The following is a 115343-nucleotide window of genomic DNA, read 5'->3' on the forward strand; positions in this document are numbered from 1 at the left end:
TAATAACACACCACGCATAAACCAAATCAATCATTGTTATTACTTAATCTTCGCTATAGCAACTGCAACCCGATAATATATCATTTTTAATCAAAGTAGGGCTGTCGTTGTTTTTTCTTTTAATTGAAATCGTAAATTCAGGCAAATTATTTTATTGTCGCCAACAAAAAATTATTATGATTAATTTAGTTCAATTTAATCGGCATTACTTTTATTTCCTTTTATTTACTTCTATTATCGTCCCATGCACCTATATATATCAGTATTTATTGGGACTTATTTATCTATCAAAAAGTCTACTTTTTTGAAGTTGAATTTTTTCTGTTCAAAAACTCTACAATCCCCTTTTTTAAATATCCAAAAAGTAAATAGGGTATTATTGAATAGAGAGGGGATGATTCAATGCGAATTGGTTATATCAGAGTATCAAGTCTCGACCAAAACACCGACCGCCAACACGAAATACTCAAACAATATGCTCTCGAAAAAATCTTCGAAGAAAAAGTTAGTGGCAAGGACAGAAACAGGCCAGCTCTTCAGGAAATGATAAAGTTTTGCCGAGATGGAGATACAATTTACATAGAATCAATCAGCCGTCTTGCTCGCAACACTAAAGACTTTCTAAACATTGTAGAAGAGCTATCGGCAAAAGCAGTCGGCATCGTCTCTGCAAAAGAGAGCATTGATACCTCAACACCTTCTGGGAAATTTATGCTGACTGTTTTTGCAGCCCTCTCACAACTCGAACGTGATACCATCAAACAACGCCAACAGGAAGGTATTAATTTAGCCCTCAACAAAGGTGTTCGTTTTGGTCGTCCTCGAATTCCACGCCCCCAAAACTTCACGCAGAACATCAATGAGTGGAAAGCTGGCAAGATAACGGCTACAGAAGCTATGCGAAAAATGTCTCTCAAACCTGGCACATTCTATCGGTTAGTAAAAGAAATGCAGGGGTAATTATCCCCTGCATCAGACTGTAGACAAAGTAGTTTCTTGAATTGTAGTTTCCTGTGTTTAGTTAGAATATACCATTAATCATTTTCCTATGTTATTGATGGAAAAACCACTGTTTTTTTTGCAAACGATACGTAGCTTGTGCGGATTTTTTATTTTATGAGAACTTAATTTATATGACAAAATCATCATGTCAACTAAATCTTGCTGTGAAATAGATGCTCCCGCTCCACCATCAAATGACGTTGTTCCTGCACCTAATACTGGTACGCATACATCATTTTCAGAATAGTTATTCTCTAATTCCTTCCACAACAAATCCAAACACTCAATATACTCGTCCCAAGAAAAGAATCGCCCTTTACCTTTTTCATCTAATTTTGCAAACGCCATCAATAAGTCATCACCATTTGGTACTATGGTTCCTGACTCATACCGTGTTTTACGCTGATATTTTGATTTGCTTTGTGCTGGTCTAATTTGCGCAGAACTGATTAACTGTTGGACATCTAAATTTGGATGCAATTTTAAATACTGTCCGCATATGGAACCTGGATTTATATCTGGCGTTGCGTTACCTACTTGTGTTGTAAAACACTCATCAAAACTGATTACTCGCTTGCATTTCCTCTTTTCGAGAATATTTCCATACTCTACTATAATCGAGTAATTCTGACCTTTGATTGTAATTTTTCTGCGAAGTTTCAAAAAAGCCGCATATACAGATAATGTTACAATCCAGGCAAGCAAAAAACACATAAGACGAGAAATTATAACATTAACATCTGGAGACTCTAAACCCGCAAACCATTTACATTGTTCAAGAGCCTCTTTTGTTATCCATTCATGTTTTTTAAATAATGCTTCTGGCACAAAGGTAAATGTACATGTAATGATAGCAAATGCTATAGTTACGCTCTTTTTGACGAAATCAATCAAAATCCAAGTACCTCTTTTATATATGAATAGTCTCCAACTTTATTCCCATTAGCATCGATTTTCCAGAATGGTTTCGCATCATTTTCATAACCTTTCATATATGTGGGAAGCCAATTTGATTCATTACGTGTAGAATTATATACAATAATGATTGTTTTTTTCTTCTTTTTGGACTGTTCAAATTCATGACGAAGGTAAGAGTACTTATTTATGCTTCCGACATTGTCAGTATCGCTAGGTGTAGAGACACTGGAAACTGTACACGCTTTAGCACCGTTAGTATTTTGCTTATATGGTGTACAAGTACACTCCCATTGTTCTTTAGAAATACGTTCGCATCCGCTTCCTGCTGTTCGAGAAGCAGTCATATCGCCCACAACAAAAATCGCTGCTGACGAAGCGTTAATTTGGCGATTAAATTCGTCTTTCAAATCGCAAATTCGGCAATCATCGCTATTAGCCACACTGCCAGACGACACCTTCGACATATCAATAAAATCGACTTTATGGAGATTATCCTCTCCCCATTTATTCAATTCATCTACTACATTTTTGTCACCATTACACTGGTCATAGTCCGCGCTGATGTAAACTTGCTTACTCATGCAAATCACGCTCCTTTGGGAATAATTTTAATATTTTCAAACTATACAAGGTCGTTAATATATTTTAGTATATTATAGCACAAACTGCGAACAAAATAATCTTATCTCGTCACACTGTTAGTCGTCTTTACAATTTACACCATGAGAAGGTTGCTGATGGATGTGTAAGCTATTTTGATTTTATATGTACTTCAATCAGGTACAATACTAGGCATCTTCGAAAATTCAAATTTGTAATAATCTTATTTACATTGAAACCCATTAAATCTATTTTTATTCATCATCATCACATTTTTATTACTTTGTGAAAATCACGTTTTGGGTATTTTTTGGGGTATAAAAAAAGCTATCGATTTAATCGATAGCTTCAATCCCTTTAAAATGGCGGAGAGGGTGGGATTCGAACCCACGGTCCCTTTGACAGGACACTTGATTTCGAGTCAAGCACTACCCATCTACCGTGCACGCAAACGCATACCCCTTTTCTAGTTCATATTTTCATAAGTAGCGCTTTTTTCTTGCCCGTGCTTCGTCCAAGTAAGTTGGCAATCGGGGATGCCGTTTGGTGTGCCTGCTGAATATCTGCTTCCAACAAAGCTACATAGTTTTTGGTTTGTTCCAACTTGCTATGTCCCATAATTTTTTGCAGGGCAAATACACCTGTCTTGGAAGAATTCCGTAAAAAATAAAGCGCAAAAGTATGCCTCAAGTGATACGGTGTAATTTGCGTACCTGTCGTTTTCGAATAAGCCCTAAATCTATCCCTCAAATCTCCTGTGGTAATTTCTTCTCCGCGCCAGCTACAAAAAACAATTTCGCCTTCCCAACTTGCATGTCGATAATGAATAAGCTTTTTGACCGCCGACACACACACATCTGACAACGGTAAAGTTCTTTTCTGCTTTGTTTTTGTAATACTTTCTCTTAAATACAAATAACTACTGGCAAAATCAAAGTCAGCGATACATACTTGAACCAACTCATTCGGACGAATACCCGTATCTAAGGTCAAAACCATTGCCGTATAATCGCGTAATCCAGCCCAAGTATTTCTGTCTGGTGCATCCAAGAGTTTTCGGATAACTTCCTCACTATGTTGAACAATCCGACCGCTATGCGGTTTATATTTTATTACCGCACAAGGATTTTCATCTAAATATCCCTCACTTACACAATACTGTAGAAAACCACGAATCGCCTGCAACTGCTTGTTATAATGCTCATTGTTTTTTCCGCTTAAAAACTGCAGCGCTTTAAGTTTCAAGCTTTTTTCTGTTATTTCTCCATCAAAACTGGCAAGAAAGTGCCTCAGAGTATGTCGGATAGAATTAACCGTATACTTCGATACTTCGGCTTCCCGTATCAAAACATACTCCTCCGCCAATAACTCAAAATCAGCTACCTTTTTAATCTTCATTAGTATTCCGTCTTTACTTTTTTTGAACATAAAAAAACCAACCTCCCTTATTGGGTACGTTGGTTAAGAAAACGTGACACGATTTTAAACTCGCTCAGTCTCGTTTTTTCTCTCTCATTCGTTATCATCTTCATCAAAAGTTCTAACGTCCCAAAGTCATATTTCTTTGGGTTTCGAGAGTCTCATCCGAGGCTGATAAAGCCGCGTCATCATTGAATTTACTGGAGCGGGTGAAGGGATTCGAACCCTCGACCCACGGCTTGGGAAATCATCATTTTACAGGCTTTCATTTCATCTGTAACCAAAACGTTACAAAAAAAACTATTTCTCCCATTTTATCGCATCAAAAAAGTCTCCAACAAAAACGTTGAAAGCCTTAATTTTTCTGATAGAGAGGGGGGAGTCGAGCCCACGGTCCTTTGACAGGTCATTTGATTTCAAGTTATACTCTCACTCATTTATCGAATTAATCGAATATAGTCGCTCTGTGTTTCTATTACTCGTTCCATAATGAATAGCATCAACACTTAAGGCTGTTCATACCCTTTTTTCCAAAGCAGCAATATATTTACTACGGTAAATTGGAGGAATGCAAACGATTGGGTATCTATCCTACAAAAGCACCATATTCATCAGTACTCTTGCCCCCTACCATTGCCACCGATAAACGAATTAAAATAAACAGATTCTTGTTGATGCCTAACGGTAAAACACTGGGCTACTCCCTCTCTTTTTTGTAATACAATCCGACTATAATTTTGTCCCTTACTTGTCCCTTATCAATTGCAAAACAGTAATTGCTAAAACCAATAAATACAAATTCACCAACCAATAAAGTTAATAACATCAAACATCTGCAAGCGCCATAATTATTTACAAAAGGCATTCACCCACATTCGTAATATCAACTACTTGCACCTTTTCATCTGGATTTACATCGGTGTTAAGTGGCTGTTTCATACCACCTTGATTTACGTACATTTGTCGTTGAAACATTGGTGCATTATCACGCAAATATTGTGCTGGATCAATCTTAGTTTTGGCATGTGCAAGCATTAATTTAGTTACTTCTTTACTTTCTTGAACGCCTCTACCAGTCTGTCTTAAACTATCGTAAAATTTTTGTATTTCTATATCTAATTCTTTTTTCTCTTGGGTGTAATCCTCAAGAGATTTTTTATATCCTTTACATTGCGTGAATTCGCTCGATTTACGGTGAGTCCATCTTCTTCTGCTTTTGTATCGCTTTTAATTTTTCAGCAATATCGACATGTTGTGACATAACTGCTTGATATTTACTTAAAGGAATTTCTACATCTTGACCAGTAGAAGCGGCTTTTTGAATTTGTTCCTCGCTTACCCCAAGTTACTCAATAATCTCAGCATTCGTACTTTGAAGCATTGCATTCGCATCAACATATATTTTTTCATTTGGACTTACATATTCTTTATGCGGTTCTAATATTACAGGATAGAGACCCGAATCTGCCATTGCCTTAATTTCATTAAAAGTTTTCGTAACACCTTTTGCTACACGAACTCTTTCAATATTTTCATGTGCTCCCATTTAATCACCACTTTCAACTAACACATTTCGTTATATTTATTACATCAACGGATTGCGTTATACTCAATGTGTTTTTATAAATTTTTCTCAAATACCGTTAGTTTTATAACAAATCCCGTTAGTTTATGTTAATATTGCATATAAGAGGTGGGAAAAAGTGACAATTAGCGAACGAATAAAGAGATTTAGAAAAGAAAAAGGGTTAACTCAGAAAGAATTAGGTGATTTAGTTAATAAGTCGTCACAAGTTATTTCAAATTGGGAACGAGGATATACAACGACAATAAATCATAATGATATAACGAATCTAACTAAAGTACTTGGTAAGTCTATAGAATTAATAATTGGCACTGACTATGTTCCAACCTAGCACTTCTCCTAAACCCTAGTAAAATTCCTCAATCAAGTCGAGGTTATGTTTGACGGTGATACCTATAAATTAAACGATGATGATAGAGCTAAAATACGTGCTGCTCTTGAACTTGCGTTTTGGGATGCTAAAGAACGTAATAAGAGAAAAAAATAATCATACCGCCACAAGAGTGATATGATCTACTATAATGAATTTATATAGTTGCGGTTATTGACAGTATAAATTTTATAGTTTAAGATAAAGCTATAAAAGGTGCTACCGATAAACGGTTAGCTCCCATTATACGATTAGTTTTTGATTAACCGCAAAGTTGGTAGCTGGGCGGTTAATCTTTTTTTATGGCAAAAACCAAGATGATGAAAAGTAACAAAGTTAAATTAACATCATTCATGGCATCACCCCCATTCCTCCGTATGTAACGGAATAAGAAAGGGAACTAACCGCCTATCGTTATCGTAGCACCATGGATAATTATAACATATACATTTCATACTCAACAATAGTTTTTACAGGTGGTGTATTATGATAAATTACAAACTCTGTGTAAAAAATCTTATTAACAAACATAGCACAAGTAATCCCTTTGATCTAGCCAAAGCATTAGGTTTAAAAATTATATGCGCTCCACTCCCCTGTAATATTCGTGGGTTCCTGGTCCGCGTACTAAAACGCAGATATATTATTTTAAATGATACCTTATGTTATCAAGCACAAAAAATAACTATCTGCCATGAAATAGGACACGCTCAACTACATAAAGGTTACGGCTACTATTTCATGCAGACAATACATATTATGTTCCTGCTAAGAGAGAATTTGAAGCAAACAATTATTCAATACATCTACTATCCTACTCTAACGATATTAACGTGGATCTAATTATTGATATGATTAATGATAGACATCCAGAATGTAGTATATTTTAAACATATTTCACCGAACGTATGTACTACAAGGAGGAGTTATCATGAAAGGATCTGTAAGAAAACGCGGTGGCATATGGTACTATCGCATTAATTTGGGAATCATAGATAACGAGAGAAAAGAAACCGAAAGGGCTGTTGGGACAAGCGAAAAAGAGGTATGGAAAGCTCTCCGACAAGCTATGGTAGACATTGACCAAACTGGACGCTATTTCGATCCTAGTAGTAAATCATTTTCTGATTATCTTGATGAATTTATAGAAAGTCGTGAATTAAATCTAAAGGAGTATACTTTAATCAGGTATAAGTCAGCTATAAAGAATCATTTAAAGCCAGCTCTAGGTAAATATAAAATTAAAAATATCTCCCCTGCCCTAATTCAAAAATTTATTGATAGCAAAAAAAGAGAAGGATTTAGCCAAAACACAACATTACTCATATTTGCAGTATTAAGAAAAGCATTAAAATACGCAGTTCAACTTTTTGGATATATAAAAATAAATCCAAAAGGATGAACAAATGCAACGTATCTTTGATAGGGTTGGATCCTCACATTTATTTTACGTACCAATTATGTTAGCTTATCAGGAATGAGACTTGGAAAATGTTTAGCATTAGAGTGGAAAAATATTGATTTAGATGGTAAAATTATTAAAGTAGAATCAACTTTATATGATAAAAACAAATCTACAAAAATAACAAAGTCGAAAACAAAAAACTCTATCCGTGAAATAGATTTTACGGATAAGCTTTTCACTATATTAAAGACTCAAAAAAACGTCAAGCTGAAAATAAATTAAAAGCATGAGATATTTCGGAAAATGGTGTAAAGAAGCATTTGGAGATGCTTGCGGTTTATCCTTTCATAGTCTAAGACATACTCATGCAACTGTACTTCTTGAAAATACTGCTGACGTGAAATATGTATCTACGAGACTTGGACATGCCCCCATAAAAATAACTTTAGATATATACGCTCATGTAACTCAAAAAATGAAAAATTCTAACATACAAATAATAGAAAATAGTTTTTATAATAGCCTTGCCCGCAAAATAAAATTGCCGCGGGCAAAAATAACGATAAGATAGATACTATCCCCTATTTATCTAATACGAAAAGGGATTTCACCTATAATGATAAAATTAGTTGATTATTTGAAACTACTGTCATTCTCTTTATAATATTTTATTTATTATACTTGAGCTTTCTCGCCTTTTATAAGTCATATTTTTATATGTCGAGAATATTTAGTCTTACAAATTTATTTAAGGAGTGAGTTTTATTTGGACAATGGAGTAAAAAAATTTCATCAAACATTTTGGTTTGCATTGCTCGCTATATTAGCGGTTCTATTCTTGTTGCTCTCTATTAGTGCTATATTGAATAAGAATTTTGTTCAGAAAGAAATAAAAACTGCATCTTCTACAACGATTTGTCCTATAGCTGGAATTGGCGATAAAGTAACTGATTTTGAAAGGGCTTATGGAAAAATGATTGACAAAGATAGCGGTAAGTCATTTAACTCTAATAAAATAAATATTCTTCTCTTAAATGATATTGTATATAATCTCACTGTTAGAATTAATTCACCCAAGAAATTGTCTATTGAGCATATAACAGGTTTTCTTCCATCTGATATGAAAATTATTAAAGAATATAGTGATGTTCAAGATATCGATGGAAAGCAACGGTATATTATAATGGCTGAAAGCGAAATGTTGAGAGCGATTTTTCCTAACGAACAAGGAAAATTTGTAATAGTTCAACGTATTTATATAAATAGAGGTGGCGGGTATAATCATTTTGCTATTGCAGTTGGTAATCACCCTTAATAAAAAATTCAAACAGTGAAGAATCTCCTACGTGAATAGAGTTTTAAATAGATTCTTACTTTATAAAAGTTGATTTTTGCTTAAACTGGATATACCTTTTACAAAATAAGAACTTGTGTTTGATTTTGTAAGCAAAAATTGTTATACTTTGAACAGGTAATAGTTATTAATGGAGGGTATTTTATGTCTATTGAATCACAACTTAATCAACGTCAACAAGAAATATTTTATTTTATTAAAGAATCCTTAATGAATAATGGATACCCCCCTTCTGTTCGTGAAATTGGTAAAGCTGTAGGGCTTAAATCAACTTCTACAGTTCATGGCTATTTAAATAAACTTGAGGAGTTAGGATTAATAAAAAGAGATCCTTCTAAGCCTCGTGCAATAGATATTTTAGATGAAAAGCCATGGCTAAAAGCTACGGTATCTATTCCACTGGTTGGACAAGTAACAGCTGGCATACCTATTTTAGCGGTAGAAAATATTGAGGAAGTTTATCCTTTTCCAAAATCACTACTTGGCACTTATGAGGATAATGTTTTTATGCTTACGGTAAAAGGGGAAAGCATGATTAATGCAGGAATCTTTGATGGTGATTATATTATGGTACGTGAACAAAATACAGCCAATAATAACGATATTGTAGTTGCGTTGATTAATGGTGAAACCGCTACAGTAAAACGATTTTTTAAAGAAAAAGACTTTATTCGATTACAGCCAGAAAATGATACCATGTCTCCTATTTATGAACGGAACGTATCAATTTTGGGTAAAGTTATTGGTGTCTTTAGACAATTGTAGAAAACTCCAAGGGTGAAAATTTCATCCTTGGAGTTTTTTTAAAAAATAAATTTATTTTGCCAAATTTTTATATTGATTTAATCTTTCCTTCGCATCTTTTTCTGTCTTATTAAATAACTCTTGTGCAATGTCAGGAAATTGTTTTTTCAATGAAGAATATCTAACCTCACCCATCAAGAATTCTTGAAAGTTTAGAGAAGGTTCTTTAGAATCCAACATGAAAGGATTTTTGTTTTCATCTTTTAGTAGTGGATTATAACGATATAAAGACCAATATCCACTATCTACAGCTCTTTTTGCTTCTAATTGACTAAACCCCATCCCTGCTTTTAAGCCGTGATTAATACATGGAGCATAAGCGATAATTAAGGATGGACCAGGATACGCCTCTGCCTCTTTAATCGCTTTCATTGTTTGATTTTTATCGGCTCCCATTGCAATTTGTGCTACATAAACATAGCCATAACTCATTGCCATCATACCTAAGTCTTTTTTCTTTGTCTTCTTACCTCCAGCAGCAAATTTTGCGATCGCCGCAGTTGGTGTTGCTTTTGAAGATTGCCCGCCTGTATTTGAATATACTTCAGTATCGAATACTAAAACATTGATATCTTCTCCTGAAGCTAGAACATGATCAAGTCCGCCAAAGCCTATATCATAGGCCCAGCCATCTCCACCAAATAACCAATGGGAACGTTTTACTAAAAAGTCTCGATTCGTATAGATTTCTTCTAATAGTGGATGAATATTTCTTTCACTTTGAATTAAAGCGAGAAGTTTATTGGAAATTTCCCTGGAAATATATGTATCATGACTGTTTTCTAACCACTCTTTACATCCCGCAGTCAATTCTTTAGATAAATTTAATTCTTGCAGGTGTTTAATATTTTGGATTAATTGTTCTCGGATTTGTTTAGCTCCTACAAGCATACCTAAGCCAAACTCTGCATTATCTTCGAATAATGAATTTCCCCAGGCTGGGCCATGCCCTTTTCTATTCGTTGTATATGGAACTGATGGAGCGCTACCGGCCCATACAGAGGAGCATCCTGTTGCATTGGCAATCACCATTCGATCACCAAACAATTGCGTAACTAATTTTGCATATGGTGTTTCGCCGCATCCAGCACAAGCTCCCGAAAATTCAAGTAATGGTTGTTCGAATTGACTTCCTTTAACAGTAAATTTATTCATTGGATTTATTTTTTCTTCTACATTTAAGGTATACTGCCAAGAAGCATCTTTTGAGGTCTGAGTTGTCAATGGTTTCATTATCAATGCTTTATTTTTCGCCGGGCAAACCTGAGCGCAGTTACCACAGCCAGTACAATCTAATGGTGATATTGCCATATGATATGCTAACTCTTTAGCACCTATGGCAGGCTTATGGAGGAATGAATCTGGCGCATGATTAACTTCTGCTTGACTTAAGAGCACTGGACGAATTGCTGCATGAGGGCAAATATAGGAACATTGATTACATTGAATACAATTTTCATCATTCCATTCAGGAACATTAATTGCAATTCCCCTTTTTTCATAAGCTGCACTTCCAAAAGGAAAAGTTCCATCTTCTAACCCATTAAATGCGCTAACTGGCAATTTGTCGCCTTCTTGACGAGCCATTGGCAATAAAATATTTTCAATAAATTCCGGCATGGATTTTTTAGGTTCAGCAACTTTAGCTTCTAAGTTATGCCAAGCGTTCGGAATTGTAATTTTTATTATGGCAGAAACGCCTTTCTCGATCGCATTATGATTCATTTTAACAATATGATCACCTTTATGGCCGTAAGAAGCAACAACAGCATCTTTTAAATAGCGGATTGCATCATCTACTGGAATAATTTCAGCAATTTTGAAAAAGGCGGATTGCATAATCATGTTAATTCTACCGCCTAAACCAATTTCTTCAGCAATTGCAACGGCATCAATGATGTAGAAATCAATATTATTCTGGGCAATATATATTTTCATTGAGTTTGGAAGATAGATTTCTAAGTCTTTTTCAGTCCAACGACAATTTAACAAGAATTTTCCTTTTGCTTTTAATCCGCTTAGAATATCATATTTATCTACATAGGATTGATTGTGGCAAGCAACAAAATCAGGTTGATTGATTAGATATGGTGATTTAATTGGCTTATTACCAAAACGCAAGTGAGAAATTGTAACTCCACCAGATTTCTTTGAATCATAAGAAAAATAAGCTTGCGCATACATGTTCGTATGATTTCCAATAATTTTAATTGCATTTTTATTGGCTCCGACAGTTCCATCGGAACCTAGTCCCCAAAATTTGCAACTTGTAATAGAAGGAGTATGAAGAATAAAATCATTTATTTTTGGTAAAGAAGTATGATTTACGTCATCATCAATCCCTACGGTAAAGTTATCTTTTGGTTTTGCCATAGATAAATTTTCGAAAATTGCATACACATGTGCCGGAGTTACGTCTTTTCCACCTACTCCACAACGTCCGCCAACAATGACTGGTTTTAACTCTTCATTTCCATAAAAAACAGATTTTACATCTAAGTATAAAGGTTCTGCAAAGGAACCAATTTCTTTGGTTCTATCTAAAACCGCAATTTTTTTTGTCGTTTTAGGGATTGCAGCAAGAAAATGTTTAGCTGAAAAAGGTCTGTATAAGTGAACCGTGAGAACACCTACTTTTTCTCCTTGACTATTCAAATAATCAACAACTTCTTCAATTGTTTCACACATTGAGCCCATTGCAATAATAATTCTTTCTGCATCCTTTGCACCATGATAATTAAATAGATGATATTCTCTACCTGTAAGTTTACTGATTTCCTGCATATATTCTTCTACGATATCGGGAATATTCTTATAATATTTATTTAATGATTCTCTATGTTGAAAATTAATATCTGAAGTTTGAACGGTCCCCCGTAAAACTGGATGATCTGGGTTTAGAGCTTTGCGTCTAAAACGATTTAACGCTTCATAATCTAATAATTTAGCCAATTCGTCATATTCTAGAAGCTCAACTTTTTGAAGTTCATGAGATGTTCTGAATCCATCAAAAAAGTTTAAGAAAGGGACACTCGTTTTAATGGCTGATAAATGTGCTACAGCAGCTAAATCCATGACTTGCTGTACGCTACTTTCTGCCAGCATTGCAAAACCAGTCTGCCTCGTTGCCATGACGTCAGAATGATCGCCGAAAATACTAATTGAATTTGATCCAACAACACGTGAACTAACATGGAAAACACCAGGTAGCAGTTCTCCGGCAATTTTGTACATATTAGGTATCATAAGAAGTAAGCCTTGAGAAGCTGTATAGGTTGTAGTTAATGCACCGGATTGCAAAGATCCGTGTACTGCTCCAGCCGCTCCGCCTTCTGACTGCATTTCAACGACTTGAACTGCTTGACCAAATATATTCTTTTTTCCTTGCGCAGACCATTCATCTACGTGCTCTGCCATATCCGATGATGGCGTAATTGGATAGATTGCTGCTACGTCAGTAAAAGCATAAGAGATATAAGCTGCTGCTGTATTACCATCCATAGTTTTCATTTTTCTCTGTACATTGGTTGCCATAAGTGTATAATCTCCTCTCAAAATAAAAAGCCCCTATTCGAGTATATATACACTCGAATAGGGGCGTAAAAAATCTACGCGTTACCACCCTTATTTATCACTTAAAATCAGTCCAACAACCGATTCTCATCTAACGCATGAGATACGCCCCTGCCTAATCGCTAAATGCTTTCGGAGAAGAGTTCATGGGGGATTTAATCAATAAAATTACTATACCGATTTTCAGCAAACATCAGCTCTCTGCAATAGTTGAATTCTATCTTTATTCCCAATCATCACTTGTACACTACAGAAATATAAAACTGTAAATTTGTAAACCTTATGAAGTAGATTATGACATCAAAATTAAAATATGTCAATGCTTATTCTTATTTTTTAGTACAAAAAAATTTATAAACTTTATGTAGATTATTAATGAACAAGTACAATAAATTGAACTTGTTGTACTAAAATATTTTTAAATATTTTTTATTTATATTGAGCGCATAATCTACTGATTTAAAGATTTATAAAATATATATCCTTATAAGTATAATTATAAGGATATATATTTTATGTAAAAAATGCAGGATATGTAATAATTATGACGAATTTTATAATATATTGACATATAAGATTTAAATTAATCCTTTTTATGATATGTAATGCATTTGATTTGTATATGTTCTTATATGAACATTAGATATTCCTATTCAATTAGGATGAAAAATTGCCTATAAATGATTCTAAAAAAACATTTTTTACTACAAAATAAAAATTAGGGAGATACTTATTTTGAATACCCAAACTATTACTTTAGCTTATTTTATGGATAATTTTATAGAATTTATAAAAAGAGATTCTGCCAATGGGAGACCTGCACAAGATACTTTAAATACATATACTTCAAATATAAAACAATTTTTTATTTGGTGTTATTCTATCAGTAATCAACAACCGCTTAGTTGTACTCCAGAAGATATAAAAGAATATCGTAATTATCTTTGGGAAAAACGTCAATTGCGCGTTTCTACCGTATCTTTAAAGCTAACCGCAATTAGACGCTTTTTTGAAGCTGCACTTGTTCGAGGGCTTATCCAGATAAATCCGGCGAATGATGTCTATGCCGGTGAAGACCCTATGCTTAATTTGCAAACAACAAAGTATCTTAATGAAAATAAATTGCAGGAATTGATTAATCTTATTCCGAAAAATGGCGTAACAAATTTACGGTCTAGAGCAATAATTGCTTTGATGGGACTACAAGGATTGCGAACAGTTGAGATTCATAGGGCTAGCATTGAAGATATTGACTTTAATACTGGTGTTATGCTAGTGCGTGGGAAAAAACGTGATGGTCGAGTATATTTAAGACAAGATACAGTTAAATTGTTAATAACATATTTAAAAGTAAGAGGGTTTGCACAAAGAGATGATCGTGGCACTCCCCTTTTTATTTCAATGGCTTATCATAATAAGGGAGGTAGAATATCTCGTTGTGGTGTTCGTGATATAATTAACAAATTATTTATTCAGGCGGGAATAAAGACAGTGTCTAATAATCATTTAAGTTGTCATTTGCTAAGACACTCTTGTGGAACCAACTTATATATGCGAACTAAGGACTTACGGGTAGTCCAAGAGGTACTACGTCATAAGAAAATTGACACTACAACAAAATATGCTCATATCCATGATCAAATGCAAAAGAGATATACGGAAGAGATAAATATTGATATATTATAACTACAGATAGTTAGACCGATTTCCATATTGATATGATTCTATCCTCATGTACAGAAGTGAATTATTAAACGGAATACTCAGGTAATGAATATACTGCTTATAAGACAGAGTGTAATGACAATAACTTGTTATTAATACAAGTGTTTTTATAAATTTACATACATCTTTGAGATAGATATTTTATTCTTTACCATTTTGCAATAAGGATTTATGAAATAAATAATACCCTTGATTTATTAATGTTTATAGCCGTTTTGATGGTGATGCTATTTATCTTATCAATTTCATTTTTCAATCTTTCAATTAAATAAGTTTTATATTTTTAAATTGATGAGTTGATACTTTCTTTAAATATATTAGCAACCACATCTCCTATTTGTTCTAATATTTTTCCTAATACTGATTGACTTATTGTTGTAAGATTAGTTTTTATTTTTTATAACCATTTTTATTATTTTATAATATAAAATGTAAAAAAATTAAAACATTCCTAAAAAAACGACTTCGTAAAATCGATTTTAAGACGCGCTTTTTTTTTTTTGCTTATGTTTCCCTATGTGTAAAAATTGGAGATGTAACGAGTGATTTCTAGCAGTGTTATCAGCATTGGCGATTTTTATGTGTTGTTCTCCTTTTTTTCTTTTTGGTTAATATAATTTTATTGTTATTGTGTCTAGAAAGAGATATGAAGATGAATTTTCTTCAAATTAAATTAGCCAATCTAGTATTTTAATAAAACAGCAATAGTCCTAGATCAAGTGCAGTAGTGGAACGTCTTCGTGGAAGCTATGTTCTACCATAACTGGTAATATATAACGATTTGAATTAAGTGACTTGTATTAATGGATGGTAACTAAACATTAAAGCAATAAACACCATATTTTTGAAAAAAAGAATGAAAATTCGACGCGTTTTTATTTTCTATACTCTTAATAAAAGCCTCCAATGAACTCATATACTATAACAAGTAAATAAATACCATTTATATTTTAAATATAAATAAAATAACACATAAAGCAAAAAAGCCTGCACTAAATAAAAAGACTTAGTGCAGGCATAAATGATAGAAATTCCCATGTTAAGATTGATTCTAAAAGAACGAAGACATCACTAGTCGTTCTAGCGATGCCTTTATTTTTAGTTGCTTAATTATATTTTTGTTGAAGAATTCCCTCTGTAAAACAATCCGCCATCATTAAGGCTTCCTGTTCAATTTGATCAAAAATTTCAACGCTGTCGCAATAACGAGTGGTAAGGATTGCAATAGCCTCATCTTTAGTTAATCCTAAATGTTCATACCACATTGCCTTCATTTTCTTTACAGACCAATAAGGATTGATATGGTTGAGAAAACAAACAATGTCATCTGCATTTTCATACCATTTGCATTCTTGGCGACTTGCTTCCTCGATATTGCCTATTTTTGCTGCATTGACTAAATTAGCTGCAATAATCAGATGATCGCGAATTAGACCACCGAATTCATTTGCATTTTTTCTCCCATAATAGCGGCAAAAAACTTCCGCAAAATCAGGTGCATTGCGCAGTAGACGACTTGATGAGCAATCTAAATCAGGTAAATTGAACGCTATCCCCATGATTACGATTCTAGTCCAGTAAACATGCTGTTCCCAAAGAAGTCTAAACTCATTATTTAATTCAATATTGCACATTCTATCATCCATAAATTTAACTTCCTTCATTTTTTTATACTGTATCATATGCAATTGTTCGCAGCTTGTTCTGCCTAAGATTAAAATTAATTTGTAAATTATTACCTGTACTGTATGATAGTGAAATATAAAAACAAAAAGCTCAAGTATGATACTTTTGTACCAATGCCTGAAGTTTTTTTACTTAATATATTTCACGTATTTTATATGCGTAAAATATAACTATAAAGCAAAAGAAAAAACCGCTTAAATCCTTATAAACTAAGGACTGGAGCGGTTTTGTTTTTATTCTTCATCGTTTGGAAGTAGCACTTTGTGAGATAAATTAATACGCCCTTGACGGTCAATTTCAATGACTTTTACTTCAATTTCATCACCAATATTTACTACATCTTCAACTTTTGCGACTCTTTCTTTTGCTAATTGCGATATATGAATAAGCCCTTCTTTACCTGGTAATATTTCAACGAAAGCACCAAAATTCATTATGCGATTTACTTTCCCTTTATAAGTTTCGCCAACTTCAATTTCCTTTACAAGTCCATTAATTATATCAATTGCTCTTTCTGCGGCACTAACATCTACAGCTGAAATAAATACTTTACCATCGTCTTCAATGTCAATACTTACCCCAGTTTCATCAATGATTTTCTTTATCATTTTACCGCCAGGTCCAATTACATCTCTAATTTTATCAGGATTAATTTGCATTGTTATAATGCGAGGTGCATATGGTGAAAGCTCTTTATTTGGCATTGGCATAATTTCTAACATTTTATCAAGAATAAAAGCCCTTCCTCGTTTTGCTTGTGCTAAAGCAGTTGCTAAAATTTCTTTTGTTAATCCAGCAATTTTAATATCCATTTGAATTGCTGTTATACCCTCTGTCGTTCCTGCAACTTTAAAATCCATATCCCCTAAAGCATCTTCCATGCCTTGAATATCCGTTAGAATAGTATAGTTATCTCCATCTTTTACTAATCCCATAGCCACTCCGGACACCGGACGTTTAATTGGAACGCCTGCGTGCATTAAAGATAAGGTGCTACCACAAACACTTCCCATTGAACTAGAGCCATTAGATTCTAAAACTTCTGATACTAAACGTAAAGTATAAGGAAACTCAGCAACACTTGGAATAACCGGAACTAATGCACGTTCTGCTAAAGCGCCATGGCCAATTTCTCTTCTTCCAGGACCTCGTGATGGTCTTGTTTCTCCCACACTAAACGCTGGAAAATTATAATGATGCATGTATCTTTTAGATTCTTCGGTACCTAGACCATCAATAATTTGCTCGTCGCCAATTGCACCTAATGTAGTAATCGTTAATATCTGAGTTTGCCCTCGGGTAAATAACCCAGAACCGTGAGTACGTGGCAATATACCAACTTCGCAAGTGATTGGTCGTACTTCTTCAATTTCACGTCCATCAGGTCTAATTTTGTTGATAGTAATCATTTGTCGAACAGTTTCTTTTACGATTTTTTGTAAAATATATTGAATATATTTCAAATCATCAGGAAATTGTTCTACAAAATGTTCAATCGTTTCATTTTTTACGGAGGTTATATTTTCTTCTCGCTCTAACTTATCTGAATTTTTTATTGCAACTGCTAATTTTTCAGTAGCATATTCGCGAACTAATTTATTAATATCTTCAGGAACTTCAAATAATTGAACCGATCTTTTTTCTTTACCAATCGTATTAACAATTGTAGTTTGAAACTCAACTATTTTACGAATTGCTTCATGTCCGAACATAATAGCATCTAAAATTATTTCTTCTGATAATTCATTTGCACCCGCTTCAACCATCATAACTGCGTCATGAGAACCTGCAACAATTAAATTTAATTCACTTTCATTTTGTTGAGCTACTGTAGGATTTAATATAAATTGTTTGTCTATATATCCAACCCTTACTCCTGCGATTGGTCCATTAAATGGAATATCTGAAATAGATAAAGCACACGAAGCACCAATCATTGCAATTACATCAGGTGCATTATCTTGTTCTACGGACATTACTGTTGCAACAATTTGTACATCATTGCGGAATCCATCTGCAAAAAGCGGGCGAATAGGTCTATCAATTAAGCGACTTGCTAAAATAGAAGATTCACTAGGGCGCCCCTCACGTTTTATAAATCCACCAGGAATTTTTCCTACAGCATATAATTTTTCTTCATAATCAACCGTTAAAGGAAAGAAGTCAACACCTTCGCGAGGCTCAGCCGAAGCTGTTGCAGTGACTAAAACTGCTGTATCGCCATACTTTATTAATACAGCACCATTTGCTTGCTTGGCCATTTTTCCTGTTTCAATGATTAATGATCTTCCACCTAATTGCATTTCAAAACTATGCATTCTTTCTCCTCCTACTTATACCTATCTATTCTTCAAAGATTATCTTCGACATTTTTTTTAGTATTTCCTTTTTTATATAAAAATAACCATAAACAAATAAAAAAGCGGGAATTTTCCCGCTTTAAATTATTTACGTAAATTTAATTTTGCAATAATCGTACGATAACGCTCAATGTCATTTGTACGTAGATAATTTAATAATCTTCTACGATGACCAACCATTTTCAATAGACCACGACGTGAATGATGATCTTTTTTATGCTCTTTTAAATGGTCTGTTAAGTAAAGAATTCTTGCAGTTAAAATTGCAATTTGTACTTCTGGTGATCCTGTATCACCTTCATGTACGCGATATTGTTCGATTAATTGTTGTTTTGCTTCTTGAGTTAACATTAAAATACCCTCCTAGTTTAAATAAAACCTATAGCCAAGAATAAGTTGGAGAATCAATCTTCCTCGCCATGGTCATGACATAAATTAATACCTTAGATACAATATCATAAAACGCTTGCAAAGTCAAACCCAAAAATTTTTAGCAAACAAAATATCATCATTTATTTGCTTTTTTAAACAATCTATATTTGCAAAACGCTTTTCATTTCTAATTCTTTTAAAGAATTCTATATTAATCGTTTTTTTGTACAAATTACCATTAAAATCAAACAAATGAGTTTCTAGATGTTTGCTATTGCCATTAAAAGTAGGATTGACTCCAATATTTGTTATAGAAAAATAGGTAGTATTATTGACAGTTGTTTTAGTTACATATACACCTGCGGCAGGTAAAATTTTTTCTGTAGAGTCCAATATATTAGCAGTGGGAAACCCCAATAAACGACCTCTTTGATCGCCTTGACAAACTGTCCCATAAAATGAAAAAGGTCTACCTAATAATTTATTAGCTAAAGTTATGTTCCCCTCTATAAGCAAATTTCTAATTCGTGTGCTACTGACCATTATGTTATCGTAATAAACTTCGGGATGAATATAGGCATTGAATCCAAACTTAGCACCTAGCTTTTTTAATAGCTGTGGTGTGCCTTTGCCTTTATATCCAAAAGAATAGTTCGGTCCAGCAACTAAATATTTAGGATCCAAATGCTCGCACAAAAGTGATAAAAAATCTTCTGGTGGTAATGAAAGCAATGATTTTGTAAAGGGAATATTAAAAAGAATGTCTAATCCTATATTCTTTAAAATCTTTTCTTTTTCAAAATTTGAATTAATTTGAGGCGGGCAAAGATTTAAATTAATAACTTCTAATGGATGATTACTAAAGGTAACTACTACGCTGATTCCCTTGATCGATTTTGCTAAGTCTACTGCTTTATTAATAATTTTTTGATGTCCAATGTGAATTCCATCAAATGTTCCCAGCGCAACTACAATATTTTTATACTTATGCTTTAAATTAGTTAATTCGGTATATATTTGCATAAATTATTTGCCTCCCTTATAAACGTGTTTACCTTAATTACTTTTAATATACTATAGTAAACAAGAAAATCAACCTCTAATAGTAGACCACTATCGAGTTTGATTAGAGAGATTTTCTAACTAACACTTTTTTTGCAGTAAGTGTTCCAGATAAATTGTCATATCTAGCAATCCCAATAAAAGACTTATCCATATTATAAACTCGAAATAGTTGTGCTTTATTTATTAAATCTATTTTAACTGAACGGCCTTCTTGAAAATCTAAAATTTGCTTGAGGGATAAATTAATACTAGGTAAATGTTTTACACTGTAGTCTACATCTAGCAGTATTGATTTTTTTTGTTCAGCAATTTCGTTAAGTGTATATGAATCATTTAATGAAAAGTCTCCAACTCTTGTTCTTGTTAGAAAAGACATAGTAGCTGGAATCATTAATTTGTGTCCAATATCCATACATAAACTCCTAATATATGTACCTTTAGAACAACTTACATCAAATAATAATTTATTATTCCTATATTGTATAGGTAAAATTTTTTTTATTTCTACTTTACGACTAGGAACTTCAACTTTTATACCTTTACGAACTAAATCACATAATTTATTACCATTAATTTTAATTGCAGAATGCATAGGTGGTGTCTGTATAATATCACCAACAAAAGAGTTTAAAGTATCTGAAATGACTTCAAATGAAGGTAATATATATTTATCAACCTTTTTTACAATTATTCCTGTGTCATCGCCTGAATCTGTTTCAAAACCAAATGTTAACTCAGCACGATAACTTTTATCAGCCTCAGACATGTATTCAATTAATCTAGTTGCTTTTCCAATTGCAATAGGTAATACGCCACAAGCTGCAGGGTCTAAAGTTCCTGCATGTCCTACTTTTTTTGTCTGATATACGCGACGAATAAAAGAAACAACATCGTGTGAGCTCATTCCTGGTGGCTTTAAAACATTAACTAATCCATCACTACACATCTGTTGCTCCATTCTTCATCTGCTTAGCAATTGTATCAATTAGTAATTTTTTTGCTTCATTAATAGGAAGTAGTATACTGCATCCAGCCGCTCGTTTGTGTCCACCACCATTGAAAATTTTAGCAATTGAGCTTACATCAACTGATTTAGATCGCATACTTACCCTGCATAAATTATCTTGTACACATTTAAATAAAATTGCAATTTCAACCCCATCAATGACTCGTGGAAAATCAATGAAGCCTTCTGTATTATCGCAAATATTTAAAATATCCTCTGTAATTGATAATACTCCGACTTTATTATCAAGGAAAAATTCCAAACTTTCTAATGCTTTAATTAATGCACGCATATTTTCTAAACTTTTTTTCTCAATTTTTTCGGAAATCATATTTGGTGATACGCCCGCTTCAATGAGTTTTGCCGCAATCCTCATTGTCGAAGCGGAGGTATTTGCATATCGGAAAAACCCGCAATCTGTCGCAATTGCAGTATATAAACAAGTTGCAATGTCTTTGTTAAATTTACATTTTTGTGATTCTAAAAGCTCGAAGATAATTTCGCCTGTCGCGGCTGCGTCTGCATCTAAATATAAATAATCTGCAAATTTAATATTAGAAATATGATGATCAATATTTAAAATTGGAGCCTGTACCATTTGAGCAACCTTGCCAATTCGCTCTATATCACTTGAATCTAATACAATTAGTAAATCAGATTTAATTATATTAGATGGTTTCTGAATTAAAGAGATATTTGGCATAAAATTAAATTTTTCAGGAATATCATCATCTAAAATGCAAGTGACATTTTTTCCACAGTCTTTTATATATATGGCTAAAGCAAGTAGTGAACCGATTGCATCACCATCTGGATTAATATGAGCAGTGATAATAATATTATCACTGCTTTTTATAATTTCTGCAGCTTGAGATAAAGTAATGTCCATAGGATTAATTGGCCTCATTCTTTTTAATTTTATCAAGTAATTCTTGAATATGTACACTATGATCTAAAGACTTATCTATCTGAAAAGATAGTTCTGGCGTACATCTTAATTTGATTCTGTGCCCAATTTCTCTTCTTAAATAACCTAACGAACTTTGTAATGCTGCCCAAGTATTTTTCACTTCTTCTTGACTTCCTAGTAAGCTAACATAAATTTTAGCATATTTTAAATCACCTGAAACATCAACCTGGGTGACAGTTACAAATCCAATTCTTGGATCTTTTAATTCCTGTAAAATTATTTTACTAACTTCTTGTTTAATTAACTCTTGGACTTTTTCTATACGGAGCTGTCCCATATTATGCCCCCATTCCATACTCTAATTATTTATACTATTTGGTTTGATTTGCTCCATTGTATATGCTTCAATGATATCGCCTTCTTTAATATCCCTAAACTTATCAATTGTGATACCACATTCATAGCCAGCAGCAACTTCTTTAACATCGTCTTTAAAACGACGTAAAGATTCTATGATACCTTCATGGACTACAATACCATCACGAATAATTCGGATACTGGAGGAGTTCGTAACCTTTCCTTCTAATACATAAGAGCCAGCAACTAATGCTTTAGAAAAATTCATTACTTGACGAATTTCAACTTTTCCCTGAATAACTTCTTTATATTGTGGAGCAAGCATTCCCGTCATTGCAGCTTCTACATCGTTAATTGCTTCATAAATTACACGATAAGTTCGAATATCAATATTTTCTGTATCTGCAATTTTTTTTGCATTCGCATCAGGACGAACATTAAATGCAATAATTAATGCATTCGCAGCAGATGATAACATAACGTCAGATTCATTTACAGCTCCAACACCAGCGTGAATTACATTTACTCTTACTTCTTTATTATTATTTAAATTTAATAAAGATTGACGCAATGCTTCCACAGAGCCTTGAACATCTGCTTTAATTAAAATATTTAAATCTTTAATATTTCCTTCTTGAATTTGTTGGAATAAATCATCTAAGGATACTTTTTGAGAATGAGCTAGTTCATCACTACGTTTTTTTGCAATTCGCTTTTCAGCAATTGATCTAGCTAATTTTTCATCAACAGAAACTAAAATATCACCAGCTTCTGGAACATCAGCCAATCCTAAGACCTCAACCGGTGTAGAAGGTCCAGCCTTTCTTACTTTTTCGCCCCGATCATTAACCATTGCTCTAACTTTACCGACAGCAGTTCCTGCAATAATGGAATCTCCAATACTAAGTGTTCCAGCTTGTACAAGAACCGTAGCAACTGGGCCACGCCCTTTATCTAATTGTGCTTCAATAATAATACCTTGCGCAGCACGATTAGGATTTGCTTTTAATTCTTGAACTTCAGCAACTAAAAGTACCATTTCTAACAATTCTGTTATACCAATTTTTTGTTTTGCCGATACTGGTACCATGATTGTATCACCACCCCATTCTTCAGGAATGAGTGCATGCTCAGCTAATTGCTGTTTTACATGATCTGGATTTGCCCCTGGTCGATCAATTTTATTAATAGCAACAATAATTGGTACGTTAGCAGATTTTGCATGATTAATAGCTTCAATTGTTTGAGGCATAACACCATCATCTGCAGCAACTACTAAAATCGCAATATCCGTTACTTGTGCTCCGCGTGCACGCATTGCTGTAAAAGCTTCATGTCCTGGAGTATCTAAAAATACAATTTTTTTATTTTGGCAAACAACTTGGTAAGCACCAATATGTTGTGTAATTCCACCAGCTTCTCTAGATGTAACATGTGTTTTACGAATTACGTCTAATAAAGAAGTCTTCCCATGGTCGACATGCCCCATTACTGTTACAACTGGTGAACGTAATACTAGAGTTTTCGGATCATCAACAATTTCCGGAATCTCTGTTGGATCTGCTTCTGGTGGCAATTCTTCTACAGTAATATCAAAGTCAGCAGCTAAAAGGGTAGCTGTATCTAAATCAATTTCTTGATTAATTGTTGCCATAATACCTAGCATCATTAATTTTTTAATAATTTCGCTGACATCTCTACCTGTTTTTATAGAAAAATCTTTAACAGTAATAGATCCACCTAATTGAATTATTTTTGGTTTTGCCATTTCGATTGTATTTGGTTTTACTTGATTATTATGATTTTTTTTATTTTTATCGTTTTGATTGGATTTATTAAAATTTTTCTTTTTATTACGATTGTTAGTAGAACTTTGTTTATTATTCAATGTATTATTATTACCCTTACTATTAAAATTTGGTGACTTTTCATTTTTTTTATGGTCTAAATGACTATTTTGCTTATCACTATGATTGGGCTCCGTAGCTTTTACATCTTTTTTTACAGCTGAGTTAGGTTGAACGATATTATTGGATTTTTTTACAGAAAAATGATTTTTTAAAATTAATTTTTCTGGATCTCCTACCGTACTCATGTGGTTTTTTGCTACTGTAATTTCATTTTTCGTTAAAATATCCAATATAATTTTACTTGAAGTATTAAATTCTTTTGCCAATTCATATATTCTATATTTGGACATTGATCCACCCCCAATTACTCACTCTTATATAAATTAATTATTGCCTTTGCAAATCCATGATCATTCACTGCTACCGCCGCACGATATCCTTTACCAATCATATTACCTAACTCATCTTTTGTAAAAAGTTTTATTAACATTATATTATAATATTGTGCCATATTATAATATTGTTTATTAGTTTCATCTGAAACATCGTTTGCAACGATAAGTAGTTTTATTTTTCCGCTTTTTACTAGTTTTGCAATAGAAAATTCACCCGACGTTAGATTTCCAGATCTTTGTGCTAATCCTAATAAATTGGAAATTTTTTTCAACTTAGTATCATTCATTAGAAAAAATCCTTGATTGCAAATCATCATAAATGTCCTGACTAATTTGCATTTTAAATGATTTTTCTAAACGCTTTTCTTTATAAGCTTTACTAAAACATTCTTTATCATTACAGATATAGGCCCCACGTCCTGCTTTTTTACCAGATGTATCAATCAAAAATTTATTTTCCGGGGTTTTTACTATTCTTAAAAGTTCTCGTTTATTGTGCATAGTTTGGCATCCTACACACATGCGTTGAGGAATTTTTTTATTCATAGTTAAACCTCCGATGTTATTTCATCCATTTCTTGTGCGGCCTGTGATTCGCTTTTTATATCAATTTTCCATCCTGTTAATTTTGCTGCCAATCTTGCATTCTGCCCTTCTTTTCCGATCGCTAAGGACAATTGATAATCTGGAACAATAACTTTAGAAACCTTTTCAATTTCGTTGACTTCAACGGATAATACTTTTGCCGGACTTAGTGAATTAGCAATATATTTTACTGGATCAGCATTCCATTTTACAATATCAATTTTTTCACCTTTTAGTTCATCAACGATTGTTTGAACCCGCATACCTTTATGTCCTACGCAAGAGCCCACTGGATCAATATCTTCATCACGTGAATATACAGCAATTTTAGAACGCATACCTGGCTCACGTGCTACGGATTTAATTTCTACAATTCCATCATGAATTTCAGGAACCTCTAACTCAAAAAGACGCTTTAATAGGCCTGGATGTGTTCTTGACACTAAAATTTGCGGCCCTTTAGTTGTTTTCTTTACTTCAATTATGTAACTTTTTACTCTATCTCCATGTTTATATTGCTCAAAAGGTATTTGCTCAGACGGTGCTAAAATTGCTTCCGCTTTACCTAAATCAATAAAGACATTTTTTTGTTCAATTCGCTGTACGATGCCAGTTAAAATATCACTTTCTCTATTTGAAAACTCTTCATAAATGATTCCACGTTCAGCTTCTCGAATTCTTTGCACAACAACTTGTTTAGCTGTCTGGGCTGCAATACGTCCAAAGTTTTTTGGTGTAACCTCAATTTCAATTACATCCCCTACTTCGTAATTGCTATCAATTTTCTTTGCTTCAGATAACTGAATTTCCAAACGTTCATCTTCTATTACTTCTGCAATATTCTTTCGAGCAAAAACATGAATTTCACCAGTAATTCTATCTAGAGAAACGCGAACATTTTGTGCTAACCCAAAGTTTCGTTTATAAGCAGAAATTAAGGCTGCTTCTATTGCATCAAATAATACTTCTGATGCAATCCCCTTTTCTTTTCCTAATTGTTCAAATGCTTGCATGAACTCTGCGTTCATTTAAATCCCCCTTATTCAATTGTATATATTAAAATTCAACATATAGCTTGATTTTTGCAATTTTATCTCTTGGAATTACTTTGCTATCATTAATTATTAGATCAATATTTGTAAAACTAGTTAGTTTCCCTACGATAGATTTACTACCATCAATCGGTGCAAAAGTACTGATTTCAATCATATCACCTTTATGACGTTCTAAGTCTCTATCTTTCTTTAATACTCGATCAATTCCAGGAGAAGAAACTTCTAGATAATAACTTTCAGAAATTGGATCTAATTCATCTAGTTTAGATTCCAATTGTTCACTAAGGGATTGGCAATCTTCAATTTCAATGCCCCCAATTTTATCGATAAATACTCTCAAATACCAATCACGTTCTTTTACGTATTCAACGTCAACTAATTCTATCTCTGTGTCTGCTAATAACTCAGCAACTAATTTTTCAACTAAATTTTCTATGTGATTTGCCACATAATCACCTCCCAAACTATATTTATTTTCCCTAATGCTAAATATCTTATACATAAAATTCCACAAAATAAAATACAGAGTATAAGAGTAAAGAGTGGGCTGTTACGCCCACTCTTTAAAACATCAATAATTCTCAATGCAAATATTATATCATTAATAGTTATCATTTACAACCCATAGATAAAATTTATCCAAATAAGATAATTTGATCGGTTTCTGGTAAATGATCCAGACAACCATGTGCCTTTAAAATATCTATTGCCGTTTTTGAAATTTTAGCACGATTTTTTAAATCCTCAATAGAAGTAAATTCTTTTTCTTCCCTAGCAGCCACAATATTGTTAGCGGCTGAAACTCCTACTCCTTCTAACGATGCTAATGGTGGTAATAAAGAGTTTTTTAAGATAATAAACTTTTCAGGAGCTGAATCACGAATATCTACTTTTTCTAAACTATATCCACGTAAATACATTTCTAAAGCCATCTCTAAAACTGTTTGTAATCCTTTTTCCTTTACAGATAAATTATTTCCCATTTCTTCGAATTCTTTTAGCTTATCTTTAATGAAAATTTTGCCTTTTGAAATAATATCAGCATCAAATTCAGTAGCTCTAACAGAAAAATAAGCTGCATAGAATGCTAAAGGATAATGAACTTTACAATATGCAATTCGATAGGCCATCATTACATATGCTACAGCATGTGCTTTTGGAAACATATATTTTATTTTTTGACAAGACTCAATATACCATTCTGGAATGTTATGAGTTCGCAATTTTTCCACATCTTCAGCTTTAATTCCTTTTCCCTTACGTACAGATTCCATAGTTTTGAAAGATAAAGATGGATCAACACCTTTATGAATTAAATACATCATGATATCATCACGTGCAGATATTGCTTCAGAAACTTTAGCAATGCCATTTTTAATTAGATCCTGCGCGTTGTTCAGCCATACATCCGTACCATGTGAAAATCCACTTATTCGAACGAGTTCACTAAAGGTTTTTGGTTTTGTATCATCGAGCATCTGACGAACAAATTTAGTTCCAAACTCAGGTATTCCATAAGTTCCTGTTACACTTCCTAATTCTTCTGGAGTTACATTTAATGCTTTTGTTGAAGAAAATAAGCTCATTGTTTCTGGATCATCTAAAGGAATTGTTAGAGGATCCCGTCCAGTTAAATCTTCTAACATTTTGATTACAGTAGGATCATCATGTCCTAATATATCAAGCTTAACTAGACGACTACTAATTGAATGATAATCAAAATGAGTTGTAATTGTTGTTGAATTTTTATCATCTGCCGGATGTTGTATTGGTGTAAAATGATGTACATCCATATCACGTGGTACAACCATAATTCCCCCAGGATGTTGCCCAGTTGTCCTTTTCACTCCCGTACATCCATCGACTAAACTATTTGCATATGCTTTCCGTACAGTAAGTCTTCCTTCAGCATCAGAAAAATATTTACTAATATATCCATAGGCTGTTTTATCCGCAATTGTGGCGATTGTTCCAGCACGAAAAACATTATCTTTTCCGAATAATTCTTCTGTGTATTTATGAGCAACTGGCTGATAGTCGCCTGAAAAGTTTAAATCAATATCAGGAACTTTATCCCCATGAAATCCCATAAATACAGCAAATGGAATATCATGTCCGTTTTTGATTAATTTTTCATTGCACTTTGGACAGTTTTTATCTGGAAGGTCAAATCCGCCACCATAACTTCCATCGGTAATAAATTCACTATATTTACATTTAGGGCATAACCAATGGGGTGGCAATGGATTTACTTCTGTAATATCTGTCATCGTAGCAACAAAAGAAGATCCTACAGATCCTCGAGATCCTACTAGGTATCCGTCATCTAAGGATTTTTTAACCAACTTATGCGCAATAAGGTATAAAACGGCAAACCCATGTCCGATAATTGAATTCAATTCGCTTTCTAAACGGTCTTTTACTATTTTAGGCAAATCATCCCCATACAAAGTCTTTGCCTTAGTATAAGCCATAGATTTTATTTGCTCTTCGGCTCCCGGAATTTGTGGTGAATACAACTCATCAGGAATAGGTTTAAAGTTTTCAATTTTATCAGCAATTAAGCGGGTATTATTTATAACTGCATCAACAGCTTTTTCTTTTCCTAAATAAGAAAATTCTTCCAACATTTCTTCTGTAGTTCGCAGATATAATGGCGGCTGATGGTCGGCATCTGAAAATCCTTTACCGGTCATTAAAATTCTCCGATAAATCTCATCTTCAGGATTTAAAAAGTGTACATCGCAAGTCGCTACTAATGGTAATTTCAATTTTTCGGCGATTTCTGCTACTTTTAAATTAATTTTTCTTAGCCCATCTTCATCTTGAATTTTTCCATTTCTAATTAAAAATTCATTATTGCCGATTGGCTGAATTTCTAAATAATCATAAAATCTAGCGATTTCTAATAATTTATCATCACTCTCGCCATTAATAATAGCTTGAATTAATTCTCCAGCTTCACATGCTGAACCAAACAAAAGCCCTTCTCTATATTCTTCTAGTATTTTTCTAGAGACTTTAGGACGTCTATGGAAGAATTTTAAATGAGATAAAGAAACTATTTTATATAAATTTTTTAATCCAATAGGATTTTTAGCTAAGATAACAATATGATTAGATTTATTGATATCTTGTTCAAATAGATATCCTTCCATTCCATAAATCACTTTGATTCCAGCTTTTTCTGCAACATCACAGGCCTCTGGAAAAGCTTGTACTACCCCATGATCAGTAATTGCAATCGCGGGATGACCCCATTTAGCAGCGGTATTAATTAGATTTTTAATGGAGACAACCGCATCCATATTACTCATATGAGTATGTGCATGGAGCTCAACTCTTTTTATTTCAGAAGTGTCACTGCGAGTATTTGTAGAAAATCTTTGCATGCTATCAACAAACATGATATAGTCATTTGCATATTTATCATGCTGAACACTGCCTTTGATTTTTACATAAAGTCCAGATTTTATATCTTTTAAAATTGGCTCTAAAGTTTCCTTATTATCAAATATTCTTTTACAGCTAATCCCACTAGTAGCATCTGCAATATCGAATAATAATAGCTGCCGTCCTGTACGTAATTCTTTTACTTCAAGATTTACTATTTTCCCAGCAATAACAATATTCCTACCTTCATCTTGAATATCAGAAATTATTTGCTCATTTTCACGAATTGGTTTACCAAAAATAACGACTTTATCTGTATTTGTAGTTTTTGCTGTCAATTCTTTTGTAGTATCGTTATTTAACGCTTCTATATATTCTGGGGTCATAATATCATCAATAGAATCTTTATGTGGCTCGCAATTTTCTCGTTCTGTAATGCAATCAATTTCTATTTCCGTATTAAATTTTACTTTTATATAACTGCGCATTCGGTGAATAACTAAATGAGCAGTTAAAATTTCTTCTGCTAAATCACCATAAAAGTTTAATGTTAGCTTTCTACCATCAAAATTTCGCTTACTATTTAATAGTAAATGTTTGATTGTTGAATTTCCTTCAGCAATATGTTCAATAAATATTCCCCAATTATTTTCAAAAAACAATTCGATATCTGCGTAAATAACATTAATTTGAACATTACGTATTTTATAAAGTTGTTGTAATTTTACAGCAAGCTCTTCAAAGAACTGTATAGGAATATTTCCATTTACAATAATCTCTATCTTCCAAACAGATTTCTCTATATCAAGTAAAACTTCTTGGATTTTACAATCACTTAAATCAAACCTTTCCTTGTTAGAAAGGTCTGTAGTATGAATGATTTTTTTTAGTATATAAGGTTTATTTGGTCTAAGTGAATATGTATACATATATACCCCGCTTTTCGCATCGGTTATGACATTAAAATGTAATCACCTTGAATAAATTTTTATTCAAGGTGATGTGTATCGTTCATTAAAGTAAGAATTACATGATCTTCATAGTGCTCAATAATATTTAAAGCCGTATTATCTTGTTTAATACTCCAAACATATTTCAGTGGCATATGTAAAACTCCTGCTAATATTGTTCGTATTGCTGCACCGTGAGAAACAATAACAATATCTTCATTCTTATGTTTATTGATAAGATTTCTAAGAGCTGGCATTGTTCTCTGTTGAACATCAAAAAAGGATTCACCATCTGGAATACAAATAGCTTCGGCATCCATCGTAAACTTTTGAAAACAGCCTGGCCATTTTTTATTAATTTCATTATACGTCATTCCTTCCCATAATCCAAATGAAATTTCTTTAAAAGCAGGAAGAATTTGAGGTGATAAGTGGTGAGGCTTTGCAATAATTTGACCAGTATTTATCGCTCTTTTTAAATCACTTGTATAAACAGCAGCAATCTTTTGCTGTTTTAGTGCTACAGATAGAGCTTCCGCTTGCAAAAGCCCTTTTTCAGTTAAATCGATATCTGCATGGCCTTGATATCTAAAAGATAAATTCCAATGTGTTTGTCCATGCCTAACTAAAAATATTTTTGCCATGCTACCTCCTAGCCTCAAAAATAGTTTTTATTTCTCTTAATAAAATCTGATTTTCTGCCTCTGATTTTACAGCTATACGGACAAAAAAATTATTTAGTCCAGGATAATTGCTGCAATCTCTAATCAATATATTCTTTTTCATAAGTAAAGTTTTCAAATGCTGTGCTTCCATGGTTTCATTTAAAATTTTTAATAGAATAAAATTTACCGACGGATTATAAATTTTTAAATTCGAAATATTAGCTAATTGATGAAAAAAAGAATCTTTAGATTTTTGCACGAATTGCTTTGTTTTTATTTGATACTCTATATCTTTTAAACCTGCAATGCCAGCTTTTTGTGCCAAAACGTTTACATTCCAAGGATCTTTTGCTAATTCTAACTTTTTTATCAGTTGCTCTGACATTGCAGCAAAGCCCAAACGCAAGCCTGGAATTGCATAAAATTTGGTTAAAGACTGTAGAAGAATTAAATTTTCAAATTTATCAAGCAGTGACCTAGCTGTGTACAGTGAATCATTTTTAACAAAATCTATAAAAGATTCATCTAAAACAATGTAGCAATTTTCTTTTTTCGCAGCGATAAGGATTTTTTCAATTTCTTCTATTGTGAGTAAATTTCCAGTTGGATTATTGGGATTACCAATAAAACATAGGTCTATATTTTTCAATTTTTTTATTAGTGTTTCTGTCGGAAATAAAAAATTATCTTGTTCGGATAAATAAAAATAGTTAATTTTCGAATGAGCTGCACGAGCTGCTCGCTCATATTCCGAAAATGAGGGCGCAAGAATAAGGGCTTGTTTCGGTCGAAGCACATGACATAATATGTATAATAATTCAACAGCTCCATTACCTATAATGATTTTTTTCTTATTGATCTGATAAAACTCTGCAATAGTCTTTTTTAAAGAATAACATGCAGGATCAGGATAGTGAATGATTTCTGCAATCGAATTTAGAATTGTATTTTTAACCTGGAACGATAATCCAAGCGGATTAATATTGGCACTAAAGTCTAAAACTTTTGCTTCAGCAGAAGTTTTTCGCAAAAAACTATGTATATTTCCACCATGAATAAATTTATCTTGGTCCATATGATTTTACTACCACTCCTCCTGAAATGATCTGTACTTGTTTGATAAAATGAACGCTTGGAAAAGCTTGCTTAATAAAAGCTAAACAAGCTTTCATTTTCCCTTGACGAACTTGATCAAACATCATACCTAGAATAGTACCACTATGTGCGATGTTCACCCCAATCCCATCGTATTTCGCATTAATTTCAATAAATTCTTGTAAATAAGGCTTATATAAAATTTTCTGATTGGCTTTTGCACTTAACGTAGCACCTTGCCCAATAAGCGAGGAATTGCCTTCATGGATTCCTTTTTTTATCATTTTTAAGGCTTGCTTAATTTCAAATTCTTTAGATTGATTCAATAATCTTAAATCATTTCGTGAATTAAATTCTAATGTATTTATTTCACCACCTAAATCAAAAATTAAAATTGAAATGGGTGGACAACTTCCCAAGGTAGCTAATTTCATTCCATTTATATGATCAAATAAAACAAGATCTTTATAGAAAATCCCATCCGTTGGTTCTATTTGCGCAGCGATTTTGGCAATTTCATTTGGTGTCAAAATTTTTCCAGTTGCTATAGCTACAGCTTGACAAATAGCACTAATATCAGCACTACTAGAAGCCATTCCCTTTCCTTTTGGCAATTGTGAATATAATGATAAAGAATAGTGGAAATCTGAAACTTTTAAATATTTTAAAGTATTATATAAGGCTAGTTCAGCTTTCGGTTCTAAAGAGAAACTATTGTTGTTTACCTGAGACATTGTAACGATAACGTTAGAATACATATTAATTGGACAACTGACAAGAAAATTCTGCCCATCTAAGGTCCCTTGAATTAACTCTCCACAAGAACCGGGAGCTGAAACACATATCTTCATACTCATCTCCAATCTACTTTAAAAAAGCTAAAAGTACAATTACTTCGCTAAGCTCAGTTATCGCACCATAGACATCTCCTGTTAATCCGCCTAACAATCGAGTAACATATCGACAAAAAAAGATCGTAAAAAGTCCTGTAATCACCAAACTGAAATAGGCTTTGATTCCAAATGGCAATACTAGAAATATAGTAAATATAAATGCTATCCATAGAGTTTTTTTTGTAACATATTCAGCAAAATATCTTCCTAATCCTTCACGTCGAGCATAAGGAAATGTCGTTATCCCTATAACCATCATAAATCTTGCTATAACTGGCATAAGAAAAACAGTCGTGACAATTTGATTTGTTTGCGCGATTTCAAAGAATAATGACCATTTAAATAACACCAATAGTACAAAGCCAACAATCCCATTTGCACCAACACGACTATCCTTCATAATCACCAGCATTTTTTCACGGTCTCGCCCAGAAAAAATTCCATCCATCGTATCCATAAAACCATCACAGTGTAATGCGCCAGTGAAAAAAACCCATAAAAAAATCATTGTTGTTGCATAGATTACTTCTGAAATGTGAATTCCTAAAGTAGGCAAATATTCTAAAATAAGATAAGTATATAATGCAAATAAAATCCCAAGTGTAGCTCCTACTAAAGGAAAAAATTTTACACTTCCACTAAAATTTTTTGCTGACCATTCTTTTTCTTCAATTAATCGTAATCTAGTTAAAAACTGTAATCCAGTAATAAAATGTCGCATATTTTTTAACCTCGCCAAAAATAACCTATTGCTGCTACCCAAACTAAAAATAATATCGTTACACCATACATAATGTAAATCGTGTGGGTAATATGCATTGGAAGTAGTTCGTTTTTCTTTTCTCCCATATGCGCCCGAAAAGAAGGAGTACCAAAGTAATAATTTAGTCCACCAAGTTGAACTCCTAATGCTCCTGCTACCCCAGCCTCACTATAGCCACTATTGGGACTAGGATGTTTTTTCGCATCTTGACCTATTGAACGATAGGCTTGCTTAAAATCAAACTGTAAACAAAATGCAACAATGATAATCATTATCGCAGTAAGTCTCGCCGGAATATAATTAAATAAATCATCTAATTTAGCTGCGAACATGCCAAAGTCTATGTATTTATCATTTTTATAAGCAATCATTGAATCTAAAGTGTTTACTGTACGATAAAAGACAGCAAAGACTACACCGCCAATAAAATAATAACATAGTGGCGAAATAATTCCATCCACAATATTTTCAGCTATTGTTTCCACTGTTGCACGTGTAATATTGGCTTGATCAAGATTTTTTGTATCTCTGCCGACAATCCAACCAACTTTTATTCGAGCGTTCTCCAAGTCATTACGTAATAAATAATTTCGTATCTCAATTCCAGCTTGCGCTAAACTGCGTGGCGATATCGTAAAGCTTAATAAAATGATATTGGCTAAATAAAAAATCCATAAATTTAAATTAGATAAATAATGTAAGAAACTCCAGGTAATACTTGTTATGATTGTTAATGTGGAAATCACCAAAAGCATTCCAGATAAGCGTTTTTTCGTTTTTCCATCAGAACTATTTAATAAAAATTTTTCTAAAATAGAAATTAAATTACCAATCAAGACTACTGGATGAAACTTGCTACGCGGATCTCCAATAAAAATATCAAATATAAATGCTAGAACAGCTATATTGATTATCATTTTATTACTCCATTATTTTATGAATTAAATCCATATTTAAATTGTTTCTTACTGTATTTGCTAGTCTGTTATAGCTTTGCTGCTTTTGCGCATATTGATTTGTTATTTGTTGTAGCGGTTCAAGATTTTTACGTTTTCTCAAGGCATTTAATAATGAACGACGATATAGATCATTATCAAAGATTCCATGTATATAAGTTCCTAATACTAACCCATCTTCACTGATTAATCCATCTTGATAAACTTTATTGCTGATTTGATTCGTAATAGAAAAAGCATGGTTTGTCGTATCTAGAAATTCTGTTTTACCCATATGAATTTCATAACCATTTAATACTTCATTTACCCCAGTCATTCCTAAAAAGCCTTTTCCGATATAAGATGCAGTTACCTGATAAGTCGATTTGCTTTTAGCAAAAATTGTTCGTGTAGTAAGGAGTCCTAGCCCCTGAATGCAATCAATTTCCGATTCCATATGATGTGGATCAAGAATTTCTTGACCAAGCATTTGATAGCCACCGCATATACCAATCACCGGAATAGATTTTTTTAAAGAATTCTTAATTTCTTGCGCATATCCATTTTCATATAAATAAGATAAATCTTCAATTGTATTTTTAGTGCCTGGAAGAATAATTAAATCTGGCTCGCCAATTGACTCGCCTTTTCCAATGTATTTAACTAAAACATCAGGTTCATTCGCTAGACTGTCAAAGTCCGTAAAGTTTGATATCTTCGGTGTCTTAATGACTGCAACGGTAAGTTCAGCAGTTTCTTTAGGAAGATTTTTATCATTAAGCGATACTGAGTCTTCATCATCAATTCCTAGATTATCTAAATATGGCAATACACCAACGACAGGTTTTCCTGTTTTTTCTTTTAAAAAATCTAAAGCTGGCTGAAGCAAACGAATATCACCGCGAAACTTATTAATAATAATTCCTTTTATCAAATCGCGCTCATCAGGGTCTAATAATTCTAGAGTTCCAACAATAGAAGCTAAAGCGCCACCACGATCAATATCAGCAATTAATAACACAGGAGCATTTAACAATTTTGCCACGCGCATATTAACGATATCATTTGCTTTTAAATTGATTTCTGCTGGGCTACCTGCACCTTCGATTACGATTGTATCATACTCACGATCAAGTTTTTGTAGGCAGTCTTTTACCGTGCTTAAAGCTTTTAATGAATAGCCATTATGATATTCATTAGCCGTCATATTGCCTATAGGATTTCCCATCAAAATCACTTGAGATCTAGAATTTCCCGTTGGTTTTAATAATACAGGATTCATTACCACTTGCGGCTCTAATCCAGCTGCCTCAGCCTGAGCAACTTGGGCGCGTCCCATTTCTTTGCCATCTTTCGTAACATAAGAATTTAATGCCATATTTTGCGCTTTGAATGGAACAACCTTTTTCCCATCTTGAAAAAAAATTCTACACAAAGCCGTTGTCAATACGCTTTTGCCTACATGAGAACTCGTTCCTTGTAACATAATATAGTTAGCCATTGTTTTCCCCCTGCTCTGCTGCTAGTTTCTTTATGTCAACAGCAATACCACTAATCACCCAATAAACTTCATCTGCTCTGGCCGCAATCAACTGATTAATTTTCCCGGCAAAATCTCGATATTCACGTGCTAGAGCATTCTCAGGAACAATTCCCATCCCGACTTCATTTGTGACTAAAATAATATCTGTATTATTTTTTTTTGCAGTTTCTAAGATTTTTTCAAATTCTTTAGCAATGTCATTATACTTTTCCGCAGAATTTAATCGTGTATCACTCGATAATAACAAATTACTCAAATATAAAGTAACACAATCGAATAAAATTACATCATGTGCTTCAGAAGCATTTTGTACACTAACTTCCGCATGAAATGGCGATTCATACGTCTGCCAATTTAGCGGTCTCCGGTTTTTATGCACTTCTACCCGCAGTTTCATTTCTTCATCATAAATTTGTGCCGTAGCGATATAAGCAATTTTCTCACCGATTTTTTTTGCATATTCTTCGGCAAAAAAACTTTTCCCGCTTCTCGCACCGCCAGTTACCAATATAATTTTTGCTGCCATTTTATTTTCCTCAACCTCTTAGGATTTACTTGCAAACTCTTTACACTGTAAGACAAATTTTTTTGCAAACTGTCTATTGCCAATAAAATGCAAGTGTAAATAAGAAGCAAGAATATTATCTTTTGCGTATCCAGCTTTATATTGGATTCCAGTTCGCACCTTTTTCATCTCAAAAGCCCAAGCAAAATTATCATCTATTGGCTCAGTTGATGAAAAATGGAATTCATGTCCACGCAATAAGTCCCCCTTGTTCGCTAAGATATTATCATTTAAGCTTTTCGCTTCAACGTAACCTACCGTTTGCAGTTTTGTATTTAATTTACACCGCGCAGGAATAATATTTACCATCGGATGGATTTCATTGGAAAAATCACAAAGTGATGCCGTTAAATACATAAAGCCACCGCATTCAGCGTAAATAGGTATCCCAGACTTGCTTGCAGCTTGGATACTTTGTTTCATTTTTTGATTGTTCGCCAGCTGCTGGGCAAACATTTCAGGGAATCCTCCACCAAAAATCAAGCCGTCTACCTCTGGGATTTGGGAATCTTGCAAAGGGCTAAAGTAAACAATCTTTGCTCCTAAAGTCTCTAAAACCTTCAAACTCTCCTCATAGTAAAAAGAAAATGCTTCATCACAGGCTACACCAATGGTAACTTCATAGGAATCTTCTAAAAATTTTGGTTCAGAATGAGACGTGCTTAAAGGAAGACTTTGTTTTGCTAAATCAATCATTTGCGGTAAATCAATTCTGTCTTGAACAAAGGATGCAATTTTATCGACTATTTTACCAATCTCATTTTCTGTTGTTGGTACCAATCCTAAATGGCGTTCAGGAATAACTAATCCTGCATCACGATAAATTGCGCCTAGTACAGGAATCTTAATTTTTTCCATTGCATGACGAATAATCGCTTCATGCGATAGAGATCCTACTCGATTTAAAATAACGCCTCCAATATTGACAGAGGGGTCGTATTTTTTAAAACCTAAGGCAATTGCCGCTGCACTATCGCCCATTGATTTAACATCTAGAACTAGAACTACAGTCGCCTTGAGTTTTTTTGCAATTTCTGCTGTACTGCTAATCCCATTTTTCCCGCCATCATAAAGCCCCATCACACCTTCAACAATTGCAATATCTGAGTTCTGTGAGGAATTGATAAAAAAGTCTTCTAATTCCGTTTCAGACAAAAGCCAAGTATCAAGATTGTGAACAATTTTCCCACTGGCAATTTTATGATAGCCTGGATCAATGTAGTCAGGTCCGATTTTATATGCTTGCACTTTAAAACCTTGCTTTTTCAATGCAGCAATTATTCCCATTGTAATTGTAGTTTTTCCAGAACCACTATGCGCTGCCGCAATAATAATACGAGGAATTTTACAAACAGACATCATGAACTCCCTCTTTATCCTTTTTATAACATATATAAAATTGCATTTGTAATCGCAGCTGCAATCGGACTGCCGCCTTTATTTCCACGAACGGTGATATATGGTACAGGTGAAGTTTCCATTAAATGCTCTTTAGATTCAGCAGCACCAACAAAGCCAACCGGCACACCGATAATAAGCGCCGGATAAATTTCTTCTTGTTGCATTAAATGTAAAATTTCAAATAACGCCGTCGGGGCATTACCAATTGCTACAATAGAGCCGTTTAAAGCTTTTCCAAAAGAGCGTACAGCAGCCATAGAGCGAGTAATTCCCTCTTCTTTTGCTTTTTTCGCTACTTCTGGATCAGCGATCAGACAATGAACTTGTCCACCATATTCAGCTAAACGCTTTTTGTTTATTCCTGTCCTTACCATCTCAACATCAGTATAAATATCAGCTCCATTTAATAGCGCCGCTTTTGCCTTGGAAATTGCATCTTGATGAATTTTTATAATTGGCGCATATTCTGGATCACCTGAAGCATGGATAATACGGGAATACACCTTTATTTCTTCTTCGGACAAATGATACTCTTTTAAATATGGAGCAATAATTTCCATACTACGACGCTCTATTTCTGAAGGAATTGTAATAAAATTCATGAGTTTCTCCTTTTTATTGATTCATTTTATTTTTCTCTAATAAGTAAATCACTTCTTCTAAAGTATTGGCAACTGTCTTGTACGCTAATTTTGGACGTGCAATCATAATAATTGGAATGTTTAGCTCAATTGCTGCACTGATTTTCGTATCAGTACCTCCAACCGCGCCGCTATCCTTTGTGATAATCACATCCGCTTGATATTTTTTATAGAGCTCTCGATTTAATGTCTGAGAAAAAGGCCCCTGCATTAAAATCAACTGATTTGGCATAAATCCCATAGAAAAGCACTCATGTAGTACAGTTTCATCGGGCAAAACTCTCGCCACTAAAAAATATTCTTTATTTCCAAGTAGTTTAGCAAAATACTTTAAATTACGGCTTCCTATTGTTAAAAATATTCGTTTTCCTATAGCAGCAGCCAAGCTTACCGCTTCATCATAATCAGTCACAATAGACATTTTATCATAACTTGGCAGGGCTGTTTTAGCCCGTTCATACCGAATATACGGGATATTCAATGTCTCACAAATAGCTAATGATGTTTTGGAAACATTCATTGCATATGGATGTGTTGCATCGATAACTGTTGTAATACTATGCGCAACAATAAAATCACGCATAGTTTTAGCATCTAATACTTGAGATTGTACTTTTATTTCTAGATTTTCATAGAGAAATTCACCGTATTTGCTAATTACAGAAGCAGTAATTGAAAATCCAAGTTGCTGTAAAGAAATTGCTAATTCACGTGCATCTTGAGTTCCTGCTAAGATTAAAATCATAATTGATAACCTCTAGGTGTTATCATATATTGATCTTCTATGTACGTCTTGCTGTTCCCAATAATAACCAGGGAGAACATATCAATATGCTCTTGGGTAAAATGCTCTAAATCGGATAATATCGCCGCTTCTTCTTCGCGCGTTGCACTATGAACGATGCCAACTGGCGTTGTCGGTGCTTTATACTTTAACATAATTTCACGAATTTCTTGGATTTGATTTACGCGTTTAATACTTTTAGGATTGTATAAAGCAACGACAAAATCACCTTGAGCAATCAATTCCGCTCGTTTTTTGATTAATTCCCACGGTGTAAGCAGATCACTTAAGCTGAGTACTGCAAAATCATGCATCAATGGAGCGCCTAAAATAGCTGCGGAAGCATTTACTGCACTTATTCCAGGAATAATTTTAACTTCTGGACGTAAGGATTTTTCTTGCTGCATGACGAGTTCCAAAATCAAACCAGCCATGCCATAAATCCCAGAATCGCCGCTGGAAATTACAGCTACGTTTTCACCATTAACAGCTGCCTGAACAGCTAATTTACAGCGTTCAATTTCTTGCATCATTGCAGTTCCAATTACTTTTTTTTCAGCTAATATTTTTTCAATTAACTTTATATACGTATTATAGCCTACGATCACATTCGCATCAGTTATTGCCGCTAGTGCTTTTGGTGTCATATGGTCAAAGGACCCCGGGCCGATGCCAACTACACTTATTCTTCCCAAGCGATTGCTATTGTTGTCTTTATTAGTTTCGTCTTTGGTAATACTATTTTTTTTGATTGACTGGCAATCATTGCTGCTGCTTCGCATACATTTCCAACTCCTATTCTTGACTGAACAAATGCTGAACATTCAAGTTTATATTTATCAATTGCTTGCTTTAATTCATGATTAGAATAAAAATAAACTGGTTTATTTATCCTTTTGCAAACTGTTAACAATCCAGTTTCATCCTTTTTTACGATAGTACTTGCAAAACAACGAATTTGCTCTATCGTAATATCTGCTATTTTACAAGCCTGTGTAAGTGAAGAAAAAATTTCTTCCTCGGTTACTCCTTTTCGGCAACCAATCCCAATAACTACTTTACGTGGAGATAAAATCAATCCATCCGATAACGAAAAATCTTTCTTATCCGTTATCAACACTTTTATTCCATCAGGTAAAGTTTTTTTGCTCATATCAATTGGAATTAAATTAAGCTGCTTTTCTTGTGCTTTTTTTAAATACAATGCAAAATTCTCCATCGTTTGATCGATAAAAAAAGGAACTGACGCTTGGTTAGCTATCGCTAAATTTACTTTTTTAAGCATAGTAAAAGAAGCTATCGTTAAATTCAAATCAACAGCAACCATATCAGCGGCGACTTTGTTATGCACATCTGTAGCAGTTGTAATCACCGGATCTGCCTGAACTGTTTTCGCGATTTCAATTGCCAAACGATTCGCTCCTCCAAGATGTCCGGATAATAAGCTAATGGAATGATTTCCCATTTCATCTAGTACAACAATCGCTGGATCCTTTTTTTTATGCACGATTAAGGGCGCTATGATTCTCACAACAATTCCCGTTGCCATGATGAAGATAATGCCATCATACGCTTGAAAAATATCACTTACTAATCCCTTTAAGGAGTCAAACTCTACACCGAACTCTTTTTTTGTGCCTTTTTTACAGAACATATCCGCGTTTTTTCCCCGGCTAATTTTTTCTGCTAGCTTTACTCCAGTACTCGTCAATGAAATAACAGCTAATTTCATTTTGCATCTCTATACATATGGGCAAAATCAGGTGCATATAATCGTGATAGTTCATAATTGCTATCTAAACATTTGCTAACGACAATCATCGCCGTTCGCGTAATATCTTCATCTTTAATTTTTTCAACAATTGTACTTAAAGTAGCACGAATAATTTTCTCCTCTGGCCAAGACGCCTTTTGCACAATCGCAATTGGTGTATTCGCTTCATAACCGCCTTCAATTAAATCAGCAACAACTTGATCAAGCATATGTACACTTAAAAAGATACACATTGTCGCTTCATGTGCAGCCAAACTTTTTAATTTTTCTTTTTCAGGGACAGGTGTTCTTCCTTCATTTCTAGTAATAATCACCGTCTGTGAAACATTTGGCAATGTATATTCTTGTTTTAAAGCTGCTGCCGTTGCTAAAAATGAGCTAACACCCGGAATAACACAATATTCAATACCGCATTTGCTTAATGCATCCATTTGTTCTTGAATTGCGCCATAAATGCTAGGATCACCAGTGTGTAGCCGCACAACCATCTCATTGTTTTTCACGCTTTTTTTAATCACTTCGATGACTTCACCTAATGTCATTGAAGCACTATTATAAATTTTACAACCTTGTTTTGCAAAAGAAAGCAGTGCTGGATTTACCAGTGAACCAGCGTAAATAATAACGTCTGCTTCACTTAATAATCTTTGTCCTTTTACTGTAATGAGTTCAGGATCTCCAGGCCCTGCACCGATAATATATACTTGCATTGTTATTACCTCCTATTTTTTAATTTTGTACAAGAAATAATCGTAATTGGATTTTGTGCTTTTCCCATATGATATCTACCGATTGCATCAAATCGTGTAATTTGTGCAGAAAAGGCGTGATATGAATAATTTTCCATTTCTTTTAAAAATTGTAACGCTTCATACATTGTTTCAATTGTAATTGCATTGATAATTAGACGTCCGCCAACTTTTAGTTTATCATCAATAAATGTTAATATTTCTGACAATTTTCCGCCACTACCGCCGATAAAAGCTACATCACAACTTGGCAAATCTAAAAGGGCTGAAGGCGCTTCACCTAAAATCGCAGTAAGGTTCTTCGCCTTAAACTTAGCCGCATTTTGCTGAATTAAATCAATTCCCTCGTGATTGCGCTCAATCGCATATACATGACCGTTTAGTGCTGAAAGGGCAGCTTCAATAGATAAAGAACCAGTCCCAGCTCCAACATCCCAAATAATACTATCAGGATTAATTTGGGCCTTAGCAATTGTTAGAATACGAATTTCCTCTTTTGTCATTGGTGTTTTCCCACGAATAAATTCATGATCGGGAATTCCTAGATAATACATTATGCTATCACCACCACTATACAATTTTTATATTCGACGGTAGAAGCAGCTTCTTGCAATGTCATTGTCACAATAGATTCATTCTCATAAGATAAATGGGAACAAGCGTAAAGCTGCACATTTTGGGGCCAATCATTTTTTAAAAGAAGGCTAGCAATCGTAGCACTTGTATATTTTGAATCAGTTAAAAAACCAAGTTTGCGCCCTTTTGAATACTTAAGCCGAGCTAAATCAACCTCTCTCCCATGTAAACTAATTAAATCCGCATCATGCCAAGGGAGCGCCAATCTAGCAAAAGCAAGCTGCATAGAGCTTATTCCCGGAATAACCTCAATACAGGAAAATCTTTTATTTAAAGCTGCTAGAAAGCTATAATACCCCGGATCACCTGAAACCATCACTACGACATCTTGGCTTTTTAAATTTTCCTCAATAAAAGCAAGTGCAGCTTCGATCTCACCTGTAATTGCATGAGTTAGCGCCATTTTATTTTGAAATGAGCTTAACGACCGCTTACTGCCAACTAAAACCTTTGCAAAATCAATCGTTTTTTTTGCAATTGGTAATAAATAATCTTCTGATCCTGGGCCTATACCAACGACAATTATTTTATGTTCCACCCTAAAACTCCTCCGATTTTTTTTGCATTTTCATCTATTCCTAAAATTGTACCATCTAAACTGGTGATAACAGCGCCAATACAAATTTCATTATAAACGTAGCGCATTGCTCGATAACTAATTCTTTGTGCAATCAGATCATAAATTCCTTCAATATGATTTTCTTCTAAAATTTCAATTGCAGCTTCTGTCGTAGTCGTATTTAAAATATCTCTAACTACTCCTGTAGATGCTCCTAAAGAAGCTGCATACACCGCTAAAATTTCAAGACGAGCATCTGCAACTCTATTATGTGTATGAAAAATCCCACCGGCAACTTTAATTAATTTTCCTAAATGACCAACAAATAAAATATTTTGAATCTTTCTTTCAGCTGCACTTTCCAGCATAAAGCCAATAAAATTACTAGTCTGTACTATTGCATCTGCCCTTAACCCAAAATTGTCAATACAAGCATCATATCCTATTTTCCCAGGAACAAAAATTAAAGTATCTAGCCCTTTTGCTTTAGCAACATCAATTTGAGGTGCCAATGAATCTTTAAAAGCTTCCTCTGACATAGGTCTTACTATTCCAGAGGTGCCAATAATGGACAATCCTCCCTCAATACCTAAAATTGGATTTAATGTTTTTTTCGCTAACTCAACTCCACGAGGAATGATAATCGTAATTTCACAGCCATACTCTTCTTTTAATATTTCTTTTACTACATTGGTAATCATTTTTCTTGGTCCGGGATTCACCGCTGGTTGTCCTACTTTAGCAGCTAACCCTGGCCTAGTTACGATTCCTACTCCTGTTCCAGCTTTAATGATAATGTCTTTATGCTGAGCAGAGATGAGAACTTTAACTTCGATGATTATCCCATTTGTAATATCCGGATCATCACCAGAGTCCTTTCTAACAGCAGCAAATATTTCATTTTCGCTCTTTTTTTCCACATGTTCAATCGGAATCGAAAGTATTTCACCCGAAAGCGCTTGAATATTTACTGTGTTGAGATAGCTTCCTTTATGGGCTAGCAATGCTGCCTTCGTAGCTGCAGCCACACAGGTTCCTGTTGTAAACCCCGATTTTAAAAATTTTTTCAAAAATAAAACCCCCTGCAAAGGCAGAGGGTAAAAAAACGCAAACAACCACATATTAAAAATAACAGTTGTAGAAGCTTAATTACCCACCTGCCCATCATCCGTAGGTCGCTTATAAACAAGGCTGTTTATAGTAACGGTGTGCGTTAAAACAGGTAGGTCTCCTGGCTAAAATCATCATATCTTTACGCCTTCCCAGCAATCGCCAGTGGCATAGGTAAAGATACTCATTAATACAGTGGCGGGACCGCGCCGGTATCACACCGGACTTCCCTTTTAAGCAATTAAGCACCTGTTTCCTTAGTCATTTATCTTCTCTTATTTCAATATCTATAGATAAAATCCTGCTATATAATAAAAATTTACTTTATAAATCTAGTCTCTACTAGTATGAGTTTATTATCGATTTGGTTAATTATTGTAAGTTGATTTATCGTAGACTGTGGCAATCTATCATAATCGATATCTCTTAGAATAAAATAGGTTTTCTTATTCGTAAAAACTTTTTCTAAATCAGGAATAGATTTAGGAGAAAAAACTAGCTCATTGCCGTAAATTCCACTATAGAAAGAAATTCCTGGGCGAAGAAATTTAGAAATATAAACATCGCTAGTTCCATCATATTGCTCTAAAAAAACGTTACTTACATGCTGACTCGTAAAATCAGGTGCAATTTTCGGAAATAATAAATTTACTAACACAGCAGAAAAAATCATCATTCCTACTACCTGACTTTTAAAAGCTATCTCAATATTTCGTTTTAAAAGAAAGAAAATCGTTACTAAACACATCAGGATAATGGTAGAAGCTAAACTGATAAACCCAATTTCCGCTTGTGGCATTTCTTTTATCCCAATTGTACAGCCATAAACAAAAGTTGCCGATAAAAATAGTAAGCATCCAATCCAGCCCCAAGACCTTTTGGAACCAAAATAATTTCTACCGGTTAACTTATCAAGATACCATCCCACCAACATTGCTAATGCTGGAAACATTGGCAGTATATACGATACAAGTTTTGTTTTTGATATAGAAAAAAACAATAAAATGATTACTGCCCATAGATTTAGAAATAATAAATGATCAAATTTTCCATAAGAATCGGAAAAAGATTTATAGATAGATTGAAAAAGCAAAGTTATCCAAGGGAAAAACCCAACTAATAATACTGGAAGATAATAATACCATAATAGTCCACTAGGATGCTCTGGCGATGTAAATCTCGTTATGTTATGAAAACCAAGAAAACTATCGATAAATGCACTTCCATGCAAACTATACATATAAATATACCATGGCAACGCAACCAAGCAAAAAATAATGCTTCCAGATAAAATTTTCATTTCAGATAAAAGATGAAATTTTTTTAAGCATACTAAGTACAAAAATACAATTACACCAGGAAAAAATAAGCCTATGGGCCCTTTAGTTAAAACTGCTAAGCCTGCAAAAATATAAAATGTATAATATTGTCTACTTAAAAATGCAAAGAGCGAAACCATTAAACAAAAATTTAATGTAATATCTGTAACAGCAGCTTTACCTAAATAAAAAAATTCAATACTTGTTACTAAAATTAAAGCACTATAGATTCCCACTTTATGATTAAATAATTTTTTACCATAAAAGTATATTGCAATAATACTAAGCAAAGATAAAAATGCTGATGGGAATCTTGCCGCAAAATCATTTATACCAAATACTTGATAACTCATCGCAACAAGCCAATAATACATCGGTGGCTTATCATACCAATATTCACCGTAAATCTTTGGAGATAAAAAATCATTCGATAAAATCATTTCTTTAGGAGTTTCTGCATAGACCGGTTCATCAGGATCTAATAAAGGAAATCCAGATAAATTAGAAAATATAGTAATAGCAGCAATTATTATCATGATTCCAATTGAAATATTTTTATTTGTTGACATCATAAACTCCTTTATTATTTTAACTGTTTTGTTAAAAATTCTCGTCCAAAAACTTTAATTGTATAATAAAATCCAATAGAAAATGGCAAATATTCTGCAATCATTCTCCAGGCAACAGCAATAATCCCTACAGTTCCTGATGGTAAAAATTCATTAAATAATAAAACAAATCCGCCTTCTGCAATGCCAGATCCCCCAGGAGTTGGTGCAAAATAAAGAAGAATATTGAGAAAAATCATTCTTCCCATAACGATTGCCCAATTTACATCGACTCCCATGCCTAAAAACAAAATAGGAACAACGCTATATAAAGCTAACAAACTTAAGCCCGATTCAACAAAAACCCTAAGCATACTTAATGGGGCACTTGATAGTAAAACGATAGCTCCTTTAATATCTCTATAAAAAGCGTATAACATACGCCTTTTTGCGTATTTTAAGCGTTTTGAAAATTTAATTACCAGATAATCTGTAAATTTATTTTTTAGCGCCCAAATGATGAAAAAAGTCCCTAAAACAATAAATATAGATATTCCAATTAATACATTCGTAGAAATCCAGGGTAACAAACTGTTATCAAAATAAAAAATGATAGGTAAACATAATAATAAAAATAAAATAGATACGAGCGTACGTACAATAACAAAGACTGTAGCTTTTCCTGTTGGAATTCCTGCATTGCGTAAAAAAATTAATTGTGCAACTGCTCCACCTGTTGCTCCAGGAGTTAATAAAGCTAAAAAATAATTCCCGAATATTACCTGAACAGCTTGCTGTAACGTAATATGTTCATTAGAAGCACGGACTAAGTGCATTAATCGAGTTCCATCTAAAATCAATCCAATGATAACCAAAAAAATGGTTACAATAATTGACCAAGGTTGAAATTCTGTTAAATGACTTAACGTATTTATATCTACTGTAAAGTAAATAACTCCACAAGAAATAATGCCTAAAAGTAAGATAAGAAATAAAAATCTCTTATAAATTTTATTCATTCGCCAACGCTCCAAACGAAACCAATTCAATTTTATTATGTCGTAATGAGTTTAATAAATTTTTATCAGTTAATGCGGATAATTCTTGATCCCAATGATATTGCCAATCAAATAGTTTTCGCAATTCACCAGTATTATACCCTGGATGAACCATGATTTCATTTACTCCATTGGGTAATTGGGAAATAATTTGGGCCAATGTAGCCTCATTCATATTTCCTCCAGCCATCATTCCCCAAAAATAATCAGGTGAAACAATATTTGCTTTTTTTAGTTTTTTTCTAGCGATTTGCGCAAGAAAACTCAAGCCACATTTTCCGATATATCTACCAAATGAAAACTCATGAAAAAAAAGATAATCTTCAGCGGGAATTCTAATTGCTTTTATTTTAAACTCTTTTGCAAGCGCAATAACAACATCGATCATCCCAGGAAGAACATGTAAATGTTGATGACTATCTAAATGCGTAATAGGTATACCTGTAGATTTTACTTTAGCAATTTGTGCATAAAATTCCTGATAAATTTCCGCTAATCTAACTGTTCCACAAATATATTTTTTTATAAAAGCAGGATAAGCCGAAGCAAAATTCCCCTCAGCATCAACTAAAGTAGAAATTTTTTTGGGCTCAAGGATAGGGCTTGCTGCAACTAATGTTAAATGTACTCCTACACCTACGCTATTTTCATTTGTATTAAGAAGATTTACTGCATGTTCAAATGCAGCGGCAACCGGCATAATCGATGTACTACTAATACATCCATGCATAGCCCCTTCCATTATTCCTTGGTTAATAAATTCGTGTAATCCATAATCATCTGCATTAATTATTAACTTTTTCATTCTATACTCCTCATTAATCAATTACCTAAGTATTATTTAACAAGTTCTGTATAATTTGCATATGCATTATGATTATGAATGGATTCATAATTTTCACATTCAATATCAAACCAATTTATGCATTCAAAAGTTCTTAGCGTGATAACCAGATCTCGAAGTACATCTTCGACAAATTTAGGATTTTCATAAGCAGTTTCTGTTACGAACTTTTCATCTTCACGTTTTAATAAGGGATAAATTGGAGAACAGGCTTGCCCCTCTAGTGCAGTTACTAAATCTTCAATCCATATTAAATCCTTTGAAGCATTATATTTTACTTTAACTTTCATTAAGCCACGTTGATTATGAGCACCATATTTTGATATCTCTTTACTACATGGACAAAGGGAAGTAAAAGGAACATTTACCCCTAAGATAAAATCTACATTTTCATCAATCGCTTTTTGCGCAATAAATGAACAATCTAAATCTAAAACAGATTTTTTCAGACTAATCGGAGCAACTTTTTCAATAAAATATTTGAAATCCATCTGTAAATATACAGTATTGGCCGATAGCTTTTCTAATGCATCATCTAATAAGGATTCTATATCATTACTATATATAGATTTTTGATTCCATTCACTTAAAATTTCAATAAATCGACTCATATGAGTTCCTTTATATTCTTTAGATAAATCAACAGTAAATTTTATTTTAGCTAAAACGCTTTGGCTTGTATTATTTTTACCTTTGATAAGAAAAGGTAAATGAACATCATTAACTCCTACTTTTTGTATAGAGATTCCTCTAGAATCAAAAATATTTTGGACATCTTTCAAATCTTTCACCTCTACTAAAAACCTATCTATTTATATATTCAATAGGGTCATTGACCCCAGCTTCCTCAAATCCACGCAATCTTAACTTACAACTGTCACAGATGCCACAAGCTTTTTCTTTTCCATTATAACAACTATGTGTATATTGCAAAGGCGCCATTAATTTTGTTCCTAATAATACAATCTCTTTTTTCGTCAAACGCAATAAAGGCGTTTCAATTTTTATATGTTTTTTATCTTGTATACTAGCTTTAGTAGAATAATCAGCTAAATTCTGAAACAATTGAATAAATTCCGGTCTGCAATCAGGATAACCTGAATAATCCAATGAATTTACGCCTATGAAAATTGTATCTGCTCCTATTGCTTCTGCATACCCTAATGCATAACTTAAGAAAATCAGGTTTCTTGCTGGAACATAAGTAACAGGAATATCTTTTCGTTCAATGTTACCGCACGGAACATCAATATTTTTATCAGTTAAGGCACTGCCGCCAATCGCATCCATATTCGTATCTATAATTAAATGATGTTTGACATTATAAAAATTTGCAACTTTTTTTGCACTTTCTAATTCAATCTTGTGCCGTTGATGATAGTTAAAACTAATCGGATATAATTCATACCCTTTATTATTTGCAACAGACATACATACTGTCGAATCTAATCCCCCAGAAAGTAATATAACTGCTTTCATTGTATACACCTCTTATATCACATCTATATTAACTTAATTTAACTTAACTTTATTAATCATACATTAACATTAACTAAATGTCTATCTATATCACGATTCCGACTCTAAGATTTAAGGACTATCCTTTCGCTTGGATAGCCCTTATCTTTTATTTTCGTAAATCCTCTATACTTTTAGCAATGTTATCGGACCCATAAATAGCCGAACCTGCTACTAAGATGTTTGCTCCAGCAGCAACTACTTGCGGAGCAGTTACTTTGTTTATCCCGCCATCAACTTGAATATCGATATTGAGATTTCTTGCTCTAATCATTTCTTTCAATTCTTTTATTTTCTTTAGAACCGAAGGAATAAACTTTTGTCCACCAAATCCGGGATTAACCGTCATTAATAAAACCATATCAATATCATCTAAAATTTCATTTATTGTAGTTAATGGTGTACCAGGATTCAGTGCAATTCCCACTTTCATATTATTTTCTTTAATATTTTGAATTATTCGATGTACATGTGGTGCTGTTTCGATATGGAAAGTAAAAATATCTGTGCCTGCTTTAGCAAATGAAACTACATAATCCTGAGGATTTTCTACCATTAAGTGCACATCAAAAATCTTAGTCGTTATTTTACGCAATGCAGCAATAACAGGAGCTCCTATTGTTAAATTTGGGACAAAGTGTCCATCCATGACATCTATATGTACCATTTCTGCCCCAGCTTGATCAATGTTCTTTATTTCCTCTCCTAATTTTGAAAAATCAGCAGATAAAATAGAAGGTGATATTTTTATCATCTTAAAATCCTCGTTTCGTTTTTTTTATTTCGTCCATTATTTCTACGTAAGATTGGTAACGATTTTCTGATATTGCAGCATGATCAACAGCATTTTTTATTTTGCATTGAGGTTCGTGAAGATGTAAACAGCTATTGAACTTACACGAACCTTCAACTTTATTAAATTCAGGAAAGCATTCAGAAATTGCCCGTTCATCTAAATCATTAAATTCGGTAAGACTAAAACCTGGCGTGTCAACAACAAATCCATGCTCAGGCAATGATAATAATTCAGAAAACCGTGTTGTATGTTTTCCACGACCAATTTTATCACTTACCATTCCTGTTTTTAAATTTAACTTAGGATTGATTCGATTTAATAGCGTTGACTTCCCCGCTCCTGATGGACCAGCAAACACGGAAATTTTATTATTTAAAAGACTCGTTAATTTTTCTACTCCCTCATGACTAACATTCGAAACCTTTATCACCGTATAGCCTATTTTCTGATATTCTTGTACTAAAGTTTCTATTTCAGCACGATTTAATAAATCAATTTTCGTTAGACATATAATGATATCCAGTTCGGAATATTCGGCTAAAACCAAAAATCGATCTAATAAACTAGAATTAAAATCCGGATTTTTAGCTGCAAAAGTGATAATCACTTGTTGAACATTTGCAATCAAGGGACGTAAAAGTACTGATTGGCGGGGAAAAATATTTTCTATTATTCCTGTTTCATCTCCAAGTAAGGTGTATTGAACTTTATCCCCTACACACAATGAATACCTATTTTTTTTAAAACGCCCTCTTAATTTACACTCAATTACAGAGGTTTCCCCTTGGACGTAATAATAACTATTATATTTTTTTATTATAATTCCGTCCTTCATTTTATCGTTCCTCGCATTAGTAATTTTCTTCCTTAACTAAATTCCCATTCACATAAATTTGTACTCGATATGGTGAGCTTGCATTAATTGTTTTATTAATTTTTTCATTCGCATAATGTGTGTTTTCATAAACAACTTTGCGTCCAGATTTATCAGTTACAACAAATTGGATGGATTTTGCTCCATTAGGCTCCTGAGGAACAACGAAAGTAACTTGTTGTTCTGATTTATTATTTTTTCCGCCTCTCGCTACAACGAAATCAATAGTTGAACCTTCAGCAATACTCGTTTCTGCCACAATACTTTGCTCAACTACACTATCTGGCGATACATTATAATTTTCAATCGTAGTAATCTTACCTTTTTGTAAATTTAAAGCTTTTAATTTAGTTTCTGCCTCTGATATAGACATGCCATGAAAATCAGGAACCGTAACTTTCTTTTCTTCTTCCCCTTTACTGATTACAATATCCACGCTATATCCTTTCATTACTTGAGTTCCCTGGCGAGGATTCTGCTCGACTACAGTATTAACTTTTTGGTCAGAAAAAACTTCATCCACTCGACCTAACTGTAACCCCATATTTTTCAGTTGAATTTCTGCTTCTCGTTTACTTAAACCTCGTAAATCAGGGGCTAATGCAACCTCTCCGCCTTTACTTATATAAATCGTAATCGCTCGCTGCTCTTTTACTATTGCTCCAGCTTCCGGAAATTGAGAAACAACTTGTCCCGCTGGAACTTTATCGTCATGAGTTTCTTCAACAGTCACACGCAAATTTTTATCTTCTAACATGTGTTTTGCCGCGATTAATTGCTTACCAACAACATTAGGCACTGCCACCTCATTTGCGCTCCAAAACTTTCCATAAACCAAAAATGTTCCGATAAAAAAGCTAACAACTAAGAGAAGAAATAAAGCTATAGGCAATTTATTTTTTAAAATTATTGATTGAAATTTAGTTGATTTATTTTCTTTCCTACCCTTATACTCTGTTTTGGGCAAAATTTGTGTAGCATATAAGTCAGAAACATTCTCATAGCTGTCTTTCTCAGACTTTATTAAATTTTTTGCGATGTTTAAATCAGAAATCATTGCACTAATATTAACATACCGATCGGAAACTCTTTTTTCCATTGCTTTTAAAACAATCGCCTCAAGCAAATCAGGAATCTCTTTGTTAAATTCTTTTATTGATTCAGGATTCTCTTGAATTTGTTTTAACGCAACGCTAACAGGTGTTTCACCTTGGAAAGGAACTTTTCCTGTTAATAATTCATACATAAGTACACCGAGAGAATAAATATCCGACTTGTCATTTACGCTTTCACCTCGTGCCTGCTCGGGAGAAAGATAATGAACAGAGCCAATGACGTTTCCTGAATAGGTCATCGTCGAAGAGGTTACTGCACGAGCTATTCCAAAGTCTGCAACTTTAACTCTGCCGGAATCAGTAACTAAAATATTATGTGGTTTTATATCACAATGCACCAAATTATTGCTATGTGCATGTTCAAGTGCTTCTGCTATTTGAAGTGAAATATTTAATGATGCTTTTACAGATAAAGCACCTTCACGTTGTAATTTTCCTTTTAATGTTTCCCCTGATACGAATTCCATGACAATATAATGGACATCTTCAAATCTTCCAACATCATAGATATTTACAATATTGGGATGAGATAATTTTGCTGCAGCTTGTGCTTCTTTTTTAAACCTATTAATAAATTCATCATCATCAATAAAATGAGCGCGAAGAATTTTTATGGCAACAAACCGATCTAATAATTGATCATGCGCGCGATATACTTCAGCCATTCCGCCGCCACCCACACGATCTAAAATAGCATATCGATCATCTAATATACGTCCTATCATCAGATACTCACCTCCTAAATTAAAAATCGCCAATTAAGATAGCTGTAATATTATCCTCGCCACCTGCTGCTATAGCTTTTTCAATAAATATATCCAAACTTTTTGATAGATTACATTGATTTGTTAATATAATGTCTTTCAATTCATCGTCTGAAATAAGATTTGTTAATCCATCGGTAGTTAACAATACATAATTACCCTGATTAACTTTCATATATCCCGTATCGACTTCTAAGTCTTCATTTACGCCAACAGCACGTGTTAACATATTGCGCAACGGATGAGTCGGTATTGATTCCTTTTCAATTTCTCCTTTTTCCAATAAGTCATTTACTAAGGAATGATCTTTAGTAATCTGTCCTAAATTGCCGTCTTTTAAAAGATATATTCTGCTATCTCCTACATGCGCCCAAAAAATTTTATTGTCAATAAACCAGACAGCGCTGACTGTAGTTCCCATTCCTTTATATAATGGATCCGCTAATGATTTATTATATATTATATCATTAGCATACAATATGGATAACTTCAATAACTCTCCATAATCCTCAACATATGTATGAATATGGCTATTAATATAATTTTTTATTTCTTTAATGACTAGGCTGCTAGCTACTTCACCAGCTAAATGCCCTCCCATTCCATCGGCAACAATATATAAATTAAATGCACCACATTCAAAATTATCTTCATTGGTTTTTCTGCTTAATCCAATATCTGACTTTGCATATGCTAACAATACTGATCACCTCTCAAATTCACAATAGCCTTTGTCCTTTTAATTCACTTGCTCATATTTTATAACAGTATTGCCCAATTTTATTATATCCCCATTATGTAGAACACAATGGGCATAAGATTTATCGTTTATTAGAATTCCATTTAAGCTTCCAGCATCGTAAATAATTCGTTTATCATCTTCATGCACAATATAAGCATGTAGGCGCGAAACACTACTATCAGATAACACTACCTCGTTGTTTATCATTCTACCAATATTAATTCGATATTTTTCAACAATAAAAACTTTTCCTCTATCTTGACCTTCTAAAATGGTAAAAACGGTTTTTGCTAATGAGGGTCGTTCCATTATAGATAATGGCAACTCTTCCTTATCAAAAATTCTAGTTCGCTGCTGCGTATATTCATCATCCTCTTGATTTTTTAATAAAGACTTTAATTTATCATTTATCTTATCAAAAAGCATTATAAACACTTCCCACATTAAAATAGATTTTAAGATTCATCCATAGATTTATTTCTTAATTGCCCACATGCGGCTTGAATATCTGCGCCCATTTCTTTTCTAAGCGTAACTGATATATGATTTTCTAGTAAAAAATTCATAAAGTTTGATATTTTCCTTTGTTCAGGGCGAAACCAGCCTCTTTCTTCAACAGGATTTACTGGAATAAGATTTATATTCGCTAGTTTTCCTTTTAATAAACCTACTAATTTTTTAGCATCTTCTATTGAATCATTAAAATCATTAATTAAAATATATTCATAGGTAATTCTTCGCCCTGTTTTTTTTGCATAATTTGAAGCCGCTAAAATCACCTGTTCTATATTATATTTTTTATTTATTGGCATTAATGTTGTTCTTATCGTATCATTCGCCGCGTGAAGAGAAACTGACAAAGTAATTGGGAGTTTTTCTTCTGCTAATTTATACATATTAGGAACAATTCCTGAAGTAGAAAGCGTAATATTTCTGTAGCTTAAATTTAAAATTTCTTTATCATGACAAAGCTTAATAAAATTCAGCACATTGTCATAGTTATTTAAAGGTTCTCCCGAACCCATAATTACAATACTATTAACGCGTTGTCCTTCTTTATTTAAAATTTTATTAATAAAAAAGATTTGAGCTAATATTTCAGCACCTGTTAAGTTTCTTATCATTCCATGTAAAGTAGAAGCACAAAAAGTGCATCCCATATTACATCCAACCTGTGTGGAAACACATACACTATTCCCATAATTATGCTTCATTAGAACGGTTTCTATCGCAACTCCATCATGATAGGCTAATAAGAATTTTGTTGTGCTTTCATCTTGTGAAATCTGTTTATCCACCAAATTAACTGTTTTGATAACAAAGACTTCATTTAATTGCTCGCGCATTTTTAGTGGCAAATTCATCATTTGTTTGAAATCTGTAACATTCCGTTTATATATCCATTCAAAAATCTGTTTTACACGATATTTTTCAATTTCTAAAATTTTTAGAAGTTCATATACTTCATCTATATAAAGTCCAAAAATATTTTTTTTCAAAAAAACACCTACTTATTTTTTAGCATTCTCGCAATAAAAAATCCATCAACATTATGAATATGTGGCCATAACTGAATCATTTTATTGTTTTGCTGAGATAAGTTTACATACTTTCTTGCATCATCAAGAATAAAATTCTCATGTGAAGCTAAAAAATCTTCGATAACTTTATTATTCTCTTCAACTTCTGTTGTGCAAGTACTATATACTAAAACACCACCCGGCTTAACAGCTTTTGCTGCACTGCTTAAGATTTCACCTTGTAATTCTGCCAACTCTTTTATTAATGTCTCTGTTTTCCGCCAACGTGAATCAGGTTTCTTTCTTAATACGCCCAAACCTGAGCAAGGTGCATCTACTAATACACGATCAGCTTGCATTGGATATTTATCACCAATTTGTTGTGCATCAATTAATTCTGTATGAATAATGGAGATGCCTAATCGCTTTGCATTTTCACTAATGATATTTAATTTTTGTTCATAAATATCGGTCGACAAAATTTTTCCTGTATCTTTCATCAAGGCAGCGATATGTGTGCTCTTACCTCCTGGAGCACTACATGTGTCAATGATAAACTCGCCTTCTTGCGGTGCAAGAACATGGGCAACTAACATTGAGCTTTCATCTTGTACTTGAAATAGCCCTTCATGTAGAGAAGCCATATTCGTCAACGTTGTATGTTTTTTACATAAAATTCCTTCCGGCGTAAGTAAAGAAGGAACAGCTTCTGCACCTTCACTATGCAAACGCTTTATTAAAGCTGCTCTTGTTATCTTTAATAAATTTGTTCGAATGGATAAATCTGGTGGACAATTATTAAAAGCACAGAGCTTTTCAGTATCAGCCTTTCCTATTTTTTCAATCCATCTTTCAACCATCCAAAGTGGATGATAGTATTTTAAGGATAAATATAACGCGATATCTTCTTCTGGCGTTGGATATGTTGCTTTCTCAGGATGGCGAATTATATTCCTTAAGACTGCATTAACCAACTTTGCCGTTCCAATATGTCCATATTTTTTTGCTAGCTCTACTGACTGATTACAAGCTGCTGAATCCGGGACTTTATCCATAAATAAAATCTGATATGCGCCCATTCGCAAAATATCTTGAATAATCGGGGAGATTTTATTTAATGGTCGACTCATATATCTATTTAAAATCCAATCTAAAGTTTTACCAACTTTTATTGTTCCATAAACTAATTCCGTAATAAACCTTCTATCCTGTTCATTTATTTGATGTTTGGAAAAAAGTTTATTTAATACAATATTAGCATAAGCTTGCTTTATATTAACATCATTAATAACTCTTAATGCTAGTTCTCTAACATTCATTTAGACACCTGCCATTATATTAAAAATTCTTTAATTGCTTTTTCTACTTCATTCACATTAACTCTTGTATTGTTACACGGACCAAAGGGTCTTTGATTCAACACCCCAATGACCGGTAATGGATATATATCTTGAATGCCACTAGTTAAATCACGCTCACACGCAATAGATAAAACTGCTTTAGGTTTCACTTTTTTTATTATTTGCCTTGCTAAAGTACCACCAGTTACAACAGCAAAAGAAAAGCCATATTTTTCAGATAATTTTAGTAAGTCGCCAATTTGACATCTTCCACATTTTTTACAATTTTTCACATCACGCGTAATTTTATGTGGACATGTTTCCTCCTGTAAACAATGAGGTGTAACTAATAATAAATTTTTAGCATAAATCTTAATACCGCGGTTTCGAATAATTTGATTGCTAACTTCAATAAAAGAACGTTCAATCTTTTCTTTATTTACATCTATCACTTTCCCAATTATAACAGCCATTGGAAACAAAATATTTATTGCTGCCCATGCCTGTCGATGAAAACATTGGATTGTTGGCCATCCTAGGATTGAAAAAACAATCCCCATAAATCCAAAAAAAATCGAAAATAAAAGCGCAATTAAAATTATTCCTAAAATAACTGGCAAATGTTCACTAATATTAGATAAGCCTAAAAAACTTATTTTCCAAACCCCATAGGTGGAAATTGAAGTGATTAATAAACTAACTGAAATTAATATGATAAATAATCTCTTTTTAGGTCGATTTATCGCGTTTATCAAATCCTCACCTACTTATTTTAAAACATCATTTAGCCTAATCCCATGACCATTTATATAGTCTTTTGCATGCATTCGACGTTTATTCGCCGGCTGAACTTCCATAATTTCAAGCATGCCTTCACTCGCCGCTACAATAAAACCATTTTTAGTGAAATCAATAACCGTTCCAGGCTCATAGCTATGAGGTTCTTCATTAACAACTTTACTTTTCCATAATTTCAAAACAGCCTCTTTGTTCATACAATAGCTTCCGGGCCAAGGCGATAAGCCACGAATTAAATTATGTATTTGTAAAGCATCTTTATCCCAGGTTATTTTTTCTAATTTTTTTGTTAAGAGCGGTGCATATGTAGATTTACTTTCATCTTGTTTTACTCTGGAAAGCTTATTCATCTGCAATAACGTTATCGTTTCTAATAAAGTTTCCGCACCTAAAATCATTAATTTATCATGAATAACCCCAGTGTCATCTTCATCAGCGATGTATACGTCTTTCTTTAATAACATATCCCCTGTATCAAGACCAACATCCATAAACATAGTTGTTACACCGGTTTTCTTCTCCCCATTAATTACAGCCCAATGAATCGGAGCTGCACCACGTAACATCGGTAGTAATGACGCATGAACATTAATACAACCTAAAACAGGTATATCCAAAATTCTTTTTGATAAAATCTGTCCAAAAGCAACCACTACAATCAAATCTGGTTGTAAACTCTCTATGAGATCTTCAAACTCATCTGTTTTAATCTTTTCAGGTTGCAAAACCGTTAAATTTACACTGCTTGCAAATTCTTTTACTGGTGAATAAATAACTTTTTGCCCACGCCCTTTGCGACGGTCTGGCTGGGTAATTACTGCGAGTATCTCATGATTTTTATGCAAAGCCTTTAAGCAAGGTACTGCAAAATCTGGTGTTCCCATAAAAATAACTTTTAACTTATTCATTATTGCTTACCTCTTGAAATACTTTTTGCTTTATCTATAAACAGTATACCCTCTAGATGATCAATTTCATGTTGCATTGCAGTTGATAATAATCCAGTTGCCTCAATTCGCACTTTTTTCCCGCGACGATTTAAAGCTTCTACTACGACTTTATCGTATCGTTCTACTTCACCAAAAATATTAGGAATGCTTAAACAACCTTCTGTATCAATTTTTTTTCCTTCTTTTTCAATAATGATGGGGTTAATTAACTCTATAATGCCTTCTCCAACATCAATAACAACGACTCTTACCCCTTCTCCAACTTGAGGAGCAGCTAAGCCCACACCATTTTCATGATACATTGTTTCTGCCATATTATCTAACAATCTTTTTACTGTTTTATCTATTTTTTCTACAGGGCTACATACCCTTTTTAATATACTATCTCCAGCTTTTTTTACTTCTAAAATAGCCACAATAAACTCTCCCTATTTTATATTAAATTCTCTTTAACTATAAAATTTTATCACACTAGACGAAAAAAATCCATGACATCATCAATCTGTCTGTTACAATGAATTCATTGGGTCAACATCAATTGTAATATCCTTCCTTTTATCTAATTCATTTTCACAAAGAAGTTGTTTTATTTTTCCCATTTCCCTACTTTTAATTAGAATATTCATTTTATAAATATCTTTTACCTTGACAACATTAGCACTAAAAGGCCCTATAATATTACATTTTACTGATTTCATCATTAAATGGAGCTTTCTAGCTAATATCTCAGCTTTTTTGATTAATATTTCTTCGACCATATCAAAAATTATAATTTTCAGCAATTGGTTGTAAGGAGGATAGTTTAAAATTTTTCGAAAGTTCATCTCTTCATGATAAAAACTTATAAAATCATGTTCTTTGGCATGCGTAATCGCATAATGGCATGGATTATACGTTTGCACAATAACATTTCCTTGATTTCCATGTCGCCCGGCTCGCCCAGAAGCTTGAGTTAAAAGCTGAAAGCCTCGTTCAGCTGCTCTAAAATCAGGAATATTAATTGTAGAATCAATACTTAAAATAGCTACCGCTGTTACATTTTTGAAATCATGTCCTTTTGCTACCATCTGAGTACCTAAAAGTATCTGATATTTTTCTTTTCGAAAATCATCCAGAATTTTTTCATATGCCATTTTTTTAGTTGTCGTATCTCTATCCATCCTTAGCACGCTTGCATTAGGAAATAGCCTGTATAATTCTTCCTCTAATTTTTGCGTGCCGGTTCCAAAGTATTTAATATATCTACTATAGCAATGCGGGCACTCTTGCGGTACTGTCTTCACCGAGTCACAATAATGACAACGTAAAATACCACTAAAGTGGTAAACCATTGGAACATCGCAATGATTACATTTTATAATATGACCACATTCTCTGCATAACACAAATGTAGAGTGCCCACGTCTATTTAATAAAATAATAATTTGTTCTTTATTTTCGAGAGTTTTCTTTATTAACGCATACAAATCATCTGATAGAATTGATCTTTTGCCTTTCGCTAATTCATTCCTCATATCCACTATATGAACACTAGGTAAATTGGAGTTGTTTACCCTTTTAGGTAATGATAGCAACTTATATTCGCTACATTGAGCTTTATAATAGCTTTCAAGCGATGGCGTAGCACTACCTAATAATAAAATTGCATTTGAATAAAACGTTCTCATTTTTGCCACTTCACGTGTGTGGTAATAAGGTCGTTCTTCTTGCTTATATGAAACTTCATGTTCCTCATCAATAATAATGACACCAAGATCGTCAAGAGGCACAAAAACTGCTGATCTAGCCCCAATAACTATACCAACTTCTTTATTATGCAACCTTTCAATCGCGTCATTACGTTCTTCAATGGATAATTTACTATGCATTACAACGATGTCATTTGAAAAATTTTCTTTAAATCTTTGAATCATTTGACTTGCTAAAGCAATTTCAGGGACTAAAATGATCGCCTGTTTATCTAACTTTCTAATTTTTTCTACAATATTAATATATACTTCTGTTTTACCACTACCAGTCACTCCATATAATAAAAATGTATCATGTTTTTTCTCGCATATTTTTGCAGTGACTTGTTCAATAGCATTTTCTTGTGACGGATTTAAAGATTTCTTTACCATTTGGAAGTGATAATCTTTGTAACTATCTCTTAACACTCGTTCATTTACAACGTGAATAAAGCCATCTTTCTCTAATGCATGAATTACCGAAGAAGAAAATTCCATTAATGTCTTTCGTGGAAGTTTTCTTTTTGTTAGCATTAGGTTTACTAAACGCAGTTGTGCTGGCTTATTTTTTAAATATATGTTCGGATCTTTATCACAAAATTCATTAATCATAACAAATTTTTCGAATTTTTCTTTCGCTCTACTTCGGATTTTATATACTTTTTTAATTTTCCCCTCACTTAATAGTCGCTCTAGAACTTTTTCCATGTCATATGTAGGAAAATACTTTTTTAAGCAATTCAAATTAAGCGGTCCATTTGCTTGCAAATATTTATAAATACAGCAACAATTTATCCCATTTTCCTCTAATGCTATCGCCTCATAAAATAAATCCACGCTAATACTTTTCTTCCCAGGGATAAAAAGCCTCATGCTTTCGCCTAGACTACATAAGTAATATGACGCTATCCATTTAGCTGTATCCATCATCTCTTGATTAAACCAAGCACTCTTGTCAATTACAGCAACCACTTCTTTTAATCCATCACAATTTTCAACAAAAGCGATTTCAACTACAAAACCCTCTAAATACTGATGTCCAAAAGGTACACAAACTCTCCAGCCAATATCAAGATAAGAAAATTGGTCGGGAACAATATAAGAATATCCTTTTGCAATCGTTTTTATTGGCATATTTATAAATATTTTTGCTACTTTATTCATCTTTTCACCATATTATCAAAATAGTAAAGGGACTCTTTTGAGTCCCTTTAGCATAATTAATTTAAAGCTTTTTTTAAAATCTCAACTTTGTCTAAGCGTTCCCACGGTAAATCAACATCAGTACGTCCAAAATGACCATATGCCGCTGTTTTTGCATAAATCGGACGTCTCAAATCTAGCGTCTTAATAATTCCAGCTGGACGAAGATCAAAATTATCTTTTACTAACTGAACAATTTTAGTTTCCTCAATTTTAGCAGTCCCAAAAGTTTCAACCATAATTGAAACTGGTTTAGCAACACCAATCGCATAAGCAATTTGAATTTCACATTTATCAGCAAGTCCTGCAGCAACAATATTTTTCGCTACATATCGTGCTGCATAAGCTGCAGATCTATCAACTTTCGTAGGATCTTTCCCTGAAAAAGCTCCACCACCGTGACGAGCCATACCACCATAAGTATCAACAATAATTTTTCTTCCAGTTAAGCCCGCATCACCCTGTGGACCGCCAACAACAAAGCGCCCTGTAGGATTTATATAATACTTAGTTTCATCATCTAGTAATTCTGCTGGCACAATAGGTTTAATCACTTTTTCAATAAGATCTTTTTCAATTGTAGCTAAATCTACTTCTGGACCATGTTGAGTAGAAATAACAATCGTATCAATACGAACTGGCTTGCCATCAACATATTCTACTGTTACTTGAGTCTTTCCATCCGGTCTTAAATAATCAAGTTCACCATTTTTACGAACTTCCGTTAAACGTCGTGCTAATTTATGAGCAAGTGCAATCGGCAATGGCATAAATTCCGCAGTTTCATTTGTTGCATAACCAAACATCATGCCTTGGTCTCCAGCACCAATTGCTTCAATAGCTTCATCCATAGTACCTTTTTTTGCCTCTAGCGCTTTATCAACCCCCATGGCAATATCTACAGATTGTTCATCTATGGAAGTTAAAATTCCACAGGTTTCAGAATCAAATCCATATTTTGCTCTTGTATAACCGATATTTTTAATCGTTCTTCTTACAATTTTAGGAATGTCAACATAACAATTTGTAGTAATTTCACCAACAACATGCACTTGCCCAGTAGTGATTAATGTTTCACATGCAACTCTTCCCATTGGATCTTGCGCTAATATTGCATCTAATACACTATCAGAAATTTGATCAGCAATTTTATCTGGATGTCCTTCTGTTACTGATTCTGATGTAAATAAAAGGTGTTTTTTAGTCAAATCTATTCCTCCTAATATAATATTTTAAAATCAAAAAAGCTCTCGAAAGAGAGCTTTTCACTCTCATCTTACAGACTATTCTGCAGGATTTGGCACCGTTTTGAATGATTCAATGGTTGCCGCAGCTTCATTGGGCCAGTCCCTCCACTACTCTTGATGAGCAAATATTTCATTTTAATTAATCATAATGTATCTTTTTATAAAAATCAAGATACATTATAATATTTATTAATTATTTTATCTAAAATCAGACATGCTAGTTCATCTTTAGACATTTTATCAAGATTTTCAATTTTACCATCTTTATAAATAATTTTTGCAATATTTGTATCAATATTAAACCCTGCACCAGGTAATGAAACATCATTTGCTACAATCATATCTAAATTTTTCCGTTGGATTTTGTCTTTGGCATACTTAATCAAATCTTGAGTTTCAGCAGCAAAACCAACTAAAATTTGATTTTTTTCTTTTAATTGCCCCAATTCTTGAAGTATATCTGGATTCTTTTCCAACTGTAAAATTAACCTCTCTTCATTTTTCTTTATTTTGTTTTCTTCCACAGTACGTGGCCGATAATCAGCTACCGCAGCAGCTTTAATGATAATATCTGCATCTTTATATTCCTTTAATACCATTTCTCGCATTTCTAATGCATTTTCTATTTTTATTAATGTTACACCCTCTGGTTTTGGTAAATAGCTTGGTCCAGAAACTAAAACAACGCTAGCTCCTAATAAAGCCGCTTGCTTTGCAATAGCATACCCCATTTTTCCACTCGAACGATTGCCGATATACCTGACTGGATCGATTGCTTCAATTGTCCCAGCTGCAGTTACTAACACTTTTTTGTTTATTAAAGCTTGATTAGAAATAAAATGTTGTTTTATTTCTTCAACAATATCTTTTGGATCTGCCAATCTTCCAATTCCACTAATACCGCAAGCTAAATGGCCTGATCCAGGCTTAATAAATTTATACCCGTAGGTATGTAAAACTTTTATATTATCTTGTAATATTTTATTTTCATACATATTGGCATTCATTGCTAGTGCAAATATAACTGGAGCTTTCGTTGCCATGATTAAAGTAGTTAACATATCATCTGCAATGCCATTTTTTACTTTGCCAACAATATTGGCAGTTGCCGGAACAATTAATACTAAATCAGCTAAATTAGCTAATGAAATATGCTCAACATTCCACACTGGGACATCATTCCACATACTCGTATTAACCGGATTTCCACTGATTTCACGAAAAGTCAAAGGCGTTACAAAATTTTGTGCTGCTTTTGTCATAACAACATGGACGTTTGCACCATTTTTTCTTAAACGGCTGACGATTTCAACAGCTTTATATGCAGCAATTCCTCCCGTAACACCAACAATAATATTCTTGTTTTGTAGCATATGAAATACCTACTTTATGCCAGATTTAGTTCTTTTGTACGATATTTGATTATCATAGATTTCTTCTAAAGCATTTGTTACTTTTTTCGTTGATTTTGTATGAACAGTTAAGGTATCACCGTCCATAAGCTCTCTTGCCCTTTTAGCAGCTAATACAACCAATGTATATTTACTATCAACTTTTTTAACTAAAATATCTAACGATGGATTAATCATTTAGATTCGCCTCTACTTTCAGATATATTTCTTATTAAAATTTTATTTCTAATTACATTACAACGCTCAGCTATGACAATTGCCATGATTTTTTTTACAGCAAGCTCAATCTTATCATTAACAACTACATAATCATAGCATGCAGCTTTTGCAATTTCTTCACGAGCTAAACTTAACCTTTTTTCAATAACTTCTAAAGAGTCTGTTCCTCGGTCATGCAGCCGTTTAATCAACTCTTCAATGGAAGGAGGTAAAATATAAATTAGAACTGCATTAGGAAATTTTTTCTTTATTTGTAATGCACCTTGAATATCAATCTCTAAAATTACATCATTATCTTTTAACATGTCTTGAAGCTTTTTTATAGGTGTTCCGTAATAATTATCATAAACTTCTGCCCACTCGAGCAATTCGTCATTTTCTATCATTTCACAAAAATCTTTTTTTGATGTAAACCAATAGTTTACACCATTTATTTCACCCAATCTTGGGCTTCTTGTTGTTGCTGAAATAGAGCATCTAATTTCTTTATTTTTATTTAATATCTCTTTGCAAATTGTTCCTTTTCCCGTACCAGATGGCCCGGATAAAACAAGCAAAAGTTTTTCCATCACTTTAATTACATTCCCTTCTATTCAGCTTCGTCATTGTTCTCTTTGCTTATCAAGCGATGTGCGACGGTTTCTGGCTGAACTGCTGATAAAATCACATGATCACTGTCTGTAATAATAACGGCACGAGTTCTTCTCCCGTAAGTAGCATCTATTAGCATACCGCGGTCACGAGCTTCCTGGATAATTCTCTTAATTGGCGCAGATTCTGGACTAACAATAGAAATAATACGATTTGCTGACACGATATTACCAAAACCGATATTAATAAGCTTAATTTCCACCTTTATACCTCCTATAGATGAGTATTACTCAATATTTTGGATTTGTTCACGTATTTTTTCAACTTCACTTTTCATGTTAACTGCAAGATTCGCTATGGAAAAACTATTCGCTTTTGATGCTATAGTATTAATTTCACGATTAATCTCTTGAATAATAAAATCTAACTTCCGCCCAATCGTATCACTATTACTATTTATCGAAATAAAAAATTGTTCAAAATGACTCTCTAATCTTACAATTTCTTCTGTTATATTAGAATGATCCGCAAATAATGCAACTTCTTGTAAAACTCTATTTTGATCAAGACCTATCCCTTTATCCTCTAAAGCTTCTTGAATTCGAAGCAACAATTTTTGTGCATAGGTTTTCGTAACTTCATCAGCATATTCTTCTATTTCATTGGTTTGAGATTTTAATAAATCAATTCTCCTATTTAAATCAGCCAGAATATTACTTCCTTCTAAAATGCGCATCTCACAGAGTCTTGCCGTCGCTTTTTCAACTGCATTTAAAATTTGAGGTTCCAACTGCTCTATATCCAGTTCTTTCTCTTCTCGCACTAAGACATCAGGAAATTTTGCAAGTTCATAAATATTAGGAGCAAAGTCCGTATGTATCACTTTAGATAATTCCTTTAATGCCTTATGGTACGATATTGCCAACTCTTTGTCAACTTTTATTTCATTTTGGATATTATATTCAGATAAAACAATAGAAACTTCAATCCGCCCACGCTTAATAGATTGCAGAATTAAATTACGTATTTTATCTTCTAATAAATTAAGTTTTTTAGGCAGGCGAATCATAATATCAGTATATCTATGATTTACTGTTTTTATTTCAACTTCGCATTGAAATGATTCACCTATATACATTTCCCGACCGAAACCAGTCATACTTTTAAGCATCTCAACACCTACTCTCATCATGGACGCGTTATTAAATATTCATCATTTAATACAAAATTCCTTTTAATTTCACAAAAAATATAAAGATAAGTTAACATTATTTAATTTAATGTTAACTTATCTTTAAGAACTATTTTATTTTTTTTAAATCAAAAAAGAATCGATGTTCCCGATTATCATCAGTTAAAATAATTAAAACGACCGGTTTTTCTTTATTTACCTTACTTTCATCGAAATAAACATACCCTTGAACAAAATAATTATTTTCTGATTCACCTAAAATTTTCTCAGCATTATTGGGTATCTTAGAATAAATCACTGGATAAATAGAATCTTCCTGCTTTAAAAAAGCGCGTGTTCCTTTACAAAAATCACTTGTATTTCCTTTTAGCTGAATACTAAAACTTAGCAAATTCACATAATCACTAATTATTTTTTCCGTATCTTCAATCTGCATCGCAGGCTGCTTTTGTATAGCTCTTTCCCGTGACTCCGTAGCAATAAGCAAAAAACTGGTATATAAATGAGCATGTTCCGAAGATTCATTTAAAATAGTTGTTTTTTCCTCATAGGCACACCACGGCTTAGTAAATTCAAAAGACTCTGTTTTAACTTGGCTAATCCCATATAATTCTGCTTGTTCTATGGTAAGACTATTTAAGGGAGCAATCGCAAATGCTGATTTAGTTAATATAATTGTAAAAAAAAATAATAAACTAAGAATTTTCAAAGAAAATCTCTCCCCTCATAAAAATAATTAAAGATATACTCCATGAAAAACTTCCTGGGCTGGGCCAGACATATATACATGATTATTATCCGCCCATTCAATAATTAAATTACCACCATCTAGCTCTAAAGTTGCTTTTCGCTCAGTCTTGTTATTTAATACTGCAGCAACTAGAGTTGCACACGAGCCAGTACCACACGCCAAAGTAATTCCTGCTCCACGTTCCCATACTCTCATTCGAATATGATGCTCATTTTTTATTTCAGCAAACTCAACATTTATTTTTTTAGGAAAGCTCTTATGTACCTCTAATTTAGGTCCAATAGAATTTAAATTTATCTTTTTCATATCATCCACAAAAATTACACAATGGGGATTTCCCATAGATACACAGGTCATATTATATTCTATTGTATCTACTAATATTTTTTCATTGATGATTCTATTATTTCCAAAACCTATCACTGGAATAAGCGCTCCGGATAAAATAGGTTCTCCCATATCAACTTTTACCTGATTAAATATTCCATTTTCAAAAATTATTTCCGGACGAATAATTCCTGCTTTTGTTTCCAGTTCAATTTTTGTTTTTTCTGTTAATTTATTTTCATAAACATATCTAGCTACGCAGCGAGTAACATTCCCACACATTTCAGCTTCACTGCCATCTGAATTAAAGATTCTCATCTTAAAATCAGCAATTTCTGATGGTGAAATGATAACTAAGCCATCTGCGCCAATTCCAAAATTACGATTACAAACAGCAATTGCAGTTTTTTCAAAATCAAGAATTGTTTCTGTAAACCCGTTCACAAGAACGAAATCATTACCAGCTCCATGCCATTTTGTAAAATTAAATCCCATTAGTATAATCTCCTATTCTAAAATCTATATTAAATATATTCTACTTGCTAACGGCTTTATATGCAACTTTGTTTTCCATAGAAAATAATGTTTTTATTCCACTTGTAATTAAACCAATACCAGAAGCAAAAAGAATCAGTACCCATTCTATCCAACCTAAAGAAACAGTGTAAAAAATATTTTGCATATATGGGATATATATAACAGCTAGTTGTAATGTAATAGAAATCAATACGGCAATATTTAAATAATAATTACCGAAAATTCCTATTTTAAAAACATTACTAGATTCTGATCTACAATCAAAAACATGACAAATCTGAGAAAAAACTAGCGTCGTAAAAACCATTGTCCTAGCATAATTGATATCTTGATGATAACTTAAACTCCATATAAATATTAAAATAGAAGTGATTCCAATTTGAATGCCTCTATATATAATTTTTCTTAACAATCCACGCGAAAAAATTTTTTCTTTTCGTTGTCGTGGCAATTCTTGCATAATTTTTTTGCTGTTTTTATCAAAACCTAGTGCCATAGCCGGCAATCCATCTGTCACCAAATTAACCCATAATATTTGTACCGGTAGTAAGGGAATAGGCAAACTGATGAGAATTCCCAAAAACATTGTTAAAACTTCACCAGTATTACATGCTAAAAGATAGCGTAAAAATTTTCGAATATTTGCATATACTCCTCTACCTTCCTCAATAGCCGCGACAATAGTAGCAAAGTTATCATCCATTAAAATCATAGATGATGATTCCCGCGCTACATCAGTTCCGTTTTTTCCCATAGCAATTCCAACATCAGCTTCTTTTAGTGCTGGCGCATCATTAATTCCATCTCCAGTCATTGCAACTATATTACCAGAATGTTTTAAGGATTTTACAATTTCTAGTTTATGTCTAGGTGATACTCTCGCAAAAATTCGTACATTTTTAAAAGCCTTTTTATATTGATCCCTTGGAATTTTTTCAATTTCTTGTCCTGTTAATACGATATCTTTATCTTCATTGAACATTTTTAGTTCTTTGGCTATAGCAACAGCAGTATTAGGATTATCTCCAGTAATCATAATCGTTCTAATTCCAGCATTTTTACAAATTTGTATCGCTTCTCTAGCTTCTTCACGAGCGGGATCAATCATTCCTACCAATGCAAGAAAATCCAGATTGCATTCTACCATGTCACGATTACTATACGATTCATCCCATCTAGGAATTTTTCGCGTCGCGATTGCTAAAACACGCATAGTTTTTTTCCCCATAGTGTTACATTCATTAAGAATTTTCTCACTTAAGGCATTCGTTAATTCATTTCGCGTTCCATTTATATAGCAATGTGTACAAAGCTCTAATACTTTCTCAGGTGCACCCTTTGTATATAAAACAAGTTCTTTTTTTTCATTAGCATAAAGAACAGACATAATCTTCAAAAATGAATCAAAAGAAAATTCTTTGATTTTTTTATTTGATTTTTCAATAGTTTCTCGCCACATGTTACATTTCGCAGCAGCAACAATAAGTGCACCTTCTGTAGGATCACCATCGATACTCCAATTACTTTCTTCCCTTCTCCATTTTTCATTAATTTCTATTTTGTTTTTTTGTAATATTGCATTATTGCATAAAGTAAAAGCCTTTAAACATTCTTTTAAACTTTGACCTTCTGCTGTACTGATAGATTGTTCATTTCTAATAAACTGACCATGTAAAGAATAACCATCACCTGTAACTTGATAATCTTCATCAAGCATAAAAATTTTTTTTACAGTCATCTCATTTTTTGTTAAAGTACCTGTTTTATCCGAACAAATGACATTAACACATCCTAAAGTTTCTATAATAGGTAATTTACGAATGATCGCATTTTTTTTTATAATCTTTTGTACACCTAAAGCTAATGCAATTGTTACAATTGCTGGTAACCCTTCCGGAATGGCTGCTACAGCTAAACTAATCCCAGACATACACATAAAGAAAATCGGCTCACCCTTAAGTATCCCAATCAGTACAATACTCAAACAAATGCCTAAACAAAATAATAGTAAACGATTACCTAGATATTTTAGATTTCTTTCTAAGATGGTTTTGCTGTTGCTGTCTATTTGCAATAAATTTGCGATTTCCCCCATTTCAGTACTCATTCCTGTTCGACAAACAATTCCTTTTGCGATACCAGCTATAATAATAGTTCCTGCATAAATCATATTTTTTCTGTCATTAACCGAGCTAACTTCTTTTATTATTTTCTTTATATTTTTGCTTACGGGTATAGATTCCCCCGTAAGTAAAGACTCATTTACCTCAACATTATTTACTTCATATAATCTACAGTCAGCAGAAATTTTATCACCGGCACGAAAAGAAATGATGTCTCCTGGAACTAGATGTTTAGTACTTATTTCTTGCCAAAATCCATTTCTCAAAACTTTCGCATGGGGTGTCGATAATTTTTTTAGCATCTCAATAGATTTTTCAGCACGAAATTCTTGAACAAAACCTAATACCGCATTTAAAATTACGATGATTAAAATAGTAATCGCGTCCGTATACTCTCCTAATAATAGTGATACTATAGTAGCACCAATCAATATTAAAACCATAAAATCTTTGAACTGGGATAATATTTTTTTCCATATAGTCTCTTTCTCTTTTTCCGTGATTTCATTGTAGCCATATTTACGCAGTCTAATTTTACTTTCAGCACTACTTAATCCTTGTTCTATATTAACGTTAAAATATTTAGCAACATCATTACTTTCATGTAAGTATTCTTTATAATCTTTCACTATGCCATCACCTCAGTATCAACATTCTTTACCAATACTATTCTTTGCCAATTAAAATTAGAATAGTTTGACCATTTATTCATCCAATGATATACTGTCAGGATAACTAAAATCTAATTTATCCAAATGATGAATCTATAAGCTGAGAGGTATTTATGAACATTGATGGAATTACACTTTGTCCTTTAGTAAATGAAATAAATATTCATATCGCAGGAGGGCGAATTGATAAAATTGTACAATTAAATAAAGATACTTTATTCTTTTTTATTCGTATTCCTAAAAAAAATTATATTCTTCACCTATCCACCAATTCTAATCATCCTATATTACATTTAACAAATCAAACAGTCGATGCACCAATGAATCCGCCTGCTTTTTGTATGCTGCTACGCAAGCATCTTGAAAACGGGCGTATCGCATCAATAAAGCAAAGCAACTTAGATAGATTATTATCTATGGATATTGATGTTATCGGGACAGGAGGGGCTATCGTAACTAAAACGCTTGTTATCGAACTTATGGGAAAATACAGTAATGTAATTCTATTACAAGATAATATAATTATTGATTGCTTAAAAAAAATTACTCGACAAATGAATCGTTTTAGAGAGATATTGCCAAATAAGCCATATATAGAACCACCAAAACAAAATAAAATAAATTTTATTGACGCATCAACGAATTGTTTTGTAGAACGTCTGCTTGAAAACCCTGAACTGCCATTACATAAGGCATTTATGAACGTAGCCATGGGGATAGGGCCTATGATAGCAAAAGAATTTTTAAATTATTCTCGACTTTCCGTTGACCGATACGTTAAAGAATTAACAAAAAAAGATTTGGAAAAAATACATATTGCAATAGATACAATTAAAAATTTTATCCTCACGAATAAGATAATCCCTACACTTGTTCAAAATGAACAAAATAAAATAATTGCTCTTTTGCCATTTCCTTCTCAATCATCTAACAATAAGCAGATAACCTTTCCTACAATGAGTGAGTTAATAGATTATACAATAAGGAAAGAAGCAAATTATTCTCTTCCAGAAAAAGAAGTTTTATTAAAATTAATAAAAAATGAATTATCTAAATTAAATAATAAATTACTTATATTAAAAGATGAACTTAAAGATGCTAATAAGTCACAGACTTTTAAAATTAAAGGGGATTTATTAACTACGTTCCAATATACAATAACTGCTGATATCAATGCTACGGCGATAAACCTTCCTAATATTTATAGTGAATTTCCTGATGAAAATTTAGTCCAAATAGAAATTGATCCTACCCTTTCTTTGATTAAAAACGCCCAAAATTATTATCGCAAATACAATAAGCTTAAACGCGCACAACTTCTGTTAAAAGATCAAGTTTATCAAACTCAACATATGATTTCATATCTTGAAAGCATTGATGTTTCTTTAATTTCTTCGCAAACGTTGAGTGAAATAGCAGAAATAAAAAAAGAACTAGTAGCTGAAGGCTATATCCAAGAGAAAAAAAAATCCGCGAAAATATACAAGCCATCTTCACCTTTAAAAATTTTTTTAACAGAAGATACATTGATATGGATTGGTAAAAATAATTTTCAAAATGATATGGTAACTTTCAAAATTGCGCAAGCAAATGATATGTGGCTTCATGTCAAAGATCACTCTGGCTCGCATGTCATCATTCACACAAATGAAAAAATAATTAATGAAAACACATTACTTTTAGCCGCAAAATTTGCAGCATACTTTAGTCAGGCTTGTGGATCATCAAAAGTTTCTATCGACTATACCCAACGACGTTATGTAAAAAAACCCGGAAAAGCAAAACCTGGATTTGTAACGTATAGTAATCAAAAAACTATTGTCGTTGATTCTAATAAAGAAGAAGTAGTAGATTTATTATCTAAATACTCAATATAAAATAAAGGTGTAAAGTCATATTTTTATGATTTTACACCTTTATTTTATATTGAATTTATTCGGTCTAAGGTAATTAATCCTAGTTTCCCATTCCGAAACTCATTTAAAATAATTCGTCTGGCTTTTTCCTCATCAATAATTCCGCCTTTTAATAAACAGCCTCTTTTTCTAGCAATTGCCTGTAATACCTCTGATGAATTTTTTAATAAATCACTTTGCAATTTATAGCGCTCAATCAATCGCTCTGGATAGTACTGAATCATAGTCTCTAAAAAAATATTCATTACTTTTTCCATATCATAAACTTCATCATTAATTGCACCAGTAAAAGCTAGCTTTAATCCGACTTGCATATCTTCAAATTTAGGCCACAAAACACCCGGAGTATCTAATAAATCAAGATTTTTACCGATTTTTATCCATTGCTTAGCTCTTGTAACGCCTGGCTTATCTGCGGTTTTAGCTATGGCTGCACCAGCCAATCTATTAATCAAAGATGACTTTCCTACATTTGGAATTCCCAGAATCATAACACGTGCTGAACGTGCATTTACTCCCTTACTTACCAGTTTATTTACTTTTTCTTTTGCCAGCTCATCTATTGTCTTTAATAATAGTTTCATTCCTTTTCCAGTCATTGAATCAATAGCAACTGCTGGAATATTTTTCTGATTAAAGTAGTGAATCCATTCTTTTGTTGCTATTTGATCTGCTAAATCAGCCTTATTTAAAGCAATCATATGAGGTTTATCTACAATAAGGTCTGCTAACATAGGGTTTGCACTACTCAAAGGAATGCGCGCATCAAGCAACTCTACCACCACATCAACCAATTTCAAGTTATCTTGTATTAATCTCCTGGCTTTTGCCATATGACCAGGAAACCAATTTATCGTTGGCATATCATTTTTATTTTCTTCTATCATCTTTTCCCATCCTTTTATAAAGCATTAATTTTACTATGTCTTTAATATTTAATAAAATTTTCCAATAGCCACTTATGTAATTTTCCGATTCTAAGTCATTTAAAAAGTGAATAAGAAAATCCTTGAACTTGATGAACTATTCGTTAATCACATCCTAATTTTTCATTATAATTATATAAATATAATGTTTTGAAGATTGAGATAATAGAGTTCAAAATTTCTTAATATCCATTTAATTAAATCAATTGTACCATATTAGTAAGCTTCAATTTATAATAAAAAGCATTTATACTTACATACATGTTAGCGTTTTTGTAAATAAGACATATTTCCCCTTTACTAACCTTAATTTATGCCATTTTCTATTTTTTCAATTTTATTTATAATCAGTTTGATTTCTTCATTTAAAGCACCTTCACTAACTATATCTAATTTTATAACAGCATCCCAAATTTCTATTAATTGTAATTTATTCACCAATTCCACCTCAACAATAATACTATATATAAATTTCTATATATAGTATTACAAAAAGAAGATTTTTTAATAATAAAAACCAGTATGTAAAATACTGGTTTTTATGGTAATGTTTTTATGTTGTCAATTGGCCAAAAAACCATCATAGCTTTTCCTTTAATTAAATCCAAAGGAACAAAACCAACATCTTTAAAGCGACTATCTTCAGAATTATTACGATTATCTCCCATTACAAAAATTGTTCCATCAGGAACCGTTGATAATGGATATGAACCACGAGTCTGATTTAATATATATGGTTCATTAATCAGCTGATGATTAACAAAAACTCTTCCATCTTTAATTTCAATCGTATCTCCAGCAACTGCAATAACTCTTTTAATAAAGTCACGACTTGGATCCTTTGGATAACGAAAAACTAAAATTTCCCCTTTTTCCGGCTCTCGAAAGCGATAAATAAATTTATTCACAACTAATCTTTCATGACTCAACAAGGTTGGTTGCATAGAAGGCCCTTCTACCAAGTATAACTCAACGATAAAATAACGAATAAAAAAAGCTAAAATAACAGCGATAAGTATCGAAATAAACCAATCTTTAACCTCTTCACCCAATGACATATTGCTCATATCAATTACCTCCTAAAATAAAGAATAGGGACTATAACAGCCCCTATTATACTACTAGCGTCTTTCTCTGATACGAGCAGCTTTACCAGTAAGATTACGTAAATAATAAAGTTTCGCACGACGAACAATACCTTTACGTACAACTTCAATTTTTTCAAGTCTTGGAGAATGTACAGGGAAAGTACGCTCTACACCAACACCATAAGAAATTCTTCTTACAGTAAATGTTTCACGAACTCCACCGCTTTGACGCGCAATTACAACGCCCTCAAATGCTTGAATACGTTCGCGAGATCCTTCGACAACTTTTACATGTACGCGAACAGTATCTCCAGGAATAAATTCGGGAATATCTGTACGAAGTTGTTCTTGTTCTAAAGCTTGAATAATGTTCATTTATATTTTCCTCCTCATTTTAGACGTTCATTGCGATAAAATCGTAGCGGACCGTCTAGATACTGAACTAGTATATCATAAATATTTTACAAATTCAAATATTTTTAAACTTATTTTTCCCACCAAAGTTCGCCCAGCAAACGATCCAAAATAATTGCAACTGCAGCACGAACAGGTAAATGATTATAATCAACAGGACCATAAATAGGCTCTAGAATATAGTTAAATTGAGCCATTACTTTATTTTCAATCCCCCATCCAGTACCAAATAAAATTAAATAAGAGTTATTATCATTTTCGATTTTTTTTCTTAAATGAGAATAAGATATTGTATTAGGATAAATACGCGCATCTGTTGTGATAATATAAGGCTCATTTCCCGTTTCTTCCTTAATGTTAGAAATCGCTTCATCAATGGTTTTAACAAGACTTAATGTTCTAAACGCTTCTTTTCTATCTGGGTGATGCTGTCCACCATATCCATCCTGCCAATACTGAATTACATTGTTTGCTAATTCAGCTTGTGTATCTAATGGATGAATAAGAAAATATTTATCAATTCCATATGTCCGTGCGGTCCTAGCAATATCATGAATATCAAAATTTGTAATAGCTGTAGTTACAATTTGATTATGTTTATTATAGATAGGATAATGAACTAATCCTATATATACCCTAGCCATTTTTATAAATCTCCTAATTCTCTTTTTATTTCCTCAAGAAATAAAACATCTTTAGATGATAAAGATGTTTTATCTAATAAATCTGGTCGATTTAGCAAAGTTATTCGTAATGATTCTTTACGTCTCCAATCAGCAATTTTAGCATGATTTCCAGATAATAAAACTTCCGGGACTTCCATTCCTAAAAAATTACGTGGTCTAGTATACTGTGGATGTTCTAACAAATCGTTATAAAAAGAGTCTGTTAATGCAGATTCCATAGACCCCAACACTCCTGGAAGCATTCTTGCAACTGTATCAACAAGAACCATTGCTGGAATTTCCCCACCGGTTAACACATAATCACCAATTGAAATTTTTTCATCCGCCAAATAAGAGATTCGTGCATCAAATCCCTCATAATGACCACAAATTAAAACAAGCTGATCATATTTTGATAACTCAATGGCTTTTTTCTGAGAAAAAGTAGCTCCACTTGGGCAAAGTAAAATAACTCTTTTATTCTCAGAAAAGGTAGGAATACTATCGATTGCCCTATATACAGGTTCTGGTTTAAGAACCATCCCCGCACCTCCACCAAAAGGGTAATCATCAACAGTATTATGCTTGTCCTGCGCAAAGTCACGCGGATTAATCGTATGAATCGTTAATATTTTTTCTTTAACCGCTCTCTTTATCATACTTTGTCCAAATGTGCCTGCAAACATTTCTGGGAATAAAGTCACTATATCAATTTTCATTTTAAACCATCTCTTCTTGAAGTTTCACAATCATGTATCCATTTTTAACATCAATACTCTTTACGACAGATTTTAGTGCTGGAATAAGTAATTCTTGATTATCTTTCTTAACTATATAGACATCATTACTACCAGTTTTTAATATTTCTACAACATGCCCCAATATAGTTTCATCTTCATCCCGTACAAGTAAACCGATAATATCAAAGCTATAAAACTCTCCTGGTGATAAAGGAGGAACATCTTTTCTTTCTACTTTTAAAAGTTTCCCGTTTAAAGTATTTACACTTTCTTTACTATCAAATTCATCAAATTTAATAACAATAAATTGATTATGATACTTAATACTATTTATTGTTAATTTTTTCGAATCATCAATAATCACATTTTTTAAACTTTTAAAACGATTGGGGAAATCAGTTAAGGGTATAATACGAATTTCACCCCGCACACCGTGCGGGGCACCAAACTTGCCAATTGTAATTAAATTATCCATTCCTAACTCCGAAAAGCTATGATTTTCCCATCTTCTAATAAAATTTCAGCATTCATTAATTGAGGTAACTGCTCCCCAACTTTAACCTCAATAATGCGTTCTAAAGTCCCTTGAACAATTTCAGAACCAATTTCTAATTGTGCGGTTTCCTTTAATTTTTCTAAAAGGTGATTTTTAAATTCAAGACGTTTCTGTTTTTCCGCTTCAACCTGATGGCGAATTTGAACTAATCCTTGCGCATCTTGTTTGGCTTGTTCTGCCATAATCCTTTTTGCATGAAATTCAATTTGTTGTAATTCAACATCGGTTTTTTTAATCTTATCTTGTATATCAGCAGATAATTCTTTTTTTAAGTCTTCTGTAACTTTAGCTTTTATTGTCACAGGACATTTTAAAGTCATACTTTCCACTCTAAGTCCTCCTTGAAAATATTGTTAAAAATAAATAAACAATTAGCGGCAATAACTCAATTTGAGTTTACTTGCCGCATAATTTAAATAATTTCTACAGTAACTTTTTTATTTTCACGGGTAGCAGCAGCCTTTACAACTGTTCGCATAGCTTTTGCAATACGACCTTGTTTGCCAATTACTTTCCCCATATCATCAGGTGCTACATGAAGTTCATATACAGTAATATTATTATCTGTATTTTCATTTACGATAACCTGATCCGGATTTTGTACTAATGCTTTGGCGATAACTTCAACAATTTTTTTCATCGTTATTACGCCTCTTTCTTAGTGCTTTTTGTTTCATTCCATTTAGCCATGATACCTAATTTGCTAAATAAGGACTTTACAGTATCTGTAGGTTGAGCTCCTTTAGACATCCATTCTAAAGCTTTTTCTTCATCAACTTTAATAACTGCTGGTTCTTTTGTAGAATCGTAATGCCCAAGAATTTCAATAAAACGACCATCACGTGGAGAACGAGAATCAGCTACAACAACGCGGTAGAAAGGTTTTTTCTTTGCACCCATACGATTTAAACGAATTTTTACTGCCATCAATATTCACCTCCTTTACATAAAAATTTATTATTTCATAAAAGGTAACTTAAACCCGCTAAAGCGACCGGTTTTCTGCATCCCTTTCATTTTTTTCATTAATTTTTTTGCTTCATTAAATTGCTTTAATAATTTATTTACATCTTGAACACGATTTCCGCTACCTATCGCAATTCTTTTTCTACGACTACCATTAAGAATACTAGGATCACGCCGCTCTTTTTTCGTCATAGAAAGAATAATCGCTTCAATACGTTTTATCTCTTTCTCATCAAAGTCAACATCGCCCAATTTTTTCTTTAGATTTCCCATTCCTGGAATCATTCCTAAAATTTGATCTAATGAGCCAAGCTTTTTTACTTGATTCATTTGGTCCAGAAAATCATCTAAAGTAAATGAATCTTTACGAAGCTTTTTCTCCATCTCCTGCGCTTGCTCTAAGTCAAAATTGGATTGGGCCTTTTCAATTAAACTGAGAACATCGCCCATTCCAAGAATCCTTGATGCCATCCTATCTGGATGGAAGGCTTCAAGAGCTTCAAGTTTCTCACCCATACCAACAAATTTAATTGGACAACCAGTGACAGCCTTTACTGATAAAGCAGCACCGCCTCGAGCATCACCATCTAGTTTCGTTAAAATAACACCATCAAGACCAAGATCATTATTAAAATGTTCTGCAACATTTACTGCATCTTGACCTGTCATTGCGTCTACTACTAATAAAATTTCATGTGGCTTAACTGTCTGCTTAATTGCTTTGAGTTCTTGCATTAACTCTTCATTAATGTGCAAACGACCAGCAGTATCAATAATGACAATATCATTTGCATAAGAAGCCGCATGTACGATCGCCTGTTCTGCAATTGTAACTGGATTTGTTCCCTCTGGCATTGTAAACACAGGCAAATCCAATTGTTCACCTAAGACTTGCAATTGCTTAATAGCCGCTGGACGATAAACATCGGCAGCTACTAGTAAGGGACGTTTTCCTTGTTTTTTCAAAGTATAGGCAAGCTTCCCAGCCGTAGTAGTTTTACCTGCACCTTGCAATCCTGCTAACATAATTACTGTCGGTGGTTTTGAAGAAATATTAATTCTACTTTGTGTATCTCCCATTAAAGCCGTTAATTCATCATTTACAATCTTTATAACAACCTGAGCCGGAGTTAATGTATCTAATACCTCTTGTCCAATTGCTCGTTCTTTTACTTTTTTTATAAAATCTTTAACAACTTTAAAATTTACATCAGCTTCCAATAAAGCCATTCGAACTTCTCGCATCGCTTCATTAACATCATCTTCTGTTAACTTACCTCTACCACGAAGTTTTTTAAAAGTTGCTTGCAACCTATCAGCTAAACCCTCAAAAATCATTTTATGCCTCCTCTGCCTCAGTAATTAAATCAGATATTTTCATTAAGACATTCTGAAAAACAGGCATTCTCTGCATATCTTGAGGCAACTCAGACATCATATGCAATATTTCCTTAATCTTTCTTTGTTCAAATTGATGTCGTTCTACCAATTTAAGTTTTTCTTCATATTCTAATAATACCTGTTCTGATCTATGAATAATATCATAAACAGCTTGTCTAGAAACCCCAAGCCGATCCCCTATTTCAGATAAAGAAAAATCTTGTAAAAAATGCATTTCTAAACAACTCTGCTGCTTTTCTGTAAGCAAAGCTCCATAAAAATCATAAAGAACAGCAATTTTTAATATTTTATCTAACATCCTGTTCCCCACCATTACTGTAAAAGTAATCTGTGTCAAGCGAATTCACTTGACATTAAATATTATACAAGAGTAAATAATCCATGTCAAGCCTTTTTACTTGTCGATAAATAAAGCTTCCGCAAAAGAGTCAGCGTCAAACGGTCGTAAGTCGTCAATTCCTTCTCCTACACCAATCCATTTTACAGGAATATCCAATTCTGCTTTCATTCCAATGACAACTCCACCTTTAGCTGTTCCATCTAATTTAGTTAATACAAGACCTGAAATTCCAGCAGCTTTTGAAAAAATTTGTGCTTGATTAATTGCATTTTGTCCTGTTGTTGCATCTAAAACTAATAGTGTTTCATGGGGCGCCTTAGGAATTTCTCGCTGAATTACCCGTGTGACCTTTTTCAATTCTTCCATTAAATTATATTTAGTATGTAAACGCCCTGCTGTATCAATAATTAAGACATCTACTTTTCGTGCTTTCGCAGACTGAACTGCATCAAAAGCAACTGCAGCAGGATCAGCTCCTTCGGTATGTTTGATAACATCAACGCCAACTCGATTTCCCCAAATTTCCAACTGATCAATCGCAGCAGCTCTAAAAGTGTCAGCGGCTGCAAACATAACACTTTTTCCTTCCTGCTTATAATAGTTGCCCAATTTTCCAATCGTCGTGGTTTTGCCAACTCCGTTCACACCAATGACCAAAATCACGATTGGTGTATCATCTGTAATTTTCTCTTTTACAGTAGTTCCACCTAATATTTCACTAATTTGCTTTTGAATAAATGGTTTTAAATCCTCAGGATTTTTAATCTCTTTACTCTTGATTCCTTTACGAATCTCTTTCATTAAATAATCTGTCGTTTTTACCCCCACATCGGCCATAATTAAGGCCTCTTCCAATTCATCCAAAAATTCATCATCAATTTTTGCATATCCAACAATAATTTGTTCAATTTTTTCGGTAAAACTTTGACGTGTTTTTTCCAATCCTTTTTTTAACTTATCAAAAAAACCCATATTTCAAATCCTCCATATATTGCTTAAGCTTCTTCTAATTTAACTGAAATTATTTTAGATATCCCGGTATCATCAACAGTCACCCCATGCATAGTATCGGCAGCTTCCATTGTTCCTTTACGATGTGTAACAACTACAAACTGAGTATGAATAGAGTAATCTCGTAAAAATTCGCTAAAGCGCTTTAGATTTGCTTCATCAAGAGCCGCATCTACTTCATCTAATACAACAAATGGACTCGGACGAAATGCTAGAAAAGCAAATAATAACGCAATTACAGTTAATGCTCTTTCCCCACCAGATAAAAGTGATAGGTTTCTCATTTTTTTATCTGGCGGCTGGACGTAAATCTCAATCCCACTCTCAAGAATGTCCTCATCTATTAATGCAAGTTTTGCTTGCCCACCCCCGAAAAGCCGTATATATATTTTTTGAAAATTATCATTAATCGCTTCAAATGCCATTTTAAATTGTTTAGTCATTGCAATATTCATATCTTTTATAATGCCTAATAAATAGTTTTTTGCAACAATTAAATCCTCTGATTGCTTTTTCATAAAGGAATATCTAGATTGTAATGCGTCATATTCTGAAATTGCATTCGGATTAATCGGTCCTAATTCTTTAATTGAAAGCTCTAAGTTGTTAATTTTATCTTGTACTTCTTTAATATCCACGCATGCATCTTGATCATCTTCTGCAAAATCTATTAAAGAATACTCCTGTTTCAACTTTTCTGAATATGTATTTACTTCATGATTATATTTCATAAAATCAATATCTAATTTATATAACTCTTCTTTTATTTCATTATGATTTTTCCGCAATTTTTGTGCGTTTTTATCATTTTCTTGTATTTGCGCTAATTTACTAAGTTTTATCTGATAATAATTTGAATAATCTTTAGCTACGCTTGTTTCCAATAACTTCAATTCACTATTTACTAATTCTTCCTGTTCAATCTCTTGTTGATATTTTTTTTGATTCCCTTGAAATTCAAAAAGTTTTAAACTTAATTCTTCTATTAAATAAACAAGCTGATCTTCATTTCGCTTATATTCGTTCTTTAATAAATTTTTATTGTTAAATTCCCCTTTAAGTCGATTATATTCAATTTTTAAGTTTAATAAATTTTTATTTTCCGACTCATAATTAGCTTTTAAATTTGCTAAAGTATTTTCTATTTCTATATTTTGTTTATTTTTATTTTTGATTTGTTCTTCACAATTTCCAATTTCCTGCAAATATATTTTTCTTGTTTTTTCAAGCTGATCCATTTGTATTTTAGTATTTTGTAATTCTTCTTTTAAAATTTGATTTTTTTCCTCAATATTTTTCAAATCATCTACAACTTTTTGACTATTAATTTTTAAAGTTTCCTGTTTAAGATAATATGTATTCAATTTTTCTTTCAACTTTTCCATTGAGAAAAAATTACGATCGATTTGACCTTTCTTTTCAATTAATAGTGTATCTAATTTTTCATTTTCTGTACATAAATCTTTTATCAGTAAATCTAATTTTTTTATTTCCTCTAAGCGATTAAAAAAATCCATCTCATTTTTTTTACTACTTCCGCCTGATATTGCCCCACTTGGATTGATTACTTCTCCGCCTAAAGTAACAATTCTAATTCGATTCGTTTTAATAATCTTTAATGCTGTATCAATCGAATCTACCACAAGTGTTCTACCCAAAAGATTTTCCACCGCTTTTTTATATTGCACATCAAACGAAACTAATTGATGTGCTAGCCCAATTACGCCAGGTATTTGTAAAATCTTTCTATCTAGTTCTAATCTATTCACTTGCAATAAATTTAATGGTAAAAATGTCACCCTGCCAACCTTTTCTTTTTTCAAAAAGGCTATCGCCTGTTTTGCAACCAATTCATTCATCGTAATAATATTTTGCAGATTTCCTCCCAATGCTACCTCTATGGCAGTAATATATTCTGCTGGTACTTTTATCAATTCTGCAATAACTCCACATATGTCTTTTCGCCAAGCACATTGGCTTTTTAACACTAATCTAACAGCTTTATTAAATCCATCATAATTTTCTTGTAATGACGTTAAAAATTTAAATCTATTTTGTTTTTCAATTAACATCATTTTTGTCTTTTTATTCTTTTCTTCTACTTCATCTAGTTCCTTATGAAATGCATGACTTTGCTCTTGCGTTTTTTGAAGTATTCCTTCCTTTTGCAAAATCAAATATTTCAACGCATTTACTTGACTATTGATAAAACGCGTATTATAGATACAAACACTTCGCTTAGATGAAAAATTTATTAGTTCTTGGTTAATTTTATTTAAACTAACTTGCGCAGAATTCATATTTTCTGCGATAAGGTTTAATTTATTACGTTTTTCCATTAAATCTGTAAAATTAATTAATGCATCTTCTTTATATTTTCCTAAACTTTTTTCGTTATGATTTATCGCTTTTTCTATATTTTCTTGTCTATTTTCAAGAATCCGAAGTTCTTCATTTGTTATCTTTAATTTAGATTCTATGTCTAGACTATCATCTGCGAGCATTTTAGACTTTATCTTTAAAGCCTCTAAGTCAGCTTTTTTCTGTGTTATCTCTAAAGTTGTATGATCAAGTGAGTTTTGTGCTTGTACAATCCTATCTTTTGCAATAATTATACAATTTTTATTCTTTTCTATTTTGAACGAAATCTCTTGCTTATATTCATTTAACCCTTTTAATTGTGTATCAATTTCTAAAATTTCATTATTAAATTTAGTCTTATCAACATCGTTTAAGGTTAATAAATTTTCTAGAGATTTTAGGTTAAGATTCAAAGAATCTTTTTTTTCGATGATACGGTTTAACTTTTTTTTGCTAATCAAGAATTCATGTTTTATGCTTTTTATTTTGTAGTTTTGCAATGAGTCAAATAATAGATTATATTGTCTTGTCTTGTTGGCACTTTCTTTTAACGGTATACATTGTATTTCTAACTCATTTAAAATATCAGTCACTCTTAAAATATTTTGTTCCGTATCCGTTAATTTTCTAATAGAATCTTTTTGGCGAGTTCGGTATTTAGTAATCCCCGCAACCTCTTCAAAAAATGCTCTTCGCTCTTCAGGACGACTATTTAAAATTTGATCAACTTTATTTTGGCTAATCACACTCATCGCATCTTTTCCTAATCCCGTATCAAAAAAAAGTTGATGAATATCTTTTAGCCTACATGCTACTTTATTAATATAGAATTCACTTTCACCTGAACGAAAAATTCTTCTCGTCACAACGACTTCCTGGTACTCTAACGGTAAAACTCCATCAGAATTATCAAATATTAAAGAAACTTCAGCTACGCCCGATGCTCTTTTATTACTACTGCCTGAAAAGATAACATCTTCTGTTTTCACTCCACGCAAGTTCCTAATATTTTGTTCTCCTAAAGCCCAACGAATCGCATCCGTAATATTACTTTTACCACTCCCGTTTGGGCCGACAATCGCCGTAACCCCCATATCAAAATCTAATTCAACCTTGTCAGCAAAAGATTTAAATCCATATGATTCTAGCTTACGCAACTGCACCACGTTCACCAACCCATTATTTCATACTATCGTATTGATATTATACACTATTTTAATAATGATTAGCAAAAAGTAGTAGCTAATTGCTACTACTTATCGCCTCTCAATGATAAATTTTATTCCCGTACAAATATTCCCATCTATACTGGTTTCAATAAAGGCGGGAATAAAAACTAAATCAAAACCATTTGCAGCAACAAACCCTCTGGCTATTGCAATAGATTTAACAGCTTGATTAACTGAGGCCGCACCAATTGCTTGCATATGAACCTTACCATCATTTCTTAGGGAAGCAGTTAATGCCCCTGCTACCGCTTTTGGATTAGACTTATTAGATACTTTTAATATATTCATATCACCGATCCTCCAATTTTTAAGGATTACAGTTCAGAATATTCTTTGTAAAAATTAAATATTACTTATCAAATTTATATTTAGTGTATAGATTTGATTATCACATTTAATTTTTATAAAATTTTTCTCATTTGCTTCTTGAGAAAATTTTAAATTAAAATAAGGAAAGATTCTTGACCATTTCTTAATATTAGAATTTTTATTTCCTCTAATTTTAGAAGTAAGACGATTAGAGTGAAAAATGATAATTTCCTGTTTTAAAAAATTTTTTTTATATAAATTAATTTTTTCCAAAAATTTTGTAATGCTTAAATAAAATATTTCAGCTTGCACTAATTCGCCAAAAGCAGGATGATAGGGACCTGCGAGTACGTTAGCGGAATTTAAATTTTCAGTTGCTTGTAATCCCATTCTAATAATTGGGATCTGATGATTATCTAATAAAATTTTTAATATTGAACAATACTTGATAGATTCATCTAAGGATAGCGGAGTATATTGATTTTCGCAATAAAGTTTTGCTAATTTTGTATGATTTAAAACAACCGTTGGATAAATTCTTACAAAGTCAGGCTTCAATTCAATAATATTTCGAATTGTTAATAAACCTTTTAGCAGTGTATCTTTCGGTAACCCTGGCATAACCTGTAATCCCAATTTAAAGTTAGCATACTTTCGAATTGCCGCTACCGCTAGTTCCACGTCTTCCTTCGTATGCCCACGACAAGATTTTTTCAGAACTTTATTATCTAAAGATTGAACTCCCAGTTCAATAATTGATACTCCATATAATATCAGGTTTCTTAAAATTAAATCATCTATTGCATCTGGCCTCGTTGAAATACGAATTGCTTGGATTTTGTCTTGTTTTAAGAATTCATAGGCAGGATTTAATAGTTCTTGTTGCTTTTCTATAGATAATGCGGTAAAACTTCCTCCATAAAAAGCTACCTCAATAAAAGCTGCATAATTTAACCTTTCTAACCAGTCAAGAATTATTTTCCTTACATGATATTCATTCACCGTTGTTTGGCTGCCTGTAATTTTATGTTGATTGCAAAACACGCATTCATTTGTACATCCATAATGTGGGATAAAAACAGGAATAATATAACGTTTCATAATGAATACTCCTAAAGAAAAATGGATGACGTAAAGTCACCCATTTATATATTTATTTTATTTATCTTAAGTAAAGCTTCTTTTGCAGCACATTGCTCTGCCTCTTTTTTACTTTTTCCAAAACCAGAACCACTTTGATGTTGGTTAATAAAAACTGCAATATGAAACAATTTATCATGATCAGGGCCACTTTCAGAAATCAACTCATAATGAATCTTACTGTCACTATTCTTTTGAACAACTTCTTGTAATAAAGTCTTATAGTCTTGTACATATTTACCTTTTTTTACTATATCTAAATCATCTTTTAATTGCCCCAATACAAAGCTAGTAGCATTATCAATCCCTTGATCCAAATATATTGCACCAATGATTGCTTCAAATGCATCAGCTAAAATTGATGCTCGATTACGCCCACCTGTAGCCAATTCGCCCTTCCCGAACAGCAGATGTTTCCCAACATCTAATAAATGAGCCCTTTTTGCTAAAGTAGCCTCACAAACAACGCTAGCTCTCGCTTTTGTTAATTCACCTTCTGGCAGATTAGGAAAATTACAATATAAATAACTACTAACTATTAACTCTAAAACTGCATCACCTAAAAATTCTAGCCTTTCATTATGAATTACATGAAGTTTTTTTACTTCATTTGCATATGAAGTATGCGTTAATGCTTGATGCAAAAAAGAAATATCAAAAAACGTTATTCCTAATGTATGAGAAAATGTATTAAGTTCATCTTTTCTTTCTTCATTTAAAGTGTTCATAGCAATAAATGTTTACTTAACAAATTTTTTTAATAAAATGGTAGCATTATGTCCACCAAAACCAAAGGAGTTAGATAATGCTGCATTTACTTTGCATTTTCTTGATTTATTAGGAACATAATCTAAATCTAGTTCTGGATCTGGTTGTTCATAATTAATAGTAGGAGGAACCTCATCATTTTCAATAGTTAACGCTGTAGCAATACATTCAACTCCGCCAGCAGCTCCTAGTAAATGTCCAGTCATAGATTTAATAGAACTTACTGCTAAATTATATGCATGATCTCCAAATAAATCTTTAATTGCTAATGTTTCATTTTTATCATTCATTGGAGTAGATGTTCCATGTGCATTAATATAATTAATTTCTTCTACATTCATTCCAGCATCAATAATTGCACGTCTCATACATTTAGCAGCTTGAACTCCACCAGGAGATGGAGCTGTAATATGATATGCATCTGAATTAGATCCATATCCAACCACTTCTGCATAAATATGCGCCCCTCTAGCTACCGCATGATCAAGACTTTCTAATATAACGACGCCTGCCCCTTCACCCATAATAAATCCACTTCTATTTTTTTCAAATGGGCGTGACGCTACTGTAGGGTTATCATTATGTTCTACAGACATAGCTTTCATTGAGCAAAATCCAGCCACTGCTGCTGGTGAGATACAAGCCTCAGTTCCTCCAGCAACCATAACATCAGCTTCACCATATTGAATTAGTCTAAATGCATCACCTATAGAATTTGTCCCAGTTGCACAAGCCGTTACCACACAACTACTAGGACCTTGGAGCCCAAAAACAATAGACGTTTGACCAGTAGCCATATTACCAATCATCATTGGAATAAAAAATGGACTTACTCTACTAGGACCTTTTTCAAATAAACTTACATATTGAGAGTGCAAGGTTTCAATTCCACCAATACCTGTCCCAATAATAACTCCGATACGTTCTTTATCCTCTGATTCTAAATCAATTTTAGAATCTTCAAATGCCATTTTTGTAGCTGCAACGGCAAATTGGGTAGATCTATCCATGCGTTTAGCTTCTTTTTTATCAATATATTCTGTTGGATCAAAATCACGTACTTCGCCAGCAATTTGTGTAGTATATCCAGTTGCATCAAATCGTGTAATTTGATTAATGCCAGATTTTCCTGCTAATAAGGCATTCCAAAAGTTTTCTTTTCCAATACCAATCGGAGTAATAGCTCCAATCCCAGTAATAACAACTCTATTTTTCAATCAAAGCACCTCACTTAATTTGTAACTTCAGCTTCCTTAAGAAGCTGAGCAAAAATTTCTTTTACTGATAAAATTTCTTCAATTTTATGAATATACTCCCCAGTAAATACAAGTCCATTTTCGACATCACCTTGTTGCGCTCGAATTAAGGCCTTGATTATGCAAAAATTCTGTTTGCATTTTTTTAAGCAAGCATCACATTTATCTATAGGAGAAATTCCATTCATTATCTTTTCAGCAAATGGATTTCGTACAGCACGACCTGGAAGCCCTACTGGGCTCTGTATTACAACAACGTCTTCCGGCCTAGCTTTTAAATAAAATTCTTTCAACGCTGGTGCTGCATTTGACTCTTCACTCGCAGCAAAGCGAGTTCCCATCTGAACACCATCAGCACCAAGTTTTATTAAATCTACAATGTCATATCCTGACATTGCGCCACCAGCGGCGATAACAGGAATATTGACAGCCTGTCTAATTCCTGGAATTAACGACTTTACTGATTGATCTGTTCCTAGGTGTCCACCAGCTTCTTTTCCTTCAACAATTACAGCCGTCGCACCCAAGTTTTCTGATATTTTAGCCAACTTTACAGATGATACAATTGGTACAATTGGTGTATTTGACTCCTTACCCAATCCAAACATATCACGTGAAAATCCAGCACCAGCAACAACTAGATCAATACCTTCACTTATAGCTGTCTTAACTAAATCACTAAATTTACGTGCAGCTACCATAGCATTTATTCCAATAACACCAGAAGTAAGTTTTCTAGCTAATCTAATTTCATGACGTAATTCATCCATTGACATACCAGATGCGGCAATAAGTCCAATTCCACCAGCATTAGCTACTGCAGCAGCCAATCTAGCAGTTGATAATCTAATAGCCATTCCACCCTGAATAATCGGCACCTTTGCAATTTTTTCACCAATTTTTAATTCTGGAAGTTTCACGAAATAATTCCTCCATTCAATAAAACATCACCTCAATAAAGTCCCGCTTTAGCGGGACTTTCAGAGAGTGATAAACTACATTATTTATTTTGCTCTATGTAGTTAACAGTATCTTTCACAGTTTTAATTTTTTCAGCTACTTCATCTGGAATTTCAACACTAAATTCTTCTTCAAATGCCATGATTAATTCAACAATATCAAGAGAATCAGCACCTAAATCATCAATAAAAGTAGAATCAATAGTAACATCATCGGCTTCAACACCTAATTGTTCTACTACAATTTCTCTAACTTTTTCAAAAGTTGACATACATTCACCTCCCTCCAAAGGTTGTTTCATATATATTACATTACCATGCCACCATCAACATTCAAAGTTTGCCCAGTAATGTAAGATGCATTATCAGAAACTAAAAACATTACAGCTTTAGCAACATCATCTGCTTCACCAAATCTTTGCAATGGAACTCTATTACTTAACTCTCTTTTTACTTCTTCAGATAAAATCGCCGTCATATCAGTAGCAATAAACCCCGGAGCAACTGCATTAACCGTTATTCCACGCGATGCCAATTCCCGTGCCATTGATTTTGTAAATCCAATAACACCAGCTTTAGCTGCTGCATAGTTTGCTTGACCAGAGTTCCCCATAATTCCAACAACTGAAGTCATATTCACAATCCTACCAGATTTCTGTTTCATCATCAATCTAGAAACTGCCTTTGTGCAAAGAAATATTCCCTTTAGATTTGTATTTAATACATCATCCCAGTCAGATTCCTTCATTCTCATTAATAATGAATCTCTAGTAATACCTGCATTATTTATTAGTATATCAATTCTTCCGCATTCTTTAACAACTTCTTGAATCATTTCTTCAACTGCATCTGCTTTAGAAACATCTGCTTGAATTAAAAATGACTTTCCACCAAAAGAGTTAATTTCACTTTCAACAGATTGCGCTGCTTCTTGATTTCCAGCATAATTTATTACAACTAAAGCACCAGCTTTTGCTAATAAAATTGCGATTGCTCTACCAATTCCGCGCGATGCACCAGTAACTAGAGCAACCTTACCATCTAAATGCATTTTAACGAACCTCCTTGAAATAATCAAGAGTTTTTTCTAAGGAGGTAATATCTTCGACATTTAAATTTATGATTAATTTATCAATTTTCTTATTAAAGCCATTTAAAACTTTTCCCGGACCAACCTCAATAAAAGTCTTAGCACCTTGTTCTACTATCTCAGCAACGCAGTCTTCCCACTTTACAGGACTAGCCGCTTGTTTAACTAATAAATTTTTAATTGTAGCGGCATCATGCATTACTTTACCATTAACATTCGCTACTACCGGGATTTTAGCATCACGAATTTCTACTTTGTCTAATTCAATGGCTAACTTTTCTGCTGCTGGTTGCATTAATAAACTATGAAATGGAGCACTTACTGGTAACATTACAGTTTTTCTAGCACCTGTATCTTTTAAACAGTTACAAGCTTCTTCTACGCCACGAGTAGTTCCTGCAATAACAACTTGCCCCGGACAATTAAAATTAACGGCTTGTACTGATTCTCCATTGTTCGAAATTCTTTGACAAATTTCAATAATCTTCTCTCTATCCATACCTAATATTGCAGCCATTCCGCCTTCCCCCAAAGGCACAGCCTCTTGCATGAATTTACCACGTTGGTGAACAAGATATACAGCATCTTCAAAATTTATTGCGCCGGCAGCTACAAGTGCAGAGTATTCACCTAAACTATGCCCTGCAACAATATCAGGACTTAATCCTTTTGACTTTAACACCTCAAAACATATAACACTCATTGTTAAAATAGCCGGCTGTGTATTATATGTTTTTCGCAGTTCCTCTTCCGGTCCATTAAAACACATATCTTTAATAGAAAAACCTAATGCTTTATCAGCCTTTTCAAATAAATCTTTAGCTATTTCATAATTTTCATATAATTCTTTTCCCATTCCTACAGTTTGAGAACCTTGTCCAGGAAAAACAAAAGCAATTTTATTCATCTGATCGCTCCTATTATATTATTTTTGAAACGTATTGTTTAATTTTTCTTTTACAGGATAAATCCCTTTAATTAAATTTTGCATAATATCATCCACAGATTCAATTGAGCTAATTAATCCAGAAATTTGTCCAATCATAACCGATCCATTATCAATATCACCTTTGTGAGTCGCTAAATGCAGTTTTCCCGCACCCAACTGTTCTAACGCTTCTATACTTGCCCCATTTTTTTCGAGCTCTAAATATTCACGCGTTAATTTATTTCCGATTACACGAACAGGATGCCCAGTGCTCACGCCCGTAACAACAGTTGATCGATCTTTAGCTTTCAGAACAGCATTTTTATAATTTTCATGGGCAATACATTCTTTTGATGCAACAAATCGCGAACCGATTTGTACTCCTTTCGCCCCAAGTGCAAATGCCGCTGTAATCCCACGTGAATCAGCAATCCCACCGGCTGCTATAACAGGAATATTTACAGCATCTACAATTTGAGGAACTAATGCCATTGTTGTAATTGTTCCAATATGTCCTCCACTTTCCATTCCCTCTGCAATTACAGCATCTACACCGATTTTCTCCAATCGTTTTGCTAACGCAACTGACGCAACTACTGGAATCACCTTACTGCCGATTTCTTTTAATGCCGGAATATATTCTCCTGGATTTCCCGCACCAGTAGTAACTACAGGCACTCTCTCATCAATTACAACTTCCATAACCTCTTTTACAAAAGGAGACATCAGCATAATATTTACACCGAAGGGCTTTTGCGTAAAGCTTTTAGCCTTTCGTATTTCATTTCTTAATATATCCGGCGGCATATGCCCTGCACCAATAATACCAATTCCTCCAGCGTTAGATACGGCAGCAACCAATTCAGCTGTACCAATCCAAGCCATTCCACCTTGCATAATCGGATATTCTATATTTAATAAATCACAAATAGTATCATTAAACAAAACTATTCCTCCTTCGACCATTTCAATACACAAGATGCCCATGTCAGCCCTGCACCAAATCCGACTAAAACTATAATGTCACCTTTTTTAAAATGGCGTTCTTTCACAGCTTCTGCAAGCGCAATTGGAATTGAAGCTGCAGAAGTATTTCCATACTTATTAACATTAACAAAAACTTTATCCATTGGCAAGTGTAAACGTTTTGCTGCCGATTTAATAATGCGAATATTTGCTTGATGTGGGATAAGACAATCCACATCCTTAGTATCCAAACCTGCGTCTTCTAAAGCTTTATAAGCAGCCTCGCCCATAATTTTAATTGCAAATTTAAAAACTTCATTACCATTCATATGAATATAATGCATTTTATTTTTCACTGTTTCCAAAGTTGCAGGATAAAGACTTCCTCCTGCTGGCATATGCAAGAATTCAGCTCCAGAACCATCTGCACCTAATTCTACACCAAGTATCCCATATCCTTCTTCAACAGGACCAAGAACAGCTGCACCAGCACCATCCCCAAATAATACACAAGTATTACGATCTTCCCAGTTTGTAATTTTCGATAAAGACTCCGCAGCAACAATTAGAACCTTTTTGTACATTCCAGATTGAATAAATTGACTTCCTACACTCATGGCATATACAAAACCAGAGCAAGCAGCCGATAAATCAAAAGCTGCTGCATTTACCGCTTGTAATTTATTTTGTACTACACAAGCCGCCGACGGGAAAACCATATCAGGTGTCAAGGTCGCTACAATAATAAGGTCTATTTCTTCTGGCTTAACCCCTGCATCAGCTAAAGCATTTTGCGCCGCTTTCACTGCAATATCTGAGGTTGCTATATTGTCATCGACAATTCGGCGTTCACTGATTCCTGTCCGATCTATAATCCATTCATTATTCGTATCAACCATTTTCTCTAAATCCGCATTTGTTACCACTTTTTCTGGTGCATAGTACCCAGTGCCTATTATTCCTACTCCAAATTTATTCTTTGACATTTTCTACATCGGCCTCCTTTATTACATTCTCCTTAATATGCTGAACCACATCATTTTTTATATAATTACAAGTTATTCCAACTGCACTTCTAATCGCTTTGGCTTTTGAACTTCCATGACAAATAATAAAGCACCCATCTACCCCTAATAAAGGTGCACCACCATATTCAGCATAATCGACACGTTTACTAAGCTTTTTAAGACTTGACTTTAATACTAAAGCCGCCAATTTTGAGAATATATTACTATTTTTTATCGCATCTTTTAGCAAATCAATCATTGTTTTTGCTAATCCCTCGGCAAATTTTAAAACAATATTTCCTACAAAGCCATCACAAACTACAACGTCAACAGTTCCTTTAGGAATATCTCTTCCTTCAACATTTCCAATGAAGTTAATTGTTTTTAAGCTTTGTAAAAGAGGATATGTCGATAACGCCTGTTCATTTCCTTTTGTAGGTTCCTCTCCTATATTTAGCAAACCAACTTTCGGATTATGTATACCAAAAACATATTTAGCATATATTGCCCCCATAATGGCACTCTGCTTTAATTGGTTTGGTTTACTATCAACATTCGCACCAGAATCTAACAATAAAGTTATTCCTTCACTGTTAGGTAGTGGAGTCGCAATTGTCGGTCTATCAATCCCAGAAATACGCCCTAAACCAAGAAGTGCCGCAGCTACAGCAGCACCAGTACTTCCAGCGGAAAGAACCGCATCACATTCTCCTGTCTTTACCAATCTTGTAGCTACAACAATCGAAGAATTTTTTTTTCTTCTTACAGCTGCACCAGGATGCTCTCCCATTTCAATTACTTCATCTGCATGATAAATCGAAATTTTATTTCTATTCCAATTAGGTTTAGTCGCTAAAACTTTATTAATTTTTTCTTTATCTCCGACTAAAACTAACTCGCAATCAAATTGTTCTGTAGCCTCTATAGCACCAAGCACAATTTCTTTTGGCGCATCATCACCGCCCATTGCATCAATTGCAATTTTCATAAAGAAATGCCCTCCATTAATCTAATGAAACCATAATAAATTTAGCACGAAATACTTCTTGACATGCATTTTTTATTTTTACCCAAACAAAATATTTATTACCTCTTTGCTTTACAATCTCTGCTTTTGCGATCAATTTTTCACCGACTTCTATCGGTATTTTATACTTTATATTTGCCACTCCAGTTACAGCGGCCGGCGCATCAATTACTGCTAAAGCCAAAGAATTTGCTTGAGAAAAGACATGATATCCCCTTGCCACTTTTGTTTTTTCAAAAACCATATCTTCTGTAACAGTCATTAAAGATATTCCGCTTTTGCCTAATTCTAAATCTATAAGCTCTCCTACAACATCTCTATTAGATATTGATTTAACTTTTAATTGCGCATCTTCTGCCATTTTTTTTATGCGTTCGCGCAATTCTGGAACCCCTAGTTCTAACCTATCTAAACGAATTGTCTGAATACTAACGTGTAAACGTTTTGACAACTCTTCATCAGTTAAAAAAGGGGTTTCTTGTATATATTCTAATAAAAATCGTTGTCTATCAGCTTTCTTCATCCGTGCCATACTACTATCACCTATTTTTAGTATCAGGTACTATAATCAAGTCATTGTGTCCATTATAAAACATATCAATACTAAAAATCAAGAAAAATAAAAATAAAATGAGCAATATATAAGTTAACTTATATATTGCTCATACTAGAAATTTTTATTCAGCTTCTACTTTAACTACTTCTTTACCATCGTAGTAACCACATTCAGAACATACACGATGTGGCATTTTAGGTTCATGACATTGCGGACATGCAATAAGACCAGGAACAGTTAATTTCCAATTCGCGCGACGTTTATCACGACGAGCTTTAGACATTTTACGTTTAGGTACTGCCATTTATTACACCTCCTTAAATCAACTCAGGCAATTAAACCTTTACCGCTTATTTAAAAGCTTTTGTAATGCTGCAAGCCTCGGATCAACAATGTGTCTATCGCACCCACATTCTTCATCATTCAGGTTCGCACCACATTTCAAACACAATCCGCGACAATCAGGACTACATATATTATTCAGTGGTTGCGACAGCAATATCGTCTCACGAATTAAATTCGCAATATCAACTTCGTTTCCACTAAAACAAATTACTTCTTCCCCGACGTCCTCATCGCTCACTTCTGCTTTACACTCTTCAAGAAAACTCAACATTTGCTTTTGAGAAAAATATTCTAAACAACGATCACATTGAAAAGATTTAGTAAAACTGATATCCCCAGAAATCCTAAAGCAAGTTCCCGTATATAAAACTTCTCCCTTAATATCAACATTACCATCTATGGTATATTGACTAACATTTATATCAAGTTCCTCTGCTGAAGTCGTAAAGCTAAATATGTAAGCTTTCCCAACATTAGTTTTAGGTTGCACGACATTAATTTTCATCATTTCCACCTCAACCTCAATCTATTATAGCGATACGAAAGAAAAATGTCAAGATTTTTATCTTTTAAATAAATATAATATAGTTTTATCTATATTTAGTAAGAAAAAATGTTAAAATAGATTTTATCTAAAATAAATACAGGGGTGAAGTCTTTATGTCTATATTAGGCATTATCGCAGAATACAATCCATTTCACAATGGTCATCAATTCCATTTAAATATTTCAAAAGAGAAAGTACAACCATCTGGAATCATATGTGTTATGAGTGGAAATTTTACTCAAAGAGGTGAAATAGCTTTGCTAGATAAATGGAGCAGAGCTGAAATGGCAATAAAATGCGGAGTAGATTTAGTTATAGAGCTTCCATTTGTGTTTACGGCACGCAGTGCTGAATCATTTGCAAGTGGCGCTATAAGATTGTTAGATGCCTTAAAAATCGTTAATACCGTTTCTTTTGGTACAGAAATTTCAAATTATAATTTGCTAAATAGTATTGCTCTCATTTCAGAAAACACAGATTTTTTACCCCTCTTTAAAAAGCACCTAAAATTCGGGAAAAGCTATCCGCAAGCATTAGCAACATCTATTAGTTCACTACTAAATATCTCGCCTGAAATAATTTCTAAACCGAACAATATATTAGCGATAGAATATTTAAAAGCAATTCATCAGTATAATTCCGCTATCCAGCCTTTGCTAATTGAACGCTCTATAGCTCAACATAATGACACAAGCATAGCTGATGTTATTGCTAGCGCATCTGCTATTAGGCATCAAATTTTCACCAATCCGCAAGGTTTATCGGCGGTAAAAAACTGTATTCCTATTTCAACTTATAATGTAATGATGAACCGATTACAAGAAAATTTGCTTCCTTCTCTAGATAACTTATCAATTCCACTACTTGCAAAGTTACGCAATACTACCATATTAAATCTTCAAGAAACTCCTGGAATAGCCGAAGGTTTAGAACATAAAATATTTAATGCTATGAATATATCGACTTCTTATGAATCATTACTTGAAAATATTAAAAGCAAACGATATCCAAATTCTAGGTTGCAAAGAATTTTACTTCATTTTCTAATAGGTACAAAAAAAAATTCCTTACACTCCTTTGACAAAAGCGGACCTTTATATGCTAGAGTTTTAGGTTTTAATCAAACGGGAAGAGCTTTATTAAAGAAAGTAAAACAACACTCCGATATTCCTATAATAACCAAAGTAAGTAAACACATTACATCTAAAGATAAAAACAATTCAAATCTAACAGATCTACAAAAAATGTTATTACTAGATATTTATGCAACCGACTTATTTTTTCTTAGTCTTCCAGATTCAAAAAAACATATTGGAGGATTAGATTTTTTAAACAGTCCTATTTTTTTAATTTAATATTACATTAAAAGCTTCTCAAAAACCATTAATTTGAATATGAATTATTAAAATTAATTTTGAGGAGTATAAAATTCAATGAAAACCATTAAACATTCCAAAATAATTACTTATTTATTTGCACTAGGTCTAATTTTCATGACCATTTCAATAATCGCTAATCCAAAAATAACTTTTGATGCAGCAATTTCTGGGATAAGTTTATGGTGGAACGTAATCTTCCCGTCTTTATTACCTTTCTTCATTCTTTCGGAACTTCTCATGGGTATTGGAGTTGTAAATGCCATAGGCGTTTTTCTTGAACCCTTAATGCGTCCCGTTTTTAATGTTCCTGGTGTAGGTGCTTTTGCTTTATCTCTTGGCCTTGCTTCAGGATATCCAATGGATGCAGTTATAACTAGTAAGTTGAAAAAAAACAACCTTTGTTCTTCTATTGAAGCGGAACGATTACTTGCATTCAGTAATACAGCTGATCCATTATTTATCTTTGGCGCAGTGTCCGTTGGAATGTTCCAGTCTCCTGAGTTAGGCATGATTTTAGCTTTGGCCCACTACTCTTCTAGTATAATTATAGGATTCATTTATAGTTTCTATGGAAGAAATAAAGATCAAATTTCTTCCTGCGTAAAACCCTATAATAATATTTTTAAACGTGCATTTCAGGAATTATATTTATATAGACAAAAAGACCCCCGTTCCATTCCTAACCTACTAGGAGACGCTATTAGAACTTCAATGAACACTATCTTATTAATCGGTGGATTTATTGTTATTTTCTCAGTTTGTCTGAATTTATTATCAGCAATTGGTATAATCGCATATTTAAATCTTTTCTTTGCTAATCTTTTGACAATTATAGGATTTAGTGATACTCTTTCACAAGCATTAAGCTTTGGATTATTCGAAATAGATTTAGGTGTATTAGCTGCAAGTCAAGCAGATTGCCCTTTAACTGAAAAAGTTGCAATTGCAAGCGCAATTATTGCTTGGAGTGGTTTATCTGTACATGGGCAAGTAGCAAGTATTGCAACTGAATCCCACATTCGAATGTTTCCCTATATAATCTCTCGTTTTTTACATGCAATTTTCTCAGCAATTCTAGTTCTTTTACTTATGGGACCAGCAAATTTCATCACTCAACTGTTTTTATCCCCTGATATTACCGTTACAAAATCAATTCATTCATTGTCAGATTGGATCTTAAGAATAGATTTTATCGCATACCAAACATGTCTTATATTGCTTGTTATGTTCATCTTATCTATGTTTTTTTTATTTTTAAAAAAGTTATTTTATATTCAGAAATAAATATAATGCGTTCTAAATATTTAGAGCGCATTATATTTTTATAGCTAAACTTCAAGTTATTTAATTTTTTTTAATTCAACATGTGCTTGTCTTATTGTTTGAAGCGCAGTATTTAAATTTTGATCTAACTGACTAAAAACTGCATCTGCATATTCAAAAGCATCACTACGCAATGCTTCGCGTTCCTTCTTCGTTGCATCCATTAAATCTTTTGCACTTTCTTGAGCTTTTTTGGCTATAATATGATCATTTATTAAAGAATCTGCCCTATTATGAGCCATCTCAACGATTTTTTTAGCTTCCTCCTCAGCCTCAGCTAAAATATGATTTCTTTCCTTTACGATATTTTGTGCATCTTGAATTTCATTTGGAACATCACGTCTTAATGCATCTAAAAGAGTCACTAAATCATCTTCTTCTATTACTCTCTTGTTCGTAAAAGGTACCCTACCTGCTTCTAGAATCAACTGTTCCATTTTATCCAAAAAGTCTTCAATGGTCATTAATAGCACCATCCTATCTATTCATTTGTTTTTTCAAATCAGAAATTCTTTGTTTTATTTTTATTTCTACATACTCGGGCACGAGTCCTTTAATATTTCCATTGAAATTTGCTAATTCTTTAATTCCCGACGAGCTTAAAAACGAATACTCATTACTCGTCATCATAAATATCGTCTCAATTTCAGAATCTATCTTTTTTAATAATAAAGCTCGCTGAAACTCATATTCAAAATCACTAATCGCTCTTAAACCACGAACAACAATTTTAGAATCATTTTCTCTAACATATTCATTTAGTAATCCACTAAAACAATCTATTTTTATATTTTTTATATGTTCAGTAGATTTTTTTAATAAATCTACACGTTCTTCCATCGTAAACAACGGTTTTTTGTTTGGATTGTGAAAAACTCCAACGATAAACAAATCAAACATTCCACTTGCTCTTTCAAAAATATCAATATGTCCGTTGGTAACAGGATCAAAACTCCCTGGACATACAGCAATCCGCATAATTTTACCTCTCCTTTTACTCTTAATAACTATTTATTATATTGATATATACTGATTATAGTTGTGCCATATTTTTGTTGTTTTTTTAAATTTAAATATTTTAAATTCTCACTTAATTTATCTTCTCTAGAATGTTCAATAATGACCAATGCTTCATTTGAAAGAATTGTCAGATCGTCTAAGAGCACTAGAACCTTTTCACTCAACCCTTTGTGATATGGAGGATCACAAAAAACAAGATCAAATCGCAAATCCATATTCATAAATTTGCTTAATGCTGAGAAAACATCCATTTTATAAATATTGCATCGTTCAATTAATTTTGTATGTTCAGCATTATCTTTTATTACACATATGCTATCTAAACTCTGATCAACGAAAAAGGCTTTATTAGCCCCCCTACTCAAGGCCTCTAATCCTAAATTCCCACTTCCAGCGAAAATATCTAATACATTAGAAGCATAGATTTGATTTTGAATTATACTAAATAAAGATTCTTTTACCCTATCTGCCGTTGGTCTAGTTACTAAGCCTTTTGGCGCTTTTAATTTGCATCCTTTTGCAATTCCTGTTATTATTCTCATTGTACTCCCTCATATAAAATTATATTTTATATTCTAGCATATTTGTTATCATTAGTGAATATTAGCACGTACAAAATACATGTTTAATATACAAGACTTAAAGAAAGGTGATAAAGTGAAATCTAAAATTATTGCAAGCTTTTCTATTTTTCTTATAATAACCTGCTATTTTTTTTCAACTATTCCTAGTTATAAACTAATGGCACCCACCCCAATTCAATATCAACATAAAATTTTATTGATTCCATTAGACAGTCGCCCGCCTTGTACAAATTTTGTTATTGACCTAGCTAAAATAGTAAATATTGAAATAATCATTCCACCTGATGAAATTCTTGACAATTATAAAACACCCGCAAATCAAATTTTAGTACGACAATGGTTGAAAGATAATATTAAAAATGTAAATTTTGCTATTATATCTACAGACATGCTCATTCATGGAGGCCTAATGGCTTCACGCCTTTCCGAGGGCTCAGAGAATGACATAGTTGATACACTTCAGCTATTGCAAGAAATACATAATCAATATCCCAGCATAGATTTATATGCCTTTAATATAATTCCTCGTCTGTGGGTTGGCGACAGCGAAGAAACTAAAAAATATCAAACAAGCATTTTAGAATTTTCTAAATTAAAAGATATTATTTATACCTTTCATAATCCTATTGATATAGAACGACAAAAGGAAGTAGAAGCAAAACTTCCAACGAATATCAAAAATAACTATCTTACTTTATATGCTGAAAATGAAAAATTGAATAAAGAATTAATAAATTTAACCCAAAAAGGTGTTTTAAAACAACTTCTTATCGGTCAAGATGATGGACAATCCTTCGGCATTCCCAATATAATAAAAAGAAATTTACAACATTATTTATGGCAAAAAAACATCGCTGAGAACCAGGTAATTATTACCAGGGGGACCGATGAAATTGCCTTAACTATATTAGGGAGTATAAATTCTACACTTCAACATCATCAACCTAAAATTTTTGTACAATACAATGATGAAAAAGCATCAAGTATTGTAATGCCCTATATGCCACATTCAGTTGCAACTACCGCAAAAGAAAAAATTGAAATTGCTAAAGGAATTCAAACCACTTCTATTGATAGTGCGGATTTTGTTCTTTACGTTTACATTGGAACTAAAGACAATATGCAGAATCGATATGCTAGTGCACAAGAATTAAAAAAGCTTTTAGAGAGCGGCTACAAAGTCGCGCTAGTTGATTTAAGTGAAAACTTCGAAGCTTCTGAAACACTTTTTCCTGTGTTAAAGGCTAACCACGTTCCATTAAATCAGTTAATTGCCTACTCCGGATGGAATACCACAAGCAATTCTATCGGAACTGCGATTACCCAAGCAACTTTATTTACTGGCAAATTACACAATATCACCAGCGAAAAGGATTTAGCAACCACTTATTCGAATCATTTGACATTTTTAACCTCACGTTTCTTAGAAGATTGGTATTATTTAAAATCTTCACATGCGAAAATTGATCATCTTTTAAAAGCACAAAATATTGATGTATACAATTTAAATGATTCTTACAACTTTGCGAACGCACAATTACAAAAAGAAATGTTGCAGCAATCTCGTATTCTATTGAATGACTCCGCTTATAGAATTCCAATTAAAATCCAATATAATGATACTTATTTTCTTTTAAAAGTTAAAGATATGAAAATTGATGTAAACTATCCTTGGCCACGAACCTTTGAAATTGATATAAAACCTTCCTTATCGTTTGTTATTTCCAAAGATATTTCTTGACTTTCACATTATAAAAGAATATAATATTTAACTATCGGGTATGTTTTTGGGGCGTCGCCAAGTTGGTAAGGCACGGGATTCTGACTCCCGCATTCGTTGGTTCGAGTCCAGCCGCCTCAGCCATTTTGATTTTTAAAAGTGATATAAAAAAAGAGGAGCTTTCTTAGCTCCTCTTTTTTATATATCACTTTTTTCATTTTTTTTAGATTCAATGATATCTTTTGCCAATTTATTAGGTAATTCTTCATAATGTGAAAACTCCATATCAAAGGTTCCTCTGCCTTGCGATATCGATCGTAAATCTGTAGCATACCTTGCTAATTCACTTAATGGAGCTTGAGCTCTCACCAATCCCATTCCTTTGGTTATGGTTTCCATCCCTAAGATTCTACCTCTGCTAGCATTTAAATTACCAATAATATCTCCCATATAATATTCTGGAATACTAATTGTTAAATTATAGATTGGCTCAAGCAATATAGGTTTTGCTAACATCGCTCCTTTTTTAATCGCCAATGCACTTGCCATCTTGAATGCAATTTCGGACGAATCCACGTTATGATATGATCCATCACATAAATTGACTTTGATATCAACCATAGGATATCCAGCTAAAATACCCGCTTCTAAAGTTTCTCGAACCCCTTTTTCAACCGCCGGAACATATTGTTTAGGTATAGCTCCACCAAAGAGCGTTTCGATAAACTCAAACCCGCTTCCAGCTGGCAAAGGTTCTATTTGCAGCCATACATGCCCATATTGTCCATGGCCACCGCTTTGTTTTTTATGCTTACCTTCTACTTTCTCACTAGCAGTTATCGTCTCTCTATAGGGAATCTTGCGTTCTTTCAACAAAACTTCAACCCCAAATTTTCTTTTTATTTTATCTAAAATAATTTCTAAATGTAATTCTCCGATACCACTGATTAATAATTGTTTTGTTTCAGAATCTTTAAAAACTTTTATTGTCAAATCTTCGTCGGTAATACGCCCTAATGCATTGCTAATCTTATCCTCATCGCCCTTGTTTTTCGCCTGTATCCCCATCGTAAACATCGGTTTAGGAAATTCAATTGGCTCATATAAAATGGTATTTTCTTTGCTGCAAAGTGTATCTCCAGTCGCTACATATTGCATTTTTGCTATGACAACAATATCTCCTGCATGAGCTATTTCCATAGCCTCCTGTTGTTTTCCTCGCATCGTAAAAAATGCATTTATCTTCTCCGATTTTTCCTTATCAACATTATATAAAGTCATATCTGCTTTTAATACGCCTGAAATTATTTTTAAATAATTTAGCCTACCGACAAATGGATCTGCTGTTGTTTTAAAAACAATAGCGGAGAATTCATCTGTAGCAACCCGTTCAATAATTTCTCCTGTATCGGGAATAATTCCCATCACCGGTTTGAGCATTGGTTCTGGCATATAATTGATAATGGAATTTAACAGCTTACGAGACCCAATATTCTTTAAGGATGACCCACATAAAACAGGAAATATTTTTGCCGCCTGAATTCCCTCCGCTAAAGCAATAGAAACTTCTTCTTCTGATATCTCTTTTCCCTCTAAATACTTATCTAATAAATCATTATTAAATTCGGCTACGACTTCAATTAATTGCTGTCTAGCGTCCTCTACTTCTTTTTGCAAAAATTCTGGTATTTCTCCTTCTACAGGCACATTGTTACTCGTAACAAACCGAGTATTCATCGATAATAAATCTACAACCCCATGAAAGGCTTCTTCAGAACCAATCGGAATCTGAATAGGCACTACGCCTGTTCCAAATTTTACTTTTAACTGTTCGACTACAGCATAAAAATCTGCATGTTCCCGATCCATTTTATTAATAAAAAAAGCCCTTGGCAATTTAATTGCACTAGCATACTCCCAAACCTTTTCCGTCTCAACTTCTATTCCCGCAGGAGCACATAGCACAATTAAAGCACTATCAGCCGCCTGCATTACAGATTTCACTTCGCCTATGAAATCAGGATAACCAGGAGTATCAATAAAATTCAATTTATAACCTTGCCATTCACAAGAGGCTAGAGTACTACTTATACTCATCTTTCTTTTTACTTCTTCAACCTCAAAATCAATGAGTGACGTCCCTTCATCTACTTTACCTATTCTTTTTGCATAGCCAGCATTAAAAATCAAAGTATCTGTCAGTGAAGTTTTCCCTGATTTTCCGTGTCCCACAATTGCAATGTTTCTAATAAGATTTCTTGTATACTCTTTCATGGTTATCCCTCCTGTGCTATTAACTCGACAGCTACAATATTGTCAGTATTTTCTGTATTCTCTGACAACATGCCATTCTCCTTTTTTAAAATTGATTTTTCTAAAAATTAAACCGTCCTAAATCATATAAATTATTTAAAGTAATTTATATGATCTAGGACGGTTTAATAAGTAATTATTTATTTTTACTGATGACACGTATAACACTTCGCAATGGTTTTGGCACAGAAAAAACATAAATAGAAACCGCTTTCACAAAAACCCCTCCTATGATAATCCATCTACATTACCATATGTATCACAGAAGAATTTTGTGACAATTAAAGTTCTTCATAACGCATCAACACAAAACACAAATCAGATAATCTGTTTAAATAGATTGTTACATATTTCGATACCGCTTCGTGATGATGTAAAGTAAGAACTCTGCGCTCAGCTTTTCTAATCGTAGTTCGCGCTATATCTAAAGCAGCGCCAGCGGACGTATCTCCAGGCGTAATAAAAGCAGTTAACGGCGGTAATTTTTTCTCAAAATTATCAATTATACTTTCAATATCATCAATATGTTTTCGGGTAATATATTCTTTAGAAGATTTGCTTGCCAATTCAGCCATTAATAACATACTAATTTTTTGTATACTATGAATTTGCTCAATTACCTCTTCCTTCTTCGCAAAAGCTCTAGCTAACCCTAAAAAAGAATTTGCTTCATCAACTGAACCATATGCCTCTACTCGTATTGAATCTTTATCAACACGTTCACCTGTAAAAAGCCCTGTAGTTCCGTTATCGCCAGTTTTTGTATAAACACCCATAATATCATCTCCATTTAAAGATTATACATTAATTCATCGGCTAGAAAAAATAAATTGATTTCCCGTCGCGCATTTTCAATACAATCCGATGCATGCACAGCATTTAAAGTACTATCTGTAGCAAATTTAGCTCGAATTGTATTAGGTTCTGCATTTACTGGATTTGTGGCACCATTAATTTTTCTTACCTCATTGATTGCATTTTCCCCACTTAAAACTAATGCAACTAATGGACCTGAAATCATAAAATCAACAAGTTTAGCATAATAAGGTTTACCAATATGTTCAGCATAATGTTTTGCAGCCAACTCTTTTGTCATCTTCAACATTTTTAAAGCTTCAATTTTCAAACCAGCTTTTTCGTATTCACTTAAAATAACCCCTATTGAATTCATTTTCACAACATCCGGCTTTATTAAAACAAGTGTATGTTCCATTTGTATGACTCCTTATTTTATGTATTCTTGTGCTATATCATAATAATGCATAGCCGATTTTTTTATATCTGCTATTTCTTTTTCACTTAATTGACGAACCACTTTCCCTGGAATTCCCATAACCATCGAATTTGGTGGTATAACCTTTCCTTCTGTTACTACACTTCCTGCTGCAATTATAGAATTTTCACCAATTTTACAATAACCGAGTAAAACTGCTCCCATACCAATTAGACAATTATTCTCTATTGTGCATCCATGTACAATTGCCCCATGCCCAACAGTTACATAATCTCCAATAAGGGCTGGGCAATCACTCATTACATGCACTGTACAATTATCTTGAATATTAGTATATTTTCCAACCTGAATTTTTTCTATATCGCCACGTAGCACAGAATTAAACCAAATATTTGCCCCTTCTTCAACTTTGACAGCACCAATAATAGCAACACCCTCTGATATATATACACTTGAATCAATTTGAGGTGTTACCCCTTTATACGAAATAATGTTTTTCTTATTCAAATAAAACAACTCCTAATTTAAATAATCTATTTTCTATGATATGACAATTTCCATATTCCATCAAGTCATTATTTGTTATTTTTTATTTTTATGTTTCAAGATGTCATCTTTATCTCATTTTCTTTTTGATTCAATTCTTTTTCTATTGATTCAAGCATTTTCATACTATTATCCGATATTTTTTTTATTAGTATCGGATTAATAAAGTTTGCTAACATCGAAATTCCTAAATCAACATCTATAATAAGCTTTACTATAGTTCCCTCTTGCGTTTTCTCCAGTATCCATTCTCCGTTAAAATTAGTAAAATCACCTTCAATTTGTTTATATGAAATTTTATAGTTTTTTTCATCAAACAAATCTTCTTCTATCCATCCTACTTTTATTCCATCCACGAATACCTTCCATGAAGTTATTGTTTTACAAGTATCACGCTCTAAGATTTTTACCTCTACTACGTTGTCCATAAATTCTGGATAACGTTCCATTCTACAAATAAATGGATAAATAGCATCACAACTGTATTTTAAAAGTTTGTCAACCTCTATATGCGGCATAAAAAAACCTCCCTATACTTATTTTAACTGTAAATATATTTATTCCATAAATTTTTCAATACTTTGAAATGCTTCTGCAAAAATGTTAATCACTTGATCAATTTCTTTCTCCGTAATAATAAATGGCGGCTCTAATCGAATTACCTTTGGGTTATTTAGCGTATATGCAACTAAAACACCGCGTTTTATAAGTTCAGCAATGGTTAATCCACCTATTTCCTCCTTAATCAACTCAACTCCAATCATCAAACCACGCCCACGAATTTCTTTTATTAAATGTGGATAAGTAGATTTTAATTGTTCTAATTGGCTAATAAAATATTTCCCTTTTTTACCAACCCTTAAATTTTCATATTCACGTTGCATAAAGGTAATAGTTGCAATTCCTGCACTACAAGCTAAAGGATTTCCTCCAAAAGTCGAAGTATGCAAAAAAGGACTCTCTATAAAAGAATTCCATATTTCTTTTGTAGACGAAAAAGCTCCAATTGGCATTATCCCACCGCCAAGGGCTTTAGCTGTAAGAATAATATCCGGTACTACTTCATCATAATTCACCGCAAAAAATTTACCTGTGCGCCCCATTCCGGTTTGAATTTCATCACAAATTAGTAGACAATTATATTCTTCACATAGTTGCTTTACTTTATTCAAATATCCAGTATCAGGAACTATAATTCCACCTTCCCCTTGTATTGGTTCCACAATAATTGCAGCTGTATCTTTGTCAACAATTTTACATAAAGATTCTATATCATTAAATGGAACATGAAAAAAGTCTTGAAGTAATGGCTTAAATGGATTTCTATATAACTCTCTTCCGGTAGCACTTAACGCACCTAAAGTCTTCCCATGAAACCCATTCAGCATGGCAATAATTTTACTTTTACCCGTATAAAGTTTAGCTAATTTCAAAGCCCCTTCCACTGCTTCAGCTCCACTATTTACCACAAAACTATATTTTATATCCCCCGGCAAGATTTCTGCTAGTAAATTTGAAAATTCTGCCAAAGGTCGATTTAGAAAAACTTTGCTCCCCATAGGCATGAGATCCAATTGCTTTTTTACTTCATCAATTATAAATGAGTTGCGATGTCCAAAATTAAAAACTCCATACCCTCCTAAACAATCTATATATGGCTTATTGTTTATATCGTATATGTATAATCCATCTGATTTATCTTCAACTTTTAAAATATTCATAAAATATAACAATTTAGGCAACGATGGGTTAATATATTTTTTATACTTCTCAACAATTTCATCACAAATAAAGTTATCCATATTAATTCCCCCATAAAATTCAATTAAACAGACTTATTTAAACTCATTCTGAATTGTCTTTATATTTATAACTATTTATAATAATTAGTTCATTGCTAATTTTCTGTACTGATTCCCAAGGAATTGATATTGCACGATTGCTTCCAATGAAATGCGATAATGCATTTCTATTGGGAATCAATATAGAATGAATACTTCCACTTGTATCATCAAATACCAATTCACATTCATCCAAAACTCCAATTTTTATCCCATCGTTAATATCGACAATTTCTTTTCCCCTAAGCTCACTTAATCTCATAACCTCACCCACCTTATTATTCTTTCAATAACCGGTTGAAATACTGCTAAAAGTATAGAAATTAGTGCAATGGGTTCGACCTCTATTGCAAAAATTATAATTTTATCAGGAATAACAATTTTTAAAAAAGAAATTAACAGCGTAATTGCCAAATAAATCCCGCCTGCTGTTCCTATTAAATCTTGTATTGCTAATGACAATGGAGATGATACAGGCTCAACTTCTACTTTTTTTCTATATTTGTAGCTACGCAACCAAATTCCATATATAAGTAAAAGGAATATCCCGCCAATACTCCACACGATAATACCTCCTCTATCTATATAAAATTATGAGCTAACTCGCAATTTATTCAAAAAAAAAAAAATAAGAATAACAGATGAAACTGTCATTCTTATTTATGCATGTTTAAATTTCCGTAGCCTGTACTCCTTGTGAGTCAATATCTAAAATAACATATTTTGCATCAACATCATTTGATCTAAAAGCACTTACCATCGCTTCGCCTATTTCATTCATTTTTTCAGTTGTAAATGCAATCAAGCAAGGACCTGCCCCACTTAAAGCAACACCTAATGCACCATTTTTTAAGGCTTTGTTAAATACTTCTTCCATTCCAGGGATCAAACCTAGGCGATATGGTTGATGTAATTTATCCCCTAGGGCATTTCTCAAGTGTTGATATTCGCCTTTACACAGCGCACCTACTAATAGCGCCGTACGACTAACATTAAAAACCGCATCTTGTAATGGAACCATATTAGGCAGGACTCTTCTTGCCATTTTAGTCGATAAATTAAAGCTAGGAATAGCTACGACTAATTTAATTCCTTTTGGTGGCATAAAAGATAAGCATTGTGCAATATGATCTTGATCAATACTTAACGTAATGCCACCAAAAATAGCTGGAGCAACATTGTCCGGGTGCCCTTCTATATCCGTTGCCATCTGAAATATCTCTTGCTTATTAAATGGACTGCCAATAACTACATTAGCCGCCATTAATCCAGATACAATAGCAGCCGCACTACTTCCTAATCCACGTGCTAGCGGAATTCCATTAGACATTTTGATTATTCCACCATTATATTTTTTTTCCGCTTTTCTTAATAAATATTGAATAGATTTCCAAACAACATTGCGTTCATCACACGGAATATTATTTTTACCTTCTCCATCAATTTCTATTGTTAATTTTCCACTGTTATTCAAGGTCAATTCTAATTCATTATAAATTGTACAAGCAATTCCTATAGAATCAAAGCCTGGCCCACAGTTTGCTGAAGTTCCTGGAACTTTAATTTTTACTGATTTCAGCATTTTTTCTCCCCCGTTATTGAAACCTATTTGCGCTGCGCCTCAACTCTTATAATATTACGAATCTCTGTAACATCTTTTAAATTTTTAATTATAGCCGAAGCCTTTGCAAGATGTTCTTGCGCTACTTCATGTGTAATTAATACAATTTCAGCACAACCGTTTACACGACGTTTTTGAATGACAGAATTTAAACTTACTTGATTATTTCCAAAGGCCCCTGCAATTGTTGCTAAAACCCCTGGTTCATCTTTTACTAATAAACGTACATAATAAGCAGAAATCGACTTTTCTACTGGGCAAATCATTTTATCTTCAAAACAAGTACAACTAATTTTCCCACTTGTTTTGTGAACAATATTGCGAGAAATATCAATAATATCAGCAACAACAGCACTAGCTGTTGGCCCTTCGCCAGCCCCACGCCCATAAAACATCGTCTCGCCTACAGCATTTCCTTTTACGAAAATTGCATTAAATACATCATTCACCGATGCTAATGGATGCGTATTCGGTACCAATGCAGGATGAACTCTAACATCGATGCCATACGCAGGTACATCTTTTGCAATTGCCAATAATTTTATTACATAACCAAGCTCACGTGCATATTCAATATCTTCTGGAGTAATCGCTGTAATTCCCTCCACATAAACATCATCTAAATGAACTCTAGTATTAAATGCGATAGAAGACAAAATCGCAATTTTCCTGGCAGCATCTAATCCACCAACATCAGCAATAGGATCAGATTCAGCATAACCTTTTGCTTGTGCTTCAGTAAGTACAGTATGATAATCCAATTTTTCATTTGTCATTTTAGTCAGCATATAGTTTGTCGTGCCATTGACAATCCCCATAACTTCAAGGATTTTATTTGCTGTTAAGCACTGCTTTAAAGGTGTTATAATTGGAATACCACCGCCAACACTAGCCTCAAACATGAAATCCACCTTATGCTTTTCTGCTGCCTCAAACATTAATTTTCCATACTTTGCAACGACATCTTTATTTGCTGTTACTACATGCTTTCCAGCTTCTAATGCCCGTAACATATATTCTTTCGCTGGATTCTCACCACCCATGACTTCGACTACAATATCAATACTATCATCATTTATAATTTCTTCAAAATCATCTATAATTGTACATGTAGAAGGAATTTTACGTTTTTTGTTTAAGTCACGCACTAGAACTTTTGTTATAGCAACTTCTCTACCAATTTTCTGTGTAATTTCATGAACATTTTCTAATAATACCTTAATAACACCCGTTCCAACTGTGCCAGAACCTAATAGTCCTATCTTAATCTTTTTATTCATACTTTTACCCTTTCCATCTTATCTAAGCTTGTCCTAATACTTCTAATCTTTTTACTCCCTCTACCATTCTTAGCTTATCTAACAAAGCCTCTAAATCTACTGCCAAATCTGCTGTTTCTATTGATACTGTCGCATTTGCAACCCCTTGTAGTGGAATTCCTTGATTAATAGTTAACACACTCCCTGAATCTGCAGATATTGTGTTCAATACTCTTGATAATACGCCTTGTTTATGGTCTAATAATAACGTTAAAGTAACTATTTTATCTCGGCTTGCCTCATAGAACGGAAATACAAAATCCTTATATTTATAATAAGCACTGCGACTTAATTCCATTTTTTCAACAGCTTCATTAATCGTTCTTGCTTCACCGCGTTTTAACATTTCCTTTACTCGAATTGTTTTTTTTATTGCTTCTGGCAAGATTTCCTCTCTTACCAAAAAGAATCCTGATTGTTGTTTATGCATGAAAGAACCTCCGTACTCTTGTAATGGATAATAATCTATATACAAAAGACATTATAACACTAATAGATTGATAATTACAAGAGTATATAAAAAAAGTCAGCTTGCTTTTACAAGACTGACTTTTTTTTTAAAAAATAATACAAATTAGACCGCCGCTTCCATCATTTACAATACGTGTTAGTGCATCTCTTAATTTATTTTGTGCATTTTCAGGCATACAAGATAATTTATTTTGAATTCCTTCACGAACTAAAGAATTTAACGACTTACCAAATAAATTTGTACGCCAAATTCTTTCTGGCTCTCCTTCAAATTCTTTCATCAGATATTGAATCAATTCTTCACTTTGTTTTTCAGTACCTAAAATAGGCGCAATTTCTGCCTGTACATCCGTTCTTATAATATGCAATGATGGCGCAGTAGCTTTTAATCTTACCCCAAACTTACTGCCCGTTCGAATAATTTCTGGTTCTTCCAGCACCATTTCATCCACCTGTGGTGCAACAACAGCATATCCTTTTTCTTTTACCATTTCTAACGCATCTGATAACTTATCATACTCGCGTTTTGCAACAGACAAGTCTTGCATAATTCTTAGCAAATGATGTTCACCACTAATTGTAAATCCTGTTAATTCTTCAATAACTTGATAGAATAAATCGCCACGTGTCATCACTTCAATTGTTGCTACTCCACATCCTAAATCCATATCCTGCAAAACTACTTCAGAAACAAATTCAGATTCATTCAGAGAATCTATAGCTGCATCAATATCACGCAATCTATGAATATCTTGTACCACACCTTCAACAATCCCAGTAAAATTTCGTTTTAGCCAATAATCTTCCATTAATTCATCAATCCATTTTGGCAATGAAACATTTACTTCTTTCACAGGGAATTCATATAAAACTTCTTGTAAAATTGCATAAATATCATCACTATTTAATTTTGCACAATCTACTGGAATCACTGGAACATTATATTTTTCCTCTAACGACAACACAAGTTCCTGTGTATCAGCCGCTAATGGCTTATTCGTGTTTATAATTACTAAAAAAGGTTTTTCTAGCTCTTTCAATTCATTAATTACACGTTCTTCTGCCGCAAGATATTGTTGCCTAGGTAAATCAGTTACTGTTCCATCTGTGCTTATCACCAAGCCAATCGTTGAATGCTCTGTTATTACTTTCTTCGTTCCAATTTCCGCAGCTTCTTGAAACGGAATTTCTTCCTCAAACCAAGGAGTTAATACCATCCTTGGTTCATCTTGTTCTGCATATCCTAAAGCTCCTTCTACAGTATATCCTACGCAATCAACCATGCGTACTCGGACCGAAACATTTTCTTTTATATTAATTTCTACTGCTTCATTTGGAATAAATTTAGGCTCTGTCGTCATAATAGTTTTTCCAGCTGCACTTTGTGGTAATTCATCTTTTGCTCTTTCTTGCTCATATGGATCAATAATATTAGGCAATATAAGTGTTTCCATAAATTTTTTAATAAAAGTTGATTTTCCTGTACGTACTGGACCTACTACCCCAATATAAATATCACCGCCAGTACGCTCAGCGATATCTCTAAACAAATCAAATTTCTCCATAAACAAAACCTCCCTAAAATTAATCAAATGAGCTATCGCCTAAAAATCCACTCCTTTCAAAAAATAAGTGCATTAATCACTAATAATATATGACACTACGTCCAATATATTACAAAATATTAAAGATAAAAAAACTGAATCCATATATGAATTCAGTTTTTTTATCTTTAATATTTTATTTATTCCCAGCCTTAATTTTTACTTCCGTCCCTTTCAATAAACGAATAATATTCGATTTATGCCGATATATAACAAATCCGGCTGCTAATGCGCTAAAAATTATGTACTCTATTTGACCAATCCAAAAATAAGCAAGAATAGGAACTAATCCTGCAGCAACAATTGAAGCTAAAGATACATACTTTGTAAAAACCACAATTAGAACCCAAACAATAAATATAGCCAATGTCACTATAGGCATCAATATCGCAATAACACCAAGTCCTGTTGCTACACCTTTCCCCCCAGAAAAACGTAAAAATAGCGACCAATTATGTCCGATAATTACTGCGATCCCACCAATAATCATCGCTATAGGTGTGTTTAAAAAATAAATTCCAAGCAAAACACCTAAAATACCTTTTACAAAATCAGCAGCAAAAATTATTATTGCAGGATATATTCCTAACGTTCGATATGCATTCGTTGCCCCAATATTTTTACTACCGAACTTTCTCAAGTCAGTGTTCCAAAAAAGCTTTCCAAGAATCAAACCGCTTGGAATTGAACCTATCAAATATGCAATCGGTGCAATAAGAAACATTTCCATACGTATCGTCCTTTATTCAAAATTAAACTTCCTCTTCTTTTCTTCCACGTACAATTAATTTTAATGGTGTTCCTTCAAAACCAAAACTTTCCCTTAACTTATTTTCTAAAAATCTTAAATAAGAAAAGTGCATGATTTCAGGTTCATTTACAAAGAAAATAAACGTAGGAGGCTTAATATCTGCCTGTGTTGTAAAATATATTTTTAATCTTTTCCCTTTATGCGATGGTGGCGGATTAATCGCCGTTGCGTCTGTAATCACTTGATTCAAAACACTTGTTTGAATACGCATCGCTTGTTGTTCTGCTACATATTTCACTAAATCAGTCACACGATGTACTCTTTGTTTAGTTAATGCAGAAGTATATAGAACTGGCGCATATTGCATAAAGCCTATCTCATCCCGCAAATCTTCCGTAAAACGTAACGAAGTTTTATCATCCTTTTCTACTAAATCCCATTTATTAACTACAATAACTATACCTTTTCCAGCCTCATGCGCATAACCAGCAATTTTTTTATCTTGCTCAGTTATCCCTTCATCAGCATTAATGACCATCAAAACAACATCAGAGCGATCTACTGCACGAAGTGAACGCATAACACTATATCGTTCTATCGGTAAATCAATTTTAGCCTTACGACGCATCCCAGCTGTATCAATTAAAATAAATTTCGTATCATCTTTGACAAAATGAGTGTCAATCGCATCTCGAGTTGTCCCTGGAATATTGCTCACGATGACACGCTCTTGCCCGAGTAAAGCATTTACAAGCGAAGATTTGCCTACATTAGGTCTTCCAATTACTGCAATGCTAATTTCATCAGCTTCCTTCTCATCCACTGCATCCTTTGGAAAATTTTCAACTACTTGATCTAATAAATCTCCTAAATTTAATGCATTAGATGCGGATATAGGAATGGGATCGCCCAATCCTAAATTATAAAATTCATAAATTTCATTTTCTTTATTTGGACTATCCACCTTATTTACAGCAAGCAAGATCGGTTTCTTACTTGTACGTAAAATATGTGCAACCTCCTCATCGGCTGCTGTCATCCCTGTCTTTGCATCTACAACAAATACAACAACGTCAGCTTCTTCAATTGCTAAATTCGCTTGATGACGCATAGACGTTAAGATATGATCTGTTGTTTCAAGCTCAATCCCACCAGTATCAATCATTGTAAACTCAGTATTTAACCATTCTGCATCTAAATAAATACGATCACGTGTAACTCCAGGTATGTCTTCAACAATAGATACCCTCTTTTTCCCAATTTGATTAAACAATGTAGATTTACCAACATTCGGTCGTCCTACAATTGCGACTATTGGTTTACTCATTCTCATCCCTCATCTTTATCAATTATTTTTTGTATATGCACAATTTCCCTGCCAAGTATAATTCATGTCTTCAGTTTCATTTTCTTCCTTAACATTATTCCACATTTTTAACAAACGATTTAAATCTACTGCATCATGTGCAATTTGAACTTTTGCCCCTAATTCTTTTTCAATATCACTAATATGATAATCATCCAAAAATATATTTTCTCCTTTTCGCAAAGAAACACCAGGAATAATGATTCCGTCACGCTTTCCAGATAGGAATTTTAATTGCTGGATAATATCTTGTCCTGTTAAAAGACCCGTAACAGTAATATTTTCACCAAAAAATTTATTTTCAATAGGAATAACTCTAATGAACAAATTTTTTATCTCTAACTCACGTAATAATATCGATAATATTTTTTCGGCGGATTTGCCACACACAATATCTAAGTATATCGGCTCTTCATACGCATTGCAATCCTTATCTTGGCAAGCATTCCATTCCTCAATAAAATCTCTCGTAAGTCCAATACCATTCTCAAGTTGCGGAAAATCATCATAATAATCAGCATCTGGAATATCTTGATTAGCTAAAAAATAAAATTCGTCTCCTAAGTAAACAAAATTTTTTCCAAACTTCTTCCGTGCAATCAGCTGCCATTTTTCAACTTGCTCAATTATCTTCCCTGCTTGCTCCATTGAAAAACCTGTTAACGAATAACAACTTTCCCGATACTTTGTTAAGCCTACAGG

Annotated in this window: 118 protein-coding genes, 1 tRNA gene, 2 riboswitches and 1 other annotated feature (1 of these 122 running past the window's edge); of the genes, 13 read left to right on the plus strand and 106 right to left on the minus strand. The window is 33.1% G+C overall.

Going from position 1 to position 115343, the window contains the following annotated elements; translation table 11 throughout:
* Positions 1 to 402: 402 nt before the first annotated feature.
* Positions 403 to 960 carry a recombinase family protein gene (locus P3F81_RS06155; RefSeq protein WP_147668662.1) on the plus strand — a complete coding sequence of 186 codons (558 nt, stop codon included), beginning with the start codon at positions 403 to 405 and terminating at the stop codon, positions 958 to 960.
* 78 nt (positions 961 to 1038) lie between these two features.
* Here the strand turns inward: P3F81_RS06155 and P3F81_RS06160 are convergent, their stop codons facing one another.
* The 5 genes from P3F81_RS06160 to P3F81_RS06180 form a co-directional block, all read right to left on the minus strand.
* The gene (locus tag P3F81_RS06160; protein ID WP_147668664.1) at positions 1039 to 1896 is read right to left on the minus strand and encodes a macro domain-containing protein; all 858 of its coding nucleotides are present in this window, start codon (positions 1894 to 1896) and stop codon (positions 1039 to 1041) included.
* The gene (locus P3F81_RS06165; RefSeq protein ID WP_147668666.1) at positions 1893 to 2501 is read right to left on the minus strand and encodes a hypothetical protein; all 609 of its coding nucleotides are present in this window, start codon (positions 2499 to 2501) and stop codon (positions 1893 to 1895) included. Before P3F81_RS06165 ends, P3F81_RS06160 begins: the two co-directional genes overlap by 4 nt.
* A 490-nt stretch (positions 2502 to 2991) precedes the next feature.
* Entirely contained in the window at positions 2992 to 3948 is a 957-nt protein-coding gene (locus P3F81_RS06170; RefSeq protein WP_147668668.1) for a tyrosine-type recombinase/integrase, read from the minus strand.
* 843 nt (positions 3949 to 4791) lie between these two features.
* On the minus strand, positions 4792 to 4974 hold the full coding sequence (locus P3F81_RS06175) for a hypothetical protein (protein WP_147668670.1): 183 nt from the start codon (positions 4972 to 4974) through the stop codon (positions 4792 to 4794).
* A gap of 310 nt (positions 4975 to 5284) precedes the next feature.
* Complete coding sequence (locus tag P3F81_RS06180) at positions 5285 to 5485, minus strand: hypothetical protein (RefSeq protein ID WP_147668672.1); 201 nt, start codon at positions 5483 to 5485, stop codon at positions 5285 to 5287.
* A 157-nt stretch (positions 5486 to 5642) separates the two neighbouring features.
* Here P3F81_RS06180 and P3F81_RS06185 point away from each other — a divergent pair, with 157 nt between their 5' ends.
* The 6 genes from P3F81_RS06185 (at position 5643) to lexA (ending at position 9418) form a co-directional block, all read left to right on the plus strand.
* Complete coding sequence (locus P3F81_RS06185) at positions 5643 to 5855, plus strand: helix-turn-helix transcriptional regulator (protein WP_147668674.1); 213 nt, start codon at positions 5643 to 5645, stop codon at positions 5853 to 5855.
* A 525-nt stretch (positions 5856 to 6380) separates the two neighbouring features.
* On the plus strand, positions 6381 to 6737 hold the full coding sequence (locus P3F81_RS06190) for an ImmA/IrrE family metallo-endopeptidase (RefSeq protein WP_309320760.1): 357 nt from the start codon (positions 6381 to 6383) through the stop codon (positions 6735 to 6737).
* 88 nt (positions 6738 to 6825) lie between these two features.
* On the plus strand, positions 6826 to 7296 hold the full coding sequence (locus tag P3F81_RS06195; protein WP_147668676.1) for an N-terminal phage integrase SAM-like domain-containing protein: 471 nt from the start codon (positions 6826 to 6828) through the stop codon (positions 7294 to 7296).
* A 289-nt stretch (positions 7297 to 7585) separates the two neighbouring features.
* The gene (locus P3F81_RS06200; RefSeq protein WP_147668680.1) at positions 7586 to 7870 is read left to right on the plus strand and encodes a tyrosine-type recombinase/integrase; all 285 of its coding nucleotides are present in this window, start codon (positions 7586 to 7588) and stop codon (positions 7868 to 7870) included.
* 195 nt (positions 7871 to 8065) lie between these two features.
* Positions 8066 to 8614 (plus strand): hypothetical protein, encoded by a 549-nt coding sequence (locus P3F81_RS06205; protein ID WP_147668682.1) that lies wholly within the window; start codon positions 8066 to 8068, stop codon positions 8612 to 8614.
* Positions 8615 to 8797: 183 nt separating this feature from the next.
* Positions 8798 to 9418, plus strand: a complete 621-nt coding sequence (gene lexA, locus P3F81_RS06210) for a transcriptional repressor LexA (protein WP_147668684.1) — start codon at positions 8798 to 8800, stop codon at positions 9416 to 9418.
* Between the two features lie 51 nt (positions 9419 to 9469).
* On the opposite strand, the gene nifJ is transcribed toward lexA, so the two are convergent.
* The gene (gene nifJ, locus P3F81_RS06215; protein ID WP_147668686.1) at positions 9470 to 12991 is read right to left on the minus strand and encodes a pyruvate:ferredoxin (flavodoxin) oxidoreductase; all 3522 of its coding nucleotides are present in this window, start codon (positions 12989 to 12991) and stop codon (positions 9470 to 9472) included.
* A 56-nt stretch (positions 12992 to 13047) separates the two neighbouring features.
* Positions 13048 to 13276: a binding site (T-box leader), on the minus strand.
* A 489-nt stretch (positions 13277 to 13765) separates the two neighbouring features.
* Between nifJ and P3F81_RS06220 the strand changes: the two genes are divergently transcribed.
* On the plus strand, positions 13766 to 14716 hold the full coding sequence (locus P3F81_RS06220; RefSeq protein ID WP_147668688.1) for a tyrosine-type recombinase/integrase: 951 nt from the start codon (positions 13766 to 13768) through the stop codon (positions 14714 to 14716).
* A gap of 1145 nt (positions 14717 to 15861) precedes the next feature.
* Here P3F81_RS06220 and P3F81_RS06225 read toward each other — a convergent pair.
* The 54 genes from P3F81_RS06225 to P3F81_RS06490 all read right to left on the minus strand — a co-directional run bounded on the left by P3F81_RS06225 (position 15862) and on the right by P3F81_RS06490 (position 70996).
* Positions 15862 to 16401: a hypothetical protein gene (locus P3F81_RS06225; RefSeq protein WP_309320761.1), complete on the minus strand. Its 540-nt coding sequence runs from the start codon at positions 16399 to 16401 to the stop codon at positions 15862 to 15864.
* A 273-nt stretch (positions 16402 to 16674) separates the two neighbouring features.
* Positions 16675 to 18759: a polyribonucleotide nucleotidyltransferase gene (locus P3F81_RS06230; RefSeq protein WP_147668690.1), complete on the minus strand. Its 2085-nt coding sequence runs from the start codon at positions 18757 to 18759 to the stop codon at positions 16675 to 16677.
* A gap of 126 nt (positions 18760 to 18885) precedes the next feature.
* On the minus strand, positions 18886 to 19152 hold the full coding sequence (gene rpsO, locus P3F81_RS06235; protein WP_147668692.1) for a 30S ribosomal protein S15: 267 nt from the start codon (positions 19150 to 19152) through the stop codon (positions 18886 to 18888).
* Between the two features lie 123 nt (positions 19153 to 19275).
* Positions 19276 to 20196, minus strand: coding sequence for a bifunctional riboflavin kinase/FAD synthetase (locus P3F81_RS06240; RefSeq protein ID WP_147668695.1), 921 nt, complete (start codon positions 20194 to 20196; stop codon positions 19276 to 19278).
* Positions 20197 to 20299: 103 nt separating this feature from the next.
* A complete protein-coding gene (gene truB / locus P3F81_RS06245; protein ID WP_309320764.1) occupies positions 20300 to 21196 on the minus strand; it encodes a tRNA pseudouridine(55) synthase TruB in 897 nt (298 codons plus the stop codon).
* Entirely contained in the window at positions 21177 to 22133 is a 957-nt protein-coding gene (locus P3F81_RS06250) for a DHH family phosphoesterase (protein WP_147668697.1), read from the minus strand. Before P3F81_RS06250 ends, truB begins: the two co-directional genes overlap by 20 nt.
* A gap of 4 nt (positions 22134 to 22137) precedes the next feature.
* Entirely contained in the window at positions 22138 to 22491 is a 354-nt protein-coding gene (gene rbfA, locus P3F81_RS06255; protein ID WP_147668699.1) for a 30S ribosome-binding factor RbfA, read from the minus strand.
* A 21-nt stretch (positions 22492 to 22512) separates the two neighbouring features.
* A complete protein-coding gene (gene infB, locus P3F81_RS06260) occupies positions 22513 to 24711 on the minus strand; it encodes a translation initiation factor IF-2 (RefSeq protein ID WP_147668701.1) in 2199 nt (732 codons plus the stop codon).
* A gap of 14 nt (positions 24712 to 24725) precedes the next feature.
* Entirely contained in the window at positions 24726 to 25043 is a 318-nt protein-coding gene (locus tag P3F81_RS06265) for a L7Ae/L30e/S12e/Gadd45 family ribosomal protein (protein WP_147668703.1), read from the minus strand.
* Positions 25036 to 25302 carry an RNase P modulator RnpM gene (gene rnpM / locus P3F81_RS06270; RefSeq protein ID WP_147668705.1) on the minus strand — a complete coding sequence of 89 codons (267 nt, stop codon included), beginning with the start codon at positions 25300 to 25302 and terminating at the stop codon, positions 25036 to 25038. Before rnpM ends, P3F81_RS06265 begins: the two co-directional genes overlap by 8 nt.
* Before the next feature lie 2 nt (positions 25303 to 25304).
* A complete protein-coding gene (gene nusA / locus P3F81_RS06275; RefSeq protein ID WP_147668707.1) occupies positions 25305 to 26369 on the minus strand; it encodes a transcription termination factor NusA in 1065 nt (354 codons plus the stop codon).
* A 28-nt stretch (positions 26370 to 26397) separates the two neighbouring features.
* Positions 26398 to 26844 carry a ribosome maturation factor RimP gene (gene rimP, locus P3F81_RS06280; protein ID WP_309320766.1) on the minus strand — a complete coding sequence of 149 codons (447 nt, stop codon included), beginning with the start codon at positions 26842 to 26844 and terminating at the stop codon, positions 26398 to 26400.
* Between the two features lie 187 nt (positions 26845 to 27031).
* On the minus strand, positions 27032 to 30718 hold the full coding sequence (locus P3F81_RS06285; protein ID WP_147668712.1) for a PolC-type DNA polymerase III: 3687 nt from the start codon (positions 30716 to 30718) through the stop codon (positions 27032 to 27034).
* A 59-nt stretch (positions 30719 to 30777) separates the two neighbouring features.
* Positions 30778 to 31383, minus strand: a complete 606-nt coding sequence (cobC, locus tag P3F81_RS06290) for an alpha-ribazole phosphatase (protein ID WP_147668714.1) — start codon at positions 31381 to 31383, stop codon at positions 30778 to 30780.
* 1 nt (position 31384) lies between these two features.
* Positions 31385 to 32479 (minus strand): threonine-phosphate decarboxylase CobD, encoded by a 1095-nt coding sequence (gene cobD / locus P3F81_RS06295; RefSeq protein WP_147668716.1) that lies wholly within the window; start codon positions 32477 to 32479, stop codon positions 31385 to 31387.
* Positions 32466 to 33350, minus strand: a complete 885-nt coding sequence (locus P3F81_RS06300; protein WP_147668718.1) for a GHMP family kinase ATP-binding protein — start codon at positions 33348 to 33350, stop codon at positions 32466 to 32468. The genes cobD and P3F81_RS06300 overlap by 14 nt, the downstream gene beginning before the upstream one ends.
* 13 nt (positions 33351 to 33363) lie before the next feature.
* On the minus strand, positions 33364 to 34113 hold the full coding sequence (gene cobS, locus P3F81_RS06305; RefSeq protein WP_147668720.1) for an adenosylcobinamide-GDP ribazoletransferase: 750 nt from the start codon (positions 34111 to 34113) through the stop codon (positions 33364 to 33366).
* Positions 34114 to 34118: 5 nt separating this feature from the next.
* Positions 34119 to 35072 carry an adenosylcobinamide-phosphate synthase CbiB gene (gene cbiB, locus P3F81_RS06310; RefSeq protein ID WP_147668722.1) on the minus strand — a complete coding sequence of 318 codons (954 nt, stop codon included), beginning with the start codon at positions 35070 to 35072 and terminating at the stop codon, positions 34119 to 34121.
* Between the two features lie 4 nt (positions 35073 to 35076).
* Positions 35077 to 36591: a cobyric acid synthase gene (locus tag P3F81_RS06315; protein WP_147668724.1), complete on the minus strand. Its 1515-nt coding sequence runs from the start codon at positions 36589 to 36591 to the stop codon at positions 35077 to 35079.
* Complete coding sequence (gene cobU, locus P3F81_RS06320) at positions 36584 to 37159, minus strand: bifunctional adenosylcobinamide kinase/adenosylcobinamide-phosphate guanylyltransferase (protein ID WP_147668726.1); 576 nt, start codon at positions 37157 to 37159, stop codon at positions 36584 to 36586. Before cobU ends, P3F81_RS06315 begins: the two co-directional genes overlap by 8 nt.
* Before the next feature lie 18 nt (positions 37160 to 37177).
* A complete protein-coding gene (locus P3F81_RS06325; RefSeq protein WP_147668729.1) occupies positions 37178 to 38557 on the minus strand; it encodes a cobyrinic acid a,c-diamide synthase CobB in 1380 nt (459 codons plus the stop codon).
* A gap of 23 nt (positions 38558 to 38580) precedes the next feature.
* Positions 38581 to 39201, minus strand: coding sequence for a precorrin-8X methylmutase (locus tag P3F81_RS06330; RefSeq protein WP_147668731.1), 621 nt, complete (start codon positions 39199 to 39201; stop codon positions 38581 to 38583).
* A 13-nt stretch (positions 39202 to 39214) separates the two neighbouring features.
* A complete protein-coding gene (gene cobK, locus P3F81_RS06335) occupies positions 39215 to 39985 on the minus strand; it encodes a precorrin-6A reductase (protein WP_147668733.1) in 771 nt (256 codons plus the stop codon).
* A complete protein-coding gene (gene cobJ, locus P3F81_RS06340) occupies positions 39982 to 40671 on the minus strand; it encodes a precorrin-3B C(17)-methyltransferase (protein WP_309320785.1) in 690 nt (229 codons plus the stop codon). Before cobJ ends, cobK begins: the two co-directional genes overlap by 4 nt.
* 35 nt (positions 40672 to 40706) lie before the next feature.
* Positions 40707 to 41756, minus strand: coding sequence for a cobalt-precorrin 5A hydrolase (locus P3F81_RS06345; protein ID WP_147668735.1), 1050 nt, complete (start codon positions 41754 to 41756; stop codon positions 40707 to 40709).
* A complete protein-coding gene (cobM, locus tag P3F81_RS06350) occupies positions 41753 to 42508 on the minus strand; it encodes a precorrin-4 C(11)-methyltransferase (protein ID WP_147668737.1) in 756 nt (251 codons plus the stop codon). Before cobM ends, P3F81_RS06345 begins: the two co-directional genes overlap by 4 nt.
* 5 nt (positions 42509 to 42513) lie before the next feature.
* Positions 42514 to 43101 (minus strand): precorrin-6Y C5,15-methyltransferase (decarboxylating) subunit CbiT, encoded by a 588-nt coding sequence (gene cbiT, locus P3F81_RS06355; protein WP_147668739.1) that lies wholly within the window; start codon positions 43099 to 43101, stop codon positions 42514 to 42516.
* Positions 43101 to 43721: a precorrin-6y C5,15-methyltransferase (decarboxylating) subunit CbiE gene (gene cbiE / locus P3F81_RS06360; RefSeq protein ID WP_147668741.1), complete on the minus strand. Its 621-nt coding sequence runs from the start codon at positions 43719 to 43721 to the stop codon at positions 43101 to 43103. Before cbiE ends, cbiT begins: the two co-directional genes overlap by 1 nt.
* Entirely contained in the window at positions 43706 to 44812 is a 1107-nt protein-coding gene (cbiD, locus tag P3F81_RS06365) for a cobalt-precorrin-5B (C(1))-methyltransferase CbiD (protein WP_147668743.1), read from the minus strand. The genes cbiE and cbiD overlap by 16 nt, the downstream gene beginning before the upstream one ends.
* Positions 44813 to 44946: 134 nt before the next feature.
* Positions 44947 to 45120, minus strand: a riboswitch (cobalamin riboswitch).
* A gap of 51 nt (positions 45121 to 45171) precedes the next feature.
* Entirely contained in the window at positions 45172 to 46740 is a 1569-nt protein-coding gene (locus P3F81_RS06370; RefSeq protein ID WP_147668745.1) for an ArnT family glycosyltransferase, read from the minus strand.
* Positions 46741 to 46754: 14 nt separating this feature from the next.
* Positions 46755 to 47738, minus strand: a complete 984-nt coding sequence (locus tag P3F81_RS06375; RefSeq protein ID WP_147668747.1) for a lysylphosphatidylglycerol synthase transmembrane domain-containing protein — start codon at positions 47736 to 47738, stop codon at positions 46755 to 46757.
* A complete protein-coding gene (locus tag P3F81_RS06380) occupies positions 47731 to 48582 on the minus strand; it encodes a ChbG/HpnK family deacetylase (protein ID WP_147668749.1) in 852 nt (283 codons plus the stop codon). Before P3F81_RS06380 ends, P3F81_RS06375 begins: the two co-directional genes overlap by 8 nt.
* A 32-nt stretch (positions 48583 to 48614) precedes the next feature.
* Positions 48615 to 49403: a GTP cyclohydrolase FolE2 gene (gene folE2 / locus P3F81_RS06385; RefSeq protein ID WP_147668751.1), complete on the minus strand. Its 789-nt coding sequence runs from the start codon at positions 49401 to 49403 to the stop codon at positions 48615 to 48617.
* 22 nt (positions 49404 to 49425) lie between these two features.
* Positions 49426 to 50100 (minus strand): 7-cyano-7-deazaguanine synthase QueC, encoded by a 675-nt coding sequence (gene queC / locus P3F81_RS06390; RefSeq protein WP_147668753.1) that lies wholly within the window; start codon positions 50098 to 50100, stop codon positions 49426 to 49428.
* 148 nt (positions 50101 to 50248) lie between these two features.
* Positions 50249 to 50893, minus strand: coding sequence for a ribulose-phosphate 3-epimerase (gene rpe / locus P3F81_RS06395; RefSeq protein WP_147668755.1), 645 nt, complete (start codon positions 50891 to 50893; stop codon positions 50249 to 50251).
* 1 nt (position 50894) lies between these two features.
* On the minus strand, positions 50895 to 51770 hold the full coding sequence (rsgA, locus tag P3F81_RS06400; protein WP_147668757.1) for a ribosome small subunit-dependent GTPase A: 876 nt from the start codon (positions 51768 to 51770) through the stop codon (positions 50895 to 50897).
* 16 nt (positions 51771 to 51786) lie between these two features.
* On the minus strand, positions 51787 to 53649 hold the full coding sequence (gene pknB / locus P3F81_RS06405) for a Stk1 family PASTA domain-containing Ser/Thr kinase (RefSeq protein WP_147668759.1): 1863 nt from the start codon (positions 53647 to 53649) through the stop codon (positions 51787 to 51789).
* Positions 53650 to 53668: 19 nt separating this feature from the next.
* A complete protein-coding gene (locus P3F81_RS06410; RefSeq protein ID WP_147668761.1) occupies positions 53669 to 54388 on the minus strand; it encodes a Stp1/IreP family PP2C-type Ser/Thr phosphatase in 720 nt (239 codons plus the stop codon).
* Positions 54389 to 54427: 39 nt separating this feature from the next.
* Complete coding sequence (locus P3F81_RS06415; RefSeq protein ID WP_309320182.1) at positions 54428 to 54856, minus strand: FHA domain-containing protein; 429 nt, start codon at positions 54854 to 54856, stop codon at positions 54428 to 54430.
* 29 nt (positions 54857 to 54885) lie between these two features.
* Positions 54886 to 55929: a dual-specificity RNA methyltransferase RlmN gene (gene rlmN, locus P3F81_RS06420; RefSeq protein WP_147668765.1), complete on the minus strand. Its 1044-nt coding sequence runs from the start codon at positions 55927 to 55929 to the stop codon at positions 54886 to 54888.
* 8 nt (positions 55930 to 55937) lie between these two features.
* Positions 55938 to 57269, minus strand: coding sequence for a 16S rRNA (cytosine(967)-C(5))-methyltransferase RsmB (gene rsmB, locus P3F81_RS06425; protein WP_147668767.1), 1332 nt, complete (start codon positions 57267 to 57269; stop codon positions 55938 to 55940).
* A gap of 14 nt (positions 57270 to 57283) precedes the next feature.
* Complete coding sequence (locus P3F81_RS06430; protein WP_147668769.1) at positions 57284 to 58045, minus strand: DUF116 domain-containing protein; 762 nt, start codon at positions 58043 to 58045, stop codon at positions 57284 to 57286.
* A gap of 12 nt (positions 58046 to 58057) precedes the next feature.
* Entirely contained in the window at positions 58058 to 58996 is a 939-nt protein-coding gene (gene fmt / locus P3F81_RS06435; protein WP_147668771.1) for a methionyl-tRNA formyltransferase, read from the minus strand.
* Positions 58996 to 59454, minus strand: a complete 459-nt coding sequence (gene def / locus P3F81_RS06440) for a peptide deformylase (protein WP_147668773.1) — start codon at positions 59452 to 59454, stop codon at positions 58996 to 58998. Before def ends, fmt begins: the two co-directional genes overlap by 1 nt.
* Positions 59455 to 59547: 93 nt before the next feature.
* A complete protein-coding gene (priA, locus tag P3F81_RS06445) occupies positions 59548 to 61929 on the minus strand; it encodes a primosomal protein N' (RefSeq protein WP_147668775.1) in 2382 nt (793 codons plus the stop codon).
* Positions 61930 to 61985: 56 nt separating this feature from the next.
* A complete protein-coding gene (metK, locus tag P3F81_RS06450) occupies positions 61986 to 63176 on the minus strand; it encodes a methionine adenosyltransferase (RefSeq protein ID WP_147668777.1) in 1191 nt (396 codons plus the stop codon).
* A gap of 60 nt (positions 63177 to 63236) precedes the next feature.
* Positions 63237 to 63339: riboswitch (SAM riboswitch) on the minus strand.
* A gap of 43 nt (positions 63340 to 63382) precedes the next feature.
* Positions 63383 to 64588: a bifunctional phosphopantothenoylcysteine decarboxylase/phosphopantothenate--cysteine ligase CoaBC gene (coaBC, locus tag P3F81_RS06455; RefSeq protein ID WP_147668779.1), complete on the minus strand. Its 1206-nt coding sequence runs from the start codon at positions 64586 to 64588 to the stop codon at positions 63383 to 63385.
* 9 nt (positions 64589 to 64597) lie between these two features.
* On the minus strand, positions 64598 to 64804 hold the full coding sequence (gene rpoZ / locus P3F81_RS06460) for a DNA-directed RNA polymerase subunit omega (protein ID WP_147668781.1): 207 nt from the start codon (positions 64802 to 64804) through the stop codon (positions 64598 to 64600).
* Complete coding sequence (gmk, locus tag P3F81_RS06465) at positions 64801 to 65415, minus strand: guanylate kinase (RefSeq protein WP_147669236.1); 615 nt, start codon at positions 65413 to 65415, stop codon at positions 64801 to 64803. Before gmk ends, rpoZ begins: the two co-directional genes overlap by 4 nt.
* 20 nt (positions 65416 to 65435) lie before the next feature.
* Entirely contained in the window at positions 65436 to 65699 is a 264-nt protein-coding gene (remA, locus tag P3F81_RS06470) for an extracellular matrix/biofilm regulator RemA (protein ID WP_147668784.1), read from the minus strand.
* 24 nt (positions 65700 to 65723) lie between these two features.
* Positions 65724 to 66608 carry a YicC/YloC family endoribonuclease gene (locus P3F81_RS06475; protein WP_147668786.1) on the minus strand — a complete coding sequence of 295 codons (885 nt, stop codon included), beginning with the start codon at positions 66606 to 66608 and terminating at the stop codon, positions 65724 to 65726.
* Positions 66609 to 66738: 130 nt separating this feature from the next.
* A complete protein-coding gene (locus tag P3F81_RS06480) occupies positions 66739 to 67338 on the minus strand; it encodes a hypothetical protein (protein WP_147668788.1) in 600 nt (199 codons plus the stop codon).
* A 27-nt stretch (positions 67339 to 67365) separates the two neighbouring features.
* Positions 67366 to 68202 (minus strand): diaminopimelate epimerase, encoded by an 837-nt coding sequence (gene dapF / locus P3F81_RS06485; protein WP_147668790.1) that lies wholly within the window; start codon positions 68200 to 68202, stop codon positions 67366 to 67368.
* 40 nt (positions 68203 to 68242) lie between these two features.
* Positions 68243 to 70996 (minus strand): cation-translocating P-type ATPase, encoded by a 2754-nt coding sequence (locus P3F81_RS06490; protein ID WP_147668792.1) that lies wholly within the window; start codon positions 70994 to 70996, stop codon positions 68243 to 68245.
* A gap of 155 nt (positions 70997 to 71151) precedes the next feature.
* Between P3F81_RS06490 and P3F81_RS06495 the strand changes: the two genes are divergently transcribed.
* The gene (locus P3F81_RS06495; RefSeq protein ID WP_147668794.1) at positions 71152 to 72915 is read left to right on the plus strand and encodes an Rqc2 family fibronectin-binding protein; all 1764 of its coding nucleotides are present in this window, start codon (positions 71152 to 71154) and stop codon (positions 72913 to 72915) included.
* A gap of 44 nt (positions 72916 to 72959) precedes the next feature.
* On the opposite strand, the gene ylqF is transcribed toward P3F81_RS06495, so the two are convergent.
* From ylqF to P3F81_RS06635, 28 genes are all read right to left on the minus strand, one after another.
* Positions 72960 to 73841: a ribosome biogenesis GTPase YlqF gene (ylqF, locus tag P3F81_RS06500; protein WP_147668796.1), complete on the minus strand. Its 882-nt coding sequence runs from the start codon at positions 73839 to 73841 to the stop codon at positions 72960 to 72962.
* 345 nt (positions 73842 to 74186) lie between these two features.
* Positions 74187 to 74318, minus strand: a complete 132-nt coding sequence (locus P3F81_RS06505; RefSeq protein WP_309320187.1) for a hypothetical protein — start codon at positions 74316 to 74318, stop codon at positions 74187 to 74189.
* A gap of 101 nt (positions 74319 to 74419) precedes the next feature.
* The gene (gene lepB, locus P3F81_RS06510; RefSeq protein WP_147668798.1) at positions 74420 to 74947 is read right to left on the minus strand and encodes a signal peptidase I; all 528 of its coding nucleotides are present in this window, start codon (positions 74945 to 74947) and stop codon (positions 74420 to 74422) included.
* A 54-nt stretch (positions 74948 to 75001) separates the two neighbouring features.
* Positions 75002 to 75343 (minus strand): 50S ribosomal protein L19, encoded by a 342-nt coding sequence (rplS, locus tag P3F81_RS06515; protein WP_147668800.1) that lies wholly within the window; start codon positions 75341 to 75343, stop codon positions 75002 to 75004.
* 110 nt (positions 75344 to 75453) lie between these two features.
* On the minus strand, positions 75454 to 76026 hold the full coding sequence (locus P3F81_RS06520) for an RNA methyltransferase (protein ID WP_147668802.1): 573 nt from the start codon (positions 76024 to 76026) through the stop codon (positions 75454 to 75456).
* A 2-nt stretch (positions 76027 to 76028) separates the two neighbouring features.
* Positions 76029 to 76766, minus strand: a complete 738-nt coding sequence (trmD, locus tag P3F81_RS06525; protein WP_147668804.1) for a tRNA (guanosine(37)-N1)-methyltransferase TrmD — start codon at positions 76764 to 76766, stop codon at positions 76029 to 76031.
* A gap of 1 nt (position 76767) precedes the next feature.
* Positions 76768 to 77262: a ribosome maturation factor RimM gene (rimM, locus tag P3F81_RS06530; protein WP_147668806.1), complete on the minus strand. Its 495-nt coding sequence runs from the start codon at positions 77260 to 77262 to the stop codon at positions 76768 to 76770.
* Between the two features lie 2 nt (positions 77263 to 77264).
* Positions 77265 to 77663, minus strand: a complete 399-nt coding sequence (locus P3F81_RS06535) for a YlqD family protein (protein WP_309320786.1) — start codon at positions 77661 to 77663, stop codon at positions 77265 to 77267.
* A 92-nt stretch (positions 77664 to 77755) separates the two neighbouring features.
* On the minus strand, positions 77756 to 77983 hold the full coding sequence (locus P3F81_RS06540) for a KH domain-containing protein (protein ID WP_147668810.1): 228 nt from the start codon (positions 77981 to 77983) through the stop codon (positions 77756 to 77758).
* A 5-nt stretch (positions 77984 to 77988) separates the two neighbouring features.
* On the minus strand, positions 77989 to 78270 hold the full coding sequence (rpsP, locus tag P3F81_RS06545; RefSeq protein WP_147668812.1) for a 30S ribosomal protein S16: 282 nt from the start codon (positions 78268 to 78270) through the stop codon (positions 77989 to 77991).
* 30 nt (positions 78271 to 78300) lie between these two features.
* Positions 78301 to 79647 (minus strand): signal recognition particle protein, encoded by a 1347-nt coding sequence (gene ffh, locus P3F81_RS06550; RefSeq protein ID WP_147668814.1) that lies wholly within the window; start codon positions 79645 to 79647, stop codon positions 78301 to 78303.
* A gap of 1 nt (position 79648) precedes the next feature.
* Positions 79649 to 80008, minus strand: a complete 360-nt coding sequence (ylxM, locus tag P3F81_RS06555; protein WP_147668816.1) for a YlxM family DNA-binding protein — start codon at positions 80006 to 80008, stop codon at positions 79649 to 79651.
* A 96-nt stretch (positions 80009 to 80104) separates the two neighbouring features.
* Positions 80105 to 81022 carry a signal recognition particle-docking protein FtsY gene (ftsY, locus tag P3F81_RS06560; protein ID WP_147668818.1) on the minus strand — a complete coding sequence of 306 codons (918 nt, stop codon included), beginning with the start codon at positions 81020 to 81022 and terminating at the stop codon, positions 80105 to 80107.
* 23 nt (positions 81023 to 81045) lie between these two features.
* Positions 81046 to 84585 (minus strand): chromosome segregation protein SMC, encoded by a 3540-nt coding sequence (smc, locus tag P3F81_RS06565; RefSeq protein WP_309320190.1) that lies wholly within the window; start codon positions 84583 to 84585, stop codon positions 81046 to 81048.
* A 93-nt stretch (positions 84586 to 84678) separates the two neighbouring features.
* On the minus strand, positions 84679 to 84939 hold the full coding sequence (locus P3F81_RS06570; RefSeq protein ID WP_147668822.1) for a stage V sporulation protein S: 261 nt from the start codon (positions 84937 to 84939) through the stop codon (positions 84679 to 84681).
* Positions 84940 to 84993: 54 nt separating this feature from the next.
* Positions 84994 to 86061: an elongator complex protein 3 gene (locus P3F81_RS06575; RefSeq protein ID WP_147668824.1), complete on the minus strand. Its 1068-nt coding sequence runs from the start codon at positions 86059 to 86061 to the stop codon at positions 84994 to 84996.
* Positions 86062 to 86105: 44 nt separating this feature from the next.
* Complete coding sequence (gene rnc / locus P3F81_RS06580; protein WP_147668826.1) at positions 86106 to 86828, minus strand: ribonuclease III; 723 nt, start codon at positions 86826 to 86828, stop codon at positions 86106 to 86108.
* 12 nt (positions 86829 to 86840) lie between these two features.
* On the minus strand, positions 86841 to 88085 hold the full coding sequence (fabF, locus tag P3F81_RS06585; protein WP_147668828.1) for a beta-ketoacyl-ACP synthase II: 1245 nt from the start codon (positions 88083 to 88085) through the stop codon (positions 86841 to 86843).
* A gap of 14 nt (positions 88086 to 88099) precedes the next feature.
* Positions 88100 to 89044 (minus strand): NAD(P)H-dependent flavin oxidoreductase, encoded by a 945-nt coding sequence (locus tag P3F81_RS06590; protein ID WP_147668830.1) that lies wholly within the window; start codon positions 89042 to 89044, stop codon positions 88100 to 88102.
* An 80-nt stretch (positions 89045 to 89124) separates the two neighbouring features.
* Positions 89125 to 89355 carry an acyl carrier protein gene (locus tag P3F81_RS06595; protein ID WP_147668833.1) on the minus strand — a complete coding sequence of 77 codons (231 nt, stop codon included), beginning with the start codon at positions 89353 to 89355 and terminating at the stop codon, positions 89125 to 89127.
* Positions 89356 to 89390: 35 nt separating this feature from the next.
* Positions 89391 to 90134 carry a 3-oxoacyl-[acyl-carrier-protein] reductase gene (gene fabG / locus P3F81_RS06600; RefSeq protein ID WP_147668836.1) on the minus strand — a complete coding sequence of 248 codons (744 nt, stop codon included), beginning with the start codon at positions 90132 to 90134 and terminating at the stop codon, positions 89391 to 89393.
* A gap of 1 nt (position 90135) precedes the next feature.
* A complete protein-coding gene (gene fabD / locus P3F81_RS06605; protein WP_147668840.1) occupies positions 90136 to 91080 on the minus strand; it encodes an ACP S-malonyltransferase in 945 nt (314 codons plus the stop codon).
* A gap of 18 nt (positions 91081 to 91098) precedes the next feature.
* The gene (fabK, locus tag P3F81_RS06610) at positions 91099 to 91998 is read right to left on the minus strand and encodes an enoyl-[acyl-carrier-protein] reductase FabK (RefSeq protein WP_418627449.1); all 900 of its coding nucleotides are present in this window, start codon (positions 91996 to 91998) and stop codon (positions 91099 to 91101) included.
* A 50-nt stretch (positions 91999 to 92048) separates the two neighbouring features.
* The gene (locus P3F81_RS06615; RefSeq protein ID WP_147668843.1) at positions 92049 to 93053 is read right to left on the minus strand and encodes a beta-ketoacyl-ACP synthase III; all 1005 of its coding nucleotides are present in this window, start codon (positions 93051 to 93053) and stop codon (positions 92049 to 92051) included.
* The gene (gene plsX / locus P3F81_RS06620; protein ID WP_147668846.1) at positions 93040 to 94062 is read right to left on the minus strand and encodes a phosphate acyltransferase PlsX; all 1023 of its coding nucleotides are present in this window, start codon (positions 94060 to 94062) and stop codon (positions 93040 to 93042) included. The genes P3F81_RS06615 and plsX overlap by 14 nt, the downstream gene beginning before the upstream one ends.
* Before the next feature lie 16 nt (positions 94063 to 94078).
* Positions 94079 to 94633 carry a transcription factor FapR gene (fapR, locus tag P3F81_RS06625; RefSeq protein WP_147668849.1) on the minus strand — a complete coding sequence of 185 codons (555 nt, stop codon included), beginning with the start codon at positions 94631 to 94633 and terminating at the stop codon, positions 94079 to 94081.
* A 145-nt stretch (positions 94634 to 94778) separates the two neighbouring features.
* Positions 94779 to 94961, minus strand: coding sequence for a 50S ribosomal protein L32 (rpmF, locus tag P3F81_RS06630; protein WP_147668852.1), 183 nt, complete (start codon positions 94959 to 94961; stop codon positions 94779 to 94781).
* Positions 94962 to 95000: 39 nt separating this feature from the next.
* The gene (locus P3F81_RS06635) at positions 95001 to 95510 is read right to left on the minus strand and encodes a YceD family protein (RefSeq protein WP_147668855.1); all 510 of its coding nucleotides are present in this window, start codon (positions 95508 to 95510) and stop codon (positions 95001 to 95003) included.
* A gap of 152 nt (positions 95511 to 95662) precedes the next feature.
* On the opposite strand from P3F81_RS06635, the gene P3F81_RS06640 reads away from it, so the two are divergent.
* A complete protein-coding gene (locus P3F81_RS06640) occupies positions 95663 to 96904 on the plus strand; it encodes a nucleotidyltransferase (protein ID WP_147668858.1) in 1242 nt (413 codons plus the stop codon).
* Positions 96905 to 96982: 78 nt separating this feature from the next.
* Positions 96983 to 98212, plus strand: a complete 1230-nt coding sequence (ylbJ, locus tag P3F81_RS06645) for a sporulation integral membrane protein YlbJ (RefSeq protein ID WP_147668862.1) — start codon at positions 96983 to 96985, stop codon at positions 98210 to 98212.
* 56 nt (positions 98213 to 98268) lie between these two features.
* On the opposite strand, the gene P3F81_RS06650 is transcribed toward ylbJ, so the two are convergent.
* Genes P3F81_RS06650 through rsmD form a run of 3 tightly spaced genes read right to left on the minus strand, consistent with a single transcriptional unit; the run spans position 98269 to position 99813 of the window.
* On the minus strand, positions 98269 to 98715 hold the full coding sequence (locus tag P3F81_RS06650; protein ID WP_147668865.1) for an ATP synthase subunit B family protein: 447 nt from the start codon (positions 98713 to 98715) through the stop codon (positions 98269 to 98271).
* 13 nt (positions 98716 to 98728) lie between these two features.
* The gene (gene coaD, locus P3F81_RS06655; protein ID WP_147668868.1) at positions 98729 to 99229 is read right to left on the minus strand and encodes a pantetheine-phosphate adenylyltransferase; all 501 of its coding nucleotides are present in this window, start codon (positions 99227 to 99229) and stop codon (positions 98729 to 98731) included.
* A 29-nt stretch (positions 99230 to 99258) separates the two neighbouring features.
* On the minus strand, positions 99259 to 99813 hold the full coding sequence (gene rsmD, locus P3F81_RS06660; RefSeq protein ID WP_147668871.1) for a 16S rRNA (guanine(966)-N(2))-methyltransferase RsmD: 555 nt from the start codon (positions 99811 to 99813) through the stop codon (positions 99259 to 99261).
* A 115-nt stretch (positions 99814 to 99928) separates the two neighbouring features.
* Between rsmD and P3F81_RS06665 the strand changes: the two genes are divergently transcribed.
* On the plus strand, positions 99929 to 101596 hold the full coding sequence (locus P3F81_RS06665; protein ID WP_309320193.1) for a DUF4127 family protein: 1668 nt from the start codon (positions 99929 to 99931) through the stop codon (positions 101594 to 101596).
* A 47-nt stretch (positions 101597 to 101643) separates the two neighbouring features.
* Positions 101644 to 101719: transfer RNA gene (locus P3F81_RS06670), tRNA-Gln, on the plus strand.
* Positions 101720 to 101773: 54 nt separating this feature from the next.
* Here P3F81_RS06670 and fusA read toward each other — a convergent pair.
* The 15 genes from fusA to P3F81_RS06745 all read right to left on the minus strand — a co-directional run.
* The gene (gene fusA / locus P3F81_RS06675) at positions 101774 to 103849 is read right to left on the minus strand and encodes an elongation factor G (protein ID WP_147668878.1); all 2076 of its coding nucleotides are present in this window, start codon (positions 103847 to 103849) and stop codon (positions 101774 to 101776) included.
* A 320-nt stretch (positions 103850 to 104169) separates the two neighbouring features.
* Positions 104170 to 104664: a cob(I)yrinic acid a,c-diamide adenosyltransferase gene (locus tag P3F81_RS06680; RefSeq protein WP_147668881.1), complete on the minus strand. Its 495-nt coding sequence runs from the start codon at positions 104662 to 104664 to the stop codon at positions 104170 to 104172.
* Between the two features lie 14 nt (positions 104665 to 104678).
* Positions 104679 to 105101 (minus strand): nucleoside-diphosphate kinase, encoded by a 423-nt coding sequence (gene ndk / locus P3F81_RS06685; RefSeq protein WP_147668884.1) that lies wholly within the window; start codon positions 105099 to 105101, stop codon positions 104679 to 104681.
* A 12-nt stretch (positions 105102 to 105113) separates the two neighbouring features.
* Positions 105114 to 105629, minus strand: a complete 516-nt coding sequence (locus P3F81_RS06690; RefSeq protein WP_147668887.1) for a gamma carbonic anhydrase family protein — start codon at positions 105627 to 105629, stop codon at positions 105114 to 105116.
* A gap of 95 nt (positions 105630 to 105724) precedes the next feature.
* Positions 105725 to 106186, minus strand: a complete 462-nt coding sequence (locus P3F81_RS06695) for a type II toxin-antitoxin system RatA family toxin (RefSeq protein ID WP_147668890.1) — start codon at positions 106184 to 106186, stop codon at positions 105725 to 105727.
* Between the two features lie 39 nt (positions 106187 to 106225).
* A complete protein-coding gene (locus P3F81_RS06700) occupies positions 106226 to 107470 on the minus strand; it encodes an aspartate aminotransferase family protein (RefSeq protein WP_147668894.1) in 1245 nt (414 codons plus the stop codon).
* A 43-nt stretch (positions 107471 to 107513) separates the two neighbouring features.
* Positions 107514 to 107771, minus strand: a complete 258-nt coding sequence (locus P3F81_RS06705; RefSeq protein WP_147668897.1) for a YlmC/YmxH family sporulation protein — start codon at positions 107769 to 107771, stop codon at positions 107514 to 107516.
* The gene (locus P3F81_RS06710; RefSeq protein WP_147668899.1) at positions 107768 to 108073 is read right to left on the minus strand and encodes a hypothetical protein; all 306 of its coding nucleotides are present in this window, start codon (positions 108071 to 108073) and stop codon (positions 107768 to 107770) included. Before P3F81_RS06710 ends, P3F81_RS06705 begins: the two co-directional genes overlap by 4 nt.
* 106 nt (positions 108074 to 108179) lie before the next feature.
* A complete protein-coding gene (thrB, locus tag P3F81_RS06715) occupies positions 108180 to 109091 on the minus strand; it encodes a homoserine kinase (protein ID WP_147668902.1) in 912 nt (303 codons plus the stop codon).
* A gap of 23 nt (positions 109092 to 109114) precedes the next feature.
* Positions 109115 to 110410 carry a homoserine dehydrogenase gene (locus P3F81_RS06720; protein ID WP_147668905.1) on the minus strand — a complete coding sequence of 432 codons (1296 nt, stop codon included), beginning with the start codon at positions 110408 to 110410 and terminating at the stop codon, positions 109115 to 109117.
* Between the two features lie 22 nt (positions 110411 to 110432).
* A complete protein-coding gene (locus P3F81_RS06725; RefSeq protein ID WP_147668908.1) occupies positions 110433 to 110879 on the minus strand; it encodes an ACT domain-containing protein in 447 nt (148 codons plus the stop codon).
* 127 nt (positions 110880 to 111006) lie between these two features.
* The gene (gene spoIVA, locus P3F81_RS06730; RefSeq protein ID WP_147668911.1) at positions 111007 to 112485 is read right to left on the minus strand and encodes a stage IV sporulation protein A; all 1479 of its coding nucleotides are present in this window, start codon (positions 112483 to 112485) and stop codon (positions 111007 to 111009) included.
* A gap of 175 nt (positions 112486 to 112660) precedes the next feature.
* Positions 112661 to 113254 carry a glycerol-3-phosphate 1-O-acyltransferase PlsY gene (gene plsY / locus P3F81_RS06735; protein WP_147668914.1) on the minus strand — a complete coding sequence of 198 codons (594 nt, stop codon included), beginning with the start codon at positions 113252 to 113254 and terminating at the stop codon, positions 112661 to 112663.
* Positions 113255 to 113276: 22 nt separating this feature from the next.
* Positions 113277 to 114602, minus strand: coding sequence for a ribosome biogenesis GTPase Der (gene der, locus P3F81_RS06740; protein ID WP_147668917.1), 1326 nt, complete (start codon positions 114600 to 114602; stop codon positions 113277 to 113279).
* Positions 114603 to 114620: 18 nt separating this feature from the next.
* A protein-coding gene (locus tag P3F81_RS06745; RefSeq protein WP_147668919.1) for a DUF512 domain-containing protein crosses the window boundary here: on the minus strand, positions 114621 to 115343 show its 3' portion. It continues 663 nt past the right edge of the window; only the last 723 of its 1386 coding nucleotides appear in the window; the start codon falls outside the window, past its right edge; it ends in the stop codon at positions 114621 to 114623.

The organism is Selenobaculum gibii (genome assembly GCF_030273445.1).
In the GTDB taxonomy this organism is placed as follows: domain Bacteria; phylum Bacillota; class Negativicutes; order ICN-92133; family ICN-92133; genus Selenobaculum; species Selenobaculum gibii.

Excerpts from the sequence above, each read along its gene's own strand:
- P3F81_RS06540 (WP_147668810.1), bottom strand. The coding sequence starts at position 77,983 with ATGAAAAAAATTGTTGAAGTTATCGCCAAAGCATTAGTACAAAATCCG.
- cobK (WP_147668733.1), bottom strand. The coding sequence starts at position 39,985 with ATGATTTTAATCTTAGCAGGAACTCAAGATGCACGTGAATTAGCAATT.
- cbiT (WP_147668739.1), bottom strand. The coding sequence starts at position 43,101 with ATGTATTATCTAGGAATTCCCGATCATGAATTTATTCGTGGGAAAACA.
- lepB (WP_147668798.1), bottom strand. The coding sequence starts at position 74,947 with ATGAGCAATATGTCATTGGGTGAAGAGGTTAAAGATTGGTTTATTTCG.
- fabK (WP_418627449.1), bottom strand. The coding sequence starts at position 91,998 with ATGCAAGGTGGAATGGCTTGGATTGGTACAGCTGAATTGGTTGCTGCC.
- coaD (WP_147668868.1), bottom strand. The coding sequence starts at position 99,229 with ATGCGGATTGCTGTATGTCCAGGGAGTTTTGATCCTGTTACCAACGGA.
- P3F81_RS06285 (WP_147668712.1), bottom strand. The coding sequence starts at position 30,718 with ATGTATACATATTCACTTAGACCAAATAAACCTTATATACTAAAAAAA.
- P3F81_RS06595 (WP_147668833.1), bottom strand. The coding sequence starts at position 89,355 with ATGTCAACTTTTGAAAAAGTTAGAGAAATTGTAGTAGAACAATTAGGT.
- fusA (WP_147668878.1), bottom strand. The coding sequence starts at position 103,849 with ATGAAAGAGTATACAAGAAATCTTATTAGAAACATTGCAATTGTGGGA.
- P3F81_RS06535 (WP_309320786.1), bottom strand. The coding sequence starts at position 77,663 with ATGACTTTAAAATGTCCTGTGACAATAAAAGCTAAAGTTACAGAAGAC.
- plsY (WP_147668914.1), bottom strand. The coding sequence starts at position 113,254 with ATGGAAATGTTTCTTATTGCACCGATTGCATATTTGATAGGTTCAATT.
- cobS (WP_147668720.1), bottom strand. The coding sequence starts at position 34,113 with ATGCGACATTTTATTACTGGATTACAGTTTTTAACTAGATTACGATTA.
- rpsO (WP_147668692.1), bottom strand. The coding sequence starts at position 19,152 with ATGTTAACTCAAGAAGCAAAACAACAATTAATCGAACAATATCGCGTA.
- ylqF (WP_147668796.1), bottom strand. The coding sequence starts at position 73,841 with ATGATAGAAGAAAATAAAAATGATATGCCAACGATAAATTGGTTTCCT.
- nusA (WP_147668707.1), bottom strand. The coding sequence starts at position 26,369 with ATGAACGCAGAGTTCATGCAAGCATTTGAACAATTAGGAAAAGAAAAG.
- P3F81_RS06200 (WP_147668680.1), top strand. The coding sequence starts at position 7,586 with ATGAGATATTTCGGAAAATGGTGTAAAGAAGCATTTGGAGATGCTTGC.
- P3F81_RS06370 (WP_147668745.1), bottom strand. The coding sequence starts at position 46,740 with ATGTCAACAAATAAAAATATTTCAATTGGAATCATGATAATAATTGCT.
- coaBC (WP_147668779.1), bottom strand. The coding sequence starts at position 64,588 with ATGCTACAAAACAAGAATATTATTGTTGGTGTTACGGGAGGAATTGCT.
- P3F81_RS06230 (WP_147668690.1), bottom strand. The coding sequence starts at position 18,759 with ATGCATAGTTTTGAAATGCAATTAGGTGGAAGATCATTAATCATTGAA.
- P3F81_RS06615 (WP_147668843.1), bottom strand. The coding sequence starts at position 93,053 with ATGTCAAAGAATAAATTTGGAGTAGGAATAATAGGCACTGGGTACTAT.
- rsmD (WP_147668871.1), bottom strand. The coding sequence starts at position 99,813 with ATGAGAATAATAACAGGAATTGCAAAAGGATGCAAATTAAAAGCGCCA.
- queC (WP_147668753.1), bottom strand. The coding sequence starts at position 50,100 with ATGAAAGCAGTTATATTACTTTCTGGGGGATTAGATTCGACAGTATGT.
- P3F81_RS06250 (WP_147668697.1), bottom strand. The coding sequence starts at position 22,133 with ATGGACATTACTTTATCTCAAGCTGCAGAAATTATAAAAAGCAGTGAT.
- fabG (WP_147668836.1), bottom strand. The coding sequence starts at position 90,134 with ATGCATTTAGATGGTAAGGTTGCTCTAGTTACTGGTGCATCGCGCGGA.
- rsmB (WP_147668767.1), bottom strand. The coding sequence starts at position 57,269 with ATGAATGTTAGAGAACTAGCATTAAGAGTTATTAATGATGTTAATATA.
- P3F81_RS06570 (WP_147668822.1), bottom strand. The coding sequence starts at position 84,939 with ATGAATATATTAAAAGTATCTAATAAGTCTAATCCAAAAGCGGTAGCA.
- P3F81_RS06695 (WP_147668890.1), bottom strand. The coding sequence starts at position 106,186 with ATGCCGCATATAGAGGTTGACAAACTTTTAAAATACAGTTGTGATGCT.
- rimM (WP_147668806.1), bottom strand. The coding sequence starts at position 77,262 with ATGGATAATTTAATTACAATTGGCAAGTTTGGTGCCCCGCACGGTGTG.
- P3F81_RS06195 (WP_147668676.1), top strand. The coding sequence starts at position 6,826 with ATGAAAGGATCTGTAAGAAAACGCGGTGGCATATGGTACTATCGCATT.
- ftsY (WP_147668818.1), bottom strand. The coding sequence starts at position 81,022 with ATGGGTTTTTTTGATAAGTTAAAAAAAGGATTGGAAAAAACACGTCAA.
- P3F81_RS06180 (WP_147668672.1), bottom strand. The coding sequence starts at position 5,485 with ATGGGAGCACATGAAAATATTGAAAGAGTTCGTGTAGCAAAAGGTGTT.
- P3F81_RS06165 (WP_147668666.1), bottom strand. The coding sequence starts at position 2,501 with ATGAGTAAGCAAGTTTACATCAGCGCGGACTATGACCAGTGTAATGGT.
- rplS (WP_147668800.1), bottom strand. The coding sequence starts at position 75,343 with ATGAACATTATTCAAGCTTTAGAACAAGAACAACTTCGTACAGATATT.
- rnpM (WP_147668705.1), bottom strand. The coding sequence starts at position 25,302 with ATGAATAAAAAAATTCCTCAACGCATGTGTGTAGGATGCCAAACTATG.
- fabD (WP_147668840.1), bottom strand. The coding sequence starts at position 91,080 with ATGAATAAAATTGCTTTTGTTTTTCCTGGACAAGGTTCTCAAACTGTA.
- P3F81_RS06575 (WP_147668824.1), bottom strand. The coding sequence starts at position 86,061 with ATGAAACGTTATATTATTCCTGTTTTTATCCCACATTATGGATGTACA.
- cobD (WP_147668716.1), bottom strand. The coding sequence starts at position 32,479 with ATGGACCAAGATAAATTTATTCATGGTGGAAATATACATAGTTTTTTG.
- priA (WP_147668775.1), bottom strand. The coding sequence starts at position 61,929 with ATGAATAAAGTAGCAAAAATATTTATAAATATGCCAATAAAAACGATT.
- nifJ (WP_147668686.1), bottom strand. The coding sequence starts at position 12,991 with ATGGCAACCAATGTACAGAGAAAAATGAAAACTATGGATGGTAATACA.
- rnc (WP_147668826.1), bottom strand. The coding sequence starts at position 86,828 with ATGAACACTTTAAATGAAGAAAGAAAAGATGAACTTAATACATTTTCT.
- spoIVA (WP_147668911.1), bottom strand. The coding sequence starts at position 112,485 with ATGGAGAAATTTGATTTGTTTAGAGATATCGCTGAGCGTACTGGCGGT.
- P3F81_RS06240 (WP_147668695.1), bottom strand. The coding sequence starts at position 20,196 with ATGCAAATATATACCGAATTAACTAATTTAAAGCATAAGTATAAAAAT.
- ndk (WP_147668884.1), bottom strand. The coding sequence starts at position 105,101 with ATGGAACATACACTTGTTTTAATAAAGCCGGATGTTGTGAAAATGAAT.
- P3F81_RS06720 (WP_147668905.1), bottom strand. The coding sequence starts at position 110,410 with ATGAATAAAAAGATTAAGATAGGACTATTAGGTTCTGGCACAGTTGGA.
- der (WP_147668917.1), bottom strand. The coding sequence starts at position 114,602 with ATGAGTAAACCAATAGTCGCAATTGTAGGACGACCGAATGTTGGTAAA.
- lexA (WP_147668684.1), top strand. The coding sequence starts at position 8,798 with ATGTCTATTGAATCACAACTTAATCAACGTCAACAAGAAATATTTTAT.
- P3F81_RS06330 (WP_147668731.1), bottom strand. The coding sequence starts at position 39,201 with ATGAATTTTATTACAATTCCTTCAGAAATAGAGCGTCGTAGTATGGAA.
- P3F81_RS06225 (WP_309320761.1), bottom strand. The coding sequence starts at position 16,401 with ATGGATGATAGAATGTGCAATATTGAATTAAATAATGAGTTTAGACTT.
- P3F81_RS06640 (WP_147668858.1), top strand. The coding sequence starts at position 95,663 with ATGTCTATATTAGGCATTATCGCAGAATACAATCCATTTCACAATGGT.
- trmD (WP_147668804.1), bottom strand. The coding sequence starts at position 76,766 with ATGAAAATTGATATAGTGACTTTATTCCCAGAAATGTTTGCAGGCACA.
- rpsP (WP_147668812.1), bottom strand. The coding sequence starts at position 78,270 with ATGGCAGTAAAAATTCGTTTAAATCGTATGGGTGCAAAGAAAAAACCT.
- truB (WP_309320764.1), bottom strand. The coding sequence starts at position 21,196 with ATGGAGCAACAGATGTGTAGTGATGGATTAGTTAATGTTTTAAAGCCA.
- P3F81_RS06155 (WP_147668662.1), top strand. The coding sequence starts at position 403 with ATGCGAATTGGTTATATCAGAGTATCAAGTCTCGACCAAAACACCGAC.
- fmt (WP_147668771.1), bottom strand. The coding sequence starts at position 58,996 with ATGAATAAGTTAAAAGTTATTTTTATGGGAACACCAGATTTTGCAGTA.
- P3F81_RS06170 (WP_147668668.1), bottom strand. The coding sequence starts at position 3,948 with ATGTTCAAAAAAAGTAAAGACGGAATACTAATGAAGATTAAAAAGGTA.
- rbfA (WP_147668699.1), bottom strand. The coding sequence starts at position 22,491 with ATGGGACAGCTCCGTATAGAAAAAGTCCAAGAGTTAATTAAACAAGAA.
- ylxM (WP_147668816.1), bottom strand. The coding sequence starts at position 80,008 with ATGTTAGATAAAATATTAAAAATTGCTGTTCTTTATGATTTTTATGGA.
- infB (WP_147668701.1), bottom strand. The coding sequence starts at position 24,711 with ATGTCCAAATATAGAATATATGAATTGGCAAAAGAATTTAATACTTCA.
- cobC (WP_147668714.1), bottom strand. The coding sequence starts at position 31,383 with ATGGCAAAAATATTTTTAGTTAGGCATGGACAAACACATTGGAATTTA.
- P3F81_RS06650 (WP_147668865.1), bottom strand. The coding sequence starts at position 98,715 with ATGACCATTGAAGACTTTTTGGATAAAATGGAACAGTTGATTCTAGAA.
- P3F81_RS06705 (WP_147668897.1), bottom strand. The coding sequence starts at position 107,771 with ATGAGATTAAGTGAGCTTAGGGGAAAAGAAATTGTCGATATTAACGAT.
- ffh (WP_147668814.1), bottom strand. The coding sequence starts at position 79,647 with ATGATTTTTGAGGGTTTAGCTGATAGGTTGCAAGCAACTTTTAAAAAA.
- P3F81_RS06520 (WP_147668802.1), bottom strand. The coding sequence starts at position 76,026 with ATGGCTAGGGTATATATAGGATTAGTTCATTATCCTATCTATAATAAA.
- thrB (WP_147668902.1), bottom strand. The coding sequence starts at position 109,091 with ATGCTGAAATCAGTAAAAATTAAAGTTCCAGGAACTTCAGCAAACTGT.
- P3F81_RS06415 (WP_309320182.1), bottom strand. The coding sequence starts at position 54,856 with ATGCTTTTTGATAAGATAAATGATAAATTAAAGTCTTTATTAAAAAAT.
- P3F81_RS06325 (WP_147668729.1), bottom strand. The coding sequence starts at position 38,557 with ATGTCTGTTTGTAAAATTCCTCGTATTATTATTGCGGCAGCGCATAGT.
- fapR (WP_147668849.1), bottom strand. The coding sequence starts at position 94,633 with ATGGCACGGATGAAGAAAGCTGATAGACAACGATTTTTATTAGAATAT.
- cobJ (WP_309320785.1), bottom strand. The coding sequence starts at position 40,671 with ATGACACCAAAAGCACTAGCGGCAATAACTGATGCGAATGTGATCGTA.
- rsgA (WP_147668757.1), bottom strand. The coding sequence starts at position 51,770 with ATGAAGGACGGAATTATAATAAAAAAATATAATAGTTATTATTACGTC.
- P3F81_RS06265 (WP_147668703.1), bottom strand. The coding sequence starts at position 25,043 with ATGAATGATACTAAGTTGAAAAAAATTTCCAATTTATTAGGATTAGCA.
- plsX (WP_147668846.1), bottom strand. The coding sequence starts at position 94,062 with ATGAAAATTGCAATTGATGCAATGGGCGGTGATGATGCGCCAAAAGAA.
- rpoZ (WP_147668781.1), bottom strand. The coding sequence starts at position 64,804 with ATGATTAATCCATCGTTAGATATTTTAGTTAAAAAAGTTGATAGTAAA.
- P3F81_RS06345 (WP_147668735.1), bottom strand. The coding sequence starts at position 41,756 with ATGAAATTAGCTGTTATTTCATTGACGAGTACTGGAGTAAAGCTAGCA.
- gmk (WP_147669236.1), bottom strand. The coding sequence starts at position 65,415 with ATGGAAAAACTTTTGCTTGTTTTATCCGGGCCATCTGGTACGGGAAAA.
- pknB (WP_147668759.1), bottom strand. The coding sequence starts at position 53,649 with ATGATAGGACGTATATTAGATGATCGATATGCTATTTTAGATCGTGTG.
- P3F81_RS06315 (WP_147668724.1), bottom strand. The coding sequence starts at position 36,591 with ATGGCTAACTATATTATGTTACAAGGAACGAGTTCTCATGTAGGCAAA.
- rpe (WP_147668755.1), bottom strand. The coding sequence starts at position 50,893 with ATGATAAAAATATCACCTTCTATTTTATCTGCTGATTTTTCAAAATTA.
- P3F81_RS06725 (WP_147668908.1), bottom strand. The coding sequence starts at position 110,879 with ATGCATAAACAACAATCAGGATTCTTTTTGGTAAGAGAGGAAATCTTG.
- P3F81_RS06375 (WP_147668747.1), bottom strand. The coding sequence starts at position 47,738 with ATGAATAAAATTTATAAGAGATTTTTATTTCTTATCTTACTTTTAGGC.
- P3F81_RS06190 (WP_309320760.1), top strand. The coding sequence starts at position 6,381 with ATGATAAATTACAAACTCTGTGTAAAAAATCTTATTAACAAACATAGC.
- cbiB (WP_147668722.1), bottom strand. The coding sequence starts at position 35,072 with ATGATAATCAATATAGCTGTTCTAGCATTTATATTTGATATTTTTATT.
- cobM (WP_147668737.1), bottom strand. The coding sequence starts at position 42,508 with ATGCAAGTATATATTATCGGTGCAGGGCCTGGAGATCCTGAACTCATT.
- P3F81_RS06635 (WP_147668855.1), bottom strand. The coding sequence starts at position 95,510 with ATGATGAAAATTAATGTCGTGCAACCTAAAACTAATGTTGGGAAAGCT.
- P3F81_RS06475 (WP_147668786.1), bottom strand. The coding sequence starts at position 66,608 with ATGCTTAAAAGTATGACTGGTTTCGGTCGGGAAATGTATATAGGTGAA.
- rpmF (WP_147668852.1), bottom strand. The coding sequence starts at position 94,961 with ATGGCAGTACCTAAACGTAAAATGTCTAAAGCTCGTCGTGATAAACGT.
- P3F81_RS06175 (WP_147668670.1), bottom strand. The coding sequence starts at position 4,974 with ATGCTTGCACATGCCAAAACTAAGATTGATCCAGCACAATATTTGCGT.
- dapF (WP_147668790.1), bottom strand. The coding sequence starts at position 68,202 with ATGGGATTTAATTTTACAAAATGGCATGGAGCTGGTAATGATTTCGTT.
- ylbJ (WP_147668862.1), top strand. The coding sequence starts at position 96,983 with ATGAAAACCATTAAACATTCCAAAATAATTACTTATTTATTTGCACTA.
- P3F81_RS06700 (WP_147668894.1), bottom strand. The coding sequence starts at position 107,470 with ATGGATAACTTTATTTGTGATGAAATTGTTGAGAAGTATAAAAAATAT.
- P3F81_RS06300 (WP_147668718.1), bottom strand. The coding sequence starts at position 33,350 with ATGAAGATATGTGTTTCAGCTCCCGGTTCTTGTGGAGAGTTAATTCAA.
- cobU (WP_147668726.1), bottom strand. The coding sequence starts at position 37,159 with ATGGCAGCAAAAATTATATTGGTAACTGGCGGTGCGAGAAGCGGGAAA.
- P3F81_RS06495 (WP_147668794.1), top strand. The coding sequence starts at position 71,152 with ATGAACATTGATGGAATTACACTTTGTCCTTTAGTAAATGAAATAAAT.
- P3F81_RS06680 (WP_147668881.1), bottom strand. The coding sequence starts at position 104,664 with ATGGGTGTTTATACAAAAACTGGCGATAACGGAACTACAGGGCTTTTT.
- P3F81_RS06380 (WP_147668749.1), bottom strand. The coding sequence starts at position 48,582 with ATGAAAAAGTTAATAATTAATGCAGATGATTATGGATTACACGAATTT.